Origin of the sequence: Tistlia consotensis USBA 355, from assembly GCF_900177295.1 — a bacterium.
Lineage (GTDB): Bacteria > Pseudomonadota > Alphaproteobacteria > Kiloniellales > DSM-21159 > Tistlia > Tistlia consotensis.
On record NZ_FWZX01000016.1, the window covers coordinates 55,693 to 139,717 of the forward strand.

Annotated in this window: 81 protein-coding genes (1 of these 81 cut by a window edge); 48 read left to right on the forward strand and 33 right to left on the reverse strand. The window is 71.7% G+C overall.

What is annotated here, in order from left to right:
* From B9O00_RS18345 to pyk, 5 genes are all read left to right on the forward strand, one after another.
* Positions 1-519, forward strand: the 3' portion of a protein-coding gene (locus B9O00_RS18345; RefSeq protein WP_085124156.1) for a FadR/GntR family transcriptional regulator. The gene continues 261 nt to the left of window position 1, outside the view; the window shows 519 of its 780 coding nt (coding positions 262-780); the start codon falls outside the window, past its left edge; its stop codon occupies positions 517-519.
* 16 nt (positions 520-535) lie between these two features.
* Complete coding sequence (locus B9O00_RS18350) at positions 536-1,807, forward strand: MFS transporter (RefSeq protein WP_085124157.1); 1,272 nt, start codon at positions 536-538, stop codon at positions 1,805-1,807.
* A 65-nt stretch (positions 1,808-1,872) separates the two neighbouring features.
* Positions 1,873-3,708 carry a hypothetical protein gene (locus B9O00_RS18355; RefSeq protein WP_085124158.1) on the forward strand — a complete coding sequence of 612 codons (1,836 nt, stop codon included), beginning with the start codon at positions 1,873-1,875 and terminating at the stop codon, positions 3,706-3,708.
* A gap of 40 nt (positions 3,709-3,748) precedes the next feature.
* Positions 3,749-5,008, forward strand: coding sequence for a glycerate kinase type-2 family protein (locus B9O00_RS18360; protein WP_085124159.1), 1,260 nt, complete (start codon positions 3,749-3,751; stop codon positions 5,006-5,008).
* A 57-nt stretch (positions 5,009-5,065) separates the two neighbouring features.
* The gene (gene pyk / locus B9O00_RS18365; RefSeq protein ID WP_085124160.1) at positions 5,066-6,484 is read left to right on the forward strand and encodes a pyruvate kinase; all 1,419 of its coding nucleotides are present in this window, start codon (positions 5,066-5,068) and stop codon (positions 6,482-6,484) included.
* A gap of 27 nt (positions 6,485-6,511) precedes the next feature.
* Here the strand turns inward: pyk and rarD are convergent, their stop codons facing one another.
* Both rarD and B9O00_RS18375 read right to left on the reverse strand, forming a co-directional pair.
* On the reverse strand, positions 6,512-7,432 hold the full coding sequence (gene rarD / locus B9O00_RS18370; protein ID WP_085124161.1) for an EamA family transporter RarD: 921 nt from the start codon (positions 7,430-7,432) through the stop codon (positions 6,512-6,514).
* 185 nt (positions 7,433-7,617) lie between these two features.
* Positions 7,618-8,160 carry a tetratricopeptide repeat protein gene (locus B9O00_RS18375; RefSeq protein WP_085124162.1) on the reverse strand — a complete coding sequence of 181 codons (543 nt, stop codon included), beginning with the start codon at positions 8,158-8,160 and terminating at the stop codon, positions 7,618-7,620.
* Positions 8,161-8,248: 88 nt separating this feature from the next.
* On the opposite strand from B9O00_RS18375, the gene B9O00_RS18380 reads away from it, so the two are divergent.
* Together B9O00_RS18380 and B9O00_RS18385 are read left to right on the forward strand one after the other, a co-directional pair.
* Positions 8,249-9,334 carry a M14 family metallopeptidase gene (locus B9O00_RS18380; protein ID WP_085124163.1) on the forward strand — a complete coding sequence of 362 codons (1,086 nt, stop codon included), beginning with the start codon at positions 8,249-8,251 and terminating at the stop codon, positions 9,332-9,334.
* A gap of 229 nt (positions 9,335-9,563) precedes the next feature.
* Positions 9,564-11,567 carry a sensor histidine kinase gene (locus B9O00_RS18385; protein ID WP_159460254.1) on the forward strand — a complete coding sequence of 668 codons (2,004 nt, stop codon included), beginning with the start codon at positions 9,564-9,566 and terminating at the stop codon, positions 11,565-11,567.
* A 165-nt stretch (positions 11,568-11,732) separates the two neighbouring features.
* Here B9O00_RS18385 and B9O00_RS18390 read toward each other — a convergent pair whose 3' ends face one another.
* From B9O00_RS18390 to B9O00_RS18420, 7 genes are all read right to left on the reverse strand, one after another.
* Positions 11,733-12,083 carry a tRNA-binding protein gene (locus B9O00_RS18390; RefSeq protein ID WP_085124165.1) on the reverse strand — a complete coding sequence of 117 codons (351 nt, stop codon included), beginning with the start codon at positions 12,081-12,083 and terminating at the stop codon, positions 11,733-11,735.
* A 125-nt stretch (positions 12,084-12,208) separates the two neighbouring features.
* Positions 12,209-12,679, reverse strand: coding sequence for a phasin family protein (locus tag B9O00_RS18395; protein ID WP_085124166.1), 471 nt, complete (start codon positions 12,677-12,679; stop codon positions 12,209-12,211).
* 261 nt (positions 12,680-12,940) lie between these two features.
* Positions 12,941-13,588 carry a TetR/AcrR family transcriptional regulator gene (locus B9O00_RS18400; protein ID WP_085124167.1) on the reverse strand — a complete coding sequence of 216 codons (648 nt, stop codon included), beginning with the start codon at positions 13,586-13,588 and terminating at the stop codon, positions 12,941-12,943.
* 79 nt (positions 13,589-13,667) lie between these two features.
* The gene (locus B9O00_RS18405) at positions 13,668-14,189 is read right to left on the reverse strand and encodes a YbaK/EbsC family protein (protein WP_085124232.1); all 522 of its coding nucleotides are present in this window, start codon (positions 14,187-14,189) and stop codon (positions 13,668-13,670) included.
* An 8-nt stretch (positions 14,190-14,197) separates the two neighbouring features.
* Entirely contained in the window at positions 14,198-15,037 is an 840-nt protein-coding gene (gene proC, locus B9O00_RS18410) for a pyrroline-5-carboxylate reductase (RefSeq protein WP_085124168.1), read from the reverse strand.
* Positions 15,038-15,194: 157 nt separating this feature from the next.
* Positions 15,195-15,695, reverse strand: a complete 501-nt coding sequence (locus B9O00_RS18415) for a type III secretion system chaperone family protein (protein WP_085124169.1) — start codon at positions 15,693-15,695, stop codon at positions 15,195-15,197.
* A gap of 229 nt (positions 15,696-15,924) precedes the next feature.
* Entirely contained in the window at positions 15,925-16,332 is a 408-nt protein-coding gene (locus B9O00_RS18420; RefSeq protein ID WP_322111241.1) for an accessory factor UbiK family protein, read from the reverse strand.
* 115 nt (positions 16,333-16,447) lie between these two features.
* Between B9O00_RS18420 and rfaD the strand changes: the two genes are divergently transcribed.
* The 4 genes from rfaD to B9O00_RS18440 all read left to right on the forward strand — a co-directional run bounded on the left by rfaD (position 16,448) and on the right by B9O00_RS18440 (position 21,263).
* Complete coding sequence (rfaD, locus tag B9O00_RS18425; protein ID WP_085124170.1) at positions 16,448-17,431, forward strand: ADP-glyceromanno-heptose 6-epimerase; 984 nt, start codon at positions 16,448-16,450, stop codon at positions 17,429-17,431.
* A gap of 70 nt (positions 17,432-17,501) precedes the next feature.
* Positions 17,502-18,323: a prolipoprotein diacylglyceryl transferase gene (gene lgt, locus B9O00_RS18430; RefSeq protein ID WP_085124234.1), complete on the forward strand. Its 822-nt coding sequence runs from the start codon at positions 17,502-17,504 to the stop codon at positions 18,321-18,323.
* A gap of 34 nt (positions 18,324-18,357) precedes the next feature.
* A complete protein-coding gene (locus B9O00_RS18435; protein ID WP_085124171.1) occupies positions 18,358-19,437 on the forward strand; it encodes a class I SAM-dependent methyltransferase in 1,080 nt (359 codons plus the stop codon).
* Positions 19,438-19,541: 104 nt separating this feature from the next.
* Entirely contained in the window at positions 19,542-21,263 is a 1,722-nt protein-coding gene (locus B9O00_RS18440; protein ID WP_085124172.1) for a sensor histidine kinase, read from the forward strand.
* A 17-nt stretch (positions 21,264-21,280) separates the two neighbouring features.
* On the opposite strand, the gene B9O00_RS18445 is transcribed toward B9O00_RS18440, so the two are convergent.
* A complete protein-coding gene (locus B9O00_RS18445; protein WP_085124173.1) occupies positions 21,281-21,535 on the reverse strand; it encodes a hypothetical protein in 255 nt (84 codons plus the stop codon).
* Between the two features lie 156 nt (positions 21,536-21,691).
* Between B9O00_RS18445 and B9O00_RS18450 the strand changes: the two genes are divergently transcribed.
* Both B9O00_RS18450 and cls read left to right on the forward strand, forming a co-directional pair.
* Entirely contained in the window at positions 21,692-22,480 is a 789-nt protein-coding gene (locus B9O00_RS18450) for an endonuclease/exonuclease/phosphatase family protein (protein WP_085124174.1), read from the forward strand.
* Entirely contained in the window at positions 22,474-23,892 is a 1,419-nt protein-coding gene (cls, locus tag B9O00_RS18455; protein ID WP_085124175.1) for a cardiolipin synthase, read from the forward strand. Before B9O00_RS18450 ends, cls begins: the two co-directional genes overlap by 7 nt.
* 62 nt (positions 23,893-23,954) lie before the next feature.
* On the opposite strand, the gene B9O00_RS18460 is transcribed toward cls, so the two are convergent.
* Positions 23,955-24,950, reverse strand: a complete 996-nt coding sequence (locus B9O00_RS18460) for a LysR family transcriptional regulator (protein ID WP_085124176.1) — start codon at positions 24,948-24,950, stop codon at positions 23,955-23,957.
* A 131-nt stretch (positions 24,951-25,081) separates the two neighbouring features.
* On the opposite strand from B9O00_RS18460, the gene B9O00_RS18465 reads away from it, so the two are divergent.
* From B9O00_RS18465 to B9O00_RS18500, 8 genes are all read left to right on the forward strand, one after another.
* The gene (locus tag B9O00_RS18465; protein ID WP_085124177.1) at positions 25,082-25,951 is read left to right on the forward strand and encodes an ABC transporter permease; all 870 of its coding nucleotides are present in this window, start codon (positions 25,082-25,084) and stop codon (positions 25,949-25,951) included.
* Between the two features lie 8 nt (positions 25,952-25,959).
* A complete protein-coding gene (locus B9O00_RS18470; protein WP_085124178.1) occupies positions 25,960-26,745 on the forward strand; it encodes an ABC transporter permease in 786 nt (261 codons plus the stop codon).
* Between the two features lie 43 nt (positions 26,746-26,788).
* Positions 26,789-27,952, forward strand: a complete 1,164-nt coding sequence (locus tag B9O00_RS18475) for an ABC transporter substrate-binding protein (RefSeq protein ID WP_085124179.1) — start codon at positions 26,789-26,791, stop codon at positions 27,950-27,952.
* A gap of 100 nt (positions 27,953-28,052) precedes the next feature.
* Positions 28,053-29,138: an ABC transporter ATP-binding protein gene (locus tag B9O00_RS18480; RefSeq protein ID WP_235017148.1), complete on the forward strand. Its 1,086-nt coding sequence runs from the start codon at positions 28,053-28,055 to the stop codon at positions 29,136-29,138.
* A complete protein-coding gene (locus B9O00_RS18485) occupies positions 29,135-30,247 on the forward strand; it encodes an NAD(P)/FAD-dependent oxidoreductase (RefSeq protein ID WP_085124181.1) in 1,113 nt (370 codons plus the stop codon). The genes B9O00_RS18480 and B9O00_RS18485 overlap by 4 nt, the downstream gene beginning before the upstream one ends.
* Positions 30,248-30,337: 90 nt before the next feature.
* The gene (gene pgeF / locus B9O00_RS18490; RefSeq protein ID WP_085124182.1) at positions 30,338-31,105 is read left to right on the forward strand and encodes a peptidoglycan editing factor PgeF; all 768 of its coding nucleotides are present in this window, start codon (positions 30,338-30,340) and stop codon (positions 31,103-31,105) included.
* A gap of 4 nt (positions 31,106-31,109) precedes the next feature.
* Positions 31,110-32,261 (forward strand): M24 family metallopeptidase, encoded by a 1,152-nt coding sequence (locus B9O00_RS18495; protein WP_085124183.1) that lies wholly within the window; start codon positions 31,110-31,112, stop codon positions 32,259-32,261.
* A gap of 102 nt (positions 32,262-32,363) precedes the next feature.
* Positions 32,364-33,251, forward strand: a complete 888-nt coding sequence (locus tag B9O00_RS18500; RefSeq protein ID WP_085124184.1) for a hypothetical protein — start codon at positions 32,364-32,366, stop codon at positions 33,249-33,251.
* A gap of 25 nt (positions 33,252-33,276) precedes the next feature.
* Here the strand turns inward: B9O00_RS18500 and B9O00_RS18505 are convergent, their stop codons facing one another.
* Both B9O00_RS18505 and B9O00_RS18510 read right to left on the reverse strand, forming a co-directional pair.
* Positions 33,277-34,008, reverse strand: coding sequence for a sulfite exporter TauE/SafE family protein (locus B9O00_RS18505; protein WP_159460255.1), 732 nt, complete (start codon positions 34,006-34,008; stop codon positions 33,277-33,279).
* Positions 34,009-34,181: 173 nt separating this feature from the next.
* Positions 34,182-36,362 (reverse strand): malate synthase G, encoded by a 2,181-nt coding sequence (locus B9O00_RS18510; protein WP_085124186.1) that lies wholly within the window; start codon positions 36,360-36,362, stop codon positions 34,182-34,184.
* A 263-nt stretch (positions 36,363-36,625) separates the two neighbouring features.
* On the opposite strand from B9O00_RS18510, the gene B9O00_RS18515 reads away from it, so the two are divergent.
* The 6 genes from B9O00_RS18515 to B9O00_RS18540 all read left to right on the forward strand — a co-directional run bounded on the left by B9O00_RS18515 (position 36,626) and on the right by B9O00_RS18540 (position 43,666).
* Positions 36,626-37,570, forward strand: coding sequence for a ribose-phosphate pyrophosphokinase (locus tag B9O00_RS18515; protein ID WP_085124187.1), 945 nt, complete (start codon positions 36,626-36,628; stop codon positions 37,568-37,570).
* A 119-nt stretch (positions 37,571-37,689) separates the two neighbouring features.
* On the forward strand, positions 37,690-38,322 hold the full coding sequence (locus tag B9O00_RS18520; RefSeq protein ID WP_085124188.1) for a 50S ribosomal protein L25/general stress protein Ctc: 633 nt from the start codon (positions 37,690-37,692) through the stop codon (positions 38,320-38,322).
* A 63-nt stretch (positions 38,323-38,385) separates the two neighbouring features.
* Positions 38,386-39,135, forward strand: a complete 750-nt coding sequence (gene pth, locus B9O00_RS18525; protein ID WP_085124189.1) for an aminoacyl-tRNA hydrolase — start codon at positions 38,386-38,388, stop codon at positions 39,133-39,135.
* Positions 39,136-39,137: 2 nt separating this feature from the next.
* On the forward strand, positions 39,138-40,235 hold the full coding sequence (gene ychF / locus B9O00_RS18530; RefSeq protein ID WP_085124190.1) for a redox-regulated ATPase YchF: 1,098 nt from the start codon (positions 39,138-39,140) through the stop codon (positions 40,233-40,235).
* A 103-nt stretch (positions 40,236-40,338) separates the two neighbouring features.
* On the forward strand, positions 40,339-42,072 hold the full coding sequence (locus tag B9O00_RS18535; RefSeq protein ID WP_085124191.1) for an EAL domain-containing protein: 1,734 nt from the start codon (positions 40,339-40,341) through the stop codon (positions 42,070-42,072).
* Between the two features lie 100 nt (positions 42,073-42,172).
* A complete protein-coding gene (locus tag B9O00_RS18540) occupies positions 42,173-43,666 on the forward strand; it encodes an adenylate/guanylate cyclase domain-containing protein (RefSeq protein WP_085124192.1) in 1,494 nt (497 codons plus the stop codon).
* On the opposite strand, the gene B9O00_RS18545 is transcribed toward B9O00_RS18540, so the two are convergent.
* The 7 genes from B9O00_RS18545 to petA form a co-directional block, all read right to left on the reverse strand.
* Positions 43,567-44,427, reverse strand: a complete 861-nt coding sequence (locus tag B9O00_RS18545; protein ID WP_085124193.1) for a VOC family protein — start codon at positions 44,425-44,427, stop codon at positions 43,567-43,569. The genes B9O00_RS18540 and B9O00_RS18545 overlap by 100 nt on opposite strands.
* Positions 44,424-45,095, reverse strand: a complete 672-nt coding sequence (locus B9O00_RS18550; RefSeq protein ID WP_085124194.1) for a class II aldolase/adducin family protein — start codon at positions 45,093-45,095, stop codon at positions 44,424-44,426. Before B9O00_RS18550 ends, B9O00_RS18545 begins: the two co-directional genes overlap by 4 nt.
* Positions 45,092-46,189 carry an S-methyl-5-thioribose-1-phosphate isomerase gene (gene mtnA / locus B9O00_RS18555; RefSeq protein ID WP_085124195.1) on the reverse strand — a complete coding sequence of 366 codons (1,098 nt, stop codon included), beginning with the start codon at positions 46,187-46,189 and terminating at the stop codon, positions 45,092-45,094. Before mtnA ends, B9O00_RS18550 begins: the two co-directional genes overlap by 4 nt.
* 10 nt (positions 46,190-46,199) lie before the next feature.
* The gene (locus B9O00_RS18560) at positions 46,200-47,093 is read right to left on the reverse strand and encodes an S-methyl-5'-thioadenosine phosphorylase (RefSeq protein WP_085124196.1); all 894 of its coding nucleotides are present in this window, start codon (positions 47,091-47,093) and stop codon (positions 46,200-46,202) included.
* A 248-nt stretch (positions 47,094-47,341) separates the two neighbouring features.
* Positions 47,342-48,112, reverse strand: a complete 771-nt coding sequence (locus tag B9O00_RS18565) for a cytochrome c1 (RefSeq protein WP_085124197.1) — start codon at positions 48,110-48,112, stop codon at positions 47,342-47,344.
* Complete coding sequence (locus tag B9O00_RS18570; protein ID WP_085124198.1) at positions 48,112-49,413, reverse strand: cytochrome b; 1,302 nt, start codon at positions 49,411-49,413, stop codon at positions 48,112-48,114. Before B9O00_RS18570 ends, B9O00_RS18565 begins: the two co-directional genes overlap by 1 nt.
* 13 nt (positions 49,414-49,426) lie before the next feature.
* Positions 49,427-49,987 (reverse strand): ubiquinol-cytochrome c reductase iron-sulfur subunit, encoded by a 561-nt coding sequence (petA, locus tag B9O00_RS18575; RefSeq protein WP_085124199.1) that lies wholly within the window; start codon positions 49,985-49,987, stop codon positions 49,427-49,429.
* A gap of 280 nt (positions 49,988-50,267) precedes the next feature.
* Between petA and B9O00_RS18580 the strand changes: the two genes are divergently transcribed.
* The 4 genes from B9O00_RS18580 (at position 50,268) to B9O00_RS32565 (ending at position 53,513) form a co-directional block, all read left to right on the forward strand.
* The gene (locus tag B9O00_RS18580) at positions 50,268-50,723 is read left to right on the forward strand and encodes a tRNA (cytidine(34)-2'-O)-methyltransferase (protein ID WP_085124200.1); all 456 of its coding nucleotides are present in this window, start codon (positions 50,268-50,270) and stop codon (positions 50,721-50,723) included.
* Between the two features lie 49 nt (positions 50,724-50,772).
* Positions 50,773-51,750 (forward strand): hypothetical protein, encoded by a 978-nt coding sequence (locus B9O00_RS18585; RefSeq protein ID WP_085124201.1) that lies wholly within the window; start codon positions 50,773-50,775, stop codon positions 51,748-51,750.
* Positions 51,751-51,803: 53 nt separating this feature from the next.
* Positions 51,804-52,715: an oxygen-dependent coproporphyrinogen oxidase gene (hemF, locus tag B9O00_RS18590; RefSeq protein ID WP_085124202.1), complete on the forward strand. Its 912-nt coding sequence runs from the start codon at positions 51,804-51,806 to the stop codon at positions 52,713-52,715.
* A 255-nt stretch (positions 52,716-52,970) separates the two neighbouring features.
* Positions 52,971-53,513, forward strand: coding sequence for a hypothetical protein (locus B9O00_RS32565; protein WP_143596270.1), 543 nt, complete (start codon positions 52,971-52,973; stop codon positions 53,511-53,513).
* Here the strand turns inward: B9O00_RS32565 and B9O00_RS18595 are convergent.
* From B9O00_RS18595 to B9O00_RS18615, 5 genes are all read right to left on the reverse strand, one after another.
* The gene (locus B9O00_RS18595; protein WP_085124203.1) at positions 53,510-54,724 is read right to left on the reverse strand and encodes a CCA tRNA nucleotidyltransferase; all 1,215 of its coding nucleotides are present in this window, start codon (positions 54,722-54,724) and stop codon (positions 53,510-53,512) included. The two genes, B9O00_RS32565 and B9O00_RS18595, sit on opposite strands and share 4 nt — an antisense overlap.
* 42 nt (positions 54,725-54,766) lie before the next feature.
* Positions 54,767-55,075 (reverse strand): type II toxin-antitoxin system RelE/ParE family toxin, encoded by a 309-nt coding sequence (locus tag B9O00_RS18600; RefSeq protein WP_085124204.1) that lies wholly within the window; start codon positions 55,073-55,075, stop codon positions 54,767-54,769.
* Complete coding sequence (locus B9O00_RS18605; protein ID WP_085124205.1) at positions 55,072-55,359, reverse strand: type II toxin-antitoxin system ParD family antitoxin; 288 nt, start codon at positions 55,357-55,359, stop codon at positions 55,072-55,074. The genes B9O00_RS18600 and B9O00_RS18605 overlap by 4 nt, the downstream gene beginning before the upstream one ends.
* Before the next feature lie 117 nt (positions 55,360-55,476).
* Positions 55,477-56,103, reverse strand: a complete 627-nt coding sequence (locus tag B9O00_RS18610; protein ID WP_235017149.1) for a CoA pyrophosphatase — start codon at positions 56,101-56,103, stop codon at positions 55,477-55,479.
* Between the two features lie 11 nt (positions 56,104-56,114).
* Positions 56,115-56,693: a DUF1285 domain-containing protein gene (locus B9O00_RS18615; protein ID WP_085124207.1), complete on the reverse strand. Its 579-nt coding sequence runs from the start codon at positions 56,691-56,693 to the stop codon at positions 56,115-56,117.
* 66 nt (positions 56,694-56,759) lie between these two features.
* On the opposite strand from B9O00_RS18615, the gene B9O00_RS18620 reads away from it, so the two are divergent.
* From B9O00_RS18620 to B9O00_RS18670, 11 genes are all read left to right on the forward strand, one after another.
* The gene (locus B9O00_RS18620; protein ID WP_085124208.1) at positions 56,760-57,770 is read left to right on the forward strand and encodes an AAA family ATPase; all 1,011 of its coding nucleotides are present in this window, start codon (positions 56,760-56,762) and stop codon (positions 57,768-57,770) included.
* A gap of 8 nt (positions 57,771-57,778) precedes the next feature.
* On the forward strand, positions 57,779-58,711 hold the full coding sequence (locus B9O00_RS18625) for a DUF58 domain-containing protein (RefSeq protein WP_200808561.1): 933 nt from the start codon (positions 57,779-57,781) through the stop codon (positions 58,709-58,711).
* 4 nt (positions 58,712-58,715) lie between these two features.
* Entirely contained in the window at positions 58,716-61,457 is a 2,742-nt protein-coding gene (locus B9O00_RS18630; protein WP_085124209.1) for a DUF4159 domain-containing protein, read from the forward strand.
* Positions 61,458-61,470: 13 nt separating this feature from the next.
* Positions 61,471-63,576: a hypothetical protein gene (locus B9O00_RS18635; protein WP_085124210.1), complete on the forward strand. Its 2,106-nt coding sequence runs from the start codon at positions 61,471-61,473 to the stop codon at positions 63,574-63,576.
* Between the two features lie 10 nt (positions 63,577-63,586).
* Positions 63,587-64,261 (forward strand): ribose-5-phosphate isomerase RpiA, encoded by a 675-nt coding sequence (gene rpiA, locus B9O00_RS18640; RefSeq protein WP_085124211.1) that lies wholly within the window; start codon positions 63,587-63,589, stop codon positions 64,259-64,261.
* Positions 64,262-64,472: 211 nt separating this feature from the next.
* Positions 64,473-65,903 (forward strand): dihydrolipoyl dehydrogenase family protein, encoded by a 1,431-nt coding sequence (locus B9O00_RS18645; RefSeq protein ID WP_218822888.1) that lies wholly within the window; start codon positions 64,473-64,475, stop codon positions 65,901-65,903.
* Positions 65,904-65,936: 33 nt separating this feature from the next.
* Positions 65,937-66,671 carry a TVP38/TMEM64 family protein gene (locus B9O00_RS18650; RefSeq protein WP_085124237.1) on the forward strand — a complete coding sequence of 245 codons (735 nt, stop codon included), beginning with the start codon at positions 65,937-65,939 and terminating at the stop codon, positions 66,669-66,671.
* Positions 66,672-66,795: 124 nt separating this feature from the next.
* Positions 66,796-67,707, forward strand: a complete 912-nt coding sequence (locus B9O00_RS18655) for a DMT family transporter (RefSeq protein WP_200808562.1) — start codon at positions 66,796-66,798, stop codon at positions 67,705-67,707.
* A gap of 14 nt (positions 67,708-67,721) precedes the next feature.
* Positions 67,722-68,186, forward strand: coding sequence for a TspO/MBR family protein (locus B9O00_RS18660; protein WP_085124212.1), 465 nt, complete (start codon positions 67,722-67,724; stop codon positions 68,184-68,186).
* Positions 68,187-68,220: 34 nt separating this feature from the next.
* Complete coding sequence (locus B9O00_RS18665; RefSeq protein WP_200808563.1) at positions 68,221-68,982, forward strand: sulfite exporter TauE/SafE family protein; 762 nt, start codon at positions 68,221-68,223, stop codon at positions 68,980-68,982.
* A gap of 117 nt (positions 68,983-69,099) precedes the next feature.
* Positions 69,100-70,056 (forward strand): DMT family transporter, encoded by a 957-nt coding sequence (locus B9O00_RS18670; protein WP_085124214.1) that lies wholly within the window; start codon positions 69,100-69,102, stop codon positions 70,054-70,056.
* On the opposite strand, the gene B9O00_RS18675 is transcribed toward B9O00_RS18670, so the two are convergent.
* The 5 genes from B9O00_RS18675 to B9O00_RS18695 all read right to left on the reverse strand — a co-directional run bounded on the left by B9O00_RS18675 (position 70,025) and on the right by B9O00_RS18695 (position 75,417).
* Positions 70,025-70,555, reverse strand: a complete 531-nt coding sequence (locus B9O00_RS18675) for a GNAT family N-acetyltransferase (RefSeq protein ID WP_085124215.1) — start codon at positions 70,553-70,555, stop codon at positions 70,025-70,027. The two genes, B9O00_RS18670 and B9O00_RS18675, sit on opposite strands and share 32 nt — an antisense overlap.
* 230 nt (positions 70,556-70,785) lie before the next feature.
* Positions 70,786-71,748 (reverse strand): glucokinase, encoded by a 963-nt coding sequence (gene glk, locus B9O00_RS18680; protein ID WP_085124216.1) that lies wholly within the window; start codon positions 71,746-71,748, stop codon positions 70,786-70,788.
* Positions 71,749-71,750: 2 nt separating this feature from the next.
* The gene (gene otsA, locus B9O00_RS18685; RefSeq protein WP_085124217.1) at positions 71,751-73,124 is read right to left on the reverse strand and encodes an alpha,alpha-trehalose-phosphate synthase (UDP-forming); all 1,374 of its coding nucleotides are present in this window, start codon (positions 73,122-73,124) and stop codon (positions 71,751-71,753) included.
* Positions 73,121-74,905, reverse strand: a complete 1,785-nt coding sequence (locus B9O00_RS18690; protein ID WP_085124218.1) for a glycoside hydrolase family 15 protein — start codon at positions 74,903-74,905, stop codon at positions 73,121-73,123. Before B9O00_RS18690 ends, otsA begins: the two co-directional genes overlap by 4 nt.
* 98 nt (positions 74,906-75,003) lie before the next feature.
* On the reverse strand, positions 75,004-75,417 hold the full coding sequence (locus tag B9O00_RS18695; RefSeq protein ID WP_085124219.1) for a flagellar basal body rod C-terminal domain-containing protein: 414 nt from the start codon (positions 75,415-75,417) through the stop codon (positions 75,004-75,006).
* Between the two features lie 216 nt (positions 75,418-75,633).
* Between B9O00_RS18695 and B9O00_RS18700 the strand changes: the two genes are divergently transcribed.
* The gene (locus tag B9O00_RS18700; RefSeq protein WP_143596271.1) at positions 75,634-76,134 is read left to right on the forward strand and encodes a hypothetical protein; all 501 of its coding nucleotides are present in this window, start codon (positions 75,634-75,636) and stop codon (positions 76,132-76,134) included.
* Positions 76,135-76,159: 25 nt separating this feature from the next.
* On the opposite strand, the gene B9O00_RS33110 is transcribed toward B9O00_RS18700, so the two are convergent.
* Positions 76,160-77,749, reverse strand: coding sequence for a LysM peptidoglycan-binding domain-containing protein (locus B9O00_RS33110; RefSeq protein WP_159460256.1), 1,590 nt, complete (start codon positions 77,747-77,749; stop codon positions 76,160-76,162).
* A 110-nt stretch (positions 77,750-77,859) separates the two neighbouring features.
* Between B9O00_RS33110 and B9O00_RS18715 the strand changes: the two genes are divergently transcribed.
* From B9O00_RS18715 to B9O00_RS18730, 4 genes are all read left to right on the forward strand, one after another.
* Positions 77,860-78,561 carry a DUF1275 family protein gene (locus tag B9O00_RS18715; protein WP_159460257.1) on the forward strand — a complete coding sequence of 234 codons (702 nt, stop codon included), beginning with the start codon at positions 77,860-77,862 and terminating at the stop codon, positions 78,559-78,561.
* A gap of 130 nt (positions 78,562-78,691) precedes the next feature.
* Entirely contained in the window at positions 78,692-79,276 is a 585-nt protein-coding gene (locus tag B9O00_RS18720) for an LOG family protein (protein ID WP_085124224.1), read from the forward strand.
* 111 nt (positions 79,277-79,387) lie between these two features.
* A complete protein-coding gene (locus B9O00_RS18725; protein WP_085124225.1) occupies positions 79,388-80,602 on the forward strand; it encodes an NADP-dependent isocitrate dehydrogenase in 1,215 nt (404 codons plus the stop codon).
* Positions 80,603-80,640: 38 nt separating this feature from the next.
* Positions 80,641-81,180, forward strand: coding sequence for a peptidylprolyl isomerase (locus B9O00_RS18730; protein WP_085124239.1), 540 nt, complete (start codon positions 80,641-80,643; stop codon positions 81,178-81,180).
* Positions 81,181-81,219: 39 nt separating this feature from the next.
* Here B9O00_RS18730 and B9O00_RS18735 read toward each other — a convergent pair whose 3' ends face one another.
* Both B9O00_RS18735 and B9O00_RS18740 read right to left on the reverse strand, forming a co-directional pair.
* On the reverse strand, positions 81,220-82,407 hold the full coding sequence (locus tag B9O00_RS18735) for a Gfo/Idh/MocA family protein (RefSeq protein ID WP_085124226.1): 1,188 nt from the start codon (positions 82,405-82,407) through the stop codon (positions 81,220-81,222).
* An 18-nt stretch (positions 82,408-82,425) separates the two neighbouring features.
* Complete coding sequence (locus tag B9O00_RS18740; protein WP_085124227.1) at positions 82,426-83,484, reverse strand: sugar phosphate isomerase/epimerase family protein; 1,059 nt, start codon at positions 83,482-83,484, stop codon at positions 82,426-82,428.
* Between the two features lie 299 nt (positions 83,485-83,783).
* Here B9O00_RS18740 and B9O00_RS18745 point away from each other — a divergent pair.
* Positions 83,784-84,025, forward strand: a 242-nt coding sequence (locus B9O00_RS18745; protein WP_143596272.1) for a helix-turn-helix domain-containing protein, incomplete at its 3' end; no start/stop codon positions are given.

Consider the following 84,025-nt stretch of genomic DNA (forward strand, 5'->3'; position numbering starts at 1 on the left):
GCGAACCCGATCGACGCCGGCCTGACCGAGCTGGTCCGGGCCAGCGACGAGAACCTCAGCGACCTCGCCGAGATCCGCGCGAACCTCGAGATCTGGGCCGCCCGCCGCGCCGCCGAGCGGGCCGACGCGCGGCGCCTGCGCGACATCGCCCAGGCCCTGGAGACCATGGCCGATCCCGCGCGGCCGGCGCGCTACCGCGCCACCGACGACCACGCCTTCCACCTGGCCATCGCCAAGGCCTCGGGCAGCGCGGTCTACCTGCACCTGATGTCGGTGCTCGGCGAGATCCTGGAGAAGATGTTCGCGCACACGCGCAACGAGCTCTACGTCTCGGAGAGCGACGACCGGCGCTTCCTGGAGCAGCACCGGACGATCTACCGGGCGATCGAGGCGCACGATCCGGACGCCGCCGCACGGGCCATGCGCCACCACCTGGACACCGTGCTGTCGCGCCACCACGACATCGAGCCGACGATCGCGCGCGCGGCTCCGCGCGTGCTGGCCGAGCGGCACGCGTGATCCAGGCAGGCTGAGCTTGCCGGCGGCGCGCGGGACGGGCGCCGCGCCGGCGCTGCTGCCCTGGATCTGCTGGGGCCTCGGCGCCGCCCTCTGCTGCTTCGGCTTCTTCCAGCGCTTCGCGCCCAGCGTCATGGTCGACGCGCTGATGCGCGACTTCCGGGTCGGCGGGGCCCTGCTCGGCGGCCTCTCGGCCTTCTACTTCTATGCCTATGCCGGCATGCAGGTGCCGGTCGGCCTGCTGGTCGACCGCTTCGGCCCGCGCCGCATGCTGGCGCTGGGCGCCGGGCTCTGCGCCCTCGGCAGCCTCGCCTTCGGCCTCGCCGGCGCGCTCGAGACGGCCTATCTCGGCCGGCTCGTCGCCGGCGCCGGCGCGGGCTTCAGCTTCGTCGGCGCGCTCAAGCTCGCGACCCTCTGGTTCCCGCCGCGGCGCTTCGGCCAGCTGGCCGGCCTGACCATGATGGTCTCGATGCTGGGCGGCGTGCTCGGCCAGGCGCCGGTGGCGGCCTTGGTCGACGGGGTGGGCTGGCGGCCGGTGATGACCGGCGCGGCCGGCGTAGGGGCGCTGCTGGCCCTGGTCATCTGGCTGGTCGTGCGCGACGGCGGCCGGGCCGGCGCGGCGCCGCGCCGGGGGCCGGCGCACCAGGGCGCCTGGCGCGGCATCCTGCGCGTCGCCGGCAACCGCCAGCTCTGGCTGATCTCCCTGGTCGGCGCCGCGATGAGCGGGCCGATGCTGACCATCGCCGGCCTCTGGGGCGTGCCCTGGCTGATGCATCTGCACGGCTATTCGCGGCCGGAGGCGGCCGCGACCAACTCGCTGCTGCTGATCGGCTGGGCGGTCGGCTCGCCGCTCGCCGGCACGCTGTCCGACCGCCTCGGCCGGCGTCGCCTGCCGCTGCTCTGCGGCGGCGGCCTCGGCCTCGCCGGCCTGCTCGCGCTGCTCTACCTGCCCGGCCTGCCGGCGCCGCTGCTGCCGCTGCTCTTCTTCCTCTCCGGCCTCGGGCTCGGCAGCATGGCGATCGCCTACGCGATGGCCCGCGAGACCGTCCCGGCCCACGACGCGGGCAGCGCGCTCGGCCTGTCCAACACGGTCATCGTCGGCAGCGGCGCCCTGTTCCAGCCGCTGGTCGGCTGGCTGCTCGACCTCGGCTGGGACGGCCGGCTGCTCGCCGGCGCCCGGATCTACGGCGCCGCGGACTACCGCCTCGCGCTCGGCGTCCTGCCGGCCTGCCTGGCGCTCTGCCTGCTGCTCGGCCTGCGGCTGCGCGAGACCCGCCCGGACGGCGCCTGAGCCGTCACGACGTCCTGGCTGTCGCGTCGATCTCCTGCAAAGCCGGCAGGGCGGGAGGCGACGCGATGACCGGGGTGTACCAGCAGCAGTTCGCGGTCTACGCCAGGCTCTACGCCGACACCAGCAACGGCTTCCACGTCGCGAAGGACCAGGCGGCGATCGACGGGCTGCTCGGCGAGCTCGGCCGGCAGGTCGCGACGGTCGAAGGCCAGCTCTCGGTCGCGCCGAACGGCCTGACCGCCAAGGCGATCGCCCAGCTCGCCCTGGACCAGATGTCGATCGCCCAGGCGCAGTTCGGCAGCCTCCAGGTTCTGGTCCAGAAGGCGGCCGAGAACGACCGCCTGACCGTCGTGAACGGCCCGGCCCTCGATTTCCAGAACAACAAGAGCCTCGCCGCCAAGCAGCAGGCCGCGGACGGGACGCTGCTGCAGAACCTGGCCGCCCTGCTCGCCAAGCTCGACCTGGCGATCGCCGCGCTGCAGACCGCCACGGCCTCGGGCGGCGGCGGCACCAAGCGGCCGCTCGACGACAACCCCTGGTTCGACGAGAGCCGGCGCGACCGCTTCCTGAGCCAGCAGGCGACCCGGTTCTACGCGCTGCTGCAGCAGTTCGAGCAGCTCAACGACAACGAGAGGGAGGGCACGGGCCAGCTCGAGATCTTTCTCGACGGCGTCGAGGCCGGCTCCGTCGAAGCCGCGCACCGGCAGGGCTCGCAGGGCCTGGCGGTCGCCGACGCCCTCAAGCCGGCGATCTTCGCCCTGCTCGCCGACCCGGCCGCCCTGCCGTTCCGGCTCGACCCCTTCGACGAGACCACCTGGTACGAGGTGACCCTCGCCAACGAGCCGCCGGGCACCCCGGTCACGCAGTATCAGGACATCAACGATGCCAGCGGCGTGCCGCGCTACATCACCGGCTTCGCGCCGGTCGGCGGACAGCTCCAGGCCTTCCTCTCCCAATTCATCAGCCTGGCCGGCGCCAAGAGCATCTCCGACGAGGACCTGAAGGCGCTGCTCGACGCCTGGACGCCGAATCCCGGCGTCGTCGTCGGCGTCTACGACGTCGGCCAGGGCAACGCCAACGCGGTCTGCGACGGCACCGGACGGCCGCGCTACTACTACGACCTGGGCGGCGGCTGCCTGGCCAACACCGGCACCTACCCCTTCACGCCGCTCGCCAATCCCAATCCCTTCTGCCGCTTCTTCACCCAGCCGGTCGTGCTGTCGCACTGGGACTGGGACCACTGGGCCTCGGCACACCGCAACCGCTATGCCCAGTACCAGCAGCACCACTGGATCGTGCCGAACCAGAACCTCGGCGCCGTCCACCTGCAGTTCGCCCAGGACGTCCAGAACAACGGCACGCTGACCGTCTGGAACCCGGCCGGCGGCACCACGGTGGTCACCAACGTCGGCACGATCCAGCGCTGCACCGGCGCCGGCCGCAACCAGTCGGGCATCGCCTGGCTGGCCGACGACACCGCCAATCCCGGGCCCGGGCCGACGCTGCTGCCGGGCGACGCGCGCTACAACTTCATCCCGGCCAACGGCGGCGGCGCCCTGGCCGCGATGGTCTGCACCCACCACGGCGGCTGGCTGCCGACCAACCAGGCGATCCCGGCGCCGATGGGCGCCGGCCCGGCCTGGGCCAACACGCGCATCGCCTACTCCTACGGTGCCGGCAACACCTTCGGCCATCCGCGCAACCCGACCGTGACGCGTCATCAGAACTTCGGCTGGATCAACGCGAACCGCGTCGATACCGCGGCGCGCGGCGGCGTCGCGCGCGGCCACATCAACCTGCGCACGCCAGTCGGCGGCGGCGGCATCGGCGTCATCGCCCATGCCCAGATCCCCAACCTCTGCAACCCGCAGACCTGCGACTGCCAGGCCGCCAAGTCCTGAGCCCTGACGGCGCGGCGGCGGCCATGCTAGAGAGTCGGGCATGGACGCCCGCAAGCTTCTCGACGACGCCTTCAGCGCCGCGCTCGCCGCCGCCGATCCGGCGCGGGTGCTGGCCGCCCAGCTGCCCGAGCCGCCGGCCGGACGCACCCTCGTGGTCGGCGCCGGCAAGGCCGCCGCGGCCATGGCCCACGCCCTGGAGCAGGCCTGGCCCGGCCCGCTCGAAGGCCTGGTCGTGACCCGCTACGGCCACGGCCTGCCCTGCCGGCGCATCGAGGTCGTCGAGGCCTCGCACCCGGTGCCCGACGCCGCCGGCCGCGACGCCGCCCGGCGGATCCTCGAGCTGGCGCGCGGGCTCGGTCCCGACGACCTGCTGCTCTGCCTGATCTCCGGCGGCGGCTCGGCCCTGCTCGCCCTGCCGGCGGAAGGCCTGGAGCTGGCCGACAAGCAGGCGGTCAACAAGGCGCTGCTGGCCAGCGGCGCCGCGATCGACGAGATGAACTGCGTGCGCAAGCACCTCTCGGCGATCAAGGGCGGCCGCCTCGCCGCCGCCGCGCACCCGGCCCGGGTGGTGACGCTGGCGATCTCCGACGTGCCCGACGACGACCCGGCGACCATCGCCTCGGGGCCGACCGTCGGCGACCCGACCAGCTTCGCCGACGCCCGGGCGATCCTGGCCAAGTACGGCATCGAGCCGCCCGCGGCGGTGCGCCGGCACCTGGAGGCCGCGGCCGAGGAGACGCCGAAGCCGGACGACCCGCGGCTCGCCGGCAGCGCCTTCCGGCTGATCGCGCGGCCCCAGGACTCGCTGGAGGCGGCGGCCGGAGTCGCGCGCGCCGCCGGCGCCCTGCCGGTGATCCTCGGCGCCGACATCGAGGGCGAGTCGCGCGAGGTCGCCCGGGTCATGGCCGGCATCGCCAAGCAGGTGCGCCGCTTCGGCCAGCCGGCCGCGGCGCCCTGCCTGCTGCTGTCGGGTGGCGAGACCACGGTGACGCTCAAGGCGAAGGGCGGGCGCGGCGGCCGCAACGCCGAGTTCCTGCTGGCCCTCGCGGTCGCGCTGGAGGGCCTGGAGGGAGTCCACGCCCTGGCCTGCGACACCGACGGCATCGACGGCAGCGAGGACAACGCCGGCGCCCGCCTGGGCCCCGACAGCCTGGCCCGCGCCGCGGCCCGCGGCCTCGACGCCAAGGCGCTGCTCGCCGCCAACGACGCCTACCGCTTCTTCGCCGGGCTCGACGACCTGATCGTCACCGGCCCGACCCGGACCAACGTTAACGACTTCCGCGCCATTCTGGTAACGTGACGCCGGCACCCTAAGTCACTGTTCCAGACCGGGAAGAAGATCGGAGGCAGACCCGACATGCGCCGCCATCGCAATGCGAAGATCGTCGCGACCCTCGGCCCGTCGAGCACCAGCCGGGAAGAGATTCGTGCGCTGTTCCTGGCCGGCGCCGACGTCTTCCGGCTGAACTTCAGCCACGGCGCCCACGAGGAGCACCGCGCGCGCTACGACGTGATCCGCGCGCTGGAGAAGGAATTCAGGCGGCCGATCGCGATCCTCCAGGACCTGCAGGGCCCGAAGATCCGCATCGGCCGGTTCAAGGACGGGCCGATCCGCCTGGAGCGCGGCCAGCGCTTCCGCCTGGAGCTGAAGGCCAAGGAAGGCGACGAGGGCATGGCCCCGCTGCCGCACCCTGAGATCTTCGCGGCGCTGTCGGCCGGCACGGTGATCCTGCTCGACGACGGCAAGCTGCGCCTCGAGGTGCGCGAGCACGGCACCGACTGGGCCGAGACCGAGGTCGTGGTCGGCGGCCCCCTGAGCGACCGCAAGGGCGTCAACGTGCCCGGCATCACGATGCCGATCTCGCCCCTGACCGACAAGGACCGCACCGACCTGGAGTTCGGCCTGAAGCTCGGCGTCGACTGGGTCGCGCTGTCCTTCGTCCAGCGCCCCGAGGACATCGCCGAGGTGCAGAGCCTGGTCAAGCGGCGCGCCGCGGTCATGGCCAAGATCGAGAAGCCGGCGGCGCTGAAGACCCTGGGGCGCATCGTCGAGCTCTGCGACGGCATCATGGTGGCGCGCGGCGACCTCGGCGTCGAGCTGGCGCCGGAGGAGGTGCCGGGCCGCCAGAAGGAGATCATCCGGGCCTGCCGCCTGGCCGGCAAGCCGGTGATCGTCGCGACCCAGATGCTCGATTCGATGGTCAACTCGCCGACCCCGACCCGCGCCGAGGCCTCGGACGTCGCGACGGCGATCTACGACGGCGCCGACGCGGTGATGCTGTCGGCGGAGTCGGCAGCCGGCCACTATCCGGTCGAGTCGGTCGAGTTCATGAGCCGGATCATCGCCCGCACCGAGCAGGACCCGACCTACCGGCCGATCATCACGGCGCTGCATCCCGAGCCCGAGGCGACCGCGCCGGACGCGATCTCGGCCGCCGCCTCCCAGGTCGCCCACACGGTCGGCGCGGCGGCGATCGTGACCTACACGACCAGCGGCTCGACCGCGATCCGGGCGGCGCGCGAGCGCCCCGAGGTCTCGATCCTGACCCTGACCGCCAAGCGCGAGACGGCGCGCCGGCTCGCCCTGCTGTGGGGCGCCCACTGCGTCGTGACCGCCGACGTCACCTCGTTCCAGGAAATGGTCCAGAAGGCCTGCAAGATCGCCGTCGCCGAGGACTTCGCCAAGCCCGGCGACAAGATCGTCGTGACCGCCGGCGTGCCCTTCGGCACCCCCGGCGCGACCAACGTGCTGCGCATCGCCTGGATCGAGCGCTAGCCCGAAGCGCGGCCGGCGCCGTTTCGCCTAGACCGGTTCCTCGACCGACTGCGCGAGCAGGCGGCGCCGGCGCGCGCGCTGCCAGCTCGTCGCGCTGAACAGCACGACCGCGGCCCAGATGCACAGGAAGGTCACCAGATGCGCCTGGGTGAAGCGCTCGCCGAAGACCAGCACGGCGAGCAGGAACTGCACGGTCGGGGCGAAGTACTGGAAGAAGCCGACGACCGTCAGGCTGAGCCGCCGGGCGGCGCTGGCGAAGAACACCAGCGGCAGCGCCGTGACCGGCCCGGACAGCATCAGCAGCAGGTTCAGGCCCAGGCCGGCCGAGTCCCAGGCGCCGCCGCCCGACGCGCCGAGCCACAGCAGGAAGCCGAGCGCGACCGGCGCCAGCAGCGCGGTCTCCAGCAGCAGGCCGTCGGCCGCGCCGAGCGGCGTCAGCTTGCGCAGCAGCCCGTAGAAGCCGAACGAGCCGGCGAGCACCAGCGAGACCCAGGGAAAGCTCCCGGCCTGCAGTGCCAGGTTGGCGACGCCGAGGCCCGCCAGCAGGACCGCCAGCCATTGCCAGCGCCCCAGCCGCTCGCCCAGGAAGGCGACGCCGAGCAGCGTCAGGAACAGCGGGTTGATGTAGTAGCCGAGGCTGGCCTCGAGCACGCGATGCGCCTCGATCGCCCAGATGAAGGTGAACCAGTTGCCGCTGATCAGCAGGGTCGAGCCGGCGAGCAGCAGCAGCGTGCGGCGCTGCCGGAGGCAGGCGGCGACGCCGCTCCAGCGGCGCGCCAGGGCGACGATGACAAGCAGCAGGACCAGGGACCAGACGATGCGGTGCGCCAGGATCTGCGCCGGCGGCACCGACAGCACGGTACGGAAGTAGAGGGGCGAGAAGCCCCAGGTCAGGTAGGCTGCGGCCGCGAAGAGGCAGCCGGCCAGGGTCTGTCGGTCATCGGACAAGGCGGAGCGTTCCCCTCCGGCGGATCGGGCGGCAGCCGCGGCCGGCGCGCCTCATCCAACCGTTCGTTGCCGCCCTGCTCTATCCGAATCCTGCGCCCGCCGCAGCCCCGGCGCCCAGCATGGCTGGCATACGACGCGGCGCTCCGGACCGCTCCCGTCGGCACGGAGAGCCGGCGCGAGCCGACTCAGATCGGCTTCTGCTGGGCCTTCAGCGCCTCGAGGTTCTGGCGCACCGAGACCAGGTTCGGGTTGATCTTGAGTGCCGCCTCGAAGGACTTGATCGCCGACAGGTCGTCGCCGAGGGCGTGCTGGATCAGGCCGCGGCCGGTGATCGCGCCGAAGTGGCGGGGCTCCAGGGCCAGGGTCTTCGCGATGTCGGCCAGCGATTCCTGGTACTTGCCGAGCAGGTACTCGACCGTGGCCCGCTTGTTCCAGGCCTCGGCGAAAGCGGGCGCGCGCTCGACCAGCCGGTCGTAGATCTTCAGCGCCCCCTCGAAGTCGTGGGCATCCAGGGCGGCGATGCCCGACTGCATCGCGGTCTCGGCCTCGGCGTCGTCGGTCTCCAGCCAGAGCTGCCAGATCGCGTTCTGGATGCCCAGGGCGTTGATCGGGTCGCCGGCCTCCTTCAGTTCCTTGAACAGGTCGTCGAGGCGCGGATCGTTCTGGTCGGCCGCAGCTCCGAGCGGCGCCATCGCCAGGACGAAGAAAAGGGTTGCGAGCCAGCGCATGGCCCTGAGTATGGAGCGCGACGGCCGGTCCGCCAAGCGGGCCGGCCGGAGTCGTCCCTCACGTCTTCGTCAAGGAGCCCGACCGCCGATGCAGCCCAGCGCCTACTTCTCCGCCAACTACCGGGAGGCGCGCAGCCGCTTCCTCGAGGCCGTCCAGGGCATCGGCGCCACAGCCGCGGCCGAGGTCAATCCGACCGCCGGTCCGTCGGGCGAGACCCTCGCGACCGACGTGCTGCGCATCGGCCCGGCCGATGCCGAGCGGGTGCTGGTGTCGATCTCCGGGACCCACGGCGTCGAGGGCTACTGCGGCTCCGGCGTCCAGGTCGGCTGGCTGCAGAGCGGACTGTGGCGCGAGGTGCCGGAGGGCGTCGCCCAGGTCGTGATCCACGCCATCAACCCCTACGGCTTCGCCTGGAACCGCCGGGTCACCGAGGACAACGTCGACCTCAACCGCAACTTCCTCCACTTCGACCAGCCGCTGCCGGAAAACCCGGGCTACGACGAGCTGCATCCCGTGCTCTATCCCGAGGACTGGACCGAGGAGAGCGTCGCGGCGGCCGAGGCGGCGGAGGAACGCTTCGCCGAGGCGCACGGGCCGCTCGCCGTGCAGCAGGCGATCTCGGGCGGCCAGTACAGGCACCCCGACGGCCTGTTCTACGGCGGCCGGCAGCCGACCTGGTCGCACCGCACCCTGCTCTCCGTCCTGGAACGCGAGCTGGCCGGCGCGCGGCGCGTCGCGATCATCGACTACCACACCGGCCTCGGCCCCTACGGCTACGGCGAGCGCATCACGGTGCATGCGCCGGGCTCCACCGCCGAGGCGCGGGTCGCCGAGTGGTACCAGGGCGACTTCACCAACCCGGCGGCCGGCACCTCGACCTCGGCGGTGCTGCAGGGCACCAACTGCGGCGGCATCGAGCGCCGCTTCCCGGACCTCGAGCTCGGCATGATCGCGCTCGAGTACGGCACCGAGCCGGTGCCCGAGATCCTGGAGGCGCTGCGCGCGGACAACTGGCTGCACGGCCGCGGCAACCCGGCGACGCCGCTCGGCCGCGAGGTCAAGGCGCGGATCCGCAACGCCTTCTACGGCGACACCGACAGCTGGAAGCGCGACATCTGGGAGCGGGCGGTCGACACCCAGCGGTTGGCCGTGGCGGCCCTGGCCGGCGGCTGAAGGCGCACGGGGGCGATCCGGTCGCGGTAAATCGGCGTGACCGGCGAAACTCCCCCCAGGGCATTGGAATCGGTCATGATTTGCGCGGGAGATCGATCCGGTCGAAAGCGCAGGTCATGACCGGACTGATCTACAGCATTCCTTAATCGGCCCGTGCGTCACTAGGATTTGGTCGGGCTGGCAGCTCGCGTCCCGCGTGCAGCCAATGCAGAAGCTTGCACGGGACCGCATGCGAATTCGCTCCCTGCGCGTGCTGATCATCGGCAGCCTGGTCACCATCCACGTGGCGGTGACCTGCGTCTTCCTGTTGGCCGCGGGCCGCTTCGCCGCCGAGCGGCAGCGCGACTACGCCCGCATCGCCATGGCCGGCACGGTCACCGACGTCACCAACCAGGCGGTCGGCTTCCTCGAGCGCCTGTCGCGGGTCGCCCTGCTGACCCGCGGCCTGGCCGAGGCGGAGGTCGTGCGCACCGAGCAGCTGCCGCAGCTCGAGCGCTACTTCTTCGAGGTCCTGAAGGCCAACCCGGAGATCACCGGCGTCTACTACGGCACCCGCACCGGCGACTTCACCTTCGTGACCCGCGAGGCACCGGGGCTCGGCCGCAACGGCGGCTTCTTCTCGCGCTCGATGGTCGCCGCCGACGGCGGCCGCCGCTCGGTCGTCCGCCTGCGCAATCCGGACTTCAGCCTGTTCTCGGAGACCGAGCTCGACCTCAGGCAGCCCTTCGATCCGCGGCGCCGGCCCTGGTTCCAGCTCGCGCTGCGCGCCGATGGCGTGGTCTGGACCCAGCCCTACCTGTTCTACACCGCCGGCACACCGGGGATCAGCACGGCGACCCGCGTCGACGATGCGAAGGGCAGCATCCTGGGCGTCGTCGGCGCCGACATCTCGCTGGGCTCGCTGCAGTCCTTCGTCGACAGGCTGACCGTCGGCGAGACCGGCTACGCCTTCCTGCTCGACCCCTACGGCCGCGCGATCAGCCACCCCGCCCTCGTCGGCGGCGACCACTCGGCTCCGCCGCTGGCGCCGGTCGGCACGCTCGGGGATCCGGCGCTCGGCCCGCTCGCCGATCGCCTGGTCGCCGGCGACGACAGCTTCCAGGACCCTGTCGAGGTCGAGGGCAGGGACGGGCGCGACTACTTCGTCGTGGCCCGGCGCCTGCCGACGCGCCAGGGCGACTGGACGATCGGCGCGGTGGTCCCCGACCACGACCTGTTCGGCTGGTTCGGCGAGCTGTCGCGCATGGTGATCCTGCTCAGCCTGGGCCTGACCCTGATCTGGTGCCTGGCCGGCGTGCTGCTGTGGCGGCTCATCGACCGCCGCTTCGAGCGGCTGCGCGCCCTCGCCGACCGCGTGCTCGGGCGCACGCCGAAGGCCGGCGGCACCGCGCCCGCGCGCGGCTTCTCCGAGCTGGCGCAGACCGAGCGGGCGGTCGAGCGGGCCCTGGCCGAGCTGGACCGCCAGCGCCTGGAGAACCTGCGGCTGCTGGAGGAGGCACGCCGCTCCGACCGCGCCAAGACGCTGTTCCTGGCCAGCATGAGCCACGAGCTGAGGACGCCGCTCAACGCGATCGGCGGCTTCGCGGAGATTATCGAGCGCGAGCTGCTCGGCCCGGTCGGCGTCGCCAAGTACCGCGAGTACGCCCAGCTGATCGGCCGCAGCAACCGGCGCATGCTCGAGCTGGTCGAGAACCTGCTCGACGCCTCGGCGCTGGAGTTCGGCACGATGGAGCTGCATCCGGCGCCGGCCGAGTTCGACCGCCTGGCGGTCGAGGCCGCCGAGGAGCAGCGCCTGCAGGCGACCCGGCGCGGGCTCAAGCTCGAGGTCGAGGCCGACAGCGGGGTCACCGCGCTGGTCGACGCCCCGAAGGTGCGCATGCTGCTGGCCAACCTCCTGCGCAACGCCCTGGCCTACACGCCGCCGGGCGGCTCGGTCTCGCTGCAGGTGGCGACGACGGCGGACGGCGAGCCGCTGTTCCGCGTCGCCGACACCGGCATCGGCATGGAGCCGGAGAAGCTGGAGCAGCTGCGCAAGCCCTTCGCCCGCGGTCTCGACAACTCCTACGTCGCCGGCGAGACAGGCACCGGCCTCGGCCTCGCGATCGTCGACCGCATCGCCAACCTGCACGGTGCCCGCCTGCAGTTCGAGACCGCGCCGGGCGACGGGACGCGGATCTCGGTGACCTTCCCGCGCGACTGCGTGCTGGAGCGCACGGGAAGCCCGGCGCTCTAGACCGGATCGTGATCGATCGGAACCGCTCGGGTTCCGATCGATCACGTGAATCCGGTCTGGAATCATAGAGATAGAGCAGATTCACGTGACCTGCAGGATCGCGACGCGATTCCTTCAGGTCACGATCTGCTCTAGAACCGTTGGAGCCTTCGGGCCGGGCCGGCCTCAGAACAGCTTGCCGCCGTTCGGCACCGGCTTGTCGGGGCCGATCATGACGACGCCGCCCTCCTCGTCGGGAAAGCCGAGCACCAGGATCTCGCTCATGAAGGGACCGATCTGCTTGGGCGGGAAGTTGACGACCGCGGCGACCTGGCGGCCCGTCAGCTGCTCCAGCTGGTAGTGCTTGGTGACCTGCGCCGAGGTCTTGCGCACGCCGATCGCCTCGCCGAAGTCGACCCACAGCTTGAAGGCCGGACGGCGCGCCTCGGGAAAGGGCTCGGCCTGGACGATCGTCCCGACGCGGATGTCGACCCGCGCGAAGTCGTCGTAGCTGATCGGTGCTGAAGCCTCGGCCATGCCCTGCCCTTCCCTGCTCTCGCCCTGCCGGTCGAGCGCGAAGCTAGCGGGGCCGCCGCGGAAAAGCAAAAGGCCGCCAGCGGATGCCGGCGGCCTTTCGAAAGCGCCCGTCCGGAAGGCGGGGGCTACTTCTTCGCCTTCTTCGCGGAAGACTGCAGATCGGAGATCATGCCCTTGATCTCGTCGAGCGACTCGGAGATCCGCTTGTTGATCGTGTCGAGCGCCTCGGTGTTCGACTTGGCGCCGAGCTCGGCCAGCTCACGCATGTTGGAGATGGCGCGCTCGAAGGCCTCGCGCACGACGTCGGCCTGCTTGGCCATGCGCTCCTCGGGGGTGCCGGAGGCAGCCAGGTCGCTCATCACCTTGGAGGCCTCCTCCATGGTCGAGCGCAGGATCTCCATCTGGCGCTGGGCCAGGGCCTGGGCACCCTCGACCGCGATCTTGTTGGCCTGGCCGATCGCCTCGAGGTTCTTGCGCTGGGCTTCCATCATCGCCTGCATGTCGAGGCCCGGGACCTGGAACTGCTCGGACCACTTCTTGAAGTCCGAGAACTGGGTGAAGTCCATGTCGAGGAAGGGATTGCCGGTCTTGGTCATGGTGCGTCTCCTTGAGTCTTTCCGCCGTTGCGCGCGGCCGATGCGACTTCGGCGGCGCGGTTGTGCTGCATCGCTATGCTGCACTGCACAATGCCACGGTTATGGGCACCCGCGCTGCTCGAATCAAGAGAAATTTTTGCACTGCAACATACATCGCGGACCGCGTGAACACCGGAGCGGGAACCGGGCGGGCACCGAGCGTGCGGGACTCTACTCCGATCGCGCGCCGAGGTCGAAGCGGCCGCGGCGCGTCCGGTCGCCTCAGGCCTTCGAGGGGCCGGTGGCGGGATCGCTGGCGGGATCGGACTCCGCGCCGGAACGCCGGCCCCGGCGCCGCTGCAGGCGCCCGGCCAGCCACTCGACCCGGCGCAGGTAGCCGTCCAGCGCCGCCATGGTCTTCGAGAGGTCCGCGCTGTCGTCGCGCAGGAACACTCGCAGGGTCGCGAGATAGATCGCGGCCAGGCCCTTGACGCGCAGCAGCCCGGCCAGGCCCTCGCTCGGGATGCCGGCGGCGGCCAGCATCCAGGCCATGGAGCGGCCGAGCTGGGCCAGGCTGCAGAGCGCCTCGCCCGGCGCGCGCAGCTGGTCCTGCAGGATGTTGCCGAGCGCGAGCCGGTGCGGCTGCAGGGCGTCGAAGCGGCGCATCAGCACGTCGAACAGCCGGTCTCGCGCACTCTCTCCGGCATCGGGCGCCGCCTCGGCCAGCACCTCGGCGTCGACGCGCCGGGCGAAGGCGTCGAGCAGCGCCTGCTTGGAGCCGAGGCGCGGATGGAGCTCGGCCAGGGAGAGGCCGGCCGCCTCGGCGATGTCGGCGAGGCCGAGCGCGCGCCAGCCGCGCTCGGCGGCCAGCTTCAGGGCAGCCTCGATCGCCGCCTGCTCCGGGTCGGTCCTGGGCTTCCTGGTCGCCATGACGAACCTCCTGGTTGCTATCCTAAATGGGTCTGGAAATCAGGAGGTTCCAGCGCGCGTCCCGGCGGCTGCCGCGCGGCTAGCCCTGGCGGACCTCGGCGAAGGCGCCGCCGGCGACCGCCGGCAGGTCGGCCGGGGTCAGGCGGAACACCGCGTTGGGCGTGCCGGCCGCCGCCCAGATCTCGTCGTAGGCCTTGAGGTCCTCGTCGAGGACGACCAGCGGCGGCTCCAGGTGGCCGAGCGGCGGCACGCCGCCGATCGCGAAGCCGGTGCGTGCGCGCACGAACTCGGCATCGGCCCGGCCGATCGCCTCGCCGATCGCCGCGGCGACCTTCTTCTCGTCGACCCGGTTGCTGCCGCTGGCCACGACCAGCACCGGCCGGCCGCTGGCCTTGCCCCGGAAGATCAGGGACTTGGCGATCTGGCCGACCGAGCAGCCGATCGCCGCCGCCGCCTCGGCCGAGGTCCGCGTGCTGGCCGGGAACTCGCGCACCTCGAAGTCGAGGCCCCTGCCGGCCAGCGCTTCCTGGACCCGCCGGGCGCTCGCCTTCAGCGGCGCGGCCGCCGCCTCGCCCGGGCTGTCGCTCGTCCCCGCGTTCACCCCCGCCTTCACTGGGCCAGCTCCCGGCTGCGCCGGGTCGCCGCGGCGATCGCCCGGTCGAACAGCGGCTGGATGCCGTCGTCGGCCATCAGCACCTTCAGCGCCTCCAGCGTCGTGCCGCCGGGGCTGGTGACGTTGCGCCGCAGGATCTCGGGCGCCTCGTGCGAGCGGTGCAGCAGCTCGCCGGAGCCGGCGACCGTGACCCGCGCCAGGCGCTCGGCCAGCGGCTCGGGCAGGCCGGACGCGACGCCGGCCCTGGCCAGCGTCTCGACCAGCAGGAAGACGTAGGCGGGGCCGCCGCCCGACAGCGCCGTGACGACGTCGATCAGCGCCTCGCTGGCGACCCAGTCGACCTCGCCGACCGCCAGCATCAGGGCGGTGCAGAGGTCGCGCTGCGCGGCATCGACCCGGTCATCGGCGACCAGCACCGACATGCCGCGGCCGATCGCCGCCGGCGTGTTCGGCATGGCACGCACCACCGCCGCCTCGGCGCCCAGCCGCTCCCGGAAGTAGCCCAGGGTCTTGCCTGCCGCGATCGAGAGATGGACCGTGCCGGCGGCCGGCCAGGCCGGCAGGTCGGCCAGCGCCTCGTTCATCATCTGCGGCTTGACCGCGAACAGCACGACCTGCGGCACCAGGTCGGCCGGCAGGTCGCGCACCGCGCGGTGGTGGTGGGCGCCCTGGCCGATGAAGCCGGCGACCGACTCCATGCTCGGCTCGACGATGTGCACCCGCTCGGCGGGCGTACCGCCCTCGAGCCAGCCGGACAGCAGCGCGCCGCCCATCTTGCCGCAGCCGATCAGCAGCAGCGGACCGGTGATCTTCTCTGACGTCTCTTCGCTGGACATGGGCTCTTCCGGGCGCCTCCGAACGCGTCTCTGGCCATGGACGGTCGGGAGACTACCGCAGACGCCGGCCCGATGCCCATGGCCGACCTCGGCGCGGGCATCGCTCCTCGCCCGCGCGCGGCGGGCGAGGAGCGAGTGGCCCCGGGGAAGCTGCGGACTAGGCCTCTCCGACCGTGTCCATCATCGCCGCGGCGATCGCCTCGCCGACCGGCTGGTTGCCCCAGATCACCATCTGCAGGGCCGGGTAGACCCGGTCGCACTCCAGGAGCGCGGTGTCGACCGTGTCCTCGAGCTGCTCGACGGCGATGCCGCGGGCGCCGCGCAGGGGGATGGTGTGGCGGAACACGAGCGCGCCCTCCTCGCTCGCGAGATCGAAGTGGCCGAGCCAGAGCCGCTCGTTGGCCAGCGCCAGCAGCTCGTGCACCGCCGCCCGCTTGGCAGCCGGCACACGCACGTCGAGCTGGCAGGAGATGTACATGGCGCCGAGGTCGGACTGCCAGACGCTGCAGATGTGGTAGTCGCACCATTGCCCGGAGACCTGGGCGACCAGCTCCGAATCGCTGGAGCGGTCGTGGATCCAGTCGTTCGCGGAGACCAGTTCCTCAAGCAGATCGAGGGGATTGTCGGAAAGGACTGCTTCCTGCGCGAGCAGTTCCATGCTGGCTGCCTCCCATGCGCTGTCGAGGCCTGCTTAGCCTCAGGAGCGGGGGAGCCGCCTTGGTGCACTATCGACATGTGCTGCAACGCAACAGCTCGCCCACTAGATTTAGCGTGCAACACTGTCCGACCGCGCCGCAATGACCGATTGCGCGAAATTGCGATCGCCTGTGGAAATTTAACGGCCGTGTAATCGGGGGGCGGGGGCCCTCCTCCGGCGGCCTGCCGGCTCAGTCCCCGGAGGGGGCGTCCGCCGCGGCGCCGCCCTTGGGCGCGGCCTTCGGCTTCGCGGCCTTGCGCGGGCGGCTCGCCTTGGCGGCGCTCGCCTTGGCGCCGGCCGCGGCCCTGCCGGCGAGCGCGGCCTCCAGTTCGGCGACGCGCCTGGCCAGGGCCTCGTTCTCCTGGCGCGCCTTGGCGGCCATCGCCTTGACCGCCTCGAACTCCTCGCGGCCGACCAGGTCCATGCGCGAGGCGGCGCCCTCGAACCACTCGCGGAAGCGCGCCTCCATCTCGTCGCGCATGCCCGAGGCGACGCCCATGGCGCCGCTCATCATCTTGGCGATGTCGTCGAAGAAGGGGTTCTGGGTCTGCATGGCCGCCTCCTGGTGCGGAACCGGATGGGGGGTTGCGATCTTCATCACCGGCACCCGGCCCGACGGTGACTCCTGCGACCAGATGTAAGGCCCCCCGACCTTCCCTTTCAACCGGTCAGCACCTATAAGCGGGCGGCGACCCCGCCGATACGAGGCTTCCATGATTCTGGTCACCGGCGGCGCCGGCTTCATCGGCTCCAACCTGGTCGCCGCGCTCGACGCCCGGGGCGAGCGCGTCGCGGTCTCCGACCGGCTCGGCCAGGGCGACAAGTGGCGCAACCTCGCCAAGCGCGAGCTCGAGGCGCTGATCCGGCCCGAGGCGCTCGACGCCTGGCTGGAGGAATGCGGCGGCGAGCTCGACCTGATCTACCACATGGGGGCGATCTCCAGCACCACCGAGACCGATGCCGACGCCCTGGTCGCCAACAACCTGCTGCTCAGCCAGAAGCTCTGGACCTGGTGCGCCGAGAACGGCGTGCCGCTGATCTACGCCTCCTCGGCGGCGACCTACGGCGACGGCGCCCAGGGCTTCGACGACAGCCTGGACCGCGGCTACCTGGCGAGCCTCAGGCCGCTCAACGCCTACGGCTGGTCCAAGCACGCCTTCGACCGCTGGGTCGCGCGCCGGACCGAGGAGGGCTGGCCGAGCCCGCCGCACTGGGCCGGCCTGAAGTTCTTCAACGTCTACGGCCCCAACGAGTACCACAAGGGCGGCCAGGCCTCGGTCGCCTGGCACCTGTTCGGGCAGATCGGCCGCGGCGAGGCGGCGCGTCTCTTCAAGTCGCACCGCCCGGACTACGCCGACGGCGGCCAGCTGCGCGACTTCGTCCATGTCGACGACTGCGTCGACGCGATGCTCTGGCTCGCCGGGCAGCCCGAGGTCTCCGGCCTGTTCAACGTCGGCAGCGGCAAGGCACGCTCCTTCCTGGATCTCGCGACCGGCGTCTTCGCGGCGCTCGGCCGCGAGCCCGACATCGCGTTCGTGCCGACGCCCGAGGCGATCCGCGAGAAGTACCAGTACTTCACCGAGGCCCGCATGGACCGCCTGCGCACCGCCGGCTTCCAGGCCAACGCCCTGTCCCTCGAGGAGGGCCTGCGGCGCTACGTCCAGGACTACTTGGCGAGCCCCGACCCCTACCGTTGACGAGCCCGACCGCTGACGGCACCCCCGACCGGAGGCCAGCACCGTGATAGAGACCGCGCACGCCGCCCTGATGTTCCCGCAGTTCGATCCGGTGGCGGTCGCGCTCGGCCCCTTCGAGATCCGCTGGTACGCGCTCGCCTACATCGTCGGCCTGCTGGCCGGCTGGCGCTACTGCCGCTGGCTGACCGAGCCGCGGCGCTCGCCGGCCGGCATCAGCAAGGAGGCCTTCGACGACTTCCTGTTCTGGGCGATCCTCGGCGTCGTCATCGGCGGGCGCACCGGCTTCGTGCTGTTCTATGCGCCCTTCTACTACTTCGACCATCCGCTGCAGGCCTTCATGATCTGGAAGGGCGGCATGTCCTTTCACGGCGGCCTGCTCGGCGTCATCGTCGTCGCCTGGTTCTTCTGCCGGAACCGCGGCCTGCCCTTCCTGGGCCTGATGGACATCGTCGCCTGCGCGACGCCGATCGGCCTGTTCCTCGGGCGCATCGCGAACTTCATCAACGGCGAGCTCTGGGGCCGGCCCTCCGACCTGCCCTGGGCGATGATCTTCCCCAAGGCCGGGCCGATCCCGCGCCATCCGAGCCAGCTCTACGAGGCGACGATGGAGGGCATCATCCTCTTCACCGTGCTGTTCTTCGTGATGCGCAGCGGCGCCCTGCAGCGCTACGGCCGCTGCGCCGGGACCTTCCTGGTCGGCTACGCCATCGCCCGCTCGGTCGGCGAGATCTTCCGCCAGTACGACACCGACGTCGGCCTGATCCTCGGCATGACCCAGGGCCAGCTCTATTCGGTGCCGATGCTGCTGATCGGCCTCTACCTGATCTTCACGGCCAGGAAGGCGCAGCCGAGGGTCGCGGCGGAGGCGAAGGCCGGCGCGAAGGCGAAGTAGGCCCGGAGCCGCGGCCGATGCCGCCACGGCAGCCATGAGCTCGCCCCTGCTGGCGCTGCTGGCCGCGCGGATCCGCGCCCAGGGCCCCCTGAGCCTGGCGGAATACATGGCCGTCGCGCTCGGCCACCCGCGCCACGGCTACTACGCGACCCGCGATCCGCTGGCCCGCGACTTCACCACGGCGCCGGAGATCAGCCAGATGTTCGGCGAGCTGCTCGGCCTCTGGCTGGTCGAGCGCTGGCAGGCCCTGGGCAGCCCGCCGGCCGTCCGCCTGGTCGAGCTTGGCCCCGGCCGCGGCACGCTGATGGCCGACCTGCTGCGCGCCGCGCGCCTGGTCCCGGGCTTCCTCACGGCCGCCGAGCTGCATCTGGTCGAGACCAGCCCGGTGCTGCGCGAGCGCCAGCGCCAGGCGCTCGCCGGGCAGGCAGTCCAGTGGCAGGAGCGCTTCGAGCAGGTCCCGGACGGCCCGCTGCTGCTGGTCGCCAACGAGCTGTTCGACGCCCTGCCGATCCGCCAGTTCCAGCGCACGGCGCGCGGCTGGGCCGAGCGCCAGATCGGCCTCTCGGCGGACGGCGGCGGCCTCGCCTGGGGCCTCGGCCCGGAGCTGCCCGAGGCCGCCCTGCCCGGCCTGCCGGCCGCCGGGCCCGGCGAGATCGCCGAGGTGAGCCCCGCCGGGCAGCGCCTCGCGGCGTCGATCGGCGAGCGCCTGGCGCGGCAGGGCGGCGCCGCGCTGATCCTCGACTACGGCTACGCGCCCTCGCAGGCCGGCGACACCCTCCAGGCGCTGCGCGGCGCCCGGCCCGCCGACCCGCTGGACGCGCCGGGCGAGGCCGACCTGACCGCCCACGTCGACTTCGCCGCCCTCGCCGCCGCTGCCGGGGCCGCCGGCGCCAGGGCCTGGGGGCCGGTCGGGCAGGGCGCCTTCCTGGAGGCCCTCGGCATCCGCGAGCGCGCGGCGATCCTGCAGCGCGGCGCCGACGAGGGCCGGCGGGCGGAGATCGCGGCGGCGCTGGCCCGCCTGACCGCGCCGAAGCAGATGGGCCACCTGTTCAAGGCGCTGGCGCTGACCGGGCCCGACGCCCCGGCGCCGGCCGGCTTTCCCGTCGGCGGATAAGCCGGCCCGGCGCCGCTCGGCGTCGATATCTGCTGCATCCCGGCGCGCAGACGGGATAGCCTGTACTCGGCTGGCGCGTATCCGGCGTGCCGGGAACCGCGTGGATGACCCGTCTGAGACCTGTGCTGGACAGACTCCAGGACCTGAGGACCTCGCCGATCTGGCGCAAGGCGATCGCCCGCGTCCTCTTCCTGGTCTTCGTCTGCGGCACGATCGCGGCCCTGGCCGAGCAGGTCGCCCATCAGGACACCCTCAACCGCGTGCGCTCCGAGGCGCTCGAGAGGCTCGGGGTCCTGCGCGTCGCCCTGGAGCGCACGCTGAGCAGCGACGTCCAGCGGGTCCGCGGCCTGGTCGCCTACACCCGCGGCAACCCGGATCTCGACCAGGCGGAATTCGAGAGCGTCGCGAAGTACCTGATGTCGGACGGCTCCGGCATCGTCCGCAACGTCGCCCTGGCCCGCGACCTCGTGATCACGCACGTCTATCCCCTGGCGGGGAACGAGAAGGCCCTCGGCCTGCGCTACCGCGACAACGCCGCGCAATGGCCGATGGTCGCCGAGGCCATCGCGAAGAACGAGATCACCATCGCCGGGCCGCTGCCGCTGGTCCAGGGCGGCACCGGCGTGATCGCCCGCTTCCCGATCTTCCTGCCCGGCGTCACCGGCGAGGCGCACCGGCTGTGGGGCATCGCCTCGATGGTCATCGACTTTGCGGCCCTGCTGAAGCAGGTCGGCCTCGACCGCTACCTGCAGGACTACGACCTGGTGATCTACGGGCGCGACGGCCAGGGCCTGCACGGCGAGCCCTTCCTCGGCACGCCGGCAGCGCTGCAGGGGCCGCCTGTCGTCCTCGACGTGCACCTGACCAGCGGCTCGTGGGTCGTCGAGGCGACGCCCCGCGACGGCTGGCCGACCCGCTCCCGCTGGCTCTGGGTCATCGTCGGCTGCGTGCTGGCGGTCTTCGCGGTCGGCATGGTCCTGGCGCTCTGGACCGTGCGCTACGAGCAGGCCCTGGTCGAGTCGGCCGCGCAGATCGAGCGGGCGCGCCAGGAGGCGGTCGCCGCCCGGCGCGCCGCCGAGCAGGCGAACCACGCCAAGACGCTGTTCCTCTCGAACATGAGCCACGAGCTGAGGACGCCGCTCAACGCCATCATCGGCTTCACCCAGATCATGGCGCGCGAGGCCTTCGGCCCGATCGACAACCCGCGCTACCGCAGCTACCTGGCCGACATCCACCGCTCGTCGCAGCACCTCTTCGAGCTGATCAGGGACATCCTCGACATCTCGCGCATCGAGTCGGGCGAGGTCGAGGTCCGCGACGCCGAGCTCGACCTCGCCGAGGCGGTCGGCGCATCGCTCCACCTGCTGCGGCCGAAGATCGAGGAGAAGCGGATCTCCCTGCAGCCGCGCCTCGCTGCGGACCTGCCCCGGCTGCGTGCCGACCCGACGCTGCTGCGCCAGATCCTGCTCAACATCGTCGGCAATGCGGTCAAGTTCACGCCCGCGGGCGGCGAGATCCGGGTCGAGGCGGACTGGAACCCGGGCACGGGCATCTCGATCCGGATCTCCGACAGCGGTCCCGGCATCGAGCCGGAACTCGCTTCCAGGGCCCTGGAGCCCTTCGTCCAGCTCAAGCACGCGCACGACGTCGCCCACGAGGGCACCGGGCTCGGCCTGCCGATCGCCCGGCGGCTGATGGAGGCCCACGGCGGCCGGCTGACCCTCGTCGGCCGGCCGCCGCAGGGCACGACGGTGGTGCTGGACTTCCCAGAGGCGCGGACGATCCGGGTCGCGGCCGGGCCCGCACGGGTCGGCAGCCGGGCCTGACCCGGCGGACAGGCAGGCTAGTCCGCCCGCTCCTCGCGGCGCTTGCGGCGGAGCCAGGACAGCAGGCGGCGGCGCAGCGGCGGCACGTCGAGGGCGATCAGGACGAGGCCGAGCGGCAGCATCCAGAAGCCGAGCACCGGCAGGAAGCCCAGGACGCCGCCGACGCAGAGCAGCAGGCCGAGGCCGCTGCGCAGGCCCGGCGGCACCTTGCGGTCGCCCCACCTGACGCCCCGCCACAACGCCTCGACCGGCGGCTTTCCGAAGATCCTCATGGCCGCCCGGTAACGTGCAGCGGGCGCCGGCCGTTCCGGAAGCCCCTTGCCCGCGCGCTTGCCGGCGGGCGCGCTTTCGGGGCAGAAGGAAGCTGGAACCGCGGGCGCGGCTGCGGCGCTTCCGTTCCACCTGCCGCAACGGGGCCGTGCCTGCCAGTGACCTCCCCGCCGTCGATCCGCGTCGCGACCTACAACATCCGCAAGTGCGTCGGGCTGGACTGGCGACGCCGGCCCGACCGCATCATGCGCGTGCTCGGCGAGCTCGAGGCCGACGTGGTGGCGCTGCAGGAGGCCGACCGCCGCCTCGGCGAGCGCTCGGCGACCCTGTCGCTCGAGGAGCTGCCCTACCACACCGGGCTGCGGCCGGTTTCCTTCGAGGCGCGCGGCACCGGCGGCGGCGACGGCCTGGGCTGGCACGGCAACGCGATCCTGGTGCGCGAGGAGGCCGCGGTGCGCAGCGTCGCGGCGCTCGACCTGCCGTCCTTCGAGCCGCGCGGCGCGCTGGTCGCCGAGCTGGAGGTCAAGGGCGTCGCGCTGCGCGTCGCCGGCGTGCACCTGGGCCTGATCCCGGCCGACCGGCGGCGCCAGGCGCGTGCCCTGATCGAGCGGCTCGACGGCTGGAATGACGGCGGGGCCCCCGCCCTGCCGACCGTCGTGCTCGGCGACCTCAACGAGTGGAGCGAGCGGGCCGGCAGCGTCGCGGTGCTGGCCGAGCGCTTCCGGCCGGCGCCGCCGGTCGCCTCGTTCCACAGCGCGGCGCCGCTCGCCGCGCTCGACCGGATCTTCGTCGGGCCGGGGCTGCAGGTCGCGGCGGCGGGGGTGCATCGCTCGGCCGAGGCCCGGCGCGCCTCGGACCACCTGCCGGTCTGGGCGACGCTGCTGCCAGTCGAGGCGGGCGCGCGGAGCGGCCGGGACGCGGCGGCGCGGGAGACCCTGGCGTGCTGAGCGCCCTCGGCACGCTGCTGACCACGCTGCTCGAGCTGGCGGCGGTGTTCTTCGTAATCAAGGCGGTGCGCAGCGCGCGCACGCCGCAGGGCGCGCTCGGCTGGTCGGTCTTCCTGCTCGCGGCCCCCTACCTCGCGATCCCGGCCTACCTCTATCTCGGCCACGCGCGCTTTCCCGGCTACGTCTCGCGGCGCCGCGCCTCGAGCGCGCTGGTGCGCAAGCTCGACCAGCTGCGCCACTACCACCGCGAATCGGCGACCGACGACCCGAACGGCCCGCTCGGGCGGGTCGTCGCCTTCGAGCAGATGGCGCGCATGCCGCTGGTCTCGGGCAACGCCGCCGAGCTGCTGATCGACGGCGAGGCGACCTTCGAAGCGATCTTCCGGGCGATCGACCGCGCCCGCCGCTACGTGCTGATCGCCTTCTACATCATCCGCGACGACGCGGTCGGCCAGGAGCTGAAGCGGCGGGTCGTCGCCAAGGCGGCCCAGGGCGTCGAGGTGCGCATCCTCTACGACGCGCTCGGCAGCAGCGCGCTCTCCGGGTCCTACCTCGAGGAGCTGCGTGCGGCCGACGTCGCGATCGAGAACTTCCACCACCTGCGGCGGCCGCACAGCCGCTTCCAGCGCAACTTCCGCAACCACCGCAAGATCGTCGTGGTCGACGGCACGGTCGCCTTCGTCGGCGGCCACAACGTCGGCGACGAGTACCTGGGCCGCTCGCCGCGCTTCGGCCACTGGCGCGACACCCAGGTCAAGCTGGAGGGGCCGGTCGTCGCCGAGGTCCAGCTGGTCTTCGCCGAGGACTGGCACTGGGCGACCGACGAGTCCCTGGACCTCGACTGGAACCCCGAGCGCGCCGCCCCCAACGTCGACGCCCTGGTCGTGGCACCGGGCCCGGCCGACGCCATGGAGACCGGCAGCCTGTTCTTCTGCAACGCCATCGGCTCGGCGCGCCGGCGCATCTGGATCGCCTCGCCCTACTTCGTGCCCGACGTCGACATCCTGAGCGCGCTCAAGCTCGCCGCCCTGCGCGGCGTCGACGTGCGCATCCTGGTCGCCGACAGGCGCGACCACCTGCTGGTCTGGCTCGCCGCTTTCGCCTACTTCGACGAGGTGCGCGGCGCCGGCATCACGGTGCTGCGCTACACCAACGGCTTCCTGCACCAGAAGGTGCTGCTGGTCGACGACGACCTGGCCGCGGTCGGCTCGGTCAACCTCGACAACCGCTCCTGCCGACTCAACTTCGAGATCGCCGCGATCCTCTTCGACCCGCGCGTCGCCGCGCGGGTCCAGGACATGCTGGAGGCCGACTTCCGCCACAGCTACCCCTACGAGACGCCGCTCGACATGACGCCCTGGTGGCTGCGCTACGGGGCGCCGCTGGCGCGGCTGTTTGCGCCGATCCTGTGAGGGTCCGGCCTGCGACGCGGTCGTCGAGGTGCCTTTCCCGTGACGACACCGCCCGACGGGGCTCAGCCGACCTTTCCGAGCGGGGTGGCCGGTCCCGCATAGGTCCGTTCGGCAATCGGCGTCTCCGAAATGCGGCGGCGCAGCGCGGCGATGAAGCCCGCTTCGGCGCGGTTCAGTCCGCGCCGGGGATTGGTGACCAGATAGATGTCAATCGCCGGCGGATCGCGATAGGGCGGCAGCCGCCACAGCAGGCCGTCGCGAACGTCGCGCTCCACCACGTGGATCGGCAGGGGCCCAATTCCGAGGCCGCAGAGGATCATCCGCCGGACCTCCTCCAGGTGCGGTGACTGCCCGACCACCGGCTGGCCGAGCTCGCACTGCCGGCGCAGCAGGGCCACCGGCCGCAGGGCGTCCTCGACGTAGTCGGTGTCGAAAGACACCGAGGCCCGCCCCCGCAGATCCTCCAGGCACAGCCCCGACCGCCCGAACAGCGGGTGCGGCGGACCGCAGAAGAAGCCGAAGAACTCGCGGTAGATCACCTCGTAGGCGAGTTGCGGAAGGCGCTTGTTGACCAGGCAGATGCCCAGGCTGGCGGTCGATTCCTGGACACTGCGCGCGACGTCCACGCTGGTCTCGATCCTGATCCGATAGGTGGCGCCCGGGTGCTCCCTGTGGAAGGCGGCGAGCGTCTCGTCGAACAGCGGCGTGGTCACGTGGCTGGCGAGCGAGATGTGCACGTGACCGGTCACCTCCCGCGACGCCGTGGTGGCGACGTCCGCGAGACGGGCGATGCTGCCGTAGATCTCCGCACATTCCCGATAGAGCTCGCGGCCAGCGGAGGTGACCCTGAACACGCCGCGGCGGCGCTCGATCAGCTGGGTGCCGAGCCGGCCCTCCAGGCGTTGCAGGGCCAGGCTCACCGTCGGCTGGCGCAGCAGCAGCCGGCGCGCCGCGGCCGTGATGCCACCCTCCTGGACGATCACCACGAAGGTCCGCAGCAGGTTCCAGTCGAGCTCGCCGACGAACTTCTCGGACAGGTCGACACGCGGCTGTTTCATAATTCCAGACAATGTTGAACATAGAGAATATCAATTTGTACAATAGTTCGCCTCCCTGCGATACTTCCGAGCGGTCCGTTGAGCGGACCACCCGGAGGCGAAGTCCCGGAGGGGGGGAGTTCCCGAAACCGATGGCGCAGGCGCGCGAGCAGGATTTGCGGCCCTGGTACCTGCTGTCCCCGGCGCTGGCGGCGATCGCCCTGCTGGTCGTCGTGCCGATGTCCTTCATCCTGGTCTATTCGTTCTACGAGAACATCGACCTGGGCCTCGACCGGCCGGCCTTCCAATTCGGCAACTGGCACGAGCTGCTCACCGACAGCTACTACCATGTCGCGATCTGGAAGACCCTGCGCCTGTCGGTGATCGTCACGGTGCTGGCGGCGCTCATGGGCTACGTGCCCGCCTACTTCATCGCCTTCACCCGCTTCCACCACAAATGGCTGCTGCTGCTGCTGCTGATCATTCCGTTCTGGATCAGCTTCATCATCCGGACGCTGTCCTGGATCCACATCATGGGCAACGAGGGGGTGATCAACGCCCTCTTGCTCTGGCTCGGCGTGATCGATCAGCCGCTGCACATGATGTACAACGAGTTCGCGGTGGTCGTCGGCTTCATCCACGTCTTCCTGCCGTACATGATCCTCAACGTGTACGTCAGCCTGGAGGGCATCGACCGCAACCTCGAGCCGGCCGCCCGCACCCTCGGCTGCACGCCCTGGCAGGCCTTTCTGGAGGTCACGCTGCCGCTGTCGCTGCCCGGCCTCGCCGCCGGCTGCCTGCTGGTTTTCGTGCTGACCGCAGGCAGCTACGTGACGCCGCTGATCCTCGGCGGCCCCGACGACTTCCTGTTCGGCAACCTGATCTACGACGCCGTGATGTCGGAGCTGAACTGGCCGATGGGCGCGACGCTGTCCTTCACCCTGCTGGTGCTGCTCGGCCTGGTGGTGGTGGTCTACAGCCGCTTCATGCGGCTGAACCAGCTGACCAAGGCCTTCGGGTAGGGGGGCGCATGCGGGCCTGGAGCTGGATCAGGGCATACAGCGTCGCCGTCTACCTGTTCATGTTCGCGCCGGTGGCGGTGGTCCTGCTGCTCGCGTTCAACTCCTCGCAGTTCAGCGGCTTCCCGATCGAGGGCTTCAGCCTGCGCTGGTTCCGCCGGCTGTTCGAGAACGAGGCCATCATGCGGGCCTTCGAGACCTCGATCACGCTCGGCCTGCTCACCTCGGTCTGCGCGACCACCCTGGGCATCCTGGCGTCGCTGGCGCTGGTCCGCTACCGCTTCCCGGGCAAGGACTGGATCACCACCCTGCTGATCTCGCCGGTCCTGGTGCCGGAGACCGTGCTGGCCGTCGGCCTGCTGATCTTCCTGCGCTATCTGTCGATGCCGCGCTCCTTCCTGCTGCTGCTGCTCGGCCACAGCATCATCGCGCTGCCCTTCGTGGTGCTGGTCGTCCAGGCCCGCCTGGTCGGCATCCGGCGCGACTACGAGGAGGCCGCCCGGAGCCTCGGCGCCGGGCCCTTCGAGACCTTCCTGCAGATCACCCTGCCGCTGCTGCTGCCGGCGGTCTTCGCCGGGGCGCTGTTCGCCTTCACGATCTCCTTCGACAACATCACCGCGACGATCTTCTGGCGGCCCGCCGGCGTCGAGACCGTGCCGACCCAGATCTTCGGCATGCTGCGCAACTCGGTCAGCCCCGAGATCAACGCCCTCGGCTTCGTCATGATCGTGGTCACCGTGGGCCTGCCGCTGACCGCCGGCGGGCTGGCTCGCTATTTCGCGCGCCGGCGCCAATGACCGACTTCAACCGGCAATCAGGACAACAACAGGGAGACGACACATGAAGATGGACAGCACCAGACGCTACGAGGTCCTGCGCGAGCGGGTCGGCAACGGCAACGTCGACCGCCGCAGCTTCATGCGGCTGCTCGGCTTCGCCGGCCTCGCCGCCGGGGTCTCCGGCGGCGTCATGACCGGGCTCAGCCGCCGGGCGCTCGCCGGCGGCACCGAGATCTACTTCGAGGGCTGGGGCGGCGTGGTCAGCGAGGCGCTGCGCAAGTACGCCTTCGACCCTTATGAGAAGAAGACCGGCAACACCGTGGTCGACTCGACCTTCGGCGGCGAAGCCGAGGTGCTGACCAAGGTCCGCGCCGCCGGCAGCGCCAAGGGCCACAACGTCCTGCATTCCTCGGGGGTCGACTGGTACAAGCGCTGGGTCGACGCCGGCTACGGGACCAAGCTGAACGAGGCGAACATCCCGAACCTGGCCAACGTCATGGCGGCGATCATCAAGCCGTTCCACGCGATCACGCCGGGCTACCTGTCGGCGGTGCCCTACGACTACGGCACGACCGGCATCGCCTACAACACCGAGCACGTCTCGAAGGAGAAGGCCGAGAAGCTCGGCGCCAACCTGCTGCTCGACAAGTCCCTGAAGGGCAAGATCGGCGGCTGGGGCGGCGACTGGGCCAACCGCGCCTGGTACGGCGCCCTGCAGTCCGGCCAGGACCCCAACAACATCACGGACTGGGACGCGGTCTGGGCCAAGGTCCGCGAGCACCGCGCCCTGGTGCTGAAGTACTGGAGCTCGGGCGCCGAGCTGATGGACCTGCTGGCCAAGGGCGAGATCTGGGTCACCGAGGCCTGGTCCGGCCGCGTCGCCGCCCTGCAGGCGCAGGGCCACCCGATCGGCTACTTCGACCCCAAGAACGGCCTGGCCTGGATGGAGAGCATGTTCGTCCTGAAGGGCTCGCCGATGGCCGAGGCCGAGGAGCTGCTGAACTTCATGCTCGCCCCCGAGACCGCCATCGCCGTGGCCGAGGGCCAGAAGTACCCCTCCTCGCTGGATCCCGAGAAGGTCAAGATGACCAAGATCATCGAGGGGCTGCCGGCCTACGACCCGACCGGCAAGCTGGCCGGCCTGGTGTTCCGCGACCCGAGCAAGTGGAACCCGGTCGAGAAGAAAGAACGCAAGATGTGGGACCGCATCAAGAAGGGCGCCTGAGGGCAGGGCGGCGCCGGGGCCGGCAGGACGCCGGCCCCGGCTTCCATTCCCGACGACGACAGGGGGCGGGGCTGACGTGGCACGCGTCGAACTTCAGAGTGTGACCAAGTCCTTCGGCCAGATCACGGCCGTCAAGAAGGCCGACGTGGTGTTCGAGGAAGGCTCGTTCACCACGCTGCTCGGCCCTTCGGGCTGCGGCAAGACCACGATCCTGCGCATGATCGCGGGGCTCGAGGCGCCGAGCGCCGGCGACATCCTGATCGGTGGCCGTCGCATCAACGATCTGCCGATCCACAAGCGCAACCTGGGGCTGGTCTTCCAGAACTACGCCCTGTTCCCGCACAAGACCATCGGACAGAACATCGCCTTCGGCCTGAAATATCGCGGTGTCCCGAAGGCCGAGGCCCGCGACAAGGTCAGGCAGGCACTCGAGATCGTGCGACTGCCTGGCGTCGAGGACCGCTACCCGACGCAGCTCTCCGGCGGGCAGCAGCAGCGCATCGCCCTGGCCCGCGCCATCGTCATCGAGCCCGACGTGCTGCTGCTCGACGAGCCGCTGTCGGCGCTGGACGCCAACCTGCGCGAGGAGATGCGGGTCGAGCTGAAGTCGATCCAGCACCGCATCGGCGTGACCTCCATCTTCGTCACCCACGACCAGTCGGAAGCGCTCGCCATGTCCGACCGCATCGTGGTGATGAGCGCCGGCGAGGTCCAGCAGGAGGGCGCGCCGGAAGAGGTCTACAACACGCCGGCGACCGAGTTCGTCGCCCGCTTCCTGGGCGCGGCCAACCTCTTCGACGCCCGGGTGACGGCTGCCGACGACAGGTTGGTGGAACTGGAGACCGCGGCCTTCGGCCGGCTGACGCTGCCGCGCGACCGGGCCGCCCGGCTCGGCGACGCCGGGCCGGCGAGGCTGGTGGTACGCGCCGAGAAGCTGGCCCTGTCCGAGGCCGCCGCGCCGCCCGGGACGGTCTCGGCCGCCGCCACCGTCGCCGCGGTCGACTACCAGGGCCAGCTCGCGCGCTACTTCCTGCAGATCGGCGACAGCCAGGCCCAGGCGATCCAGATGATCGACGGCCGGCCCTATCCCGAGGGCGCCGAGGTTACCGTGAGCCTGCGGCCGGAGGACTGCACGGCCCTGCCCCCGGCGTCTCCGGACGGGGAGAGCGGGCCGACGGGCCGGTGACCCGGACCTGCGACATCCTGGTGGTCGGCGGCGGCATCGCCGGCATCTCCGCGGCGGCCCGGCTGGCGCCGGACGCCCGGGTGACCGTCCTGGAGCGCGAGACGGCGATCGGCTACCACGCCACCGGGCGGTCGGCCGCGATCTTCATCGCCAACTACGGCAACGCCACGCTGCGGGCGCTGAACGCCGCCAGCGCCCCGGAGCTGGCGGCCCCCGACTTCGTCGAGGGCTCGCTGCTGTCGGAGCGCGGCGAGCTGCTGGTGGCGACCGAGGCGGAAATGCCGGCGCTCGAGCGTCACCTGGCGGAGTCCACCGGCGTCGAGGCGCTGACCCCCGCCGAGGCGCTGCACCTCGTCCCGGTGCTGCGGGCCGAGCTGATCCGCGGGGCGGCGATCGAGCGGGCGGCGAGCGACATCGACGTCGACCGGCTGCTGCAGGGCTTCGCCCGGCTGCTGCAGGCCCACGGCGGGACGATCGTGACCGGCGCCGAGGCCGCACGGATCGGCCGCGCCGGCCGGGTCTGGCGGGTCGAGACGGCGGCCGGCGCCTTCGAGGCGCCGGTACTGGTGAACGCCGCCGGTGCCTGGGCCGATGCCATCGCCCGGCTCGCCGGGGTCGCCCCGGTCGGCCTCAAACCGCTGCGCCGCTCGGCGGCGCTCCTGCCGGCGCCGGACGGCCGGGCAGTCGAGCGCTGGCCCCTGTTCGCCCCGGTTTCCGAGACCTGGTACGCCAGGCCCGAGGCCGGCAAGCTCATGGTCTCGCCGGCCGACGAGGACCCGGTCGCCCCGCACGACGCCTGGGCCGACGAGATGGTCCTGGCCGAAGGGCTCGACCGCTTCGAGCGCATGACCACGGTCCGGGTGACCCGGGTCGAGCGCAGCTGGGCGGGCCTGCGCAGCTTCGTGGCCGACCGCACCCCGGTGGTCGGCTTCGCCCCGGACGCGGCGGGCTTCTTCTGGCTCGCCGGCCAGGGCGGCTACGGCGTGCAGACCGCGCCGGCCCTGTCCTGGCTGGCAGCCGATCTGGTCCTCGGCCGGCAGCCCCGGATGCCGCCAGCGGTCGTGGCGACCCTTTCGCCAGGGCGCCCGGGACTCGCTGCGGGACGCTGAGCCCATCGACACGCCTCGGATCCGGCCGTCCGCCCCTCGCCCTCCTTCTCCCCCTGGACCGGCGCGTGCCTTCCGCTACACTCCGCGGCCATGCTGACCACCGGCCCGCTCAACGACCTGCCCGGCATCCGCCATGCCTTCTTCACGCGCCAGGGCGGGGTCAGCGAGGGCATCTACAGCTCCCTGAACTGCGGCTTCGGCTCGCAGGACGACGATGCCGCCGTCGCGGTCAACCGCGAGCGGGCGATGGAGAAGATCGAGCTGGAGGGGCGCCGGCTGGTCACGGTCTACCAGCATCATTCGGCCGACGTCGTACGGGTCGAGCGCCCCTGGGCGCGCGGCGACAACCCCAAGGCCGACGCCCTGGTGACCAAGGCGCCCGGCATCGCCCTCGGCATCCTGACCGCCGACTGCGCGCCGGTGCTGCTGGCCGATCCCGAGGCCCGGGTCATCGGCGCGGCTCACGCCGGCTGGAAGGGCGCGATCGGCGGGGTGCTGGACAACACCGTGGCCGCGATGGTCGCCCTGGGCGCCGACGCCGGACGCATCGTCGCCGGGGTCGGGCCCTGCATCGCCCAGCGCTCCTACGAGGTCGGGCCGGAGTTCGCCGAGCGCTTCCTTGAGCACGACCCGCACAACGCCGCCTTCTTCCTGGACAACGGCAAGACCGGCAAGGCGCACTTCGACCTCAAGGGCTACGTCGCGCGGCGCCTGGGCGCCGCCGGCGTCGGCCAGATCGAGCTCTTGCCCTGCGACACCTGCGCCGAGGAGCGCCTGTTCTTCAGCCACCGCCGGGCGGTCAAGCGCGGCGAGGGCGACTACGGGCGCGGCCTCTCGGCCATCTACCTGGAGTCCTGAAACGATGCCCCTGCACTTCTCCGAGGCCGAGCTCGCGGCCCGGCGCGCCGCGACCTGCCGGGCGCTCACCGAGGCCGGCCTCGACGGCCTGTTGATGTTCCGCCAGGAGTCGATGTTCTACCTGACCGGCTACGACACCTTCGGCTACGTCTTCTTCCAGTGCCTCTACCTCTCGGCCGACGGCGAGCTGGTGCTGCTGACCCGCGCGCCCGACCTGCGCCAGGCCGAGCAGACCTCGGTCGTCGAGGACATCCGCATCTGGGTCGACGCGCCCGACGCCCGGCCGGCGCTGGAGCTGAAGGCGATCCTGGAGGAGAAGGGCTGCAAGGGCGGCAGGCTGGGCGTCGAGTACGAGGCCTACGGCCTGACCGGCCGCAACTGCAAGCGGCTGGAGGCGGCGCTCGAGGGCTTCTGCACGCTGGAGGACGCCTCGCTGCTGGTCAGCCGCCAGCGGGTCGTGAAGTCGCCGGCCGAGATCGACTACGCGCGCACCGCCGGCCGGCTGGCCGACGCCGCCTGGGACGCGGCCCTGGGCCTCGCCGGACCGGGCGCCGACGAGGGCGCGATCCTGGCCGCCATGCAGGGCGCGATCTTCGCCGGCGGTGGCGACTACCCGGGCAACGAGTTCATCATCGGCTCGGGGCCGCAGGCCCTGCTCTGCCGCTACTACACCGGCCGCCGGGCGCTCGACCCGAAGGACCAGCTGACCCTGGAGTGGGCCGGCGCCTACCGGCACTACCACGCCGCCATGATGCGCACCCTGACCGTCGGCGGCACGCCGCCGCGCCAGCGCGAGATGCACCAGGTCGCCCGCGACGCCCTGCTGGCGGTCGAGGAGCGGCTGCGCCCCGGCGGCACGGTCGGCGCCGCCTTCGACGCCCACGCCGAGGTGCTGGACCGGGCCGGCTACCGGGCGCACCGCATGAACGCCTGCGGCTATTCGCTCGGCACGACCTTCTCGCCGAACTGGATGGACTGGCCGATGCTCTACCGCGGCAACCCCGTGGTGCTGGAGCCGGGCATGGTCTTCTTCGTGCACATCATCATCTTCGACAGCGAGCAGGGCCTGGCGATGAGCCTAGGCCGCACCTCGCTGGTCACCGAGGGCGCCGCCGAGCCGCTGTCGGCCGCGCCGCTCGACCTGGTCGAGCGCTAGGGCGGGGAGCCGGAGGACCGGCCTTGCCCTATCTCTCGATCCTGGTGCTGTTCAGCCTGCTCGGGCTGCTCGCCACCTGCATGATGATGTGACCGTTCCGACGTGCGTCTGCCGTTCCGCCTTCCCGTCGCCCTGCTGCTCCTGGCCCTGGCCGGCCTGGCCGGCTGCGGCGAGCTGCCCCGACCGTTCAAGCCGACCGGGCAGAAGGAGGCGGTCGACCTGCGCGCGATCACCTACGACAGCACTGTCGTCGTGCTGCCGCCCGACGGCGACATGCCGGCGGACCCAGAGCCGATCGCCGAGGCGCTGCGCGACGCGCTGCTGGCCGAGGGGCTGCTCGCGACGACCTGGCAGGAGTCCGACGGCGGCCTGCAGCTGAGCGGTCATGCCGAGGTCCGGCCGATCGGCGGCAGCCGGGACCTGCTGACCGCGAGCTGGTCGATCGACGGCCCGCGGGGCCGGCGCGCGCACTACCAGCAGACCCGCGCCCTGCCGGCCGGCGCCTGGCAGAGCAGCAACCACCAGGTGCTGGCCGAGGTCGCGACCGAGGTCGCCCAGCACCTCGCCCCGCAGCTGCTCGGTCCGGCGGTCGAGGAGGCGCTGCTGCCCGGCTTCCCCGGCGCGCACCTGGCGGTGCTGCCGGTGATCGGCGCGCCGGGCGACGGCGACCGGGCCCTGGCCTCGGCGCTCAAGGTCGCGCTCGACCGCGCCAAGCTGCCCGTCGTCGAGACGCGCGGCGCCCAGGACTTGGCGATCCAGGGCAGCGTCGCCGTGACCCCGGCTTCGGCCGGCAAGGAGCAGATCTCGATCGTCTGGCGCCTCGAGGACGCCGACGGCAAGGAGCTCGGCAAGATCTCCCAGGCCAACGCGATTCCGGCCGGCAGCCTGAACGGCGAATGGGGCGGCATCGCCGTGCTGGTCGCGCGCGGCGCCGCCAGCGGCCTGGCCGACCTGCTCGACCGCCTGGCCAGGGAGAAGGCGGCGGGCTGAGCGGAGGGCGCCGGGCCGGCGCCCGTCACGCCAGCAGCGCGGCCAGGGCGACGCCGGCCAGGATGGTCAGGGCGGCGCGGCGGAAGTGGCGTTCGCCGCCGCGTCGGAACAGATGGCTGCCGGCCCAGATGCCGGCCAGGTAGACCGGCAGCAGGACCGCGGCACGCAGCAGGGCCGTGGCGTCGAGCCGGCCGGTCCAGGCGAAGATCGCCAGGAACACGGCACCGACCCAGAAGAAGAACAGGATCAGGGCGCCGCGCACCTGGGCGACGGTGCCCGGCGTCGACATCAGCATCAGGATGACCGGCGGCCCGGCCATGCCGGTCGAGCCGGCCAGCAGGCCGCTGACGCAGCCGGTCGCGAAGCTGAGACCGCGGCCGATCGGCCGCGGCCAGCGCCAGCCGGCGACCAGTGCCACGACCAGCAGCAGCACGACGACCGCGATGGCCCGGCGCATCGCGGCAGGATCGACGGCGACGATGATCTGCCAGCCGAGCGGCAGGCAGAGCGTCGCACCGATCGCCATCGGCACGACCCGCCGCCAGTCGGCATCGCGGACCGCCGGCGGCAGCAGCTGCAGGTTGGCGGCGAGGTCGATCATCACGAAGACCACGACGGTCTCGACCGGCGGATAGAGCAGGCTGAGCCCCGGCATCACGATCATCGCCGCGCCGAAGCCCGAGAAGCCGCGCACCACCGCCGCCAGCGCGATCAGCGCGCAGGCCCCCAGCAGGTGCGGATCGAGGAACTCGGGCAAGGCGGCGGCCTTCCTGCTGCATGTCCCCTCTCCGCCCCCGGGGGGCGGGGAGGGCTGGGAGAGGTGGGGGATTCCCTACCTCTCCGAAGCCGGCGACGATCGCATCACCGCCCGGAGTCGCCCCACCTCTCCCCGCCCCTTTCCGCCCCCCGGGGCGGAGAGGGGGAGAAGTGTCACGGCCTGCCGCCAGCCTTGGCGACCTGGCGCCACTTGTGCAGCAGCGGCTCGGTGTAGCCGCTCGGCTGCTCGCGGCCCTTGAAGACCAGGTCGGTGGCGGCGCGGAAGGCGACCGAGCTGTCGTAGTCGGGCGCCATCGGCCGGTAGGCGGGATCGCCGGCGTTCTGGCCGTCGACGACCTTGGCCATGCGCCGGAAGGTCTCCTGGACCTGCGCCTCGCTGACGATGCCGTGGTGCAGCCAGTTGGCCATGTGCTGGCTGGAGATGCGCAGGGTCGCGCGGTCCTCCATCAGGCCGATGTCGTTGATGTCCGGCACCTTCGAGCAGCCGACGCCCTGGTCGATCCAGCGCACGACGTAGCCGAGGATGCCCTGGGCGTTGTTGTCGAGCTCCTGCTGGCGCTCATCCGGCGCCCAGTTGGTGTCGGTCGCGACCGGGATGGTCAGCAGGTCGGCGAGCAGGCTGTCGGCGGAGCCAGCCGCCTGGCCCTCCATCTCGGCCTGCAGGCCGGCGACATCGACCTGGTGGTAGTGCAGGGCGTGCAGCGTCGCGGCGGTCGGCGAGGGCACCCAGGCGGTGTTGGCGCCGGCCTTGGGGTGGCCGATCTTCTGCTCCAGCATGTCGGCCATCAGGTCGGGCATGGCCCACATGCCCTTGCCGATCTGCGCCTTGCCGCGCAGGCCGCACTTCAGCCCGGCGCGCACGTTGTTGCGCTCGTAGGCCTGGATCCAGCTGGTCGCCTTCATGGCGCCCTTGCGGACCATCGGCCCGGCCTCCATCGAGGTGTGGATCTCGTCGCCGGTGCGGTCGAGGAAGCCGGTGTTGATGAAGGCGACCCGGTGCCTGGCCGCGGCGATGCAGGCCTCGAGGTTGACGGTCGTGCGCCGCTCCTCGTCCATGATGCCGAGCTTGACCGTGTAGCGCTCCAGGCCGAGCACCGCCTCGACCCGGCCGAACAGCTCGTCGGCGAAGGCGACCTCCTCGGGCCCGTGCATCTTCGGCTTGACGATGTAGACGCTGCCGGCGCGCGAGTTCCTGAGCTTGCCCGTGCCCTTCAGGTCGTGCAGGGCGATCGCGACGGTGACCGCGGCATCCAGGATGCCCTCGGGGATCTCGCTGCCGTCCTGCAGCCGGATCGCCGGGTTGGTCATCAGGTGCCCGACGTTGCGCACGAACATCAGCGAGCGGCCGTGCAGGGTCAGGCTGCCGCCGTCGGGCGCCTGGTAGCTGCGGTCCGGGTTGAGGGCGCGGGTGAAGGTCGTGCCGCCCTTGGTGACCTGCTCGGTCAGGTCGCCGTTCATCAGGCCGAGCCAGTTGCGATAGACCGCGACCTTGTCCTCGGCGTCGACCGCGGCGACCGAGTCCTCGCAGTCCATGATCGTGGTGATCGCGGCCTCGACCAGCAGGTCCTTGACGCCGGCCTTGTCGGTGCGGCCGATCGGATGGTCGCGGTCGACCTGGATCTCCAGGTGCAGCCCGTTGTGGCGCAGCAGCAGCGCCGAGGGGGCGGCGGCCTCGCCGAGGAAGCCGACGAACTGGCTGCGCTGGGCCAGGCCGGCGGGGCCTGTCGCGGTCTCGGCGACCAGCGCGCCGTTCTTGACCGAATAGCCGGTGACCTCGGCGTGGGAGGCGCCGGCCAGCGGGGCCGCGCGGTCCAGCACGTCGCGGGCGAAGGCGATGACCTTCTCGCCGCGCTCCGGGTTGTAGCCGCCGCCCTTCCCGGCGCCGCCGGTCTCGGGGATCGCGTCGGTGCCGTAGAGCGCGTCGTAGAGGCTGCCCCAGCGGGCGTTGGCGGCGTTGAGCGCGTAGCGCGCGTTGGAGACCGGCACGACCAGCTGCGGGCCGGCCTGCAGGGCGATCTCCTCGTCGATCTTCGAGGTCTCGATGCGGAAGGCCGGCGGCGCCGGCAGCAGGTAGCCGATCTCCTCCAGGAAGGCGCGGTAGGCGGCCGGGTCGAAGCCGGCCCGGTGCTCGCGGTGCCAGGCGTCGATCTTCGCCTGCAGCGCGTCGCGCTTGTCCAGCAACGCGCGGTTGCGCGGCGCCAGGTCGTGCGCCAGGGCGTCGAGGCCCGTCCAGAAGGACTCCGCCTCGACACCGGTGCCGGGCAGGGCCTCGTTCTCCAGGAAGGCGGCGAGGTCGGCCGATACGCTCAGCCGGTGGCGGGGAATATATGTCATGGCAGGATGCTACCTATCGCAATTCGCTTGCCGGGGGAAACCGGCTTGTCGAACGAATCTGTCGTTCCGTGGGGGCATGGCTGAACCGCCGCGCCCGGGGCGGCCGGCGGGCCTCCCGCGGGGCCGGCGGAAGGCCCGGAAAACGAGTCTCTCGGCGCGGTTTACAGTCCCGTGACGGGCCACTATAGTCCGCGCGCCTCGGGGCAGGGCCGCTGCCCCCGCTACGCATTTCCACAGCCGAGCGTGAGCCGAGCGACGACGCGATGAAGATCCTGACCGGCAACTCGAACCGGCCGCTGGCCGAGGCGATCTCGGCCTTCCTGAACCTGCCGCTGACCAACGCCTCGGTGCGCCGCTTCTCCGACGACGAGGTCTTCGTCGAGATCCACGAGAACGTCCGCGGCGAGGACGTCTTCCTGATCCAGTCGACCTGCTACCCGGCCAACGACAACCTGATGGAGCTGCTGGTCGCGCTCGATGCCCTGCGCCGCGCCTCGGCACGCCGCGTCACCGCGGTGATCCCCTACTACGGCTACGCCCGCCAGGACCGCAAGTTGGGCTCGCGCACGCCGATCTCGGCCAAGCTGGTCGCCAACCTGATCACCGCGGCCGGTGCTGCGCGCGTGCTGACCATCGACCTGCATGCCGGCCAGATCCAGGGCTTCTTCGACATCCCGACCGACAACCTCTTCGCCGCGCCGGTCTTCGTGAACGACATCCTGGAGAAGTTCGACGGCGAGGAGATCACGGTGGTCTCGCCGGACGTCGGCGGCGTGGTGCGCGCCCGCGCCATCGCCAAGCGCATCGACGCCGACCTCGCGATCATCGACAAGCGGCGCGAGCGCGCCGGCGTCTCCGAGGTCATGAACATCATCGGCGACGTCGCCGGCCGGCGCTGCATCCTGGTCGACGACATCGTCGATTCCGCGGGCACGCTGTGCAACGCCGCGGTCGCCCTGCGCGACGCCGGCGCCACCTCGGTCTGCGCCTACGTGACCCACGGCGTGCTGTCCGGCAACGCGGTCGCGCGCGTCACCTCCTCGCCGCTCGAGGAGCTGGTGACGACGGACTCGATCCCGGCGACCCAGGCGGTCCGCGTCGCCCAGAACATCCGCCAGCTGACCATCGCGCCGCTGCTCGGCGAGGCGATGCGCCGGATCAGCGACGAGCGCTCCGTCTCGAGCCTGTTCGACCACCCGCCGGTCTGAGCCCCAGGGCAAGGACCGGCGTCCACCGGCCGGCGCGGGCACCCCTGGAGGCCCGGTCGTGCCATTCCGCCGTCCGGTCGTCCGGGCGGTCTTCCTGCTGAGGAGCTGAGAGAAACACGATGACCGAAACCCATACCTTGACCGCAGAGCTGCGGGAGCGGGCCGGAAAGGGGGCCGCCCGTGCCGTTCGCCGCGGCGGCCGCGTGCCGGCCGTGATCTACGGCGCCGGCAAGGCGCCGCTGTCGATCTCCCTCGAGGACGCCGCCATCAAGCGCGAGATCAACCGCGCCGGCTTCCTGACCACGCTGTTCGACGTCAAGGTCGGCAGCGAGACCGAGCGGGTGCTGCCGCGCGACATCCACTTCGACCCGGTGACCGACTGGCCGCTGCACGTCGACTTCCTGCGGGTCTCGGCCAACACCAAGGTCACCGTGCAGGTCCACGTGCACTTCATGAACGAGACGAAGTCGCCGGGCCTGAAGCGCGGCGGCGTGCTCAACATCGTGCGCCACGAGGTCGGCCTGATCTGCGAGGCCGACAAGATCCCGGATCACCTGGACTGCGACCTCAGCGGCTTCGACCTCGGCGACTCCGTGCACATCAGCCACGTCAAGCTGCCCGAGGGCGTCGAGCTCGAGATCGAGGATCGCGACTTCACCATCGCGACGATCGCGACGCCGAGCGCCGTCGCCGCCGAGCAGGCCGAGGCCCAGGCCGCCGAGGCGGAAGGCGAGGGCGAGACCGAGGAGTAAGGCTCCCGGTCTCCGGTTCCGGCGTTCGCACCCCCGGGGCCCCGCTGCAGGAGACGCCGCACCATGCTGCTGCTGGTCGGACTCGGCAACCCGGGGCCCAGCTACGCCGGCAATCGCCACAACATCGGCTTCATCGCCCTGGATGCGATCGCCCGCCGCCACGGCTTCGGCCCGTGGCGGCGGCGCTTCCAGGGCGAAGTCGCCGAGGGCCAGCTGGCCGGCGAGAAGGTCCTCGCCCTCAAGCCGCTGACCTACATGAACGAATCCGGCCGCGCCGTCGGCGAGGCCAGCCGCTTCTACAAGATCGAGCCGCAGGACGTGATCGTGCTCCACGACGAGCTCGACCTCGCCCCCGGCAAGGTCAAGGTCAAGGCGGGCGGCGGTGCCGCCGGCCACAACGGCCTGCGCTCGATCACCAGCCACATCGGCCCCTACTTCCGGCGCGTGCGCCTGGGCATCGGCCACCCCGGCCACAAGGACCGGGTGCTCGGCTGGGTGCTCTCCGACTTCGCCAAGGCCGACGCCGAATGGCTTGAGCGGCTGACCGACGCCGTCGCGGCCGACGCGCCGCTGCTCGCCGAGAACAGCGAGAAGGCCGACGGCAGCTTCATGAGCCGGGTCAACCAGGCGGTCTTCCCGCCGAAGCCGCGCAAGCCGAAGCCGGCCGCCGCGGCCCCGGCGGCGCGGGCCCCTGGACCGGCCCCTGGACCGGCGCCGACGACCGCGGCGGCCCCGCCCGCGGCAGAGGAACCCGAGAGCCTGATCGCACGCGCCCTGCGCCAGGCGCGCGAGAAGCTCCAGCACAAGGACTGACCATGGGCTTTCAATGCGGCATCGTCGGCCTGCCGAACGTCGGCAAGTCGACCCTGTTCAACGCGCTGACCGAGACCGCCGCCGCCGAGGCGGCGAACTACCCCTTCTGCACGATCGAGCCGAACGTCGGCCGGGTCGCGGTGCCCGACGAGCGCCTGGACCGCATCGCCGCGATCGCCAAGTCGGCGAAGACCCTGCCGACCCAGCTGGAGTTCGTCGACATCGCCGGCCTGGTGCGCGGCGCCAGCAAGGGCGAGGGCCTGGGCAACCAGTTCCTGGCCAACATCCGCGAGGTCGACGCGATCGTCCACGTGCTGCGCTGCTTCGAGGGCGACGTCACCCATGTCGACGGCTCGGTCGATCCCCTGCGCGACGCCGACACGGTCGAGACCGAGCTGATGATCGCCGACCTGGACAGCGTCGAGCGGCAGTACGACAACACCGCCAAGCGCGCCAAGGTCGGCGACAAGGAGGCGCAGCGGCGCCTCGCGGTGCTGGAGCCCGTCGTCGCGGCGCTGCGCGACGGCCGCCCGGCGCGCAGCGTCGCGATCGACAACGAGCAGCAGGCGCTCTTCAAGGGCCTCAACCTGCTGACCGCCAAGCCGGTGCTCTATGTCGCCAACGTCGAGGAGGAGTCGGCGGCCACCGGCAACGCCCTCTCCGAGGCGGTGCGCGCCAAGGCCGCGGCCGAGGGCGCCGGCTTCGTCGTGATCTCGGCGGCGATCGAGGCCGAGGTCGCCAGCCTCTCCGATCCCGAGGAGAAGCGCGAGTTCCTGGAGACTCTGGGCCTCAGGGAGACCGGCCTCGCCCGGCTGATCCGCGAGGGCTACCGGCTGCTCGGCCTGATCACCTTCTTCACCGCCGGCCCGAAGGAGACGCGGGCCTGGACCGTGCGCGACGGCGCCAAGGCGCCGGAGGCCGCGGGCGTCATCCACACCGACTTCGAGCGCGGCTTCATCCGCGCCGAGACCATCGCCTACGACGACTTCGTCGCGCTCGGCGGCGAACAGGCCGCCAAGGACGCCGGCAGGATGCGCGCCGAGGGCAAGGAATACCTGGTCCACGACGGCGACATCTTCCACTTCCGCTTCAACGTCTGAGGCGGCGGCCGGGGCGGCTTTCCCCCCGGGCCCTTTACCCGGGCTTAAGCCCCCGCCGGCTAGGCTGCGCGGAGTCGGCGGAAAAGCGGGTACCGGGGCGAGGATGTCGCAGCAGAACGCCATACAGACGATCAAGCTCCAGCGCGAGCGGTTTCTGGCGTTCAGCTTCGCCATGGCCGACCTCTTGATCGAGGTCGAGCAGGACGGCCGGATCGGCTTCATCGCCGGCGCCTGCCGCCGCTTCTTCGGCGAGGACGACGCCAGCCTGATGGGCCAGGCGCTGGTCGACCGGATCGCCGGCACCAGCCGCCCGCTGGTCGGCCAGCTGCTGCGCCAGCTCGACGCCGGCCGGCGCATCCCGCCGATCGAGATCGCCATCGACCGGGTCGGCAGCGGCCCGGAGAAGGCCCTGCTCTGCGGCTATGCCCTGCCCGGCCATCCGGTCAAGTACATGACGATCGGCGCGCCGGAGCGCTTCCGCGCCCTGCTCTCCCAGAACGAGGACCGCGACGCGGAGAGCGGCCTGCACTCGGCCGAGAGCTTCGCCGAGCGGGCGCGCGAGCTGATCGAATCGGCCGACGACACGACCGGCGAGCTGACCATGACCTTCATGGAGCTCGAGGGCCTGGAGCGCCTGGAGCGCTCGGTCGCGCCGCAGGCCTACAAGGACCTGATCAGCGAGGTCGCCGCCTTCCTGCGCCTGCAGTCGGTCGGCGGCGATTCCGCGGGCCGTCTCGACCAGGGCCGCTTCGGCGTCATCACCGGCTCGGGGGTCGACGCCTCGCGGCTGGCCAGCGGCCTCGCCGAGGCCGTGCCGCAGGCCCGCCAGCTGACGGTCAGCACCCACAGCCAGCAGCTGCACGCCGCCGGCCTGTCCCCGGACAAGGCCTCGCGGGCGCTGATCCACACCCTGCGCCGCTTCCAGAGCGAGGGCCTGAGCGACGCGGTGCGCGCCGACCCCGGCAGCCAGTTCCGCGACCTGCTGCAGGAGACCCTGAAGGGCATCGAGCACTTCCAGGAGGTCATCGAGCGCGATCGCATCGCGCTGGCCTACCAGCCGATCGTCTCGCTCGACGACGGCAGGCTGCACCACTACGAGGTGCTGGCGCGGCTGCACGACGGCGCCTCGCCCTACGAATGGGTCACCCTCGGCGAGTCGATCGGCATGATCGCCGCCTTCGACCTGACGATCTGCCGCAAGGCCCTGGCCGACCTCAGCGACCGCTCGGCCCCGGCCGACCTGCGGCTCGCGGTCAACCTCTCGGCCCAGTCGCTGCAGGACGAGGTCTTCCTCGACGCCGTCGAGGTGCTGCTCGAGCAGTACGCCAACCTCCGCCCGCGCCTCTCCTTCGAGGTGACCGAGTCGGCGGAGATCAAGGACTTCAGGGCGGTCGACGCGGCGATCCAGCGGCTGCGCGGCCTCGGCTGCCAGGTCGGCCTCGACGACTTCGGCGCCGGCAGCGCCTCGTTCCAGTACCTGCAGGCCTTCACCATCGATTTCGTCAAGATCGACGGCGCCTACGTGCGGGCGATGACCGACTCGCGGCGCGACCAGGCGCTGGTCAAGGGCATGGCGGCGATCTGCAGCGACCTCGGGGTCTCGCTGATCGCCGAGATGATCGAGACCGACGAGCAGGTCGAGCTGCTGAAGCGGATCGGCGTCAAGTTCGGCCAGGGCTACCGCTTCGGCAAGCCGCAGATCGGCCGTCCGACGCCGCCGCCCGCGCCGGCCGCCGCGGCGACCGCCGGCGCGCCGGCCTCGCGCGGCCCCTCCCCCGAGGCCCTGGCTGCCCTGCGCGCCCGGCGCCGGCGCGGCGCCTCCGACACCTGGATGTGACGCCGGGACCGAAGTGAGGCAGGTCGGCGGCGCTGCCCTGGGACAGCGCCACGGATAAGCCTATCTTCCCGGGCAAGCACGCCGCTCGAAAGGATGCGTGATGCCCGACCGCCCGCCGCCCCGACGTCGACCGCTGTTCCGGCTGCCCGGCGCCCGCGCGCGCTGGATCGCCGACCCGCACCTGGCCCAGGCGGTGACGCGCGCCGAGCGCGCCGGCGTCGCCTTCTCGTTCCAGGTGCGCGCCGCCGTGCTGCTGCTGGTCGCGGTCTGGCTGGCGATCACCGTGCCGATGCCGCGGGTCTTCTACTGGCACGGCATGATCCTGCTGTTCCTGCTGTCCGGGCTGATCCCCTACCGGCTGCGCCACCGGAGCCACTGGCGCCGCTGGCTGGTCGGCTTCACCCTGCTCGACGCGGCGCTGCTGACGACGATCCTGATCCTGCCCAACCCCTTCTACGAGACCGGCTGGCCGATCCAGACCCAGCTGCGCTTCCACAACCAGCTCTACCTCTTCGTCTTCCTGGCCGGTGCGCTGCTCAGCTATTCGCCGGGCATGGTGCTCTGGACCGGGCTCTGCATCGCCGCGAGCTGGAGCGTCGGAACCTGGCTGATCGCCCGGCTGCCGGGCAGCATCCTCGCCCTGCCGCCGACCGTCGACGGCAAGGTCGAGGGCAGCCTCTCGGCCTTTCTCGACCCGCGCTTCGTCGATCTGAACCGCTGGGCCAACGAGGTCGTGCTGCTGCTCATCGTCGCCCTGGTCGGCGCCGTCGCGGTCTGGCGCGCCCGCCGGCTGCTGCACCGGCAGATCGACAGCGAGCGGGCGCGCAGCCATCTGTCGCGCTACTTCTCGCCCGACGTCGCCGACCGCCTGGCCCGCGAGGGCGGGCGGCTCGAGACCGCCGAGGAACGCCCGGTCGCCGTGCTGTTCGTCGACATCGTCGGCTTCACCGGCCTGTCCGAGGGCCGCCCGGCGGAGCAGGTGGTCACGCTGCTGCGCAGCTTCCGCACCCGCATGGCGCGCTGCGTCTTCGCCCACGGCGGCACGCTGGACAAGTACGTCGGCGACGAGGTCATGGCGACCTTCGGCACGCTCGGCAGCGGCCGGCGCGACGCCGCCAACGCCATCGCCTGCGGCCTCGCCATGCTCGGCGAGGTGGAACGCTGGAACGCCAAGCGCCGGCAGCGCGGCACCGCCGAGATCGCCGTCGGCGTCGGCATCCACTACGGGCCCTGCGTCGTCGGCAACGTCGGCAGCGCCAGCCAGCTGGAGTTCACCTGCATCGGCGACGCGGTGAACTGCGCCCAGCGCCTCGAGCGCCTGACCCGCGAGCTCGGCACGCCGATCATCGTCAGCGAGGACGCCATGGCCGCGGCGCGGCGCGAGCTGGAAGGCGAGGAGGAGAGCCTGGCGCGCTTCGCCGTCGGCGGGACCCATCCGCTGCGCGGCCGCCTGGAGGAGGTGCCGATCTGGCACCTGGAGCCCGATCCGGCCGGTCAGACGAAGCCGAGCATCACCCCGTTGACCTCGGAAGGCTCGACGTACAGGGCGCCGTCGACGCCGGTCGCCAGCGACACGCCGGTCGCCTCCAGGTAGAGCCGGGTGGTGCGCCGGTCGGCGACGGTCACGATCATGCCGGCCAGCCAGGGCCGCGGCTGCACCGGCGCCGGCGCCTCGAAGGGCCAGTGCGCCTGGAACACGCCGGGCGTCACGAAGCGCAGCCGGCAGCGCCCGACCTCGACGATCAGCTCGCCGTCGGCCATGGCCACCGCCTCGTCGCCGAGCAGCGTGGCGTAGGTCAGCGCCAGCTCGCCGGGCCGGTCGACGACGTTGACCAGCTCGCGGATGCCGGTGGCGCCGTTCGGATGGACCAGCCATTCCTTGCGCCAGACCAGCTCCGGCGTCAGGTGGCGGCATACGAAGGCCTTCAGGTCCGGCACCGCCGCCGGTTCGGGGAACAGCAGCTCGAAGGCCGGCTGCACCTCGCCTTCCGGCAGCTCGATGACGCGCTTCAGGCTGCGCGGTCCCTCGGCGCTCCAGCCGGCCGCCTGGATCGCCCGGCCGGTCGCCGCGAGGTCGCGGCCGCGGAAGGCGAGGCCCAGCAGCCCCTCACGCACCGCCAGGAAACGGTCGAGGTCGTTGACGAACTTGCTGCTGTCGACGATGCCGATCAGCTCGACGTAGTCGTTCGGGAACATCAGGCAGTAGTTGGCCGTGCCCCAGCCGATGTGGCGGCCGCGCGGACAGGGCCGGAAGCCGAGCCTCAGCCAGGCGAGCCTCGCCGCCTCCAGGTCGCGCACGCCGACCAGGACGTGGTCCAGGCCGTCCAGGCCCGTGCCCTGCGGTGCCGCGGTCATCCGACCGCCTCCTCGGGGCCGCTGGCGTAGCCGTAGCCGGCCGCGAACTTCTCCAGCACCTTGTTCATCTCGGTCTTGGACAGCAGTTTCGGCTTGCCGAGCAGCAGCACGTGCCAGAACTGCCGGGCCAGGGTCTCGACCTCGACCGCGATCTTCAGGGCCTCGGCCAGGTCGGCGCCGCAGGCGATCATGCCGTGGTGGGCGAGCAGGCAGGCCTTGCGGTGGCGCAGCGCCTTCAGCGCCTCCCGCGACAGCTCCTCGGTGCCGAAGGTCTTGTACTTGCTGCAGCGGATCGAATCGCCGCCGGCGATCGCCACCATGTAGTGGAAGGCCGGGATGCCCTTGCCCTGGCAGGCCAGGGCGGTCCCATAGGTCGGGTGGCTGTGGACCACCGCGCCGATCTCGTCGCGCGCCGTCAGGATGTCGCGGTGGATGCGCCATTCGCTGGACGGCCTGAGACCCGCGGTCTCGACGCTCCACTCGCCGGCCAGGTCCATGGCCACGATGTCGGCCGGCTTCATCGCCTCGTAGTCGACGCCCGAGGGCGTGACCAGGAGGCCGCCGTCGACGCGCACGCCGATGTTGCCGGAGCTGCCCTGGTTGATGCCGAGCGCGTTCATCCGGCGCGCCGTGGCGACGATCTCCCGGCGCAGGCGTTCCTGCTTCACGGCACCCGCTCCGGGAACAGCGCGGCGAGGCCCTCGCGCGACGCCGTGGCGACGCCGCGCTCGGTGATGAGGCCGCTGACCAGGCGCGCCGGCGTCACGTCGAAGGCGTAGTTGGCGACCGGGCTGCCCGGTGCCACGACCTCGATGGTCGCCAGGCTGCCGTCCGCGGTCGCGCCGGTCAGGTGGGTGACCTCGCGGGCGTCGCGTTCCTCGATCGGGATCTCCTCGATGCCGTCCGACAGGGTCCAGTCGATCGTCGGGCTCGGCAGCGCGACGTAGAAGGGCACGCCGTTGTCCTGGGCCGCCAGGGCCTTCAGGTAGGTGCCGATCTTGTTGCAGACGTCGCCGGTCGCGGTCGTGCGGTCGGTGCCGACGATGCAGAGGTCGACCAGGCCGTGCTGCATCAGGTGGCCGCCGACGTTGTCGGCGACGACCTTGTGCGGCACGCCGTGGTGGCCGAGCTCCCAGGCGGTCAGCGCGGCGCCCTGGTTGCGCGGCCGGGTCTCGTCGACCCAGACGTTGAGCGCGATGCCCTTCTCGTGGGCGAGGTAGATCGGCGCGGTCGCCGTGCCCCAGTCGACCGTCGCCAGCCAGCCGGCGTTGCAGTGGGTCAGCACGTTGACCGCCTCGCCGGGCTTCTTCTTCGCCGCCGCCGCCTCGATCAGCGCCAGGCCGTGCCCGCCGATCGCGCGACACAGCGCGACGTCCTCCTCGGCCAGCTCGCCGGCCCGCTCGTAGGCCGCCTGGCGCCGTGCGTTGTCGCCGAGCGGACGCAGCAGCCGCTGCATTTCCTCGAGTGCCCAGCGCAGGTTGACCGCCGTCGGCCGGGTCGCCAGCAGGGTCGCGCAGGCGCGCTCCAGGCCGGCGTCGCTGGGGTCCTCGGTCATCGCCAGGGCAACGCCGTAGGCCGCGGTGACGCCGATCAGCGGCGCGCCGCGCACCTGCATCGAGCGGATCGCGTGGGCCGCGGCCTCCAGGCCCTGCAGGCGCTCGACGACGAAGCGGTGCGGCAGCCGGGTCTGGTCGATGATCTCGACCGTCCAGCCGTCCTCGGCCAGCCAGATCGTGCGGTAGGGCTTGCCATCGACCTTCATCGGGCCGCCCTCACGACTCGAGCACCCGTCCGGCGACCGCGTCGAGCAGGGCCAGACGGGCCGGATCGCGCTTCTCCGGCGCGGTGATCAGGGCCGCATCGAGGGCGCGGTGGCAGCCGGCCTCGCAGCTCGTGTGGCGGCCCGCCAGCGCCGGCACCGTCCGGGTCACCAGGGTGCGGGCGCGCTCGGCGTTGTCGAGCAGCACCTTGACGATCTGCTCGACCGTGACGTGGTCGTGGTCGGGGTGCCAGCAGTCGAAGTCGGTGACCATGGCGACGGTCGCGTAGCAGAGCTCGGCCTCGCGGGCCAGCTTGGCCTCCGGCATGTTGGTCATGCCGATGACGTCGCAGCCCCAGGAGCGATAGAGCGCCGACTCCGCCTTGGTCGAGAACTGCGGTCCTTCCATCGTCAGGTAGGTGCCGCCGACCCGGTGCGGGATGTCGAGCGCGCTGCAGGCCTCGGCCAGGGCCCTGCCCAGGCGGCGGCAGGTCGGATGCGCCATCGAGACATGGGCGACCAGGCCGTCGCCGAAGAAGGACTTCTCCCGCGCGAAGGTGCGGTCGATGAACTGGTCGACGATGACGAAGCTGCCCGGCGGCAGCTCCTCCTTCAGCGAGCCAACGGCGGAGACCGAGATCACCTCGGTGACGCCGGCGCGCTTCAGGGCGTCGATGTTGGCGCGGTAGTTGATCGTCGTCGGCGACTGAACGTGGCCGCGGCCGTGCCGCGGCAGGAAGACCAGCTGCTGGCCGCCCAGCCTGCCGAACAGCAGGGCATCGGACGACGCCCCGAATGGCGAGTCGATCGTCCGCCATTCGGTGTCGGTCAAGCCGTCGATGTCATAGACGCCGCTGCCGCCGATGATGCCGATCACCGGCGGCGTCCCCGGTTCGCTGTTCCCCACGCTGCCTCCCTCTGTCCCTCGCCGGCGATCATAGCGATTCGCGGCGGGGCGGTGCAGCCCCCAAGGCTGGCGCCGCGGACAGGACGGTCCGACCCCGGGACCATCAAAACGATTGTTTCTTCGAAGCGCAAGCCCGCAAGAGATGCATTCGGGCAGCGGCGCCCGCCGCAGCGGCCGGTGCCATGGAAAAAGGGCCGCGTCCCCTCGGGACGCGGCCCCTTTCGCTGCTGCGGCGAAACGCCCGCCGGTCAGTGGGCGACGTCGCTCCAGACCCGGCGCTTGACCGCGTAGAGCAGGCCGGTCAGCACGATCAGGAACAGGATCACCTTGATGCCCATGCGCTTGCGGGCGATCAGGTTCGGCTCGGCCGCCCACATCAGGAAGGTCGAGACGTCCTCGGCCATCTGCGGCACGGTCGCCTTGGTCCCGTCGGCGTACTCGACCACGCCCTCGGACAGCGGCGGCGGCATCGAGATCATGTGCCCCGGGAAGTACTTGTTGTAGTACTTGCCCGGCGTCACCTCGACCCCGGCCGGCGGCTCCACGAAGCCTTCGCCGATCAGATTGTAGATGTAGGTCGGGCCGCCTGCGCGGGCCTTGGCCATCAGCGACAGGTCCGGCGGCAGGGCGCCGCCGTTGGCGACCCGCGCCGCCTGCTCGTTGGCGAAGGGCGAGGGCCAGCGATCGGAGGGCACCGCCGGCCGCATGAACATCTCGCCCTGGTCGTTCGGACCGTCCTGGACCTGGAAGTCCGCGGCGATCTTCTTGATCTGGTCGTCGTCGTAGCCCAGCGCCGCGAGGTTGCGGAAGGCGACGAAGTCGAGGCCGTGGCAGGCCGAGCAGACGTTCTTGAAGACCTGCAGGCCGCGCTGCAGGGCCGCCGGATCGAAGGTGCCGAAGACGCCGTCGAACGACCAGTCCTTCGGCGGCAGCTTGATCTCGCCGGCCGCGCGGGCGGAGTCGGCCGCGCCCAGCGCCAGGACGGCGGCGACAGCGAGGCTCAGTACCGTCTTGCGCATCAGGCTTTCTCCATCGGCTGGGCGGTGGCCGCGGCGCCGACCGGCCCGGAGCCCTTCAGGACAGGCTCGCTGATCGACACCGGCAGCGGTTTCGGCCGCTCCAGCTTGCCGAGCAACGGCATCAGGATCAGGAAATGGATGAAGTAGTAGGCCGTGCAGACCTGCCCGATCGGGACCCAGATGCCCTCCGGCGGCTGCGAGCCGACGTAGTCGAGCATCACGACGTCGGCCACCAGCACCCAGAAGAACCACTTGTAGAGCGGCCGGAACTTGGCGCTGCGCACCGGCGAGGTGTCGAGCCAGGGCAGCAGGAACAGGATCAGGATCGAGCCGAACATCGTGATCACGCCGCCCAGCTTGGCCTCGATGAGGACCACGCCGGTGAAGGGGATGCCGATGTTGAAGGTGATCGCGCGCAGCATCGCGTAGAACGGCAGGAAGTACCACTCGGGCACGATGTGCGGCGGCGTCTGAAGCGGGTTCGCTTCGATGTAGTTGTCGGTGTGGCCCATGTAGTTGGGCAGGTAGAAGATCACGACGGCGAAGGCGATCAGGAACACGCCGATGCCGAAGTAGTCCTTCACCGTGTAGTAGGGCGCGAAGGGGATCGTGTCCTGCGGCCCCTTGACGTCGATGCCCAGCGGGTTGTTCGAGCCGAAGCGGTGCAGCGCCCAGATGTGCAGCACGACCACGCCCAGGATCACGAAGGGCAGCAGGTAGTGCAGGGCGAAGAAGCGGTTCAGCGTCGGGTTGGCGACCGAGAAGCCGCCCCACAGCCAGGTGACGATGCTGTCGCCGATCACCGGGATCGCCGAGAACAGGTTGGTGATCACCGTGGCGCCCCAGAAGGACATCTGGCCCCAGGGCAGCACGTAGCCCATGAAGGCCGTCGCCATCATCAGCAGCAGGATCACCAGGCCGAGCATCCAGAGCAGCTCGCGCGGCGCCTTGTAGGAGCCGTAGTAGAGCCCGCGGAAGATGTGGATGTAGACCACGATGAAGAAGAAGCTGGCGCCGTTCATGTGGATGTAGCGGATCAGCCAGCCGTAGTTCACGTCGCGCATGATCCGCTCGACCGAGCGGAAGGCGTAGTCGACGTGCGGCGTGTACTGCATCGCCAGCAGCACGCCGGTGGCGATCATGATCATCAGCGCCACGCCGGCCAGCGAGCCGAAGTTCCACCAGTAGTTCAGGTTCTTCGGGGTCGGGTAGCCGGAGCCCACCGAATGATCGATGAAGCTGAAGATCGGCATCCGGTATTCGATCCAGCGGATCACCGGGTTCTTGGTCTGGAATGCCATTGGATCGCCGCCCCTACCCGATGGTGATCGTCGTGTCGGTGTCGAACTTGTAGCTCGGCACCACGAGGTTCTTCGGGGCCGGGCCCTTCCGGATCCGGCCCGAGGTGTCGTACTGCGAGCCGTGGCAGGGGCAGAACCAGCCGCCGAACTCGCCCCTCGGGTCGCCGGGCTTCTGGCCGAGCGGCACGCAGCCGAGGTGCGTGCAGATGCCGACCATGATCAGCCAGGGCGCCTTGATGACGCGGGCCTGGTCGGTCTCGGGATCGGGCAGCTCGCTGAGCGGCACCGCCCGCGCTTCCTCGATCTCCTTGTCCGTCCGGTGGCGGATGAAGATCGGCTTGCCGCGCCAGGTCACGGTGAGCGACTGCCCGACCTCGACCGGCGAGAGATCGGCCTCCGTCGAGGCCAGGGCCAGCACGTCGGCGGCCGGGTTCAGGCTGTCGATCAGCGGCCAGGCCACCGAGGCGGCGCCGACGGCGGCCACGGCTCCGGCTGCCAGGAAAAGGAAATCGCGGCGCGTCTCGCCGTCGTGATCGCCGCCGCCTCCGTGTGCGGGCTTCGCGATGTCAGCCATGACGATTCTTGATCCCTCGTGGTCCTGCGCCCTGCGGCACGGGCTCGCGCCGCCGGTTGGTTCGGCTGCCGTGCAGCCGACCGTAGCGCTCGCGGCTGCGATCAGGCATTGCGGCAGGTAGACGCACAATTAAGCCACGATTCCACCCCCGAGCGGCCCCGTCGCTTGCGTCGTGCCCGGCATATAGAGGAAAGTCGGCCGTCAAGGCAAGGCCGCCCGGCGCCGGCTCCGCGGCCGGCGCGGCCCGCCGCTCTGCCCGCAGCCCTGCCCGCCAAGGCCGATGCGTCTCGCGCTCTTCCAGCCCGACATCCCGCAGAACACCGGCGCGATCCTGCGACTCGCCGGCTGCCTCGGCGTCGGCGTCGACATCATCGAGCCCTGCGGCTTCTTCCTGGACGACAGGCGCCTGAGGCGCGCCGGGCTCGACTACCTGGCCATCGCCAGCTTCGAGCGGCATCGCGACTGGGCCGCGTTCCGGGCGGCGCGGCCGCAGCGACTGGTCCTGCTGACGACGCAGGCGACGCGGAGCCACCTCGAGGTCGACTACCGTCCCGACGACCTGCTGCTGCTCGGCCGCGAATCGGCCGGCGTGCCCGAGGCGGTCCACGAGGCCGCCGACGCGCGGATCCGGATACCGCTGGTCGCGGCCGCCCGCTCGCTCAACCTCGCCACCGCCGCCGCCCTGGTGCTCGGCGAGGCCCTGAGGCAGACCGAGGGTTTCCCGGTCCAGCCCTGACCGCTATCCTCGGTTGCGTCCCATGTCGGGGGCAGGGGGGAATCCGGGAATGCCGATCGTCCAGGCGGGCCGTCTGCTCGCGTTGCTGTTGCTCGTCGTCGCCGCGGGCTGCCAGATGCCGCCCGGCGGGGCCGGGACCGGTGCCGGGACCGCGCCGACGGGAACGGCGGTCCGGCTGAGCGACCGCACCGGCACCGCGCTCAACCGCTATCTGGACACTGTCGGTCCGGCAGGCGGCTTCTTCTACGTCTCGCGCGACGGCGCCCATGCCGAGTCGGAGATCTGCCACGGCACCTGCCCGAACCTGCCGGCGATGCAGGACCGGGTCCGCCGCTTCTGCAAGGAGGGCTACGGCAACAAGGACTGCGTCCTGGTCGCCGAGGGCGACAGGATCCTGGCCACGCTCGGCAACTGGCACCGAACGCCCGGCCCCGACGCGGCCGAGCCGGGGCCGTCCGTGCGCCTCAGCGACCGCAGCGCCGGGCAGCTCAGGGAGTATCTCTCGCGGGTCCGCGGCAACCGCGGCTACTTCTTCACCTCGCGCGACGGCTACGGCGCACGCTTCCGCATCTGCGCCAGCGCCTGCGCCAGCCCGGGCGCCCTGCGCGAGCAGACCCGCGGCGACTGCCAGCGGGCGCACGACCGGTACGATCCCTGCGTCCTGATCGCGGAAGGCGACAGGATCGTCGCGACCCTCGGCAACTGGCATCCCGACGTGCCGGTGCCCAAGGCCCGACCGGCAGCGGGCACGGCCGACGATCCGATCGTCATGAGCGACCTGGTCGCCCGCGTCTTCAGCAACTACCTGAAGCTCGTCGGCATGGGCGGCGGCTACTTCTACGTCTCGGCCGACGGCTGGGCCTACGGCGCGCGCTACTGCCCGGCCATCCGCTGCAGCAACCAGCTGACCATGCGCCACACCGCAGAGGTCGCCTGCCGGGCGCAGAACGACGGCAAGGACTGCCTGATGCTGGCCAACGGCGGCACGCTGCTGCTGGCGGTCGACGACAGCGCCGGTCGGCACTGAAGCGGCGCGTTGCCTCTCGACAGACGCCGCGGATTTGGTCAGCGTCGGCCGCCATGACCGACAGCGAGACCATCGACGAGCGCAAGAGCCGGGCCGCGACCTGGTTCCGGAGCCTGCGCGACCGCATCTGCGCCGAGTTCGAGCGCCTGGAGGACGAGCTCCAGGGCCCGAACGCCGAGCGGCTGGCCGCCGTGCCGCCGGGCCGCTTCGAGCGCAAGGACTGGCAGCGCAGCGAGCCGGACGGCAGCCCGGGCGGCGGCGGCACCATGGCACTGATGCACGGCCGGGTGTTCGAGAAGGTCGGGGTCAACGTCTCGACCGTCCACGGGCGCTTTTCCGACGAGTTCCGGGCGCAGATCCCGGGCGCCGAGTCGGACCCGCGCTTCTGGGCCAGCGGCATCTCGCTGGTCGCCCATATGCAGAGCCCGCTGGTGCCGGCGGTGCACATGAACACCCGGCACATCGTGACGACCCGGGGCTGGTTCGGCGGCGGCGCCGACCTCAACCCGATGGTCCCGGACGAGCAGGACACCGCCGACTTCCACGCTGCGCTCAAGGCCGCCTGCGACGCCGCCGACCCGGCCTGGCACGCGCACTTCAAGGCCTGGTGCGACGACTACTTCATGATCCGCCACCGCGGCGAGCCGCGCGGCGTCGGCGGCATCTTCTACGATTACCTGGGCGCCGGCCTGCCCGAGCGGAATCCCTACGGCGGCGACTGGGAGGCCGACTTCGCCTTCACCCGCGGCGTCGGCGAGGCCTTCCTGGAGGTCTATCCCCGGCTGGTGCGCCGCCACTTCCTGGAGCCCTGGACCGAGGAGCAGCGCCGGCACCAGCTGTTCCGCCGCGGCCGCTACGTCGAGTTCAACCTGCTCTACGACCGCGGCACCAAGTTCGGCCTGATGACCGGCGGCAACGTCGAGGCGATCCTGATGTCGCTGCCGCCGCTCGCGGCCTGGCCGTGACGAGAAGGCACAACCACCCATTGCGCAACGATCCGAATTCCTCAATGATCGTTTGAACAAGGGAGTGGAGATCCTAATGGCTGACGATAAGAAAGGTTCTTCGGGCAAGGGCACACCTTCGACCCCGAAAACAACTCCGCTCAGGGAATCTTTTGACCGACGGCTGCCACTGAGCAACTTTGAAAAGAGTCAGAAGAGCGGACCGACAATCACGCAATTTAGCCCACCTCCGGACAAGAAGCCTAAGAGTTAACATTGGCTATCGGCCAAGATGAACTGGAACGGAAGCTATCCAATCTGCATTGGACGGCCCGTTCTGGCATTTTCTACCACCAGTATCTTTCAAAGCGGTATGCGTTCTGCACGCGACTTGTATTATTTCTGAATGTCGCACTATCTGGCGCCGCCGTCATAAATATAGTAACAAATCAATATCCGAAGACAGCATTGTTAATCCCTATACTTCTTGCAATATTGAATGCACTATCACTCGTTTTAGACCCATCAAATAAAATGGCCATTCATGAAGGACTCGCACGCGACTGGCGAATTCAAGATAATGAAATTGAGGCCTTGAAATTCAATATGTCGTTTGACGAAAATCTCGAAATCAGAAACGCCATTTTAAGTTTTATGCAAAATTTTGCACAGATAGACGCCAGAGAACCGCCAACAATTAGAATTGTATCCGAGTGGGCATCTGACAAAGCTGCACATGTCCTTGATCTAGACAAGCCAGCTCTCGGCAAAATCCGACGACTTATCGTAGAGATGATCGACACTCTTCAGTTTATCTAGCGACGAAGGATACGAGCGGCAATTGCCATCAGGACATCTCGATCCAGAGTGAAATCACTCTTAGTCCAGCATCCCTCCAATTCGTCGAGCAGGCGGCCCATCTCCGGGCCCGGAGGCATGCCCAGCGTCGCCAGGTCCCGGCCCTTGACCGGCAGCGCGGCCGGGACCCAGCCGTCGACGACGGCCAGCGCCGCCTCCAGACCAACGGAGCTGCCGCTGCGCGCCGCCGCAAGGCGCAGCAGGTCGGCGACGCGCTCGCTGCCGAGGCGGTGGCAGGCGACGCGCAGGCGCTCGCGCGTCTCGCCCGCAGAGACCGGAAGCGGCGGCGCGACCAGGACGGCCAGGCGCAGCCTCTCGGCGTTCGAGAGGCGCAGGCGCTCGGCCACCGAGCCGGCGCCGGCGGCGTCGGTCTCCAGCCAAGCGGCGAGGCGCAGCAGCGGGTCGGGCGCGCCCGCGCCCTCGACGGGCAGCAGCCGCGCCACGGTCCCGGGATCGCCGGCCTCGGGCAGCTCGGCGGCGAGGATGCGGTGCCCGGTCATCAGGCGCAGCACCGGGACGGGATCGGGCGCTTCCAGCAGGCGGAACAGCTCGGCGCGCACCCGCTCGCCGGAGAGGCGCGTCAGCTGCGGCGCCGCCTCGGCGGCGGCGGCCAGGGCCTCGGCGTCGGGCGCGCCGCGGCCGTAGAAGGCGAAGAAGCGGAAGAAGCGCAGCAGGCGCAGGTAGTCCTCGGCGATGCGCCGCCGCGCCTCGCCGACGAAGCGCACCCGGCCGGCCCGGAGGTCCTCGATGCCGCCGAAGTAGTCGTGCAGCGCGCCGTCGGGCTCCAGGGACAGGGCGTTGAAGGTGAAGTCGCGGCGCGCCGCGTCGGCGCGCCAGTCGTCGGTGAAGGCGACGCGGGCGTGACGGCCGAAGGTCTCGACGTCGTGGCGCAGGGTCGTGATCTCGAAGGGCCGGTGCCCCGAGACGGCCGTCACCGTGCCGTGCGCGAGACCGGTCGGCACGGCCTTCAGGCCGGCGCGCTTCAGCAGCGCCAGCACCTTGTCCGGCGGATCGGGGGTCGCGATGTCGACGTCGCGGATCGCCCGGCCGAGCAGGGCGTCGCGCACGCAGCCGCCGACGAAGCGCACCCCCGCCCCCTCGGCCTCGAGGGCCGCGACCACCGCCCGGGTCGCGGGCGCGGTCATCCAGGGCTGGGGCGGCAGGCGGTCCATGCGCCTGGAGCATAGAGCGCCGGACGGCTGCCGGGAAACCGGCTAGCCTTCGTCGTCGACAGCCCCCTCCCCGGCCAGATCCCGTCGGCCATGGAGAACGCGGACAACCTGAACGACGTTGCCGCTTGCACGATAGAGAACGAGGTAAGAGCCGACGACGAGATGACGGAGGCCAGCGGCGACGTCGTCGCGCGGCGTCCCGGATAGCGGCTGTTCGGCGAGCTGGCGCCAACGCCGCTCGATCCGCTCGATCATCCGGTCGGCGGCAGCAATGTCGTCGCGGGCAATGTGCAGCCAGATGGCGAGGAGGTCCTCGTCGCACTGGCGTGTGCGGACGATGGATCGCGTCACGCCCGATCTTGTTCCGCCCGCTGTTCCGCGAGACGGCGACGACCTTCGGCCTTCAGCTCGTCGAGATCGCGGAACCGGCTCGGACCGCTGTCAATGCCTTGCTGCCACAACAGCCTTAGCTCCTCGACCGTGAAGCCGAGCAGCTCCCGACGCTCCTTCCACTGGCGGAGGGCATCGCGAATCACCTCGCTGGCATTGCCGTAGGCGCCCGAAGCGACAGCCTCGTCGACGGCGGCCGCCAGCTCGGACGAAAGGCTGACGCTCCGCTTCTCGACCGCTGACATCGTGCTTCTCGTCCCGCATTTTTGGTGCGAACAAATCCTACCAGATCGAGGGCGAACAGATAAGCCTTGGGACCGCAGAGCTTGAGCTTCATAGAGAATCGCGGTGCACGCGGCGCCTCACGCCCCGTTCAGCAGCTCGGCAAGGTTGTTGAGCATGCCGGCGGTGGCGCCCCAGATGTAGTAGTCGCCGTAGGGGTAGACGTAATAGTGCCGGGTCGTGCCCAGGAGCTCGCGGCTGTGGGTCTGGCGGCTGCCCGGCGCCAGGATGAAGCCGAGCGGCACCTCGAAGATCTCGTCGACCTCCAGCGGCTCGGGGACCAGGACGACCGGCGGCCGCAGCAGCCCGACGAAGGGATGGATCTGGTAGCCGGTGCGGGTCACGTAGGTGTCGAGCTCGCCGACCACCTCGACCCGGTCGCGGGCCAGCGCGATCTCCTCCTCGGCCTCGCGCAGCGCGGCGTCGCGCGGCGAGGGATCCGTCGGGTCGATGCGGCCGCCGGGAAAGGCGATCTGGCCCTTGTGGTCGGCGAGATGCTGCGAGCGCCGGGTCAGTACGACGTGGAGGCCCCGGTCACGCTCGATCAGCGGCACCAGCACGGCGGCGTGGCGCAGCGCGCGCCCGGGCTCGTAGAGCTGGGGATTGAGCTCGTGGTCGCCGCGCGGCACCGCGCTGGCGTCGGCGGGGAACTGCTCGCCGGGCGCCGCACGGCGGCCCGGCACGGCGCCGGCCAGGCGGCGCGCCACGGCCTCGGCGCTCAGGGGCCGGTCTCCGGCCGGTCCAGAGGGAAGAATCTGCCCTTGCTCCATACGCCCAGACGTTCCTGTCGATCGATCACGCGAGGCTCGGCCGCCTCGACAAGATGATAGTAGACGTTGCGCAGGAGTCTCGCCTCCAACCCCTCGCGCACCAGGACATAGGGGCGCGGCTCGCCGCTCTCCAGGTCGAAGTCGACGCGCAGCGGCGTCTGCGGCCCGGCCTCGACCCAGTCGTCGAGATTGGTGCGGAAGGCCAGCACCTGCTCCGGCCCGCTGCCCTTCACGGAAAGTTCAATGGCGACGAACGGCGCGTCCTCGACGACGACCCGGCCGCGCTCGACCGGCGTGACCAACCAGTACTGGCCGTCGTCCTCGCGCCGCAGCACCGTCGAGAACAGCTTGACCAGCCGCTCGCGGCGGATCGGCGTGCCCTTGTAGAACCAGGTACCGTCGGCGGCGATCCGCATGTCGAGATCGCCGCAGAAAGGCAGCGCCGGGTCCTGCGACCCCTCGCCACGCGCCCCGAGGTCTCCTATCTTTTCATCTGCGGCAGTGGTCTCGTTCCGTTCGTCGCCCATCAGCGTCGGACCCTCTTCCGTGCCGGCAAGTGCACCGACCCCCGTGAACCATCTAGGGACAATCTGGTGACGACACTCGACACAGCAAAACCCGCCGACCCGGAGAAGCTCGCCGAGGAGATCGAAACCCTGGGCCGCCGGCTCAAGTCGGTCCGCGCCAGCATCGGCCGGGTCATCTTCGGCCAGCAGGCGGTCGTCGACCAGACGCTGATCACGCTGATCGCCGGCGGCCATGCCCTGCTGATCGGCGTGCCGGGCCTGGCCAAGACCCGGCTGGTCGAGACCCTGGGCACGATCTTCGGGCTGGAGGACCGCCGCGTGCAGTGCACGCCGGACCTGATGCCGGCCGACATCCTGGGCTCCGAGGTGCTGGAGGAGCAGGAGGGCGGCAGCCGCGCCTTCCGCTTCATCCCGGGCCCGGTCTTCGCCCAGCTGCTGATGGCCGACGAGATCAACCGCGCCAGCCCGCGCACCCAGTCGGCGCTGCTGCAGGCGATGCAGGAGCACCGGGTCACGGTCGCCGGCAGGCCGCGCGCCCTGCCCGAGCCGTTCCACGTGCTGGCGACCCAGAACCCGCTGGAGCAGGAAGGCACCTATCCGCTGCCGGAAGCCCAGCTCGACCGCTTCTTCATGCAGATCGACGTCGGCTATCCGGACCGCGAGGCCGAGCGGCAGATGCTGCTGGCGACGACCGGCGTCGACGACGTCGAGGCCGAGCAGGCGATGACGCCGGAGGAGCTGCAGGCCGCGCAGCGCCTGGTGCGCCGCATCCCGGTCGGCGACTCGGTCTTCGAGGCGATCCTCGACATCGTCCGCCAGGGCCGGCCGAGCGGCAGCGAGCTGGAGGAGGTCCGCGCCCAGGTCGCCTGGGGCCCGGGCCCGCGCGCCAGCCAGGCCCTGGCGCTGGCGGTGCGCGCCCGTGCCGTGCTCGACGGCCGCTTCAGCCCCTCGATCGACGACGTCCTGGCGATGGCGCCGCCGGTGCTGCGCCACCGCATGGCGCTGTCCTTCGCGGCGCGCGCCGACGGCGTCACGGTCGACGACATCATCGAGCGCCTCTGCGCGCCGCATCTCTGAGGCCCGCCTTGGCCGAGGCGCACAGGCGCGACCCTCCCCTGGCCCTGCAGCAGCGCGGCGAGAGCCTCGCGGCCGGCCTGCCGCCGCTGCTGGTCGCGGCCGAGCGCGTCGCCTCGACGGTGGCGCAGGGCGTGCACGGCCGGCGCCGGGTCGGCCAGGGCGAGACCTTCTGGCAGTTCCGCCAGTACGAGATCGGCGACTCGCCGCAGTCGATCGACTGGCGCCAAACCGCCAAGAGCGACCGCGTCTTCGTCCGCCAGCTCGAATGGGAGGCGGCGCAGTCGGTCTGGCTGTGGCGCGACGGCTCGGCCTCGATGGACTGGCGCTCCAGCCGCGACCTGCCGAGCAAGCGCGAGCGCGCCGACCTGCTGCTGCTGGCGCTGATCGTGCTGCTGCTGCGCGCCGGCGAGCGGGTCGCCCTGCTCGGCAAGCCCGGCCTGCCGTCGAGCAGCCGCGGATCGCTCAGCCGCCTGGCGCTGACCCTGGAGCGCGAGACCGCGGCGGGCGTGGCGGCGGGCGTGGCGGCCGGCGCGGGGACCGTCGATCGGCTGCCGCCGGTCGAGACCCTGCCGCGCTTCGCCCAGGTCGTGCTGCTCGGCGACTTCCTGGCGCCCCTGGAGCAGATCGAGGCGGACCTGAAGCGCTACGCCGAGCGCGGCCTCAAGGGCCACGTCCTGCAGATCCTCGATCCGGCCGAGGCGACCCTGCCCTACCATGGCCGGGTCCGCTTCGAGGGCCTGGAAGGCGAGCCGCCCTGGCTGCTCGGCCGCGCCGAGACGGTGCGCGAGAGCTACCTCAGGCGGCTCAGCCTGCAGACCCAGGGCGTGATCGACATCTGCCGGCGGATCGGCTGGACCGCCGGCCAGCACCGCACCGACGCCTCGGCCCAGGCCGCCCTGCTGGGCCTCTACGGCGCCCTGTCCCAGCGGGTCGGGCTGTGAGGCGATGATCTCGATCGGCTCGCTCGCCTTCGCCAATCCCTGGCTGCTCGCGGCGCTGATCGGGCTGCCGGCGATCTGGTGGCTGCTCCGGGTCACGCCGCCGGCGCCGCGCCGCCAGACCTTCCCCGCGATCCGCCTGCTGCTCGGCCTGACCCCGCCCGAGGAGACGCCGGCGCGCACGCCGCTCTGGCTGGTCGCCCTGCGCATGCTGCTGGCGGCGCTGGTGATCCTGGCGCTGGCCCGGCCCGTGCTCAACCCGACGGCGCTCGGCGCCGGCGACGGGCCGGTCGTGCTGGTCGTCGACGACGGCTGGACGGCGGCGCGCGACTGGCAGGCCCGGCGCGACCTGCTGCGCGACCTGGTCAGCCAGGCCGCACGCGCCAGCCGCCCGGTGATCCTGCTGACCAGCGCGCCGACCCCCGGCGCCGAGACCGCGATCCAGGAGCTCGACCCCGCCGAGGCGCGCGGCCGCATCGAGAGCCTGGCGCCGAAGCCCTGGCCGATCGACCGCGCCGCCCTGATGAAGCGGCTCGACGGGCTGAAGCTCGACGGGCCGGCGCCGGTGTTCTGGCTGTCCGACGGCCTGGAGGCCGGGGCCGACCAGCCGGACGCCGCCGCCTTCGCCGAGCGGCTGCGCCGGATCGGCCCGGTCACGGTCTACCGCACGCCCGCGGAGTCCCTGCCGCACCTGCTGCTGCCGCCGGAGAACGACGGCCTCGCCTTCGGCCTGGTCGCCGAGCGCCCCGCCGCCGGCTTCGAGGAGAGCCTGGGCGTCACCGCGCTGGACGACCAGGGGCGCATGGTCGGCACCGCCACGCTGGACTTCGCTGCCGATGCGACCCGGGCCAAGGCGCCGCTGGAGCTGCCGGCCGAGCTGCGCAACCGCGTCACCTCGCTGGCCATCGACCACGAATCGAGCGCCGGCGCCCGCGTGCTGCTCGACGAGCGCTGGCGGCGGCGGCCGGTCGGCCTGGTCGTCTCGACGGCGCAGGAGAGCGCGCAGCCGCTGCTCTCCGAGCTCTACTACCTGGACAAGGCCCTGCAGCCCTTCACCGAGGTCCGCCGCGGCAGCCTCGACGAGCTGATGAAGCAGGACCTGGCGATCCTGGTGCTGGCCGACCTCGGCCGGCTCGGCGACGCCGACACGGCGAAGCTGGAGACCTGGGTCGAGGACGGCGGCACGCTGCTGCGCTTCGCCGGGCCGCGCCTCGCCGACGACAGCGACGGCCTGCTGCCGGTCAAGCTGCGCAAGGGCGACCGCACGCTCGGCGGCTCGCTGACCTGGGACACCCCGGCCACGCTGGCGCCCTTCCCGCCGAACAGTCCGCTCGCCGGCCTCAAGGTGCCCGACGACGTCTCGGTCAAGCGCCAGGTGCTGGCCGAGCCCTCGCTCGACCTGGCGGAACGCACCTGGGCGCGCCTGGCCGACGGCACGCCGCTGATCACCGGCGCCAAGAAGGGCAAGGGCTGGCTGGTGCTGGTCCACACCACGGCCAACGCCGAATGGTCGAACCTGGCCCTGTCCGGCCTGTTCGTGAACATCCTGCGCCGCATCGTCGCGATCAGCGCCGGCGTCGAGGTCGGCCACGCCAGCGGCGAGCCGCAGCCGCCGCTGGCGACGCTCGACGGCTTCGGCCGGCTCGGCTCGCCGCCGGCCGAGGCGCTGGCCGCCGACCAGCAGACCCTGGCCGGGAACCGCGCCGGCCCGACCACCCCGCCCGGCTACTACGGCACCGACGAGAGCCGCAGCGCCCTGAACCTCTCCGCCGGCATCGCCCTGCCGGCGCCGATGGCCGCCCTGCCGCTCTCGGTGACCGAGCGCGGCTACGGCGGCAGCGAGGAGACCGACCTCCTGCCCTGGCTGCTGGTCGCGGCGCTGCTGCTCGGCCTGCTCGACCTGCTGATCGGCCTGGCCCTGCGCGGCCTGCTGAGCCCGCGCTTCGGCCGAGCCGCCGGCGCCCTGCTGCTGGTCGGCCTCGCCGGCCTCGCCGCCGGCAGCGGCCGCGCCCGGGCCCAGGCCGACGAGGCGCAGGCCCTGGCCTCCACGCTGGAGACGCGGCTCGCCTACGTCGTGACCGGCGTGCCGGCGGTCGACCAGGTGACCCGTGCCGGCATGGAGGGCCTGACGCGCATGCTGACGCGGCGCACCTCGGTCGAGCCGGCCGACCCGATCGGCGTCGAGCTCGGCCACGACGAGCTGGCCTTCTATCCGCTGCTCTACTGGGCGATCACCCCGGACCAGCACGACCTGGACAGCGTCGCGCGGCGCGAGCTCGCCGACTTCATGAACAACGGCGGCACCCTGGTCGTCGACCTGCGCGAGCCGGGCGGCAGCGACAGCCTGCTCGGCGCCGGCACCGAGCAGACCCGCACGCTCAGGCGCCTGATGCAGGGCATCGAGATCCCGCCGCTGGCGCCGATCCCGCCCGACCACGTGCTGACCAAGTCCTTCTACCTGATGCAGGACTTCCCGGGCCGCTACGACAACGGCACGCTGTGGGTCCAGCAGACCGACGAGACCGACAAGGACGGCGTCGCCTCGCTGATCGTCGGCTCCAACGACTGGGCGGCGGCCTGGGCGATCGACGACAGCGGCCGAGCGCTCTATCCGGTCGTGCCGGGCGGCGAGCGCCAGCGCGAGATGGCCTTCCGCTTCGGCATCAACCTCGTGATGTACGCCCTGACCGGCAACTACAAGGCCGACCAGGTGCACGTGCCCTTCATCCTGGAGAGGCTCGGGCAGTGAGGGCGCGCGAATCATGAGCGGCAACCTGTCGATCGCCTGGAGCCCCTTCGTTCCCTGGTGGGTGCTCGGCCTGCTGGCCGCCCTGGTGCTGCTGCCGGTCGCCTACGCGCTGCTCCGCGGCGCCCGCGGCGCCCTGCTGCGCGGCCTCTTCGCCCTGGTGCTGCTGCTGGCTCTCGCCAACCCGGCGGCCGTGGTCGAGAAGCGCGATCCCCTGCCCGACGTCGCCCTGGTCGTCGTCGACCAGAGCGCCAGCGAGCGCATCCCGCCGCGGCCGGAGCAGCGCAACGCCGCCTTCCTGATGCTGAACCGCGAGCTCTCGAAGCTGCCCGACACCGAGGTCCGGGTGATCGACGCCGGCGAGCACGCCCTGGCCGCCGACCAGGCCGACAGGGGCGATCCCGGCACCCGGCTGTTCGGCGCGCTGCGCCAGGCCCTGGCCGACATCTCGCGCGAGCGCGTCGCCGCGGTCTTCCTGATCAGCGACGGCCAGATCCACGACGTCCCGGAGCACATGGCCGACCTCGCGATCGACGCGCCGGTGCACCTGCTGCTGACCGGCCGCGACCAGGAGATCGACCGCCGCCTGGTGCTGGAGCAGGTGCCGTCCTTCGGCATCGTCGGCAAGAAGCAGAGCCTGACCCTGAAGGTCGTCGACCGGCCCGGCTCGGACGCCCGGACCGCGCACCTGACGATCAGCCGCAACGGCGAGCCGCCGCGCTCGCTGGAGGTGCCGGTCGGCAAGTCGACCCCCGTCGAGTTCGAGCTCGACCGGCGCGGGCCGACCGTCCTGGAGCTGCAGGTCGACCCGCTGAAGGGCGAGCTGACCGAGGTCAACAACCGCGCCGCCGTCGTCGTCAACGGCGTGCGCGACCGGCTGCGCGTGCTGCTGGTCTCGGGCGAGCCGCACCCCGGCGAGCGCGCCTGGCGCAACATCCTGAAGTCCGACCCTTCGGTCGACCTGGTGCACTTCACGATCCTCCGGCCCCCCGAGAAGCAGGACGGCACGCCGATCAACGAGCTGTCGCTGATCGCCTTCCCGACCCGCGAGCTGTTCGAGCTGAAGCTCGACGAGTTCGACCTGGTGATCTTCGACCGCTACCGGCGGCGCGGCGTGCTGCCGACCCTCTACCTCGACAACGTCGCCAGCTACGTCGAGAACGGCGGCGCCCTGCTCGAGGCCAGCGGGCCCAGCTTCGCCTCGCCGCTGTCGCTGGCGCGCACGCCGCTCGGCCGGATCCTGCCGGCGCCGCCGACCGGCAAGGTCCTGGAGGGCGGCTTCAAGCCGCGGGTCACCGACCTCGGCCACCGCCATCCGGTGACCGCGGCCCTGGAAGGCGCCGGCATCCCCGGCGGCAAGGGGCCGAGCTGGGGCCGCTGGTTCCGCCAGCTCGACGTCGACGTCGAGGCGCCGCACGCCCAGGTCCTGATGACCGGCGCCGACGGCAAGCCGCTGCTGATCCTCGACCGCGTCGGCAAGGGCCGGGTCGCCGAGCTGGCCAGCGACCACCTCTGGCTCTGGGCGCGCGGCTACGACGGCGGCGGCCCGCAGGCCGAGCTGGTGCGGCGCATCGCGCACTGGCTGATGAAGGAGCCGGACCTGGAGGAGGAGGACCTGCGCGCCCGGATCGACGGCCAGCAGCTGCTGATCCGCCGCCAGAGCCTGAGCGCCGATCCGCCGCCGGCGATCACCGTGACCGACCCCGAGGGCGAGACGCAGAGCGTTACCCTCGACGCCTCGGTGCCCGGTGTCGCGACGGCGCGGATCCCGATCACCGAGGGCGGGCTCTACCGGGTCTCCGACGGCACCCGGACGGCGCTGGCCGCAGCCGGCGCGCTCAATCCCAAGGAGTACGAGGACCCGCGCGCCAGCGCCGAGCCGACGGCGGCGATCCGCGAGGAGAGCGGCGGCGGCCTGGTCCGCCTGGCCGACACGCCCCAGGTCGCGCTGCGCAAGGTCGCCCCCGGCCGCGACCGCCACGGCCGCGGCTGGCTCGGCGTGCTGTCCCACGGCGCCTACCTGGTGACCGGCGTCGAGCGCGCGCCGCTGCTGCCCGCCCTCGCCGGCCTGGCCCTGGCGCTCGGCGGTCTGCTGCTCGCCTGGCGCCGCGAGGGGCGGTAGGAGCGCGTCGATGGACCGAACGGAGGCCGCCAAGCGGGACGCGGCCCGGCAGGCCTTCGATCTGGTCGAGCAGGACAGCGTGCTCGGGCTCGGGACGGGCTCGACCGTCGAGGCCGGCCTCGATCACCTTGCCGCCCGCATCGCCGAGGGGCTGCGCGTGACCTGCATCCCCTCGTCCAGGCGGACCACCGCTGCGGCCGCGGAGCGCGGCATCGGGGTCGTCGACCTGGCGGAGGTCGGGCAGGTCGACCTCTGCATCGACGGGGCCGACCAGATCGACCGCGACCACAGGATGATCAAGGGCGGGGGCGGCGCGCACCTGCGCGAGAAATGCCTGGCGCGGATCGCCAGGCAGCGCGTGTACGTCGCCGACCGCGGCAAGCTGGTGGAGCGGCTCGGCCGGACCTGGCTGCCTCTCGAGATCCTGCCCTACGGCGCGCAGTTCACGCTGCAAGCGGTCGCCCGGATCGTCGGAACGGAGACCCGGCTCCGCCGCGGCGCCTACGGGCCGCTCCGCTCCGACAACGGCAACCTGCTGGCCGACTGCTGGATCGACACGCTCGAGGACCCGGCCGGCCTGGACCGGACGCTGCACGCGGTTCCCGGCCTGCTGGAGACCGGTCTGTTCGTCGGCTTCGTCGACCGCCTCATCGTCGGCGACCCCGACGCCGCGCCGATCCGATAGCCAGCCCCCGCCTGCCGTCCCGGGTGCCGACCGGCCGGGCGGCGCTGGCCCGCGCCGCCCGATCACGAAATCGTTGACCGGGCCTCGGCCCCTCGTAAGCGAAACGTGACTTAGCCTTGCGGCGTTTGGCCGCCATCTTCGGATCAGGAGACGAGAGTGCCCGCCTGCCCGATCGCTTCGCCTGAGAGGACCCGAGACGATGGCCCCTGGAATGGTGGCTGAGGTCATCGAGACCGACATCTGCGTGATCGGCGCCGGCTCCGGCGGGCTCTCGGTCGCGGCCGGGGCCGCGCAGCTCGGCGCCCGCGTCGTGCTGGTCGAGCGCGGGGCCATGGGCGGCGACTGCCTCAACTACGGCTGCGTGCCCTCGAAGTCGCTGATCGCCGCCGCCGCCGCCGCCCAGACCTTCCGCGGCGCCGGCCGCTTCGGCATCGCCGCGGCCGAGCCGGCCGTCGATCCCCTGGCGCTGCGCGAGCACGTCCGCGGCGTCGTCGCGGCGATCGCGCCCCACGACAGCATCGAGCGCTTCGAGGGCCTGGGGGTCCGGGTGATCAGGGCCGAGGCGCGCTTCACGGGCCCGGCCGAGATCGAGGCCGGCGGCATGCGCGTCCGCGCCCGCCGCTTCGTCGTCGCCACCGGCTCGCGGCCCTCGGCGCCGCCGATCCCGGGCCTGGCCGAGGCCGGCTACCTGACCAACGAGACGATCTTCGAGCTGGCCGAGCGGCCGGAGCACCTGATCGTCGTCGGCGGCGGCCCGATCGGCTGCGAGCTGGCCCAGGCGCACCGGCGGCTCGGCGCCCGGGTGACCCTGCTCGAGGCCTTCGCGATCCTCGGCAAGGACGATCCCGAGGTCACCGCCGTCGCCAAGGCGCGGCTCGCCGCCGAGGGCGTGGCGCTGCGCGAGGGCGTGGCGATCGAGGCGATCGAGCGGCGGGACGGCCGAGTCCTGGTCCGGCTCGGCGGCGCGGGTGCGGGCGAGGTCGTCGAGGGCTCGCACCTGCTGGTCGCGGCCGGCCGCAGGCCTAACGTCGAGGCGCTGAACCTACAGGCCGCCGGCATCGCCTTCTCGCCGAAGGGCATCGAGGTCGACGCCGGCCTGCGCAGCAGCAACCGCCGGGTCTTCGCGATCGGCGACGTCGCCGGCGGCTACCAGTTCACCCACGTCGCCGGCTACCACGCCGGCATCGTGATCCGGCGCGCCCTGTTCCGCCTGCCGGCCAGGGTCGACACCCGTGCCCTGCCCTGGGTCACCTACACCGACCCGGAGATCGCCCACGTCGGCCTGACCGAGGCCCAGGCCCGGGAGCGGCACGGCGCGGCCGTCCGGGCCCTGACCTGGCCCTTCGCGGAGAACGACCGGGCCCAGGCCGAGCGCGAGACCGAGGGCCTGATCAAGGTCGTCGTCGACCGGCGCGGCCGGGTGCTCGGCGCCTCGATCGTCGGCAGCCGGGCCGGCGAGCTGATCGGCCCCTGGGTGCTGGCGGTCGGCCAGCGACTGAAGATCGGCGCCCTCGCCAACGCGATCTTCCCCTACCCGACGCTGTCCGAGGTCTCGAAGCGGGTGGCCGGCAGCTATTACACTCCGAAGCTGTTCAGCGGGCGCACGCGGACCCTGGTCCGCTGGCTGCTCAGGCTGGGCTGAGGCGGGGCGGAGGAGTCCCGGGAAATGGAAGCGATGTCCGAACGACCGCAGATCGCCGGAAGCCGGCGCGCCACGCTGAAGCGGCTGGTGCCGCTGGCGGTGATCGCGGCGGCGCTCGCCGTCATCCTGCTGCTCGACCTCGACCGCTACCTCAGCCTCGAGGCGCTCAAGGAGCACCGCGAGGCGCTGACCGCCTTCGTCGCGCACAACGCCCTGCTGGCGGCGGCGACCTTCATGCTGCTCTATGCCGTGGCGACCGCGCTGTCGGTGCCGGGCGCCCTGGTGCTGACGATCGCCGGCGGCTTCCTGTTCGGCTCTCTGCTCGCGACGCTCTACGTCGTGGTCGGCGCGACGCTCGGGGCGACGGCGGTCTTCCTGGCCGCGCGCACGGCGCTCGGCGACAGCCTGCGGCGCCGCGCCGGGCCCTGGCTGAAGCGCATGGAGGCCGGCTTCCAGGAGAACGCCTTCAGCTACCTGCTGGTGCTGCGGCTGGTGCCGCTCTTCCCCTTCTTCGTGGTCAACCTGGTGCCGGCCTTCCTCGGCGTCGGCCTGCGCACCTACGTGGTCGCGACCTTCCTCGGCATCATCCCCGGCACCTATGTCTACGCCCTGGCCGGCGCCGGGCTGGGCAGCGTCTTCGATCAGGGCGGCGAGGTGACGCTGGGCGGCATCCTGACCCCGGAGGTGGTCGGCGCGCTGATCGGCCTGTCGCTGCTGTCGCTGCTGCCGGTCGTCTACAAGTGGTGGAAGACGCGGCGGGGCGGCTGAGCGGGAGCCGGCGACCGACGCTGGTCTGCCTTGCTGCACCTGCGCTCGACAGGCCGCCGCCGCGCGGGCAGGTTGCGCTCGACAGCCGTCGACCGCGGCTCAGCCTCGACCCGGAGCCTTCCGCTTGGACCTCTACGGTAGCGGCCCCAAGGACCGCCTGACCGGCATCCTGCTGATCTCCGGCGCCTTCCTGCTCTTCACCTGCCTCGACACGACGGCCAAGTACCTCAGCCACTCGCTGCCGGTGCTGGAGATCGTCTGGGCACGCTCGCTCGGCCACCTCCTGCTGGCCGGCCTGCTGTTCCTGCCGCAGCACGGCACGCAGCTGGTGCGCAGCCGGCGGCCCGGCCTGCAGGTCCTGCGCTCGGGTTTCCTGCTCGGCTCGACCTTCTTCAACTTCGTCGCCCTGCACTTCCTGCAGCTCTCGACCACCAACGCGATCCAGTTCTCGACGCCGCTGCTGATCGCCGCGCTCTCGGTGCCGCTGCTCGGCGAGCAGGTCGGCCGGCGCCGCTGGACCGCGATCCTGGTCGGATTCCTCGGCGTCCTGATCATCGTGCGGCCCGGCCTCGGCCTGATGCACTGGGCCGTCTCGCTGTCGCTCTGCTCGGCGGTCTGCGGCTCGCTCTACAACATCACGACCCGCAAGGTCGCCGGCGTCGACCCGGCCTCGACCAGCGCCGTCCTGGCGCCAATCGTCGGCGTCGTCCTGCTGAGCCCGATCGTGCCCTTCGTCTGGCTGAGCCCGACGCACTGGCTCGACTGGCTGCTGCTCTGCGCGACCGGCCTGTTCGGCGGAGTCGGCCACTACCTGCTGATCGTCGCCCACCGCCTGGCGCCGGCACCGATCCTGGCGCCCTTCATCTACCCGCAGATCCTCTACATGATGACCGCCGGCTACCTGGTGTTCGGCGACATTCCGGATCCCTGGGTCGGCGTCGGCGCCGCCGTGGTGATCGCCAGCGGCCTCTATCTCTGGTATCGCGAACGGGTGCTCAACAAGCGCGGCTCGGCGCTCGACCCGACGCCGCGCTGAGGGAGGCCCCGGGCATGAAGTCGCGGACCCCGCTCTACCTGCTGCTCGTCTTCCTCGGCCTGCCGCTCGCCGTCGGCCAGCTCGGCGGCTGGGCGACGCAGCAGTCGCTCGGCAGCTGGTACCCGACGCTCGAGAAGTCGGTGCTGACCCCGCCGCCCCTGGTCTTCCCCTTCGCCTGGACGCTGCTCTACCTGCTGATGGGCCTCGCGGCCTGGCTGGTCTGGCGCGCCGGCGGCCGGGCGCCGCTGCTGCTCTGGCTGCTGCAGCTCGCCGTCAACCTCGCCTGGTCGTTCCTGTTCTTCTATCTGGAGAACCCGGACCTCGGCCTCGTCGACGTCGTGCTGCTGCTGCTGCTCGCCGCGGCCACCGCCCTCTGGTTCCGGCGCTGGTCGCCGGTCGCCTTCTGGCTGCTCGTGCCCTACGTCCTCTGGGTCGCCTTCGCGGCCTATCTCAACCTCACCATCGTCCTGCTCAACTGATCCCGCCCGCCAGTCCCGGACCGCAAGCCGCATCATGAGCCATCTCGCCCTGCTGCCGCCGGACGTCTCCGTCTGGCTGTTCGTCCTGCTCGCCGTCGTCTCCTTCTTCACCTCGGGCATGACCGCAGCAATGGGACTGGGCGGCGGCGTCGCGCTGCTCGCGGTCATGGCCTCGGTGCTGCCACCGGCCGCGCTGATCCCGGTGCACGGCGTCATCCAGCTCGGCTCCAACGTCGGCCGCGCGGTGGTGCAGCGGCGCTACGTCGTCTGGACGCTGGTCCTGCCCTTCGTGATCGGCAGCCTGATCGGCGCCTTCGTCGGCGGCCAGACGGTCGTGACCCTGCCCGGCTGGCTGCTGAAGTCGGTGGTCGGGCTGTTCGTGCTCTACGCGACCTGGGCGCCGAAGCTGAAGCTCGGCGACCTCAAGCCGGCGGCCTTCGGCCTGGGCGGCGCGATCGCCACCTTCCTGACCATGTTCGTCGGCGCCAGCGGTCCCTTCGTCGGCGCCCTGCTCGCGCCCAAGCCGATCGACCGGCTGCAGATGGTCGGCACCTTCGCGGTCTGCATGACCCTGCAGCACGGCCTGAAGATTCTGGCCTTCGGCCTGCTCGGCTTCGCCTTCGCCCCCTGGATCGGCCTGATCGCGGCGATGGTCGCGACCGGCTTCCTCGGCACCCTGGCCGGCACCCGCCTGCTGCACCGCCTGCCCGAGGCGACCTTCCGCCTCGCCTTCAAGTGGCTGATGACCGTGCTGGCCGCCGAGCTGCTGATCTCGACCGCCTGGAGCCTGCTCTAGAAGCCGGCGCAAGAAGCGGAGCGCCGCCGGCGCCGGCCGGGTCTATCTCCCGGCGCCATGACGATCGAGTCCGAAATCCGCCGGCAGGGCGCGGCGTCCGCTGCCATACCGGCCGCCATGACCGCAACCCGCAGCGCGCGTCCGCCGAGTGGCGCCGAATGGGGCCTGATCGGCCTGCTGGCTGGCCTCTGGGCCAGCTCCTTCCCGCTCGCCGCCGTGGCGCTCTGGAGCGTGCCGCCGCTGACCGTGGTGCTCGGCCGGGTCACCCTCGGCGCCGCCGCGCTGCTGCTCGTGCTGCGGCTGAGCGGCCTGGCCTGGCCGCGGCGGCCGGGGCTGCGGCGCGACCTGCTGGTCATGGGCCTGCTCAACAACGCCCTGCCCTTCTCGCTGATCGTCTGGGGCCAGCAGCACATCGCCAGCGGCCTGGCCTCGATCCTCAACGCGACGACGCCGCTCTTCGCCGTGCTGCTCGCGCACCTGCTGACCCGCGACGAGAAGCTGAGCGCCAACCGCCTGGCCGGCGTGCTGCTCGGCATCGCCGGCGTCGCCCTGATCGTCGGGCCGGACGCGCTCGACAGCCTCTGGAGCGGCCGGGACGACGGCCTGTGGGGCGAGCTCGCCGTGCTCGGCGCCGCCTGCAGCTATGCCCTGGCCGGGCTCTGGGGCCGGCGCTTCCGCGACCTGCCGCCGCCGGCCACGGCCTGCGGCATGCTGGTCGCCTCGACGCTGCTGATGCTGCCGCTCGCGCTCCTCGTCGAGCGGCCCTGGACGCTCGCGCCCTCGGCGGCGAGCCTCGCCGCGATCGCCACGGTCGCGATCTTCGGCACGGCCGCCGCCTATCTGCTCTATTTCCGGATCCTGCGCACGGCGGGCGCCACCAACCTGCTGCTGGTCACGCTGCTGATCCCGATCGGCGCGCTGGCGGTCGGCTGCGGGCTGCTCGGCGAGCCGCTCGAGCCGAAGGCGCTGGCCGGCCTGGCGGCGATCCTGGCCGGCCTCGCGGTGATCGACGGCTGGCCGCTGCGGGCCCTGGCGCGCCGGCTCAGGCGCGGCGTGCCGGACGCTTCCGGCTGACCGGCACCTCGGCCCGGGCGATCAGGCCGCGCACGCCCTCGAGCGCGCCGACCGCCAGTTCCTGGGCCTGGAAGCGCCGCGGATCGACCGGGCCGGGCAGGATCAGCCCGTACTCGGCGGCCGGCCGGAAGCCGAAGGGGCCGTAGTACTCGGGCTCGCCGACCACGACGCAGATCCGGTGACCGGCCTGGCGCGCGGCGCGCAGGCTGTGTCGCACCAGGGCCTTGCCGATGCCCCGGCCCTGCAGCCGCGGCTCGACGGCCAGCGGGCCGAGCAGGATCGCCGGCGTGCCTTCGATCAGGATCGGCCAGTAGCGGATCGAGCCGAGCAGGTGGCCGTCGGGATCGACGGCGGAGAAGCCGAGCTCCGGCACCGGCGGCAGCATCTCGCGCAGCCGGTAGACGGTCTTGGTCATCCGCTCGGGCCCGAAGGTCCGGTCGAGCAGCGGGTCGATCAGCGCGGCGTCGTCAGGCCGCTCGGAAAGGATCTCGTAGTCCATGGGTCGCGTCCGTCCTGCAGTGTCTTTCTTCTTCGGAAGGGACAGCGGACGGACCGAACAGGCACCGACCGCCGTCAGCCCCGCTCGGGGCTGCGGCTTCGTCGTCGCTGTCTTCCGTGCAGACTCTGCACCGTCCTGTCGCTCCGCTTCTTGGAGACACCCGGACCGCTAGATAGCATCGCGCCCGGATTTGGAAAAGACCGCCGCGGCATGCCTGTCGCGCGTCCCGCTCACCCCTCCGGCCCGGCTGCCGCCGTCCGGCGCTCGCGGTCGGCCAGGTTGGCGAGGCCGAGGAAGGCGGGGTCCGGCTCGACGATCAGCTTCAGCGGCACCGCCGCCAGATAGTCGCGGAAGCGGCCCTTGGCCTGGAAGCGCTGGCTGAAGGCCGAGCGCTGCAGCGGCTCGACCAGGCGCGGCAGGATGCCCCCGGCGAGGTAGAGGCCACCGAGCGCGCCGACCGTCAGGACCAGGTTGCCGGCGACCGAGCCGAGGAAGCCGAAGAAGGCGGCGAGCGTCGCCTCAGCGGCCGGGCAGCCGGCGCCGGCCGCGGCCACGACCTCGGCGCCGGCGCGTGCCGGCAGGGCGTCCAGGCCGTCGAGCTCGACGACGGCATCGTGCAGGTCGATCAGGCCCTGGCCGGACAGCACCCGCTCGGCCGAGACGTGCTCGAAGCGGCGGCGCAGGATCGCGATCAGCGCCGCCTCGCGCGCGTCGGTCGCGGGCAGCGTGACGTGGCCGCCCTCGCCGACCACGACCTGCAGGTCGGGCAGCAGCGTCGCGACGCCGAGCCCGGTGCCCGGGCCGAGCACGGCGACCGGCGCGTCGGGTCGGCCGTCGCCGCCGCCGAGCGGGACGAGCTGCGCCTGGCCGAGCCGCGGCACGGCCAGGGCCGCCGCGGCGAAGTCGTTGACCAGCTGCACCCGGCCGAGGCCCAGGGCGGCCTCCAGCTGCCCGCTGTCGAAGACCCAGCTGCCGTTGGTCAGGCGCGCGCGGCCGCCGGCGACCGGGCCGGCGACGGCCAGCACCGCCGACTCGGGCGTGACGTCGCGCTGCCCGAGGAAATGCCGGATCGCGCTCTCCGGGGTCGGGTGCTCGGCGACCGGGACGTGCTCGATCGCCGAGATCTCGCCGCGCCCGAACAGCAGCGCGAAGCGCGCGTTGGTCCCGCCGATGTCGCCGAGCAGACGCACCATCGTCAGGCTTCCGCGAGGGCCTCCAGGTAGGACTCGCGCCAGGCGTCGATGTCGTGGCGCTTCAGGTAGTCGAACATCGTGCGCCAGCGCTCGCGACGCTCGTCGCGCGACATCGCCAGCGCGCTCTGCAGCGCCTCGGCGACGCCCTCGTTGTCGTAGGGATTGACGATCAGGGCGCCGTCCAGCTCGCGCGCCGCGCCGGCGAAGCGCGACAGCACCAGGACACCCGGCTCGTCGGGGTTCTGGCAGGCGACGTACTCCTTGGCGACCAGGTTCATGCCGTCGCGCAGCGGCGTCACCAGGCCGATCGAGCTGACCCGGAAGAAGCCGGTCAGCAGGCGCCGGCTGAAGCCCTTGTTGAGATAGCGGATCGGCGTCCAGTCGAAGTCGGCGTAGGCGGCGTTGACGCGCCCGCAGGCGGCCTCCAGCTCGGCGCGGATCTGCTGGTACTCTGGCACGTCGCTGCGCGACGGCGGCGCGATCTGCAGGAACACGGCACGGCCGCGGTTGGCCGGATAGGCCTTGAGCAGGTGCTCGAAGGCCTCGACCCGGGCGACCAGGCCCTTGGAGTAGTCCAGGCGGTCGACGCCGACGATCAGGTCGCGGTCGCGGATCGAGGCGCGCAGCCGCTCGGTGTGGCGGGTGCTGGCGGCCTCCTCGGCGACCCTGGCGAGGTTCCCGGTGTCGATCGAGATCGGGAAGGCGCCGGTCTTCACCTGGCGGCCGTTCAGCTCGACCGTGGTCTCGTCGACGTAGGTCCCGCCGGCGTCGCGCAGCACGTAGTCGATGAAGGCCTGGCGGTCGGTCTCGGTCTGGAAGCCGACCAGGTCGTAGGCGCAGAGCGAGTTGACCAGGCTGCGGTGGTTGGGCAGCGCGACCAGCACCTCCGGCGCCGGCCAGGGGATGTGCAGGAAGAAGCCGATCTTCTGCCGGCAGCCGGCCTGGCGCAGCTGGTCGGCCAGCGGGATCAGGTGGTAGTCGTGGATCCAGATCTGGTCGTCGTCCTTGAGCGCCGGCAGCAGCTTGGAGGCGAAGAGCGCGTTGACCCGCTGGTAGCCCGCGAGGTAGCGCCGGGTGAAGTCAGCGAGGTCGAGCCGGTAGTGGAACAGCGGCCAGAGCGAGCGGTTGGCGAAGCCGCTGTAGTACTCCTCGTAGTCGCGCGCGGTCAGGTCGAGCATGGCATAGGTGATGCGCCCGGCGTCGAAGACGTCCAGGTTGCCGCCCTGCTCGGTGAGCTTGCCGCTCCAGCCGAACCAGATGCCGCCGCGCTCGCGCAGCGCCGCCAGGATCCCGACGGCCAGACCGCCCTCCCCGCCGGTTCGACCGCCCTGGCGCGGTGCGGACACTCGGTTGGAGACGACGACGAGACGGCTCAAAAGGCTTCCTCCCAGGATTTGCTCAGGCGTGTCGCCGAATTGATGATACCGACCATCGAATAGGTCTGGGGAAAGTTGCCCCACAGCTCCCGGGTCTCGGGATGCAGGTCCTCGGACAGCAGGCCGACGTGGTTGCGGCAGGCTAGCATGTCCTCGAAGAGGGCGCGTGCCTCCTCGACCCGGCCGACCGCGGCCAGGGCGTCGATGTACCAGAAGGTGCAGACGTTGAAGGCCGTGTCCGGGCTGCCGAAGTCGTCGGGCGCCGAGTAGCGGAACAGGTAGGGCCCGCGCTTGAGCTCCTGCTCGATGAAGGCCAGCGTGCCGGCGAAGCGCGGGTCGGAGGCGTCGAGGAATCCGAGGTAGGGCATCAGCAGCAGCGAGGCGTCGGCATCCTCGCCGCCGAAGGTCTGCACGAAGGCTCCCCGTCGCTCGTTCCAGGCACGCTCCAGCACCCCGGCCTTGATCCCTGCGGCCGTCTCGCCCCAGCGCCGGGCCTCGGGCTCGAGGCCGAGCTGGCGCGCGATCAGGGCCAGGCGGTCGCATCCGGCCCAGCACAGCAGGCTCGAGTAGGTATGAACCGATTTGCGGGTACGAAGTTCCCATAGTCCGGCGTCGGGCGCGTCCCACAGGCGCGCCGCCTCCTCGCCCAGGCGCTCGAGCAGCCGGAAAAGGCTGACGTCGCCGGGCTTGCCGACGCGGATGTCGAAGAACGACTGGGCGGAGGCCAGGATGACGCTGCCGTAGCCGTCGTTCTGCGCCTGCCGGAAGGCGTCGTTGCCGATCCGCACGGGGCCCATGCCGCGATAGCCGGCCAGGCTGTCGACCTGGCGCTCCGAGAGGTCGGTCTCCAGGCCGATGCCGAAGACCGGCTGCAGGTCGCCGCCGCTCCAGCCGGCGACGATGTTGGCGATGTAGGACAGGAAGCCCTCCATCGTCCGCGTCGCGCCCAGGCGGTTGAGGGCGTGCACCGTGTAGAAGGAATCGCGCAGCCAGCAGTAGCGGTAGTCCCAGTTGCGGCCGCTGCCCGGCGCCTCGGGCACCGAGGTGGTCATGGCCGCGAGGATGCCGCCGGTCTCGTCGAACGAGCAGAGCTTCAGGGTGATCGCGGCGCGCACCACCGCTTCCTGCCACTCGAAGGGGATCGAGAGCTGGCGCGCCCAGTCCGACCAGTAGCGCTCGGTCTCGGTCAGGAACTCCTGGGCCGTGCCGGCGACCGAGGCGGTCAGGCTCTCGTCGGGGCCGAGCAGGAAATGCAGCGGCCGCTCCAGCGCGAAGGGCTGCTCGCTGGCGACGTAGGTCAGCGGCGCATCGGTGGTCAGGCGCATCACCGAATGGCCGGTCACGAAGCGCATGTGGTTGCTGCCGCGCGTCACCGCGGGGCGTGCGGTGCCGAACTCGCTGGTCGGGCGCAGGCGCACGCGGATGCGCGGCGTGCCGGCGATCCGCTCGACCTTGCGGACCAGGGTCGGCGGCCGGAACATGCGGTCGTAGTGGCGGAAGCGCGGCGCGAAGTCGGTAATCCGGACCGCGCCGCCCTGGGCGTCGCGCAGCACGGTCTCCAGCACCGCCGAGTTGCGCCGGTAGCGCTGCTCGCTGCTGTCCAGCTCGGCCAGCTCGATCGACCAGAAGCCGTTCTCCGGCTCGCCGTGGTCGCTGAGCAGGGCGCTGAAGAAGGGATCGCCGTCGAAGCGCGGCAGACAGGCCCAGATGATCCTGGCCTGCCGGTCGATCAGCGCACCGAATCCGCAGTTGCCGATCACGACGAGGTCCAACGAGATCATCTGCGCGGGCCGCCCCCTCGAGCTTCGTCGGGGCGGCAGCCTACACGCTGACCCGGAATCGCAAAACCTCGGGCCGGCCGCGCCGCGGCGCCGGCCGCTCAGGCGATCAGGTTGAGGGTGTCGCCGAGCTGCCGGTCGGCGGCCTGGAAGACGCGCAGGTTGGCCTCGAAGGCGCGCTGCGCCTGCAGCATGTCGACCGTCGACTCCTCGAGCGAGGGCACCGTCCCGAAGCGTCCCTTGGCCTGGGACACCCCGGCTTCCTGGAGCAGCGGCAGCAGCCCCTCGGGCAGCGGCAGCTGGCCGGGCGCCGCGCCCTGGCCGGCCAGTCCGTTCTGGTTGCCGGCGGACGCGCCTCCCTGGCCGCCGGCGGCCGACTGCACTGCCTGTGCGGTCTGCGCGTCGGCGACCTGGGTTTCCGCAGCCGAGACCGCGACCAGCGCCGTCGCCGCGGCGCCGAAGCGCTTGCTTGCGGTCGACAGGCCGTTCTGTGCCGTGGTCAATGCCGGCGTCATCGCGGAAACTCCTTTCCCAGGATCACTGTGGGGATCCGCCGAGGAAAGGTCAAATATCTGTATTTGAACGGTTTTTTAGAAGAATGCCGGCAAGGCTCCGCCTTCCGGACCGGGCCGCCGCGGCGCCTTTACGGCACGTTAAGAGCGTGGCGTGTAGCCTGGGGCCTGGGGAAGTGGTCTCTGAGAGGATCGACCGCGGTGACGCAGGAAGCGACAGTGCCGAATTTGGTGGAGCCCGACGAGTTCGTCCGGGACGCCTTGAAGCTGGCGGCGGAAGAGAAGCTGCCGATCGAGATGGGACGCATCGTCTGGCGTGCCGACGGCCGCCTGGAGCGGCGCGGCGAGGGCGAGTCCCTGAGCTTCAAGTTCGTCTACCGGGGCGTGCGCTTCGAAGGCCGGCTCGACATGAACGACACCGGCAAGATTGCGATCACCGCCGATCTTGGAACGCTGCCCTACACCGCCGAATCGGCTGGCGCGCGACACCAGCTGCTGCGCCTGGTGCGCGGCGCCGCCGCCAAGCAGGGCCTGCACCTCGTCGTCTCCCACGACCAGCAGATCCGGATCGCCGCCGAGGGCACGACGCCGCGGCCGCGCACGCCGGTCTACTGCCTGGCGACGCTCTGCTCGCTGCTGCTGCTGCTCAGGCCCTGGCTCGAGCTGATCGGCGTGGCGCTCTACGAGAGCCGGCGCGCCGCCGCGATCCGCGCCGCCTGAGCCCCGACCGCCGCCCGCTCCGGGCTCAGCTCGGCGGCCCCCCGCCCTCCGGCACCACGAAGATCTGGCCCGGATAGATCAGGTTCGGGTCGCGGATCTGGTTCTCGTTGGCCTCGAAGATCAGCGTGTAGCGCAGGCCCTGGCCCAGCGTGCGCTGGGCGATCCGCCACAGCGAGTTGCCCGGCTGCACGATGACCAGGCGCTGGCCCTCCGGCAGGTCGGTCAGCAGGCTCGAGCGGGCGAAGGGCGTCTCCAGGCGCGACAGCACGGCGCCGCCCTTGTCGACCTGGTCGAGGCGCAGCCGGTGCAGGCCCATCGCGACCGGCGCGGCCGGCTTCAGCCGCCAGTTGCCCTTGTCGTCGCCGCTCGCCTCGCCGACGAAGGCGTCGTCGATATAGGCGAAGACGCGGCCTCCGGCGGTGACCTTGCCGGTCACCGTGACGTGGCCCTCGGCGTCGTAGCGCAGCGTCTCCAGAACCAGGTCGCCGACCGCGACGCCGGCGTCGATGCCCTGCAGCACCACGACGTCGCCCTCGCCGCTCTTGTCGAGGGCGACCGCGACCGGGCCGCGCGACCCGACCGTCGAGGGCGCGACCGGCTGCGCCTTCTCGGGCGCGCCGGCCGGCTTGGCGACCTGGACCTCGGGCTTCGGCACGGACACGACGACGACGCGCGGCGCCTCGATCTCGCGGCCGTCGCGGCCGCGCGCCACCAGGCTGAGCTGGTGGTCGCCCGGCGGCAGGGGCCGGTCGGTCAGGTAGACCCAGTCGCCGGAGGCATCGGCCTGGACACTGCCGAGCTTCTCGCCGTTGCGCATCAGGGTGACGGTGCTGCCCGGCTCGGCGCGGCCGGCGATCACCGCCGAGCCGTCGCGGTCGACCCGCACGACGTCGAAGCTGGGCACGATGCGCGCCGGCAGCGCCGTCGCCGGCGCCGGCTGCCCGGCCGGCTGCTGCCCGGCGGCGCCCTGCTCCGGCAGGCGGGCGACCTGCTCGCCGGCCCGGCCCTCACCTGTCCCGCTGGTTCCCGCCCCGCTGGTTCCCGCCCCGCTGGTTCCCGTCTGGGCCGTACCCGTCTCGCCGCCGGCAGCCGGCTCACCGGCCTGGGAGGCCGCCGGCTTGGGCGCCGCGGCCGGCGCCGGCTGGCTCGCCGTGCCGCCAGGGGCCGTCGGTTCGGCCCCGGCGGCGGTGCTCTCGGGCGTGGCGGAGGCGGCCGGCGCCGTCGGCGCGGCACTGCCGCCGGTTCCGGACCCGCCCTGCTGCTGGCCGGCGGTCCCGGCGGACTGTTCGGCAGGCGGCTGGGTCGTCGGTGCCTGCGCCGCCTGGGTCGGCTCGGCCGGCCCGGGCGCCGCCGATTTCGACTCCGCAGGCTTCGGCCCGGCGGGCTTCGGCTCGGCCGGCTGCGTCGAGGCGGTTCCCGCGGCCTCCGGCTTGGCCGCCGGCGCCTCGCCCGCGGGCGCGCTCGGCTGCGGCGCGGCCGGGCTCGGGCTGGCGGCCGGGGCCGTGGCCTGCTGCGGCTCGCGGGCGCCCCGGTCCTGCCAGAACAGGAAGTAGCCGGCGACGAGAGCCGCCGCCAACACCAGCGCCCCAATGACGACCCCGAGCCTGACGCCCATCGATTCCTAATCCTCCGAGAACGGAATTTGACCGTAATATGGTGGTTCCACCGGCGCAACGGTACTGCCGACGCCGGCCGGAGCCTGACAACGCACCGGGACCGGGCACCGTGAGACTGGCCGAACACCTGCACCACAGCCGGCCTTCGGTCCCGTTGCTGCTCGCCTTCTGCTCCTGCTTCGTCGACGTGGTCTGCGTGCTCGGGCTGTTCCACACCTTCACGGCCTTCATCACCGGCACGCTGGTCGTGCTCTGCACGGAGCTGCTCGAGGCGCCGGACCAGGCGCCGCTCAAGCTGGTGGTGCTGGCGACCTTCCTCGTCGCCAGCCTCGGCTGGTACCTGCTGCTGGCGCGCCGGCGGGACCGGGCGCGGCTGCCGCTGCGCGTGCTGCTGCTGGCCGAGGGCCTGCTGATCATCCTGTTCATGCTGGTCGCCGGGCTGTCGGCGCCGCTGACAGGCCCGCTCGCGACCGAGACGCTGCTCGCGGTGGTCTGCGCGACGGTCGCGATGTCGCTGCACAACGTCATCATGAACGCCCTGCTGAACCGCCACACCCCGACGACGATCATGACCGGCAACGCCCTGAAGCTGGTCGCCGGCCTGGTCGAAGGCTGGCTGGCCGGCAGAAGCGGCACGGACGCCGAGGCCGGGCGCCGGCGGGCGGCCAGTCACGGCGCGACCGTCCTGGCCTTCGCGGCCGGCGGGCTCGCCGGCGCCTGGCTGGTGTCGCTCGCCGGCTTCTGGGCGCTCGCCCTGCCGGCGGCGCTCGTGCTGCTGCTCGGCGCGGTGCAGGGCCCGGTCGAGGCGTGACGCCGGCCGGGTTGCCGCCGGGGGTTGCCGCCGGGGGTTGCCGCCGGGGGTTGCCGCCGGGGGTTGATTGTCCGGCCGCTCGCCCCCCTATTGGGAGCCGGAGCCTTTCATCGCAACGGGGAGCCTCGTCTTGCGCCGCATCCAGCGCCTCTGCGTCTACTGTGGAGCCAACAAGGGCAACGATCCGGTCTTCGCGGAAGCCGCCCGCAGCCTCGGCCGCGAGGCGGCGGCGCGCGGCGTCCGGCTGATCTACGGCGGCGGCAGCATCGGCCTGATGGGCGCCGTCTCCGATGCCTGCCTGGAGGCCGGCGGCGAGGTCCACGGCATCATCCCGGAGCACCTGGAGCGCCGCGAGGTCCAGAACCTCAAGGTGACCCGCCTGGAGGTCGTCCAGACGATGCACCAGCGCAAGATGCGCATGTTCGACGAGTCCGACGCCTTCGCGATCCTGCCGGGCGGCCTCGGCACGCTCGACGAGACCTTCGAGATGCTGACCTGGCGTCAGCTCGGCCTGCACGACAAGCCGGTCGTCCTGGTCAACATCGCCGGCTACTGGGACCCCCTGCTGGCGGCGATCGGCCAGATGGTCCGCGCCGGCTTCGTCAAGCCGAAGCACGCCGGCATGCTGTCGGTGGTCGAGCGGGTCGAGGACCTGTTCCCGGCGCTCGAGCTGACGCCCGAGCCGCGGCCGGGCGGAGCCATCGAGCTGGCCTGACGGAGCGTCGCCGCGGCGGCTTGTCTGGCGGGCGCTTGCTGCTATTGTGCGGCCGCCGCCCGGCCGGCAGGCGTCGCCGGGCCCCCGGACAAGACCGCACGGAAGGAACCCATGGCGAAGATCAAGGTCGCAAACCCGATCGTCGAGCTCGACGGCGACGAGATGACGCGGATCATCTGGGCCTTCATCAAGGAGAAGCTGATCCTTCCCTACCTCGACGTCGACCTGAAGTACTTCGACCTGGGCATCGAGGAGCGCGACCGCACCGACGACCAGATCACGGTCGACGCGGCCAACGCCATCAAGACCTACGGCGTCGGCGTGAAGTGCGCGACGATCACGCCCGACGAGGCGCGCGTCGAGGAGTTCAAGCTCAAGAAGATGTGGCGCTCGCCGAACGGCACGATCCGCAACATCATCGGCGGCACGATCTTCCGCGAGCCGATCGTCTGCCAGAACGTGCCGCGCCTGGTGCCGGGCTGGACCCAGCCGATCGTCATCGGCCGCCACGCCTTCGGCGACCAGTACCGCGCGACCGACTTCAAGGTGCCGGGTCCGGGCAAGCTGACCATGGTCTTCAAGCCGGCGGACGGCGGCGAGCCCGTGACCTACGAGGTCCACGACTTCCCCGAGAGCGGCGTCGCCATGGGCATGTACAACCACGACGAGTCGATCCGCGGCTTCGCGCGCGCCTCGTTCAACTATGGCCTGATGCGCGGCTACCCGGTCTACCTCTCGACCAAGAACACCATCCTCAAGGCCTACGACGGCCGCTTCAAGGACCTCTTCCAGGAGGTCTTCGACGCCGAGTTCAAGGACAAGTTCGCGGCCAAGGGCATCGTCTACGAGCACCGCCTGATCGACGACATGGTGGCCAGCGCGCTCAAGTGGTCGGGCGCCTTCGTCTGGGCCTGCAAGAACTACGACGGCGACGTGCAGTCGGACACGGTGGCCCAGGGCTTCGGCTCGCTCGGCCTGATGACCTCGGTGCTGATGACCCCCGACGGCAAGACGGTCGAGGCCGAGGCGGCCCACGGCACGGTGACCCGGCACTACCGGATGCACCAGCAGGGCAAGGAGACCTCGACCAACCCGATCGCCTCGATCTTCGCCTGGACCCGCGGCCTCAAGTACCGCGGCACCTTCGACGGCACCCCCGAGGTGGTCGCCTTCGCCGAGACCCTGGAGAAGGTCTGCGTCGACACGGTCGAGGCCGGCCAGATGACCAAGGACCTGGCCCTGCTGATCGGCCCGACCCAGCCCTGGCTGACGACCCGCGAGTTCCTCGACAAGCTCGACGAGAACCTGCAGAAGGCGATGGCATGAGCACGAGCTTCCTCGGCCGCGTCACCCGGCGCGGCTTCATGACAGCACTCATCATCGGAGGCCTGATGGCCATGGCGACGGACAAGGGCCAGGCGGCCGACCCCGAGAACACCCTGATCATGCAGCTCAAGGACGGTCCGGTGACCATCGAGCTGTTCCCCGACGTGGCCCCGCACCATGTCGAGCGGATCAAGAAGCTGACCCGCGAGGGCTTCTACGACGGCCTGAAGTTCCACCGGGTCATCGAGGGCTTCATGGCCCAGACCGGCGACCCGCGCGGCGACGGCACCGGCGGCTCCGACCTGCCGGACCTGAAGGCCGAGTTCAGCCGCATCCCCTTCGAGCGCGGCACGCTGGGCATGGCCCGCGCCCAGAGCCCCGACAGCGCCAACAGCCAGTTCTTCATCGTGTTCCAGCGCTCCGACTGGCTGGACGGCCAGTACACGGTGTTCGGCCAGGTGATCGACGGCATGGACAAGGTCGACCTGATCAAGAAGGGCGACCGCAGCGCCAACGGCCTGGTGCGCAACCCCGACGTCATCGAGTGGATGAAGGTCCAGGCCGACATCAAGAAGTAGCGGCGGCCCGGCCGCCCCGGAGCGGGGCGCGGCCGGGCGTCACCGCGGCCCTGCCGGCAGCGCGGTCCAGACGTTGCCGTCGCCGGACGAGCGGACGGCGGCCTCGATGAACTGCATGCCCCGGAGGCCGTCGGCGAGATCCTGGAAGGTCACCGCCGGGTCGGGGAGCCGGCCCGCGCGCGCCGCGCGGATGGCGGCGGCGACCTCCGAGTAGATGTTGGCGAAGCCCTCGAGATAGCCCTCCGGATGCCCGGCCGGGACGCGCGTGACGCGCGCCGCCTCCGGACCAGCGCCCGCGCCGCCCCGGGTGATGAGCCGCTTCGGCTCGCCGAACGGCGTGAACCAGAGCAGGTTCGGGTTCTCCTGGTGCCATTCCAGGCCGCCCGCCGTGCCATGGACGCGGAGCTTCAGGCCGTTCTCGTTGCCGACGGCGACCTGGCTGGCCCAGAGCAGGCCCTGGGCGCCGCCGGCGTAGCGCAGCAGGACCTGCACGTCGTCGTCGAGCCGGCGCCCGGGAACGAAGGTCGTCAGGCGGGCGAGCAGCGCCTCGGCCTCGAGCCCCGAGACGAAGGCGCCGAGGTTGTAGGCATGGGTGCCGATGTCGCCGATGCAGCCGCCCGCCCCCGCGCGCGCCGGGTCCGTGCGCCACTCCGCCTGCTTGGAGCCGGCGCTCTCCAGCGGCTCGGTCAGCCAGTCCTGCAGGTACTCCATCTGGACGAGGCGGATCGTGCCGAGCGCGCCGTCGCGCACCATGGCCCGCGCCTGCCGGACCATCGGGTAGCCGGTGTAGTTGTGGGTGAGCGCGAAGATCCGCCCGGTCTGCCGCTGGAGCGCGACCAGCTCCTCGGCCTCCGCCACCGTCGCCGACAGCGGCTTGTCGCAGATCACGTGGATGCCGGCCCTGAGGAACGCCGCCGCGACCGGCGCATGCAGATGGTTCGGCGTGACGATCGAGACGGCCTCGATGCCGTCGGCGCGCGCCGCCTCGCGCTCGGCCATCTCGGCGAAGCTGCCGTAGGCGCGCGACGGGTCGATGCCGAGGTCGGCGGCAGAGGCCCGAGCGCGCGCCGGATCCGACGACAGCGCACCGGCGACCAGGCGGTAATGGTCGTCCAGGCGCGCGGCGATGCGGTGGACTGCGCCGATGAAGGCCGCGCGGCCGCCGCCGACCATGCCAAGGCGGATCGGCTCCGCCAAGGCCTCGTCCCGGCTCGCCTCGATGGTCATGCTCCCGGCTCCCCGTGCTCAGCGATCGAGGCCGAGCATCCGCCGGTTGGCGGCGTCGTCGCTGCCGGCGCCGGCGAAGTCGTCGAAGGCCTTGTCGGTCACGCGGATGATGTGGGCGGCGATGAACTCGGCCCCTTCCCGGGCGCCGTCCTCGGGGTGCTTCAACGCGCACTCCCATTCGAGCACCGCCCAGCCGTCGTAGTCGCAGGCGGCGAGCTTCGAGAAGATGGCGCCGAAGTCGACCTGGCCGTCGCCGAGCGAGCGGAAGCGGCCGGCGCGGTCCGCCCAGGACTGGAAGCCGCCGTAGACGCCCTGGCGCCCGGTCGGGTTGAACTCGGCGTCCTTGACGTGAAAGGCGCGGATCCGCGCGTGGTAGATGTCGATGTAGTCGAGATAGTCGAGCTGCTGCAGCACGAAGTGCGACGGGTCGTAGAGCAGGTTGGCGCGCGGATGGTCGCCGACCCGCTCGAGGAACATCTCGTAGGACACGCCGTCGTGGAGGTCCTCGCCGGGGTGGATCTCGTAGGCGAGGTCGACACCCTGCTCCTCGGCATGATCGAGGATCGGCCGCCAGCGCCTGGCCAGCTCCTCGAAGGCCGCCTCGACCAGGCCGGGCGGGCGCTGCGGCCAGGGATAGATGTAGGGCCAGGCGAGCGCGCCCGAGAAGGTCGCGTGGACGCCGAGCCCCAGGTGGCGGGACGCCGTCAGGGCCCGCTTGACCTGGTCGACCGCCCATTCGGTGCGCGCCTGCGGGTTGCCGCGCACCTCGGGGGCGGCGAAGCCGTCGAAGGCGAGGTCGTAGGCCGGGTGGACGGCGACGAGCTGGCCCTGGAGGTGGGTCGACAGCTCGGTAACCGCGAGACCGTGGCCCGCCGCGACGCCCGCGATCTCGTCGCAGTAGTCCTTGGAGCCCGACGCCTTGTCGAGGTCGAACAGGCGCGCGTCCCAGGTCGGGATCTGCACGCCCCTGTAGCCGAGCGAGGCCGCCCAGGCGCAGATCCCGTCGAAGGAGTCGAACGGCGCGGCGTCGCCTGCGAACTGTGCCAGGAAGATCCCCGGGCCCTTGAGCGTCTTCATCCGCGTCCCTCCCGCCACCGCCCTTTTGCGCAAGCATAGCGCAAATCGAGCGACGGGAGGACAACCGTCGGGTATCGAGACTGGCTTCGGGTGCTGCCCCGCCTCATCCCGACCTGCTTCGCTTCATCCTGAGCCTGGTCTGAAGACAGGCTCAGGGTGAAGCGACTTCGGCACGGGCCGCGCCGGCTTGGCTCCGCCCTTCGACAGGCTGTATAGACCGGAGAGATGGTGGACGGGTGTTCGGGGACATGGTGGACGCATTCTGATCGGCATTGAGGGTCTCATGAGGGAGGCTTTCGATGCCCTGGCAGGAGGTGTCGATCGTGTCGCAGCGTCAGGAGTTCGTGCTTTTGGCGAGCCGGGAGGGGGCGAACAAGCGCGCTCTGTGCCGGCGCTTCGGGATCAGCCCGACGGTCGGCTATCGCTGGCTGGCGCGCTATCGCGCGGCGGGCCTGGCGGGCCTGGAGGACCGCTCGCGCCGGCCGCTGCATTCGCCGAACGAGACGCCGGTGGCGATCCAGGCGGCGGTGGTCGAGCAGCG

What these genes read in the sequence shown, in the direction of transcription:
- B9O00_RS18355 (WP_085124158.1), top strand. Translation starts at nt 1,873, where the DNA reads ATGACCGGGGTGTACCAGCAGCAGTTCGCGGTCTACGCCAGGCTCTAC.
- B9O00_RS18360 (WP_085124159.1), top strand. Translation starts at nt 3,749, where the DNA reads ATGGACGCCCGCAAGCTTCTCGACGACGCCTTCAGCGCCGCGCTCGCC.
- pyk (WP_085124160.1), top strand. Translation starts at nt 5,066, where the DNA reads ATGCGCCGCCATCGCAATGCGAAGATCGTCGCGACCCTCGGCCCGTCG.
- B9O00_RS18375 (WP_085124162.1), bottom strand. Translation starts at nt 8,160, where the DNA reads ATGCGCTGGCTCGCAACCCTTTTCTTCGTCCTGGCGATGGCGCCGCTC.
- B9O00_RS18380 (WP_085124163.1), top strand. Translation starts at nt 8,249, where the DNA reads ATGCAGCCCAGCGCCTACTTCTCCGCCAACTACCGGGAGGCGCGCAGC.
- B9O00_RS18385 (WP_159460254.1), top strand. Translation starts at nt 9,564, where the DNA reads ATGCGAATTCGCTCCCTGCGCGTGCTGATCATCGGCAGCCTGGTCACC.
- B9O00_RS18390 (WP_085124165.1), bottom strand. Translation starts at nt 12,083, where the DNA reads ATGGCCGAGGCTTCAGCACCGATCAGCTACGACGACTTCGCGCGGGTC.
- B9O00_RS18395 (WP_085124166.1), bottom strand. Translation starts at nt 12,679, where the DNA reads ATGACCAAGACCGGCAATCCCTTCCTCGACATGGACTTCACCCAGTTC.
- B9O00_RS18400 (WP_085124167.1), bottom strand. Translation starts at nt 13,588, where the DNA reads ATGGCGACCAGGAAGCCCAGGACCGACCCGGAGCAGGCGGCGATCGAG.
- proC (WP_085124168.1), bottom strand. Translation starts at nt 15,037, where the DNA reads ATGTCCAGCGAAGAGACGTCAGAGAAGATCACCGGTCCGCTGCTGCTG.
- B9O00_RS18415 (WP_085124169.1), bottom strand. Translation starts at nt 15,695, where the DNA reads ATGGAACTGCTCGCGCAGGAAGCAGTCCTTTCCGACAATCCCCTCGAT.
- B9O00_RS18420 (WP_322111241.1), bottom strand. Translation starts at nt 16,332, where the DNA reads ATGAAGATCGCAACCCCCCATCCGGTTCCGCACCAGGAGGCGGCCATG.
- rfaD (WP_085124170.1), top strand. Translation starts at nt 16,448, where the DNA reads ATGATTCTGGTCACCGGCGGCGCCGGCTTCATCGGCTCCAACCTGGTC.
- lgt (WP_085124234.1), top strand. Translation starts at nt 17,502, where the DNA reads ATGTTCCCGCAGTTCGATCCGGTGGCGGTCGCGCTCGGCCCCTTCGAG.
- B9O00_RS18435 (WP_085124171.1), top strand. Translation starts at nt 18,358, where the DNA reads ATGAGCTCGCCCCTGCTGGCGCTGCTGGCCGCGCGGATCCGCGCCCAG.
- B9O00_RS18440 (WP_085124172.1), top strand. Translation starts at nt 19,542, where the DNA reads ATGACCCGTCTGAGACCTGTGCTGGACAGACTCCAGGACCTGAGGACC.
- B9O00_RS18445 (WP_085124173.1), bottom strand. Translation starts at nt 21,535, where the DNA reads ATGAGGATCTTCGGAAAGCCGCCGGTCGAGGCGTTGTGGCGGGGCGTC.
- B9O00_RS18460 (WP_085124176.1), bottom strand. Translation starts at nt 24,950, where the DNA reads ATGAAACAGCCGCGTGTCGACCTGTCCGAGAAGTTCGTCGGCGAGCTC.
- B9O00_RS18465 (WP_085124177.1), top strand. Translation starts at nt 25,082, where the DNA reads ATGGCGCAGGCGCGCGAGCAGGATTTGCGGCCCTGGTACCTGCTGTCC.
- B9O00_RS18470 (WP_085124178.1), top strand. Translation starts at nt 25,960, where the DNA reads ATGCGGGCCTGGAGCTGGATCAGGGCATACAGCGTCGCCGTCTACCTG.
- B9O00_RS18475 (WP_085124179.1), top strand. Translation starts at nt 26,789, where the DNA reads ATGAAGATGGACAGCACCAGACGCTACGAGGTCCTGCGCGAGCGGGTC.
- pgeF (WP_085124182.1), top strand. Translation starts at nt 30,338, where the DNA reads ATGCTGACCACCGGCCCGCTCAACGACCTGCCCGGCATCCGCCATGCC.
- B9O00_RS18495 (WP_085124183.1), top strand. Translation starts at nt 31,110, where the DNA reads ATGCCCCTGCACTTCTCCGAGGCCGAGCTCGCGGCCCGGCGCGCCGCG.
- B9O00_RS18510 (WP_085124186.1), bottom strand. Translation starts at nt 36,362, where the DNA reads ATGACATATATTCCCCGCCACCGGCTGAGCGTATCGGCCGACCTCGCC.
- B9O00_RS18515 (WP_085124187.1), top strand. Translation starts at nt 36,626, where the DNA reads ATGAAGATCCTGACCGGCAACTCGAACCGGCCGCTGGCCGAGGCGATC.
- B9O00_RS18520 (WP_085124188.1), top strand. Translation starts at nt 37,690, where the DNA reads ATGACCGAAACCCATACCTTGACCGCAGAGCTGCGGGAGCGGGCCGGA.
- pth (WP_085124189.1), top strand. Translation starts at nt 38,386, where the DNA reads ATGCTGCTGCTGGTCGGACTCGGCAACCCGGGGCCCAGCTACGCCGGC.
- ychF (WP_085124190.1), top strand. Translation starts at nt 39,138, where the DNA reads ATGGGCTTTCAATGCGGCATCGTCGGCCTGCCGAACGTCGGCAAGTCG.
- B9O00_RS18535 (WP_085124191.1), top strand. Translation starts at nt 40,339, where the DNA reads ATGTCGCAGCAGAACGCCATACAGACGATCAAGCTCCAGCGCGAGCGG.
- B9O00_RS18540 (WP_085124192.1), top strand. Translation starts at nt 42,173, where the DNA reads ATGCCCGACCGCCCGCCGCCCCGACGTCGACCGCTGTTCCGGCTGCCC.
- B9O00_RS18545 (WP_085124193.1), bottom strand. Translation starts at nt 44,427, where the DNA reads ATGACCGCGGCACCGCAGGGCACGGGCCTGGACGGCCTGGACCACGTC.
- mtnA (WP_085124195.1), bottom strand. Translation starts at nt 46,189, where the DNA reads ATGAAGGTCGATGGCAAGCCCTACCGCACGATCTGGCTGGCCGAGGAC.
- B9O00_RS18565 (WP_085124197.1), bottom strand. Translation starts at nt 48,112, where the DNA reads ATGCGCAAGACGGTACTGAGCCTCGCTGTCGCCGCCGTCCTGGCGCTG.
- B9O00_RS18570 (WP_085124198.1), bottom strand. Translation starts at nt 49,413, where the DNA reads ATGGCATTCCAGACCAAGAACCCGGTGATCCGCTGGATCGAATACCGG.
- petA (WP_085124199.1), bottom strand. Translation starts at nt 49,987, where the DNA reads ATGGCTGACATCGCGAAGCCCGCACACGGAGGCGGCGGCGATCACGAC.
- B9O00_RS18580 (WP_085124200.1), top strand. Translation starts at nt 50,268, where the DNA reads ATGCGTCTCGCGCTCTTCCAGCCCGACATCCCGCAGAACACCGGCGCG.
- B9O00_RS18585 (WP_085124201.1), top strand. Translation starts at nt 50,773, where the DNA reads ATGCCGATCGTCCAGGCGGGCCGTCTGCTCGCGTTGCTGTTGCTCGTC.
- hemF (WP_085124202.1), top strand. Translation starts at nt 51,804, where the DNA reads ATGACCGACAGCGAGACCATCGACGAGCGCAAGAGCCGGGCCGCGACC.
- B9O00_RS18595 (WP_085124203.1), bottom strand. Translation starts at nt 54,724, where the DNA reads ATGGACCGCCTGCCGCCCCAGCCCTGGATGACCGCGCCCGCGACCCGG.
- B9O00_RS18605 (WP_085124205.1), bottom strand. Translation starts at nt 55,359, where the DNA reads ATGTCAGCGGTCGAGAAGCGGAGCGTCAGCCTTTCGTCCGAGCTGGCG.
- B9O00_RS18615 (WP_085124207.1), bottom strand. Translation starts at nt 56,693, where the DNA reads ATGGGCGACGAACGGAACGAGACCACTGCCGCAGATGAAAAGATAGGA.
- B9O00_RS18630 (WP_085124209.1), top strand. Translation starts at nt 58,716, where the DNA reads ATGATCTCGATCGGCTCGCTCGCCTTCGCCAATCCCTGGCTGCTCGCG.
- B9O00_RS18635 (WP_085124210.1), top strand. Translation starts at nt 61,471, where the DNA reads ATGAGCGGCAACCTGTCGATCGCCTGGAGCCCCTTCGTTCCCTGGTGG.
- rpiA (WP_085124211.1), top strand. Translation starts at nt 63,587, where the DNA reads ATGGACCGAACGGAGGCCGCCAAGCGGGACGCGGCCCGGCAGGCCTTC.
- B9O00_RS18645 (WP_218822888.1), top strand. Translation starts at nt 64,473, where the DNA reads ATGGTGGCTGAGGTCATCGAGACCGACATCTGCGTGATCGGCGCCGGC.
- B9O00_RS18650 (WP_085124237.1), top strand. Translation starts at nt 65,937, where the DNA reads ATGTCCGAACGACCGCAGATCGCCGGAAGCCGGCGCGCCACGCTGAAG.
- B9O00_RS18660 (WP_085124212.1), top strand. Translation starts at nt 67,722, where the DNA reads ATGAAGTCGCGGACCCCGCTCTACCTGCTGCTCGTCTTCCTCGGCCTG.
- B9O00_RS18665 (WP_200808563.1), top strand. Translation starts at nt 68,221, where the DNA reads ATGAGCCATCTCGCCCTGCTGCCGCCGGACGTCTCCGTCTGGCTGTTC.
- B9O00_RS18670 (WP_085124214.1), top strand. Translation starts at nt 69,100, where the DNA reads ATGACCGCAACCCGCAGCGCGCGTCCGCCGAGTGGCGCCGAATGGGGC.
- B9O00_RS18675 (WP_085124215.1), bottom strand. Translation starts at nt 70,555, where the DNA reads ATGGACTACGAGATCCTTTCCGAGCGGCCTGACGACGCCGCGCTGATC.
- glk (WP_085124216.1), bottom strand. Translation starts at nt 71,748, where the DNA reads ATGGTGCGTCTGCTCGGCGACATCGGCGGGACCAACGCGCGCTTCGCG.
- B9O00_RS18690 (WP_085124218.1), bottom strand. Translation starts at nt 74,905, where the DNA reads ATGATCTCGTTGGACCTCGTCGTGATCGGCAACTGCGGATTCGGTGCG.
- B9O00_RS18695 (WP_085124219.1), bottom strand. Translation starts at nt 75,417, where the DNA reads ATGACGCCGGCATTGACCACGGCACAGAACGGCCTGTCGACCGCAAGC.
- B9O00_RS33110 (WP_159460256.1), bottom strand. Translation starts at nt 77,749, where the DNA reads ATGGGCGTCAGGCTCGGGGTCGTCATTGGGGCGCTGGTGTTGGCGGCG.
- B9O00_RS18725 (WP_085124225.1), top strand. Translation starts at nt 79,388, where the DNA reads ATGGCGAAGATCAAGGTCGCAAACCCGATCGTCGAGCTCGACGGCGAC.
- B9O00_RS18730 (WP_085124239.1), top strand. Translation starts at nt 80,641, where the DNA reads ATGACAGCACTCATCATCGGAGGCCTGATGGCCATGGCGACGGACAAG.
- B9O00_RS18735 (WP_085124226.1), bottom strand. Translation starts at nt 82,407, where the DNA reads ATGACCATCGAGGCGAGCCGGGACGAGGCCTTGGCGGAGCCGATCCGC.
- B9O00_RS18740 (WP_085124227.1), bottom strand. Translation starts at nt 83,484, where the DNA reads ATGAAGACGCTCAAGGGCCCGGGGATCTTCCTGGCACAGTTCGCAGGC.